Raw genomic sequence first — 115343 nt, 5'->3', positions numbered from 1 at the left:
GCGGAGGAGCTGGCGAAGGTGCTGGATACCGATCGTTTTGCACCGGCGGCACTCGATCCGGAGGAAATCGCGCTTCTGGAAAGTCCGCTGGGTGCGGATGCGCCAGACCATGTGCGCGCCGACGTCCCGCTCTGGCTGTGGCCGCATTTCGAGGAAGCCTTTGCAGGTGATGCCGTAGAGGAAGGCGCGGCGCTTGCCGCCCGCGCGCCCATCGACATGCGCGTCAACCTGTTGAAGGGGACTCGCGAGCGGCTGCACAAGCGCCTGTCGCATCTCGGTGTGCAGGACACGCCGATTTCGCCGGTCGGCCTGCGCCTGGCCCCGCCGCAGGGCAAGGAACGGGTTCCGCATGTCCAGGCGGAGGAGGGGTTCCGCAAGGGCTGGTTCGAGTTGCAGGACGAGGCAAGCCAGATCGCGGCCCTCCTGGCCGCCTCCGTCGATCCGGCGCAGGTGCTCGACTATTGCGCCGGGGGCGGCGGAAAGACGCTGGCACTCGCCGGTGCGCTGGAAAACCGGGGGCAGATCTATGCCCATGACGTCAGCAAGTTGCGGCTTGCCCCGATCTTCGAGCGGCTGCAGCGCGCCGGCGCCCGCAATGTCCAGACCCGCGATCCGGAAAGCGGACGGCTCGACGACCTGGAAGAGCGGATGGACCTTGTCTTCCTCGATGTGCCGTGTTCGGGCACAGGGGTCTGGCGTCGCCGGCCGGATTCCAAGTGGCGGATCACGGCGAATGCGCTGTCGGGCCGCATGCGCGAGCAGCGCGAAGTGCTGGCCGAGGCGAGCCGCTATGTGCGTCCCGGCGGGTATCTGACCTATGCGACCTGTTCTCTGCTTCCGTGCGAGAACCAGACGCAGGTTCGCGCTTTCCTTGCCGAAAATCCCGGCTTTCAGGCTGAACCGCTGTTGCCGCGCTGGGAACAGGTCTTCGGGGCGGATGCCCGGAAGCCGCGCTTCACGGAAGACGGATTTGCGACCCTGAGCCCGGCCCGTACCCACACGGACGGCTTCTTCGTCGCGCTGCTGAAACGCGAGGGCTGAGAGCGCCCGGAGGGACGCATTCCGTCAATTGGCGGCGGGCCAGTTGCGATCACCTTCCGGCATCATGAAGACCTGGCCGGGATAGATCAGGTCCGGGTTGCGGATCTGGTCCCTGTTGGCCTGGTAGATCGTCGTGTAGCGCAAACCTTCACCGTAGCGGCGCTGCGAAATGGTCCAGAGATTGTCGCCGCTTCGGATGATGATGTTCGGGATCTGGCGTGCGCCCGTGCTGGCGCTTGCGCCGGCGCCGGCACCGGCCGTCCCGGTGGCACTCAGCGGGCGCAACACGATCGCATCCTCGGCCTTTTCGAAGGTCACCTGCGCACGTGCCACCACGGTTCCGCTGTCGGGGACAATCTGGTCAGCCCGAACGTCGACCTCGCCGGGCGCAATCTCGTTTTCGGTTTCCATCAACCAGCGACCCTTGCTGTCGGTCGTGGTCTCGCCGATCAGCGTGTTGTCGAAATAGACACGGACGTCGGAGTCCGGCTCGCCGGCGCCTGCGACGAACACCTTGCTGTCTTCCGTCTCCACCGCCTCGACCGTCACTTGCGGGGTTTCGCCGTCCGCGGCCGGCCCCGTCCGGAGGGGCTGCGCCAGCCGGTCGGCGGACGCGGGGCCGTTTTCGCCTGCGGGATCCGGCCGCGCCGGCATATCGCCCGGCGCTTCGCCGGCCGGTGCGGAGGATGATTGCGCTGCTTGTGCCGTTTGTGCGGGAGGCTGCTGCGTGTCGGGCGTCTCCGGCGCTTGCATGGTCGGTGCGGAGGCGGTGTCTCCTTCCGGTGTCCTGGCAGGGTCGGAGAGCGGCGTGTCGGCGGGGGACGTTCTTGTCGCCGTCCCGGATGGTGCGGGGTCCCCGGCGGTTTCGGGCGAAGGCCTGTCCAGGGCCGCCAGTTCCTGCGCGGGTGCGTCTGTTTCAGTGGGCGGTGTCGTGTCCGCCGTCTCAGCCGTCTCGGGCTTTTGCAGGACCTGCGACGGAGCGCCCGGCTCGTTGAGCATCACCAGGACATCGCCGGTCTCGGAGTTTTCGGGAACGGAAACGGCCATCGACTGTCGCGATTTGGATTTCATCGCGCCGGCCTCGTCCTGCGTTTCCAGAGTGACGGCATGGGCGCCGGGGTCGAGCGGCGTATCGAGGACGATTGCGAACTCGCCGGCCGCGTTCGCTATGCCCTTGCCGATCACCTTGCCGTTGGACAGGAGCGCGACGATCGCGCCGGCTTCCGAGCGACCGGCGACGACGGTCGAGCCGTCCGGCTCCACGCGCATCAGGTCGAAGGTCGGCTCGGCGGCGCTCTTGGCCGTGGCGGTGTCGACGGGCCGGGAGGAGCTGGCCGCTTCGCCCTCGTCCCCGGCAGCGGTGGTTTGCGACGTTTCGGGGACCGGGCTTTCGGACGCTGCCGGTGCCGAAGCGGACGGGCTTGCCGCCCCCGTGTCGTTCCGGGCATCGCCCTGGCGGGGCGCGACGTCCGAGGGGCCGGTGGCGATGCGTTCACCGCCGCGCTCTTGCTGAAGCTGCCAGAGGCCGACACCGAGCGCGCCGACGCCGACGATGCCGGCAAGAATAAGCAATTGAACGACAACTTTGCGCGACATGCCAGATCCGTTCCCTGTGGTCACAAGCTCATGAGGATCGCTCCTGACGGCCGCGCCGGCGCGGTCCCGGTCGATCCCTTGCCTTTTCTAGATGGTTATATGCTTATTCCGGGGGCGGCAAGCAACCGGTCCGTTCGAGGCATATTGACCAGCGTTCGCCGCGGTGCAAAACAGGGCGCATGAGCGATATGAAAACGATTTGCGTCTATTGCGGCACAGGAGAGGGCGCGACGCCCGCTTATCTTGCTGCGGCCACCGAGCTCGGACGCCGCATCGCGGCAGAGGGCCTTTCTCTCGTCTATGGGGGCGGGTCCATCGGGCTGATGGGCGCAGTCGCCCGCGCCACCCTGGAAAACGGCGGCCATGTCACCGGTGTGATTCCGCGCTTCCTCGAGGAGCGTGAAGTGATGATGCAAACTGTCAGCGACCTTGTCGTGACCGACGACATGCACGAGCGCAAGCGCATCATGTTCGACCGCGCCGACGCCTTTGTCGCGCTGCCGGGCGGCATCGGGACGCTGGAGGAGGTGGTTGAGGTGCTGACCTGGGGGCAGCTCGGCCGGCATCGCAAACCCGTCGCGCTCGCCGACATCAACGGCTTCTGGCGGCCGCTTGTGACCCTGCTGGAGCACATGCGCGCGGAAGCGTTCATCCGGCCGGGCTTTGAGGTTGCCTATCACGTCTGCCCGACGGTGGCGGACATCCTGCCGACGCTGCGAACGGCCTGCGAAGCCGCGGGCGAGGATGCCGGCGCCGATGTCGCGGATCTGGAACAGCTGTAGACTCGGCGTGATGGCCGATAAACGAAAACGGGTCCGTTCGTGAAACATCCGTATTAATAACGAAAAGCCCCGGAGCAATGACTGTTCCGGGGCTTTTTTATTGTTATGTTACTTGAAAGAAGCTCCGTAACTCCTTCGAAGGAAAGTCATAAAGCAGGCCCGTGTCCTTGTTTTCCGGTGCGACGAGGTCGAGCAGGTCGGGTGCGACTTCGCTGGGGTGCGCCAGCGTGCCGACGTTTTCGCCCGGCATTGCTTCGGCGCGCAACGCGGTGCGCATGGGACCCGGATTGAGCAGCATGCCGGTGATCGGCGTCTGGCGGGTCTCGGCGACGTAGGTGCGAAGCAGCGTTTCCACGGCAGCCTTGGAGACCGCGTAGGGCCCCCAGTAGGCCTTGCACGTGTGCGCGGCGTCCGATGTGAGGACGATGACGCGGCCGGCGTCAGACTGCCGCAGCAGCGGATCGAGTGAGCGCAGCAGCCGCCAGTTGGCGGTGACGTTCACCGCCATCACCTTGTCCCAGGTCTTCGGCGTCACATGCCCGAGCGGCGAAAGACCGCCCAGGATGCCGGCATTGGCGACCAGCACGTCGAGCTTTTTCCAGCGCTCGTAGATGGCGGCGCCCAGACGGTCGATCGCTTCGAAGTCGGTCAGGTCGACGGGGACGAGGGTCGCCTGGCCGCCGGCGCTGCGGATCTCGTCGTCGAGTTCCTCCAGGCCGCCGACCGTGCGGGCGATGGCGATCACATGCGCGCCTTCGCCCGCAAGCGCCTTGGCCGCGTGATAGCCGATGCCGCGCGAGGCGCCGGTAACGACCGCGACGCGTCCTTCAAAACGTTTTTGCATGCGTGTTTATCCCACTTCGACCAGGCGCGGCATGTGCGACACGTCGTCGTCATCGGCCATATCCGTCAGCGGTGTCGGATAGTCGCCGGTGAAGCAATGATCGGTGAACTGCGGGTTCTCCGTGTCGCGGCCGTCGTAGCCGATGGCCTTGTAGATTCCGTCGACCGTGAGGAACGCGAGGCTGTCGGCACCGATGTAATTGCGCATTTCCTCGAGGCTGTATTTGGCCGCAAGCAGCTTTTCGCGCACCGGCGTGTCGATCCCGTAGTAGTCGGAATAGCGGATCGGCGGCGAAGCGAGGCGGAAATGGACCTCGCGCGCGCCGGCCTCGCGGATCATCTGGACGATCTTCACCGAGGTGGTGCCGCGCACCAGGCTGTCGTCGATCAGCACGACACGTTTGCCCTCGATCTGTGCCCGATTGGCGGAGTGCTTGAGCTTCACACCAAGGGTGCGGATCTGCTGCGTCGGCTCGATGAAGGTGCGTCCGACATAGTGATTGCGGATGATCCCGAGTTCGAAGGGAACCCCCGAAGCCTCGGCATAACCGAGCGCGGCCGGCACGCCGGAATCCGGCACGGGAACGACCACGTCGGCATCGACAGCCGATTCCAGCGCAAGCTGGCGGCCGAATTCCTTGCGCACGTTGTAGACACTGCGCCCGCCCAGGATCGAATCCGGTCGGGAGAAATAGACATATTCGAAGATGCAGGGCCGCGCGGGCCGCCGGCCGAAGGGGAAGAAGCTCTCGATGCCGCTTGGCGTGCAGACCACGACCTCGCCGTTCTCGACTTCGCGGATGAATTTCGCTCCGATGATGTCGAGGGCGCAGGTCTCCGATGCCAGGATCGGGGCGCCGTTGAGATCGCCAAGCACCAGCGGACGGATGCCGAAGGGGTCGCGGGCGCCGATCAGCTTCTTGCGGGTGAGGGCGACCAGCGAATAGGCGCCTTCCATTTGCAGGATCGCGTCGATGAAGCGGTCGACGATCTTGCCCTTGCGTGAGCGCGCGACGAGCTGGAGCACGACCTCGGAATCCGACGTCGACTGGCAGATCGCGCCATCCTTGATCAGTTCCCGCCGAAGCGTCATCGCGTTGGTGAAATGCCCGTTGTGGCAAACGGCGATGCCGCCGCCGTCGAGTTCGGCGAACAGTGGCTGCACGTTGCGCAGGATCGTCTCGCCGGAGGTGGAATAGCGCACATGCCCGATGGCATAGGGGCCGCTCAGGCGGCCGATCGTCTCCGCATCCGAAAAATGGTCGCCGACGAGGCCCTGGTGACGCTCGGAGCGGAACTGGCTGCCGTCGAAAGTGACGATGCCGGCCGCTTCCTGTCCGCGATGCTGAAGCGCGTGCAGGCCAAGGGCCGTGATCGCCGCAGCGTCGTCATGTCCCAGAATGCCGAAGACGCCGCACTCCTCGCGCAGCGTGTCGCCGTCCAGCTCTTCGCGTGTAAACTCCAGCGTGGTGTTGCCGGCCATCGTCCTGCTCCTGATTGTCACGCCTGCGCCGGTGCGTCAGCGCCCGACAGCGTGAACCCGTTACCGGCGTCGCGCAAGCGGACGCCCGGATATCTCATGATCGCGTTCAACCGCGAAAGGCGGGAACGCAGATTTCGCGCAAGCGTGTCTGCCACTCAGTTGGTGGACGAGCCCGACGTCGTCAACTGTTCCAGCCCGCGTCGCTCGGTATCGGAATAGCCTTGTTCTTCGGCAGGTGCGGCCTGTCTTTGCGGCGCGCTCTCGCCGGACGGCTGTCCGGCGCCGTTGCGAATGCGGTTGAGGATCGCCTTTTCGGGGTCCTCGGGAAGCGCTGCCACGAGCCGGTTTCCGATCGAGTCGAGCATCGGCTTCGACTTTGCCGTGGCAATCCAGCCCGGCTGTTCCTGTGCGGGCACGAACCAGTTGAAGAACAGCATGGCGACGACGACCAGCAACAGACCGCGCAGGGCGCCGAATACGAAGCCGAGCGAGCGGTCCAGCGCGCCGATGCGGCTGTCCAGCACGAAGTCCGAGATGCGCATGGTGATGTAGCTCACCAGGATCAGGGTGATGAGAAAGACACCGGCGACCGACACCCCGAGCGCCACGCTTTCCTGGGCGATATACTGCTGCACGAAGGGCAGCACCTGCTTGTAGAGCAGAAAGGCGGCAACGGCGGCCGCGACCCAGGATGCGATGGACAGGACCTCGCGCACGAAACCGCGGATCATCGCGAGGATCGCGGACAAGAACATGATGACGAGAAGAATTCCGTCAAGAATGGTGATCGGCATTGCTCGGCACGGTCCCTGGTCGCAGCCCATACGGCGTGTTGGGCCCAGTCGTCCGCGTGGGCCCGGCGCGGCAAGTTTACTTCAAAGATCGCGATTCGCGTCCCGTGTGCCACGGAAGAAACGCGCCCGCTTTCCTGTCACGGCGCTGGCATCCGCGCAAGGCGGGATGCGGCTTCGCCTTTGTCTCGTTGCGTCCGTTACAGCGCCTCCGCACTCCGTTTACCCGGCGGGGTCTTGCGAACCCGACCCGGAGGCGATGCGCGCGACCAGATCGGCGAGTTCGGAAAGCCCGGAGACCTCACCGGTCTCGCCCTTGCCGTCCGCCAGATTGGCGTCTGGAACAAAGGCTGCGGTAAAGCCGAGTTTCTGGGCTTCCTTGAGGCGGTTCTGCGCCTGGGAGACCGCCCGTACGGCACCTGACAGACTGATCTCGCCGAAATAGACGCAATCGGCGGGCAGGGCAACCCCGCTGAGGGAGGAGACCAGCGCCGCTGCGACCGCAAGGTCCGCGCCCGTTTCGGTGACGCGCAATCCGCCGGCGACATTCAGATAGACGTCGTTTTGCGCGAAACGCACGCCGCAGCGGGCCTCCAGCACCGCCAGGATCATCGAAAGCCGCGCGCTGTCCCAGCCGATCACGGCCCGGCGCGGGGTGCCGAGCGGGGAGGGCGCGACCAGCGCCTGGATCTCGATCAGCAGCGGGCGGGTGCCTTCGAGCCCCGCGAAGACCGCCGAGCCCGGCGTGCGGCCGGAGCGTTCGCCGAGAAACAGCGCGGAAGGGTTCGCGACCTCGCTCAGGCCCTTGTCGGTCATCTCGAAGACGCCGATCTCGTCGGTGGCGCCGAAGCGGTTCTTGACCGAACGCAGGATGCGGTACTGATGCGCGCCGTCGCCCTCGAAGTAGAGCACAGCGTCGACCATGTGTTCGACGACGCGGGGGCCTGCGATCTGTCCGTCCTTGGTGACATGTCCGACGAGAATGACGGTGGCGCCGCTCGATTTCGCGTAGCGCACCAGCGCCTGCGCCGACGCGCGAACCTGTGTCACTGTTCCGGGGGTGGATTCCACCGTTTCCGTCCAAAGCGTCTGGATGGAATCGATGATGACGAGCGCTGGCGCGGGGCCGTCGGTCAGTGTTGCCAGGATGTCCTCGACGCTGGTTTCGGCGGCAAGCCCGACCGGCGCGTCCGTCAGCCCGAGGCGTGCGGCTCGCAGCCGCACCTGGTCGATCGCCTCCTCGCCGGAAATATAGACTGCGCGATGGCCGCCGCGCGCAACCTCGGCCGCTGCCTGGATGAGCAGCGTCGACTTGCCAATGCCCGGATCGCCGCCAACCAGAAGCGCGGAGCCGCGCACGAAGCCGCCGCCGGTGACGCGGTCGAGTTCGCCGACATGTGTTTCAATGCGCGGCGGCGCCTCGCTTTCTCCCGAAAGGCCGACAAGCGGCACCACGCGCCCCTTGCGGCGGCTGACGGGCGCGGGAGAGCCGCCGACGCCCGCGCCGGTGCGTTCCTCCACCAGGCTGTTCCAGTCGCCGCAACTGTCGCAGCGCCCGGCCCATTTTGCTGCGACCGCGCCGCAGGACTGGCAGACAAAGGAGGTCGAGCGCTTGGCCATCAGCTCTCGCCTCTTGCGGACCGAACCGGGAGATAGCGCCGCGAAAACCGGCGCCCGAGACCGGTCAGCAGTTCATAGCCAATGGTGTCGGCGCATTGCGCGGTCTCGTCGATCGGAATATTGGGGCCGAAGAGTTCGACAAAGGCGCCGCGACACGCAACATCCGGCGGCACGGCGCTCACATCGAAGGCCGACATGTCCATCGACACCCGGCCCAGAATCGGCAGCCGGTAGCCTGCGATCCAGGCGTCGGCACCGCGCTTGTCGTCCGTGGAGCCGCTGGCGCGCAGATAGCCGTCCGCATATCCGGCCGCGACCATGGCGACACGCATGTCGGCCGGGGCGGTGAAGGTCGCGCCATAACCGATGGTCTCGCCGCGCGTAAGCTCATGCACCTGAAGGATGCGGCTCTCCAGCGTCACCACGGGGCGCAGCCGCGCCTGCGGCAGTTCAGAGGCGCTGGCGCCGTAAAGCGTGATGCCGGGACGGGCAACGTCGAAGTGGTAGTCGCTTCCCAGGAAGACGGCGGCGGAATTCGCCAGCGAACGGCGGGCGTGCGGGAAAAGCGCGGTTGCCGCATGGAAGCGCTCGAGCTGGACCGGGTTCATCGGATGGTCGGGCCGGTCGGCGCAGGCCATGTGCGACATCACGAGATCGGGCGTGAATCCGGAGGCGGTCTCCGCGGCGACTGCCCGCGCTTCGTCGAACGACAGGCCCAGGCGGCTTATTCCGGTGTCGACATGCAGCCCCGCCGCCGCCGCTGCGCTTTGGGCGGAGACGAAACCGCGCCATTCGGCGACTTCGTCAACGGATCCAAGCACCGGGCGCAAGCCCTGGCCTGCGTAAAACGCCGCCGCACCCGGATAAAGCCCGTTGAGAATGTAGATCGTCGCGTCGGGAAGGCGCTTGCGCGTGGCGACGCCCTCCTGAGGGGTTGCAACGAAAAACGTCCGGCAGCCGGCCGTCCAGAGGGCGGCGAGGCCTTCATCCGATCCGAGACCGTAGCAGTCGGCCTTGACGGCCGCGCCGCACTCCGCATCGTCGCTTAGCCGCGCGTCGAGCGCCTGCCAGTTGGCGGCGAGTGCGTCCAGATCGATGGTGATGCGTCCGCCGTCGCCGGGGGGCGGGACGGCGCCGTCGCGGGCGGGAGAGCTGTGGTCGGTCAAATCCGTCTTGATCCATGGCGTGAATGGGGCCATTGCCCCGTCTCGTCGCTCGCCGGCGGGCGAGGGGCGGATAGCGCCGTGCCGTCAACCCGGCCGCAAACGCATGCGCGCATTTGGGCGCGCGGGCGCAGATGCGTCAAGCGCGCCGTCCGTCGCATGAGCGTGTCACTGATGCGGTTCGGGGAAGCGGTCCGGGTCGGCGAGGTCGGAGAAGCGCGTGAACTCGCCCTGGAAGTGCAGGTTGGCGGTGCCGGTCGGTCCGTGACGCTGCTTGGCGATGATCACCTCGGCGCGGTTGCGCACACGGTCGAGCTTCTCCATGTCCTCCGGCGTCGCTTCCTGGCCGATGGCCTTAGCGAGATAGTATTCCTCGCGGAACACGAACATCACCACGTCGGCATCCTGCTCGATGGAGCCTGATTCACGCAGGTCGGAGAGAATGGGACGCTTGTCGTCGCGCGATTCGACCTGGCGCGAGAGCTGGGACAGCGCGATGATCGGGACGTTAAGCTCCTTGGCAAGCGCCTTCAGGCCCGTGGTGATCTCCGTGATCTCCTGGACGCGGTTGCCCTGGTTCTTGCTGGACCCTGTAAGGAGCTGGATATAGTCGACGATCAGCAGGTCGAGGCCGCGCTGCCGCTTCAGCCGCCTTGCGCGTGCGACGAGCTGCGAGATCGAGATGCCGCCGGTCTGGTCGACATGCAGCGGCACGCTTTGCATCGTCTGCGACGCGGCGGCGAGTTTTTCGAAGTCGTGTTCCGAAATGTCGCCGCGCCGGATTTTCGACGAGGAGATCTCGGTCTGCTCGGAAATGATACGGGTGGCGAGCTGTTCGGCCGACATTTCCAGCGAGAAGAAGCCGACGACGCCGCCGTTGATCGTCTTCATCGTGCCGTCCGGCTGTTCCTCCGCCTGATAGGCTTCGGCGACATTGTAGGCGATATTGGTCGCAAGCGACGTCTTGCCCATGGCCGGGCGTCCCGCGAGCACGATCAGGTCCGAATGCTGAAGACCGCCCATCAGCCCATCCAGATCGCGCAACCCGCTGGCAAGGCCCGACAGCGCGCCCTCGCGCTGGTAGGCGGCGGCTGCCATCTCGATGGTCGCCGTCAACGCGTCGCCGAAGGAGACGAAGCCGGCGTTGGCGCTGCCCTTTTCCGCAAGCTCGAACAGGCGACGTTCGGCGTCGTCGATCTGCGCACCCGGCGGCATGTCGATCGGCGCATCGAAGGCGATGTTGACCATGTCCTCGCCGATGCGGATCAGGTTGCGGCGAATGGCGAGGTCGTAGATCGCGCGGCCGTAGTCTTCCGCGTTGATGATGGAGGCGGCATCCGCCGCGAGACGCAGGATGTATTGCGCCGCCGACATGTCGGCGATCTTGGCATCCTGCGCAAAGAAGGTCTTCAGCGTGATCGGCGAGGCGACCTTGCCGGCGCGGATGAGCTGGCCGGCCTTTTCATAGACCTCGCGGTGCGGCTCGATGAAGAAGTGGCCCGGCTCGAGAAAATCCGAGACGCGGTAATAGGTCTCGTTGTTGACGATGATGGCGCCGAGAAGCTGGCGTTCAGCCTCCGCGTTGTGCGGAGCCACACGCATCTGTGCCGCGGCGGTCGTATCGTTCGCCGGTGCCGTACCCTTCATCTTTCATCCCCTAGCAAGGCCTCTGTCGTATCGGGCCGGGGGAGGCGAGACAAGAGGCAGGCCAGGGATTCACGCCGATGATTCACGGTCCGTGAATCCACTGGGGACGACTTCGTGAATCCGCTTGACTGTGCGCGGCGGGTTGGTCCGCACCCCGCCGGCTCTGTCGCGGGGGGCGGGCATCGATAGGCGGTGGCATGGCCGTTACACGGCGATTCTGCCGCCGCCCTGTTTCGTCACGACGACCACGGCGGGGCGCGGCGGCATGCCTTCCTGAAAATCGGGCCAGCGGGTTGCGGGATCCTCGAAGGTCGAGGCGCGCTCGAACCCCTTGAAATCCTTGGTGCCGTCTGTGCCGGGTGCTGGACGGCGAGGAAGAGTGTCGTCTGGTCCGCCGTGAAATAGGGACCGCAAAGTTCGCCGCCGACGGGGCAGCGGAAGAAGAGCTTCGAGGAGCCGCGCAACGCGCCGTCCGTCTCCAGCGCGTAGAGCCCGTCGGATTTGCCCGTCTTCCCCCAGTTCGACCCCTGGTCGGTGGAGATCCAGAGACGGCCGTCTGCGTCGATGGCGCAATTGTCGGGAGAGGCGAACCAGCCGTGCCCGGAGGTCTCCGGCCCCCATTGCGCTCCGACCTCGGCAATTGTCGGGTCCCCGCATTTCACCAGGATGTTCCAGGTGAAGCTGCTTGCGGTATGGTTGGCATCGGGCGCGATCATCTCGACGATGTGGCCGAAGGCATTGTCGGCGCGCGGGTTGGCCGCGTCTTCCTGGCCTTCCTTGCGGCGGGTGTTGTTGGTCAGCATCATGTAGACCTTGCCGTCCGGCCCCGGCTGCACGTCTTCCGGCCGATCCATCGGCGTCGCTCCCAACGCATCGGCGGCGAGACGGGCGTCGATCAGGACGTCCGCCTGGCTGGTAAAGCCGTTCTCGGCCGTCAGCGGTCCCTCGCCATGGACGAGCGGCAGCCAGTCGAGCGAGCCGTCCTCGTGGAATTTGCCGACGTAGAGCGTCCCTTCCGACAGGAGCGTCATGTTGGCGGCGCGGTCATCGGAAACGGTGCCGGCGGAGACGAATTTGTAGACATAGTCGAAGCGGGCGTCGTCGCCTGTGTAGACCACGACGCGGCCGTCCGCGTTGACGATGGTTTCGGAGCCTTCGTGACGGAAACGACCGAGCGCGGTGTGCTTGACCGGCGTGGAGGCCGGGTCCATCGGATCGACCTCGACGACCCAGCCGAAGCGGTTCACTTCGTTGGGTTCCACGTCGATGTTGAAGCGTTCGTGATGCTGACCCCAGTTGTACCAGCGCCCCGGCGCGCCATAGCGCTTCAGGCTTTCGGCGTCGGCGCGCTCGATGCGCGGCTTGCCGTCCGCGTCGAGCGTGTCGGTCCAGAAATAACCGTGGAAGTTTTCCTCGGCCATCAGATAGGTGCCCCAGGGCGTGATGCCGCCGGCGCAATTGTTGAGCGTGCCGATCACCCTGATCCCGTCCGGATCCGCCCTGGTTTTCATCCGCGCATGGCCGGCGGCCGGCCCGTCGATGGTCATTTCCGTCTCGAGCGCCGTAATGCGGCGATTGTAGGGGCTGTCCAGAACCACGGACCATTTGCCCTCGGCGCCGCGCGCGATCTCGAACACCGACCCGCCGTGCGCGGCCATCTCGATGTCGACAAGCTCCCGCGTCATGTCGGCGAAGTCCTTGTTGTCCTGCCGGCCGATGCCGGGGAACATGACTTCCTCGTTGGTGTATTCGTGATTTACACAGACAAGCCCGTGCGATCCGTCTTCCGCAAGGGGGACGAAACCGACGTAGTCGTTGTTGTAGCCGAAACGCTTGAGTTGGCCTTCCGCCGACTGGGCCTGCGGGTCGAACGCGCCGACATCGGGAAAGAGCGGATCCCCCCAAGCGATCAGGACGTCGGCATCATAACCATCGGCGATGTGATGACGCTCGTCGTTGCCGCTTTCCAGTTCCATGAAGGCGAAGGTCGCGGACGCGGCGCGGGCTCCGGTCGCCGCGGTGAGGGCAGTCGTGCCAAAGAGGGCGGTTGCGGCGGTGACGCCAAGTGCGCCGCGCAGGATCGCGCGGCGGCCGTACCTGCGGTTGACGATATCGCCGAAGGTCGCGGCACGTCCGGGGCTCAGGACGGTGTTGTCGGCCTCTTCGAAGGCTTCCGCCCTGTTGCCGAAACCGTCCACGGATTCGCTTCTGTTCATCAGCGCTAGTCTCCCTCGTCTGGGCATGGCGCGGCGCGGCTTTGGAAATTCAAAGACCAAGTCTGGAGGACAATGATGCCCGGCTGTGGAAAACTCCAGAAGGTCAGGTCTTTCCGGCGCTCATGGCGCGACGGGCACGAAAATCCTTGCGACGCTGTACTGCGGTTTCGTGACAGCTCCGACAGATGGAGGCACCATGTGCGAAGACAGTCCGACACAGATCGCGCTCAGGGCTTGCACCTGTCATTGAAGTGTCGCTTAATGTTCATGTGAGCGACATTTATTGTTCATATGAAAACAATACGAAAAGCGGACGTTTCGTTCGGTGTGGCCATCCGGGCCCGCCTGCCGTTCCTCAACCGCACGTCGGGCAAAGGCCCGGTTATGGGAGCAAACACAATGGCTTATCGTAAGACACTCGCCGGGCTTGTCGCCGCGACAATCCTGGCCGGAAGCACCACGGCGTCCTTCGCCGCGACCGAAATCCAGTGGTGGCATGCCTTCACCGGCCGCTTGGGCGAGCTCCTCGCCGAGCAGGTGGAGAAGTTCAATGCCTCGCAGGACGAGTTCGTTGTCGTCGCGTCGCACAAGGGCAACTACTCCGAGGCGCTGAATGCCGGCATCGCCGCGTTCCGCGCCGGTGAGCAGCCCCATATTCTTCAGGTCTTCGAAGTCGGTACGGCGACCATGATGTCCGCCAAGGGCGCCATCGTGCCGGTCTACGAGCTGATGGAAAACACCGGCAAACCGTTCGATGCGGATGCCTATCTGGCGGCCGTGAAGGGCTATTACACGACGACCGACGGCGACATGCTGTCGCTGCCGTACAACTCCTCCACGCCGGTGCTCTACGTGAACCGCGATGCGCTGGAGGCCGCCGGTCTCGATCCGGACATGGATCTGTCCACCTGGGAGCAGGTCGGCACCGCGCTCGACGCGCTGAAGGAGAATGGCTCGTCCTGTCCGCTGACGACCGCCTGGCAGAGCTGGGTGCATCTGGAGAACCTCTCCGCCTATCACAACGTTCCCTTCGCCACGAAGGAGAACGGCTTTGCCGGCACCGACACCGAGCTCGCCTTCAACGGCCCGGTTCAGGTCGCGCACATCCAGGCCATGGGTGACTGGGCGAAGGACGGCAAGTTCATCTATGCCGGCCGCCGCAACGAGGGCGGTGCGCGTTTCCGCTCCGGCGAATGCGCGTTCTTCACCGAGTCGTCTGCCGGCTACGCCGGTGTGAAGGCGGAAGCCGAGTTCGCCTTCGACATCCGCGCGCTTCCCTACTGGTCCAATGTCGACGGTGCGCCGCAAAACACCATCATCGGCGGTGCGTCGCTGTGGGTGATGAGCGGCCATGAGGATGAGGAATACGCCGGCGTCGCCGAATTCCTCAACTTCCTCTCGTCCTCCGACATTCAGGCCAACTGGCACCAGAACACCGGCTATCTGCCGATCACCTCGGCTGCTTACGAGCAGACCAAGGAAGCCGGTTTCTACAAGGAGAATCCGGGCACCGACATCGCCATCATCCAGATGACGGGCAAGGCGCCCACGGCGAACTCCAAGGGCCTGCGTCTCGGCAACTTCGACCAGATCCGCGGCATCATCGACGAGGAACTGGAAGCGGTGTGGGCCGGCGACAAGGACGCACAGACGGCGCTCGACAGCGCAGTCCAGCGTGGCAATCAGCTGCTGCGTCGCTTCGAGCAGGCCAACCGCTGAGGGAAGAGCGCCGCCGGTGCAAGGCCGGCGGCGCCCCGTCTCCGACCATGCGGACGGCCCGGACACACTTCGGGCCGTCCGTGCATTCGGCATAATCATATAGAACCGCCTGAACGGTGCCTCGCGAGATGCAAAAACGCGTCGTCTTCAACAACCGGCTGTTGCCCTATCTGCTGCTTGCGCCGCAGATCGTGGTCACCTTGTTGTTCTTTTTCTGGCCGGCCGGGCAGGCGATTTATCAGTCGGCTTTCATCCCCGACCCCTTCGGGCTCAGTTCGCAGTTCGTCGGCTGGGGCAATTTCGAGTTCCTGCTGAGCGACCCCTATTATCTCGCCTCCTTCAAGACGACGGTCGTGTTTTCGACGCTGGTTACGGTGACCTCCATGGGCGCCGCGCTCTGGCTTGCCGTGATGGCCGACCGCGTGATCAAGGGGTCGAGCGCCTACAAGACGCTTCTGGTGTGGCCCTATGCGGTCGCGCCGGCCGTTGCCGGTGTGTTGTGGCTTTTCATGTTCAATCCAAACGTCGGTCTCGTTGCCTGGTACTTGAGTGCCGCCGGCTACGACTGGAACCACGTGCTCAACGACGGCGAGGCGATGGGCCTTGTGGTGGCCGCGTCCTCCTGGCGGCAGATCAGCTACAATTTCCTGTTCTTTCTCGCCGGCCTCCAGGCAATTCCGAAAAGCGTGATCGAGGCGGCGGCGATCGACGGCGCTAGCTTCGCGCGCCGCTTCTGGACCATCGTGTTCCCGCTTCTGTCGCCGACGACGTTCTTCCTGCTTGTCGTCAATATCGTCTACGCCTTCTTCGAGACCTTCGGCGTGATCCACACGATCACAGCGGGCGGGCCGCAGCAGGCGACGACGATCCTGGTCTACAAGGTGTTCTCCGACGGTTTTGTCGGACAGGACCTCGGTTCGTCGGCAGCCCAGTCGGTGATCCTGCTCGTGCTCGTCGGCCTGCTGACCGTCGTGCAGTTCCGCTATATCGAACGCAAGGTGCACTACTGATGAGCGGGATGGTCGAAAAACGCGGGCTTGGCACCTGGTTGACCCATATCGGCTTGCTGGTCGGCATCGCGATCATCTGCTTTCCGATCTACATGGCCTTTGTCGCCTCCACGGTGACGCAGCCGGAGATCGCCCGTCCGCCGATGCCCTTGCTGCCGGGCGCGCATTTCATCGAAAACTACACGGCCGCGCTGACGCAAGGCATCAATGCGCCCGTATGGCTGATGATCGTCAATTCCAGCGTCATGGCGATGGGGATCGCGGTCGGCAAGATCGTGATTTCGATCATTTCCGCCTATGCCATCGTCTATTTCCGCTTCCCGTTCCGCATGATGTTCTTCTGGCTCATCTTTTTGACACTGATGCTGCCGGTAGAGGTGCGCATCGTGCCGACCTATGAGGTCGTGGCGGGCTTCGGAATGCTGAACTCCTACACAGGACTGATCCTGCCGCTGATCGCCTCGGCAACCGCGACTTTCCTGTTCCGGCAGTTCTTCCTCACCGTTCCAGACGAACTGGCGGAGGCCGCGCGCGTCGACGGCGCCGGACCCGTGCGCTTCTTCCTCGATATCCTTTTGCCGATGTCGCGCACCAACATCGCCGCGCTTTTCGTGATCCTCTTCATCTACGGGTGGAACCAGTATCTCTGGCCGCTGCTGATCACCACCAAGCCGGAGATGAACACCATCGTGATGGGCATCAAGCAGATGTTTCCCTCCGGCGACGACATCGCCGACTGGCCCGTCATCATGGCGACCACGCTGATGGCCATGCTGCCGCCCGTGGCCGTCGTCGTCTTCATGCAGAGGCTGTTCGTGAAGGGCCTCGTGGAAAGCGAGAAATAGCATCCGATGGCGCAGATCGCCCTTTCAGACGTTCGAAAATCCTACGGTCCGACCGAGGTCATCCATGGGGTCGATGCCGAGATCGCCGACGGCGAGCTGATCGTCATCGTCGGCCCGTCCGGCTGCGGCAAGTCCACCTTGCTGCGTATGGTGGCTGGCCTGGAAACGATCACCTCCGGCGAGATCTCCATCGGCGGGCGCGTCGTCAACGATCTGGAACCGCGTGAACGCGACATCGCCATGGTGTTCCAGAACTATGCGCTTTATCCGCATATGAGCGTCTACGACAACATGGCCTACGGGCTGAAGATCGCCGGCGTTCCCAAGGCGGAAATCGCCGAGCGTGTCGAAGCGGCTGCGAAGATCCTGGAAATCGGCGAGTACCTGACCCGCAAGCCGCGGCAGTTGTCCGGCGGACAGCGCCAGCGCGTCGCAATGGGGCGCGCCATCGTGCGCGAGCCGGCGGTCTTCCTCTTCGACGAGCCGCTGTCCAATCTCGATGCCAAGCTTCGGGTGCAGATGCGCGTGGAGATCAAGACGCTGCAGCGCCGTCTCGGCGTCACGTCGCTTTATGTCACGCATGATCAGGTGGAGGCCATGACCATGGCCGACCGCATCATCGTCATGAACGGGGGCGTCGCGGAACAGGTCGGCTCGCCGCTCGATGTCTATCGCACGCCGGCGTCGACCTTCGTCGGCGGCTTCATCGGTTCCCCGCCGATGAATTTCCTGTCCGTCGAACGGCTGCGCGAAAGCGGTCTGCTCGGTCAGATCGGCACGAAGAACGCGCCGCCCGAAGAGGCGGTGACGGTGGGCGTGCGGCCGGAGCATCTGGCGTTCTGCAGCGAGGCGGACGCCGTGCTGACGGGCGAACTGGCGATTGCCGAAGCGCTCGGCGCGGAGACGCTCGCGCATGTGCGTCTGATCGACGGCGAGGCGATGATCGTGCGGGTGGAGGGATCGTCCAAGGTCCCGCAGACGGGCGCGCGCGTCCATATCACCTGCGCGGCAGCCGACCTGCATTTCTTCGGCGCCGACGGCAAACGCATCGCGGACTGAGGTCTTTGGGTATTTTCTGCGGAGTCAGGACGCCCGGCGCTTGCCGGGTGTTCGCCAGGCTGCCGGCGAAGGATACGAATGCTCTCCCGCGTCATACCGGGCAAGCGCAAGCGCGACCCGGTATCGGAGAGCCAAAAACCTATCCTGTCTAGGGCGTTGCCAGCCGCGAGGCGGTGCCTCCCCGATCCCGGGTCTCCGCTGACGCGGCGCCCGGGATGACGCCTTTTCGAGGCTTTGTCATCATCCTCGGCCGGGCGCGAGGCGCGCCCGGCTTTTTCGTGTCAGGTGAGCGTTTCGATCAGCCGCTTCATCAGCTGCATGCGCGGCTCAAGCGACGAGATGAAGATCCGCTCGTTGAGCGTATGCACATCATCGCCATCCGGACCGAGACCGTCGAGGGTCGCGACGTCGGCTGCGATGAAGTTGCCGTCCGACCCGCCGCCGGTTGTCTCGCCGATCAGCTCGAAGCCGATGTCGGAGGCAAGCGTCGCGGCGTGGTCGAAGAGCGCCTTGCTCGCCGCCGATTGCTCGAAGGGCGGGCGGTTCATGCCGCCGGTGATCGTGAGCGTCGTGTCCGGGGTTTTCGGCGTCAGCCCGGTAATCCTGGCGACCATTTCGTTCGCCGCTTCCACGGTCGGCACGCGCAGATCGATTTCGGCGCTGGCATGCTGGGGCACGACATTGGTGCCGGTGCCGCCGGTGATCTGGCCGACATTGACGGTGATCTCGCGGTCATAATCGGTCATCGCCTCCAGCGCGATGATCTGGTGTGCAAGTTCGGTGACGGCGCTGCGGCCCTGCCAGTGACGGGCTCCGGCATGCGAGGGCCGGCCCTCGACCTTCAGCGTGAAGCGTCCAACGCCCTTGCGCGCGGTGACGACGTGTCCGCCGTTGCGGGCGGGTTCGGTCACGAGGGCGTATTTCGCCCATTTGCCCTGCGCCTCGATCAGCGCGCGGGAGGTCGGGCTGCCGACCTCCTCGTCGGAGGTGTAGAGAATGCGGACGGGCAGGGGCGGGGCCGTACCGGATTCGGCGACCGCGCGCATGGCGGCCAGCGCATTGTAGGCGCCGCCCTTCATGTCGCAGATGCCGGGGCCATAGGCCGCGTCGCCCTCGATGTGGATCGGAAGGTCCGCGTCGACGGTGCCCTTGGGGTGCACGGTGTCGAGATGGCTCATGAACAGGATGCCGGGCGTCTCGCGGTCGCCCCAGGGCGAATAGACCAGCAGGTGATCGCCGTGGCCGTTGCGACCCGGAATGCGCTCGCTGGTGGCGCCGAAGGCGGCGGCCTGCGCGGCGACAAGATCCATCAGCGAGTTCAGGCCGGCGGTGTCCGGGGTGTGCGTCTCGATGCGAACCCAGTCGAGCAGGCCGTTCAGCAGCGCGTCGGTCGTTGAAGTCATGGAGTTCCTCTCTGGGCGACCGGGTCCTTTCCGCCGCACGAGGAATCGATGAGTCGCGTGAGGGGGGTGGCCCGGTTTTTTCATGTGGGGCGAGGGGCTGGTACGGCCCGTTTCGCCGGTGGTGAGGGTTCAATTGATAACCCGTCCCGTCTTGGGCTGCGAGCGAAAACCACGCGTTCTCAGTGGGGTGGGGGTGGACGTTGGCAAAATGATTCCGCGCGTTCGGAAAATGATTCAATTCCGGCGGGCTTCGGCAAGGGCGTCGCTGGGACGCGGTCCGGTGCGGCAATTCGAAATTGGATCGTGGCGGGCCTGCGGGTAGGGTCCGCTCCACACACACATCCTGACCGGGGAGGTCGCCTTGACCCGAATTCTCTATGAGCTTTGCGGAAACGATGCTGAGCGGCCTTTCAGCCCGTTTTGCTGGCGGGCCAAAATGGCAATTCTGCACAAGGGACTGGAGTTCGAGATCGCGCCGCGTCCTTTTACCGAAATCGCGGACATCGCGCCCGAGGCCGGCAAGACCGTGCCCATTCTGGTCGATGGCGAGCGGACGATTTGCGACAGTTGGGCCATCGCGGAGTATCTGGAGGACAGCTATCCCGACCGGCCGAGCCTGTTCGGGGGAGCCGGCGGTCGGGCGGCGGCGAAATTCGTCGACAGCTGGGCGAATGCGTCGGTAAGCGCATTGCTCGTGCGGCTTATCGTCAAGGACGTTCACGACATTCTCGCGCCTGCCGATCAGGCCTATTTTCGGCAAACGCGGGAGGCGCGCTTCGGACAGACGCTGGAAGAGGTGCAACACGACCGCGAGGCGCGGGTGGCGGAGATTGCAAAGGCGCTGGTGCCGATGAACATCATGCTTCGCTCGCAACCGTTCATCGGTGGCAACAATCCGCTCTATGGCGATTACAGTCTTTTCGGCACACTGCAATGGGCGCGCGTATCCAGTCCGCTGAAGCTCATCGAGGCGGACACGCCGGTGGCCGACTGGTTCGAACGCTGCCTCGATCTGTTCGACGGAAGCGCGCGCAGGATACCGGCGGCGGGTTAGCCGGCAAATTGCCCGTTTGAAACTGTCAGGCTTCGCCGCGCCTGTTGCCGCGAATCCATGGAAAACACTGGCGTGGTCCGGCCTTGCGGACGCCGATTTCCCCGGCTATACGACTGCGGCATCCGAAGACACGGATACGGAAATTCAATCGGCTGGCGAACCCGTGAGACGGGCGGCCGGCGGCAACCAGACAGGACCAGAACATCATGGCGATCGAGCGTACCTTTTCGATGATCAAGCCCGACGCAACGCGTCGCAACCTCACCGGCGCGATCACCGCGATGCTGGAAGAAGCCGGCCTGCGCGTCGTTGCTTCCAAGCGGGTGTGGATGTCGCAGCGCGAGGCCGAGGGCTTCTACGCGGTCCACAAGGAGCGTCCGTTCTTCGGCGAGCTCGTCGAGTTCATGTCGTCGGCTCCGACGATCGTGCAGGTTCTCGAGGGAGAGAATGCGATTGCCAAGAACCGCGAAGTGATGGGCGCCACCAACCCGGCCGATGCGGCCGAGGGCACGATCCGCAAGTCCTACGCGCTGTCGATCGGCGAAAACTCCGTGCACGGTTCGGACGCACCCGAGACGGCCGCTCAGGAGATCGCCTACTGGTTCTCCGAGACCGAAATCGTCGGCTGAGGCTTGCCTCATCCGATTTGAACTGCGTCAGGACCGGCCGTTTGGCCGGTCTTTTCGTTTGTGCCGCCGCGCACGCTTGACAGTCTTTCGCTGGAAGGAAACCCTGCGGTCGCACTTTCCCGACAACCGGAACCGCTCGACCCCATGACCGCTCCCGTCCTCAAGGCGTCCGCCTGTCCGCATGACTGTCCCTCCACCTGCGCGCTGGAGGTGGAGCTTCTGGCGGATGGTATGATCGGGCGGGTGCGCGGCGCGCGCGACAACGCCTATACCGCCGGCGTGATCTGCGCCAAGGTCGCGCGCTATGCGGACCGGCTGTATCATCCCGACCGTCTGACGAAGCCCCTGCGCCGTGTCGGGCCGAAGGGGGAGGGACGGTTCGAGGAGATCTCCTGGGATGTGGCCCTCGATGCGGTGGCCGAAGCCTTCCTGAAGGCGGAAGCCGAGCATGGCGCGCAGAGCGTGTGGCCCTATCACTATGCCGGGACCATGGGGCTGGTGCAGCGCGACAGCATCCACCGGCTTCGCCATGCCAAGGGTTATTCGCTGCAGTTCGACACGATCTGCACCAACATGGCCTGGACCGGCTATATCGCCGGCACCGGCAAGCTCGCCGGTCCCGATCCGCGCGAGATGGCGGTCTCCGACCAGGTGGTGATCTGGGGCACCAATCCGGTCTCGACACAGGTCAACGTGATGACCCACGCGGTCACAGCGCGCAAGACGCGCGGGGCGAAGATCGTCGCCATCGACGTTTATCCCACACAGACGGTCAAGCAGGCAGACCTCGGGCTCGTGCTCAGGCCGGGCACGGATGCGGCCCTTGCCTGCGCCGCGATGCATGTGCTCTTCCGCGACGGTCATGCCGACCGCGCCTATCTGGAACGCTTCACCGACTGTCCGGCGGAGCTGGAGGCGCATGTTGCGACCCGCACGCCGGAGTGGGCATCGGCGATCACCGGGCTCACGGTCGGGGAGATCGAGACCTTCGCGCGGATGATCGGCGAGACGAAACGGACCTACTTCCGGCTGGGCTATGGCTTCACGCGCTCGCGCAACGGCGCGATTTCCATGCATGCGGCGTCCTGCATCGCGGCCGTGACCGGCGCCTGGCAGTACGAGGGCGGCGGGGCGTTCCACAACAACGGCGCGATCTACACGCTCGACAAGTCGATGATCGAGGCGAGCGACTTGCGCGATTCCAGTGTGCGCCAGCTCGACCAGAGCCAGGTCGGCCGGGTGCTGACCGGCGACAGCGAAGCGCTGTGCGGCGGGCCGCCCGTGCATGCCATGCTGATCCAGAATACCAATCCGGTCTCGGTCGCGCCCGAGCAGGAACTGGTCAAGCAGGGCTTCGCCCGCGAGGATCTTTTCGTCTGCGTGCATGAGCAGTTCATGACGGAAACTGCCCAAATGGCCGATATCGTGCTGCCGGCAACGCAGTTTCTGGAGCATGACGACATCTACAAGGGCGGCGGCCACCAGTATCTGATGCTGGGCGCGAAGATCGTCGAGGGGCCGGGCGAAACGCGCGAGAATCTCGTCGTTCTGAACGACCTTGCGCGCCGGCTCGGCGCAACGGAACATCCCGGCTTCTCAATGAGCGCGCGCGAGCATATCGACTGGATGCTGAAGGCGTCCGACTTCGGCTCGCTTGAGGAAATCGAGCGCGACCGCTGGGTCGACTGCCAGCCGGATTTCGAGACCGCGCATTATCTCAAGGGCTTCGCCTGGCCGGACGGCAAGTTTCGCTTCCGCCCCGACTGGCCGAAGGTGCCGGCACCCAATGCCGGCCCAATGGGGCCCTGGTCTGAGATACCGTCTCTGCCGGACTATTGGGCCGTCGTGGAAGCCGCCGACGAGCTCCATCCCTTCCGGCTTGTGACCGCGCCGGCGCGCTCCTTCCTGAACTCGACCTTCAACGAGACGGCGGGGTCGCGCGACAAGGAAGGGCGTCCGGAGCTTATGATGCGGCCCGAGGATGCCGGGCCGCTCGGGCTTCAGGACGGCGATGCGATCCGCATCGGCAACGCGCGCGGGGCGGTTTTGCTGCATCTGCGCGTGACCGAAGGCCTCAAGCCGGGCGTGGCAATCGCGGAGGGCATCTGGCCGAATGAGGCCTATCCGGACGGCAAGGGCATCAACACGTTGACCGGCGCGGACGCGGTCGCCCCCTATGGCGGCGCCGCGTTCCACGATATCGCGGTGTGGGTGCGCAAGGCCTGAGGCCGCCTCAGGCGGCCGCAGCCTCCGCCAGATGTGCGGGAAGCATCGCGCGCGGTCCGAACACCTCGCGCTCGAAGCGCACGACGTAGTCCGCAAAGGCAGGGATTGCCCTTGCATGATGCGTCAGGGGCGTGTCGATGCGGCTCGACAGCATGTTGAGGAGCAGTCCGGCGAGAAACGCGTCGACGCTTGTCGGGCGGTCGCCCATGAAGAAGGGCTTGTCGTCTAGAAAGGTTGCAATGGCGTCGAGGTCCCTGCAGCCGAAGGCGTAGATATCTTCCGGCGCATGTCGCCCGATCCCTTGCATGTAAAGCGATTGGCGCAGGGCCTCGCGCACTTGTAGGAAGGCGTCGCGGCGGATCGCTTCGGGCAGCGTGCCGAAGATCATTTCGATGATCTCCGGTTCCCCGGCGGGATCGATCCAGCGGGCGTGGATCATCGCCCAGCGCAAATGCTCCTCCGCCATCTGGCGAAACGCCTCGGCCATCGACCGTTCAAGCTCGGTCAGGCCGGCGTCTATGCTCAGACCGTGATGCTCTTCCAGATGACGCTGGATCAGCGTGCTGTCGGGAATGATCCTGTCGCCGTCGCGAAGCACCGGGACCTTGCCGTGCGGAAGAACGGCGACATCGAGCACGTCCTCCTTGCGGTAGTCGCAGCCAGACAGCGCGAGCAGCGCCTCGACCTTGTAGACGAAGGGGGAGAGGCTGCGAATTTCCGCGCGAACCGGGAAGTCGAGGAGAACCAGCATTGGAAGCACCTTTTGTTGATCTGTCGTCGGTGCTTGTAGCAACCGGTTGCTGACAGCATACTGTCAGCATTCCACGCATAGGGGGCTACAATGCGCAGGGCCGACAGATTGCTGCAGATCATTCAGGTGATGCGGCGGGCGCGCGGGCCTGTCAGTGGCGGTGCCATCGCCCGCGAACTGGAGGTGTCGCTGCGCACGGTCTATCGCGACATCGTTTCGCTGCAGGCCTCCGGCGTGCCGGTGCGCGGCGAGGCCGGGGTCGGCTATGTGCTTGAGGACGGCTACGACGTACCGCCGCTGATGTTCACCGCGGAGGAACTGGAAATCGTGATGCTCGGCCTGCGCATGGCCGAGGCGCGGGGCGACGCGGCGATCGTGCGCGCGGCGCGCGATGCGGTTGCCAAGATTGCCTGCGTGCTGCCCGGCGGGTTGCGGGACGGTTTTCTCGATGCGCCGCTCTATGCGCCGCCGCCGGGCGCGCTGCCTGCCGACCGGATCGAGCTGGTGCGCCTGCGCGAGGCCCTGCGGTCGGGATACAAGGTCGAGATCCTGTACCAGGTGCCCGGGCGCGAGGCGGAGCGGCGTGTGATTTGGCCGATCGTTCTGGCGTTTTTCGAACGCGCCCGCGTGCTGGCGGCCTGGTGCGAGCTGAGAAACGATTTCCGCAATTTCCGGACCGACCGCATGCTGGAAATGACGGTGCTTGAGGCACGTCCCCCGCGCGGGAGGAAGCGGCTTTACGCCGAGTGGCAGACTGCGCTCATGGCGGAGCCGGATTGCCCACCGGTGGAAAATGCGGAAACCGCGGTGCAGGCGGCAGAATAGCGCGCGTCTCAGCTGTCCGGCACGATCAGCGGGGCGGGCATGGCAGGGTCGCCCCCGGTGGCGCGCACGCGCATGCCGTCGATCTCATAGGCGCCGGAGGCGACAAGCCGCAACGCCTGCGGATAGATCGCATGCTCGACCTCAAGCACCCGGGCACCGAGCGTTTCCGGCGTGTCGTCGTCGAGGACAGCGACGGCGCCCTGAGCAATTACAGGGCCGGTGTCCATCTCGGAGCGCACGAAATGCACTGTGGCTCCGTGGATCTTGCAGCCTTCGGCAAGGGCGCGGGCGTGGGTGTCGAGACCCTTGAAGGCCGGTAGCAGGGCCGGATGAATGTTGATCAACCGGTCGCTCCAGCGGTCGACGAACCAGGGCGTCAGGATCCGCATGAAGCCGGCGAGGCAGACAAGCTCGATCTCGCGGGCACGCAGTTCGGCGTCCAGTCGTTCCTCGAATGCCTTTCGACCGCCGAGGCCGCGGTGATCGACTGTCAGCGCCTCCACGCCCGCCTCGGCAGCCTTGTCGAGGGCCGGGGCGCCGGGCACATTGGCAACCACCGCATCGATCCGTGCCGGACAGGCGGGATCGGCGGCGGCGGCGAGGAGAGCGGTCATGTTGGAGCCGCGCCCGGAGACCAGAATGGCTGTCCGACGGCGCGTGGATGTGCTGGTCAAAGCGCCAGTGCCCCGTCGAAGATCACGACCTCGCCGTCGGCAGCGCGCGGCTCGAGCGTCCCGATGCGGCTGACGCTCTCGCCTTCGGCCGCGAGAACCTTTGCAACCTCGTCGGCTTGTTCAGCCGAAACGGCGACCACCATTCCGACACCGCAGTTGAAGGTGCGCAGCATTTCCGACTGGGCGACTCCGCCGGTCGACGCGAGCCAGCCGAAGACGGGCGGCACGCAGAGGGCGTTGAGATCGATCCGCGCGGCGAGCGTATCGGGCAACACGCGGGGCAGGTTTTCCGGCAGGCCGCCGCCGGTGATATGGGCGAGTGCCTTGATGCCTGGACCGGCCTTCAGCGCGGCAAGCAGCGGCTTCACATAGATGCGCGTGGGCGTCATCAGCGCTGCGCCGAGGCTCGTGCCGGGGGCGAAGGGCGCATCCGCATTCCAGTCGAGACCGGAGCGCTCGACGATCTTGCGCACCAGCGAATAGCCGTTTGAGTGAACGCCGGCGGAGCCGAGTGCCAGCAGAACGTCGCCCGCGACTGCATCGCCGCGCGGCAGGAGGTTGCCGCGCTCTGCAGCCCCCACCGCAAATCCGGCGAGATCGTAGTCCTTGTCGCCGTACATGCCGGGCATTTCGGCGGTCTCGCCGCCGATCAGTGCGCAGCCGGCGCGGCGGCAGCCTTCCGCGATGCCGGCGACCACGGCCGCTGCGGTCTCGATGTCGAGCGCGCCGCAGGCGTAATAGTCGAGGAAGAACAGCGGCTCCGCGCCCTGGACCACGAGGTCGTTGACGCACATCGCCACGAGGTCGATCCCGACCGTGTCGTGTTGAGCGCTGTCGATGGCGATCTTGAGCTTGGTGCCGACGCCGTCGTTGGCGGCGACGAGCACCGGATCGGTGAAGCCGGCCGCCTTCAAATCGAACACGCCGCCGAAGCCTCCGATCTCCCCGTCGGCGCCGGGGCGGGCCGTCGCCTTCACAAGAGGCTTGATCCGCTTGACGAGGGCGTTGCCCGCGTCGATATCCACACCAGCATCGGCGTAGCTCAAACCGTTGCCGCGCGGGGGATTTGCCTCGCTCATGGTCGTGTCTCCGAAAGCCTGATCAGGGCGCGCATACAAACACAGAAAGTCGCGAATGCAAGCAAAACCCGGGAACCTGTTCACAAGGTTGGTTGAGGACCGCCCGTGACCCTGCCCAATCTGATCACGATCGCGCGTCTGCTCGGCGTCCCGGTTGTCGTCTGGCTGATCGCCGACGGGCATTTCGCGACCGCGTTCTGGCTGTTCGTGCTGTGCGGGGTCTCGGACGGAATAGACGGCTACATCGCCCGGCGCTTCGACATGCAAAGCGAGTTGGGAGCCTATCTCGATCCCATCGCCGACAAGGCATTGCTGGTTGCGGTCTATCTCTCGCTCCTGTTTGCCGGAATGCTGCCGGTCTGGCTCGTCGTTGCGGTCACGGCCCGCGACCTGCTGATCGTCGGTGCGGTCAATCTGTCGTGGATCATGGACCGTCCGGTGGAAATCCGGCCGTTCCTCATTAGCAAGGCGACCACCGTTGCCCAGATCGTGACGGCGGCGACGATCCTGGGGAAAGCGGCCTTCGGGGTCCGCATTGCCTGGATGGAAAACGGCATGGTCCTCGCCACCGCCATCTTGACGTTGCTGTCGGCGGCTGCCTATCTGCGGGCGTGGATCCGGCACATGGCGGCGGCGGATCGCGTGCCGTGATGACTCTTGAAAGACATCCGGACGCACCAAAGACTTCGTGACGCATCGCTCCACCAACCGGCGAAGACGGGACGCAGCATCGTGACCTTGAAGCGGCAAATCTATTTCTGGCTCGGCTCATTCGCCGTGTTTTCCGCCTTCATCTATGTGTTCAGCCCGATCCTGCTGCCGTTTGTCGCGGGCATGGCGCTTGCCTATCTGCTCGATCCGGTCGCCGACTGGCTCGAGCGCCTGGGCCTGCACCGGCTGGCCGCGACCATCACGATCCTGGCAGTCTTCGTCATCGCCTTCCTGCTCATCCTGCTGCTCTTGCTGCCGGTTCTCGGCAACCAGCTTTCCGAATTCCTGTCCGAGCTACCGAAACTTGTCGGGGCCCTGCAGACACTGGTGACGGAAAATCTCGGGCAACGGGCCTTCGACGTTCTGGGCATCGGCAGCGCGGAAATGAAGTCGAGCGTTGGCGGGTTGCTCGGCGAGGGAGCGGGATGGATCGCGAGCGTCGCCAAATCCCTGTGGAACGGCGGTCAGGCGCTGCTGTCGGTGTTGTCGCTCTTCGTGGTCACACCCGTCGTTGCCTTCTACCTGCTGCTTGACTGGGACCACATGGTCGAGCGGGTCGACGGCTGGCTGCCGCGCCAGCATCGCCACACAATCGAGCGGTTGGCCGGGGAAATGGACGCGGCGGTCGCCGGTTTCCTGCGCGGCCAACTCAGCGTCTGCTTTTTGCTTGGGACCTTCTATGCCATCGGCCTGGCGGCGGTCGGACTGAATTTCGGCCTCTTGATCGGCATCGGCGCCGGGCTCGTCAGTTTCATTCCCTATGTCGGCGCGACGCTCGGGCTGGCGGTGTCGCTGGGGGTGGCGCTGGTGCAGTTCTGGCCGGACTGGGTCATGATTGGCGCGGTGCTGGTTGTTTTCGCGGTCGGCCAGTTCCTGGAAGGAAACGTCCTGCAGCCGAAGCTTGTCGGCAAGACCGTGGGGCTGCATCCGGTCTGGCTGATGTTCGCCCTGTTCGCATTCGGTTATCTCTTCGGCTTCGTCGGCATGCTGATCGCGGTGCCCGCGGCGGCCATGATCGGGGTGCTGGCGCGTTTCGCGCTGTCCCAGTACATGGCAAGCACGCTCTATTCCGGTCCGGGCGGCGCGGGGGCGGACGGTGAAAATGTCTGACCGGAGCCAACAGGCCGACAGCCAACTGCCGCTGGTGCTTCCGCATCAGGCGGCCCAGGGCCGCGACGATTTCCTCATCGGGGCGTCGAACGAGGCGGCCTTCGGGCTGATCGATGCCTGGCCCGCGTGGCCGGCGCCGGTCACGCTGCTCGCCGGGCCGGTGGGGTCGGGCAAGAGCCACCTGGCTCAGATCTGGCTTGCCGAAACCGGCGGCGCGTATGTCGCGGCGCCGCATCTGGGAGAAGCCGACATGGAGGCGCTGGTGGCGCCGGGCGCGGTTGTCGTGGAAGATGCGCATCGCGGCGTCGACGAGACGGCGCTTTTTCACCTGCTCAACCTTGCAAGGGATCGCGGCGCAACGGTGCTGATCACCTCGCGCACCTGGCCGGTGAGCTGGGGGCTGAAGCTTCCCGATCTCGCCTCGCGCCTGCGGGCGGCCACCCCGGTCGAAATCCTGGAGCCCGATGACGGTTTGCTGCGGCAGGTTCTCGTCAAGCTGTTCTCCGATCGCCAGATCGACATCGACCCGGCAGTCGTTGATTATCTCGTGGTGCGCATGGAACGCTCGGTGGCGGCCGCGCAGGCGCTGGTGGATGCGCTGGACCGGGCATCGCTTGCCGCCGGACGCAAGATAACGCGCCCGCTCGCCGCCCGGATACTTGCCGCGGGGCAATGAACGCCGCCGCCGCAAGCGGGTGCGCAGAAAGCTTTGCCAGGCGATGCAAAACCGTCAAACTGATCGGATAGATATGGGGTGAGGCGGGCGCTGTCGGTTAGCGGCGCCGCCGCGCAACAGGAGAGAGCAATGAACGACAGCAGCGCGACACCACCGGCAGCGGACAGCAAGACGGCCGCCACCTCCGCCGGCACTGATGCGCGCGCGTCGGACGCCGCCGAGGCGCTCGCGGGACATCCGAGCCGGTTCATCAATCGCGAACTGTCCTGGCTGCAGTTCAACCGCCGGGTTCTGGAAGAGGCGGAGAATCCCTCCCATCCGCTGCTTGAGCGGCTGCGGTTCCTGTCGATCTCAGCCAACAATCTCGACGAGTTCTTCATGGTCCGGGTTGCAGGGTTGAGCGCCCAGATGCGCGAGGGGGTCACGACACGCTCCCTCGACGGGCTGACGCCGGCGGAACAGCTTGAGCGGGTGGCAACCGCCGGGCTTGACCTGCAGGCCGAACAGCAGGACGTGTGGCGCGAAATGCGCAAGCTGCTGGCAGGGGAAGGCGTGGCGATTGTGGAGGGCGCGGATCTGTCCGCCTCCGACATGGTCTGGCTCGAGGAGCATTTCCTCGCCCATATCTTTCCCGTGCTGACCCCGCTGGCGATCGACCCGGCGCATCCCTTTCCCTTCATCGCCAATCTCGGTTTTTCGCTGGCGCTCGAACTCGCGCCGGAGAAGGGCGGGCGCGGTATGACCGCGCTTTTGCGCATCCCCTCCCAGGTGGAGCGCTTCGTGCGGCTTCCGGAAAGCGAGGCGGAGCCCGGTGCGCGCTTCATCACCATTGAGAATGCGGTCGGGCTGTTCATCACCCGCCTCTTTCCCGGCTACGAAATCCGCGGCAAGGGCGCCTTCCGGGTCGTTCGCGATTCCGATCTGGAGATCGAGGAGGAGGCGGAGGATCTCGTGCGTCTCTTCGAGAGCGCGCTGAAGCGCCGCCGGCGTGGATCGGTGATTCGCCTCGAGATCGAGGACACGACGCCTGCCTCGCTGAGCGAGTTTGTCGCCGAGGCGCTGGACGTCGAGCCGGAGCAGAATTTCCGGGTCGATGGCCTGCTGGCGCTGAACAACCTCTCGCAGCTCGTTTCAATCGACCGCGACGACCTCAAGTTCGAGCCGTTCACGCCACGGTTTCCCGAACGAATTCGCGAACATGGCGGCGACTGTTTCGCCGCGATCCAGCAAAAGGACATCATCGTCCACCACCCGTATGAGTCCTTCGACGTCGTGGTTCAGTACCTGCGGCAGGCCGCACAGGACCCGGATGTGGTCGCGATCAAGCAGACGCTCTACCGCACCTCCAACAATTCCCCGATCGTCAAGGCGCTCGCCGAGGCCGCCGAAGCCGGCAAGTCTGTCACGGCGCTGGTGGAACTGAAGGCGCGGTTTGATGAGGAGGCCAACATTCGCTGGGCGCGGGATCTGGAACGCGCCGGCGTGCAAGTGGTCTTCGGTTTCCTGGAGCTCAAGACGCACGCCAAGCTGTCGATGGTGGTGCGGCGCGAGCATGGCGAGTTGCGCACCTACTGCCATATCGGGACGGGCAACTACCATCCGATCACCGCGCGGATCTACACGGATCTGTCGTATTTCACCGCCGACCCCGAAATCGGGCGCGAGGCGGCGAAGATCTTCAACTACATCACCGGCTATGCCGAGCCGGTGGAGCTGCAACACATGATGGTTTCGCCAGTGACCCTGCGCCGCGAAATGACGGAAATGATCGCGGCGGAAGCGGAACACGCGAAGGCGGGGCGGCCGGCTCAAATCTGGATGAAGATGAATTCGCTCGTCGATCCCGGCATTATCGATGCGCTGTATGAGGCCAGCCAGGCCGGTGTGCAGATCGATCTGGTCATCCGGGGCATCTGCTGCCTGCGTCCCGGCATTCCCGGACTTTCGGAAAACATCCGCGCCAAGTCGATTGTCGGACGTTTTCTGGAACACAGCCGAATTTTCTGCTTCGGCAACGGGCACGGGCTTCCCTCGCCGCAGGCGATGATCTATATCGGCTCGGCGGATCTCATGCCGCGCAACATCGACCGGCGCGTCGAAACGCTCGCCCCGCTGTTGTCCCCGACCGTCCACGAACAGGTGCTCGATCAGATCATGGTCGCCAACTTGAAGGACAATCAGCAAAGCTGGCGGCTTCTTGCCGACGGGGGACATGAACGCGTGCGGCTGTCGCGAGGGGAAAAGCGCTTCAATGCGCACCAGTACTTCATGACAAATCCATCGCTTTCAGGACGCGGCAAGTCGCTGCGCAGTCACAGCCCGAAGTCGTTCGCGGAGCCGAAGGCGCGTGGCTGATGCGTCGCATACGCAGATCGTCCGCGGCCGGCTGAACGGCAGCGGGCCGGTTGCCGTTATCGACATCGGCTCGAACTCGATCCGTCTGGTCGTCTACGAGCGCCACGCCCGCACGCCCACCGTGCTGTTCAATGAAAAAGTGCTTGCAGGCCTCGGGCGCGGGGTCGGGGCCACTGGGCGGCTCGCCGACAAGTCGGTCGATATCGCCGTGCGGGCGCTCGCGCGCTTTCGCCGGCTGTGCGACCAGATCGGTGTCATCGATGTGTTCATCATGGCCACCGCCGCCACGCGGGATGCGGAAAACGGCGCGGCGTTCATCGACACGGTCGAACGGATTTGCCGCACCGATGTGCGCTTGCTGTCCGGGCGAGACGAGGCGCGCCTGGCCGCGCTCGGGATCGTCTCCGGGATGTGGCGCCCCGACGGGATCGTCGGAGATCTCGGCGGTGGCAGCCTTGAACTGGTCGAGTTGAACAACGAGGAAATCGGTCGTGGCCAGACCTTGCCGCTTGGCGGCATCCGGCTGCAGGAAGAGGCCGACGGAAAGACCGCCAAGGCCCAGAAGATCGCGGAGCAGGCGCTTGACGGCGTCGACTGGCTGCCGATCGGCGCGGGAAAGCCCTTCTATGCGGTGGGGGGCACATGGCGGTCGCTGGCCAGGTTGCATCTCTTCCAGAACGGTTATCCGCTGCATGTGATGCACGACTATTGCATTCCTGCGGAGGAGGCCATCGAGTTCTGTCAGCTGGTGGCGCGCCGCGATCCGGAAAGCCTGAGCATGATCGACGTGGTGTCGCGCGCCCGGCGCCAGTTGCTGCCCTTTGGCGCGGTGGTCATGGAGCGGGTGCTCAAGCGTTCCAAATCCGAAAGCGTCGTCATGTCCGCGCTCGGCCTGCGCGAAGGTCTCCTCTACGACCTGCTGCCGGAGGAGGTGAAACACCAGGACCCGTTGATCGAGGCGGCGCGGGAGCTGTCCGTCCTGCGCGCCCGCTCGCCAGCCTATTCGGAAGAACTGGTGGCCTGGACGGACAAGGTGTTTCCGGCGGTCGGGATCGACGAGACGGAATACGAGCGGCGCCTGAGGGCGGCCGGCTGCCTGCTGTCCGACATCGGCTGGCGGGCCCATCCCGACTATCGCGGCGAGCAGAGCCTCAACATCATCTCGAACGCAGGTTTCGTCGGTATCGATCATGCGGGGCGCGCCTATCTCGCACTCTCCGCCTTCTATCGACACCAAGGGCTTGTGGAAGATGGGCTTGGCCCGAGGATTCGCGAGCTGGCCCATACGCGACTGAAGGAGCGTGCGCGCATTCTCGGAGGCGCGTTGCGGCTCGCCTCGGTGGTGAGCGCATCGGTTGCCGGCATCCTGCAGCAGGTCGAGGTTTCGGTGGTGGAGGGGGAAATGGTTGTCGGACTACCCGCCGCCTATGCGGAGCTCGATGGCGAAAGGCTGCGCAAACGCGCAACGCAATTCGCCCGTCTGTTGGGACTGAAGGCGCGCGTCCTGGTGAATGGCTCCGTCTAAGCGGGGCTGGCGCGACGACCGGGCGTGCGGCGCCTTGGGCTGCCGAAAACGGCCGGGCGCTCAGTCTCCCGCTTCAGCCCTTTGTCGCGATTTGCGCTTGCGCGACGGCTTCGGCTTTTCCATCTGGACCGGCTCGGCCTGGTCGACGGCAACAATCCGCTTGCCGTTGAAGGCGAGGGCGACTTCACCGCGTTTCAGCTTGAGCGCGGCTTCCCCGAAAAGTTCCCGGCGCCAGCCCTTCATCGCGGCCACGTCGGCATCGTCGCTGGCGGCGATCTTTTCCAGATCCTCAACCGTCGCGATCACCTTGGCGGCCACACCCTGCGCCTCGCTGATCAGCTTCAAGAGCACTTTCAGCAGGTCGACGGCCGCTGCCGACCCGTCAGGCGCGATGCGCCCCTTGGGCACCTGGGGCAACTCGTCCCTGGGAATCGCCAGCGCACGCTTCACGGCCCCGAGAATTTCCTCCGCGGTGCGCGAGCGCTCGAAGCCGCGCGGGATTGTTCGCAGTGCGGCGAGCGCCTGCGTGTTCACCGGCTGCTGCGCGGCGATTTCGTAGATCGCATCGTCCTTGACGACGCGGTTGCGGGGAACGTTGCGGGTATGGGCCTCGCGTTCGCGCCACGCGGCAACCTCCTGCAACACGGCGAATTCGATCGGCTTGCGCACGCGCAGCTTGAGGCGCTTCCACGCGTTTTCGGGTTCGCTGCGATAGGTGCTTTCGGAGGTAAGGACCTCCATCTCGTCGCCGACCCAATGGGTGCGGCCCTGTTCGGCCAGATTGGCCTTGAGGAACAGATAGACGTCGCGCAGGTGGGTCACGTCGGCAAGCGCATAATCGAGCTGCTTGTCGCTCAGCGGGCGCCGCGACCAGTCGGTAAAGCGCGAGGATTTGTCGATCCTGACCGCTGTGACCCGGTGCACCAGTTGGTCGTAGGAGATCGAATCGCCGAAACCGCAGACCATCGCCGCCACCTGGGTGTCGAACACGGGATGGGGAATGAAGCCGCCGAGATGATAGACGATTTCGATGTCCTGGCGGGCGGCGTGAAAGACCTTCATCACCTTCTCGTCGCGCATCAGCTCGAAAAACGGTGCGAGGTCAAGCTCATCGGAGAGGGCGTCGACGATGACCGCCTCATCCGGGCTTGCCAGTTGTATGACACACAGCTTCGGCCAAAACGTCGTTTCACGGAGAAATTCCGTGTCGACCGTGACGAAGTCGTGTTGCGCGAGACGCCGGCAGATGTCGGCGAGTTCTGAGGTCTTGGTTACAATATGCATGGCGACCGCGACGTATATCGCAAGCGTGTCCGCTTGTCGCCACGAAACCGCCGCGAATGCGTCATGGATGCAATTGAGTTGCGCGGGCTGCACGCCAGGAGGCGGAAATCCCGCTTTGGGAACCCCCGGACGCCGCCTTGGCGAAGGTCGCCGGACCGGGCACGCACCTTGACTTTGTCGTGCTGGCGTGGCTTGTGCACGGCGCGTCAGGGCACCTCGACTCCTTTGGGGGCGGGGCAACCGATTCCATCCAAAAGCCGGGCCATCGAGGACGAAATGCATCGCTATCGCAGCCACACGTGCGGGGAACTCCGCGAAACCAACGTCGGTGAAGGCGCGCGCCTGTCGGGTTGGGTCCATCGTGTGCGCGATCATGGCGGCCTGCTGTTCATCGATTTGCGCGATCACTTCGGCATTACGCAATGCGTGGTCGATCCCGATTCCGAGGCCTTCAAGGTGGCGGAAACGGTCCGCGCCGAATGGTGCATCCGCATTGATGGCGAGGTGAAGCGACGCTCCGAGGAGACGGCCAACGAAGGCCTGCCGACCGGCGCGATCGAGATCTTCATCCGCGATCTGGAAATCCTGGGTGCAGCGCGCGAACTGCCGCTGCCGGTCTTCGCCGAACCCGAGTATCCCGAAGACATCCGCCTGACTTACCGGTTTCTCGACCTGCGCCGCGAAACGCTTCACGCCAATATCATGACCCGCTCGAAGATCATCGCCTCGATGCGCCGGCGCATGGAAGGCGAGGGCTTTGCGGAGTTTCAGACGCCGATCCTGACAGCGTCCTCGCCGGAAGGCGCGCGCGACTTCCTCGTGCCCTCGCGCATTCATCCGGGCAAGTTCTATGCGCTCCCGCAGGCGCCGCAGCAGTTCAAGCAGCTGTTGATGGTCTCCGGCTTCGACCGCTATTTCCAGATCGCGCCGTGTTTCCGTGACGAAGACCCGCGTGCCGACCGGTTGCCGGGCGAATTCTACCAGCTCGATGTCGAGATGAGCTTCGTCGAGCAGGAAGACGTCTTCACGGCCATGGAGCCGGTGATCCGGGGCGTCTTCGAGGAATTCGCCGAGGGACAGCCGGTCACCGAGGTGTTCCCGCGCATTCCCTACGCCGAGGCGATCCGCAAGTATGGCAGCGACAAGCCGGACCTGCGCAACCCCATCGAGATGCAGGATGTCAGCGAACATTTCGCGGGCTCCGGTTTCAAGATTTTCGCGCGCATGTTGGAAGACGACAAGAATGCGGTTTGGGCGATCCCGGCGAAGACCGGCGGCAGCCGGGCCTTCTGCGACCGGATGAACTCCTGGGCGCAGGGCGAGGGGCAGCCGGGGCTCGGCTATATCTTCTGGCGCGAGGAAGACGGGAAGGTCGCCGGCGCCGGCCCGCTTGCCAAGAACATCGGTCCGGAGCGCACGGAAGCGATCCGCGAGCAGCTCGGCCTGGAGGCCGGCGATGCCGCGTTCTTCGTGGCGGGCGATCCGAAGAAATTCGCCGATTTCGCCGGCAAGGCGCGCACCAAGGCGGGCGAGGGTCTCGATCTCGTCGACCGCGACCGCTTCGCGCTCGCCTGGATCGTCGATTTCCCGATGTACGAATGGGACGAGGACGAGAAGAAGGTCGATTTCTCGCACAATCCCTTCTCCATGCCGCAGGGCGGTCTCGACGGTCTCGAGAACACCGACCCTCTGGAGCTCAATGCCTGGCAGTACGACATCGTCTGCAACGGCTTCGAGATCGCGTCGGGCGCCATTCGAAACCACATGCCGGAAATCATGAAGCGGGCTTTCGAGATCGCCGGCTACGACGAGACGATCCTGGAAGAGCGCTTCGGCGGCATGTACCGGGCGTTCCAGTATGGCGCGCCCCCGCACGGTGGCATGGCGGCCGGCATCGACCGGATCGTGATGCTGCTGGTCGGCGCCAAGAACCTGCGTGAAGTCACGCTGTTTCCGATGAACCAGCAGGCGCAGGACCTGTTGATGGGCGCGCCCTCGGACGTGTTCCCGCGTCAGTTGCGCGACCTTCACATCCGTCTCAATCTGCCGGAAAGCGAATAAGCCCGTCCGCGCGCCACGGTGGCGCGCGGATTGTTCCGGGCAGCAGCAATCGGACCAAAAGTGCTGAAACGGCTCAACACCTGGCTGTTTTCCGATGTGGACGGAGCGCTCTTCCTGCTGCGCCGGCTGCTCGCGGAAAACGCGCGCGCCTATGCCTGGCGCTATGCGCTGGCGTTCGTGATGATGGGCATCGTCGCGGCCTGCACGGCGGCGAGCGCCTGGATCATGAAGGACCTGATCAACCAGGTGTTTCTGGAACGTGACGGGCGGATGGTGTGGGTGGTTGCCGGCTTTGTGCTGGTGATCTTCACGCTCAAGGGGGCGGCGGCCTACGGCCAGCTCGTAATCCTCGGCCAGATCGGTAATGCCATCGTCGCATCCACCCAGTCGCGGTTGTTTCGCGCGATCACCCGGCAGGACCTCGGTTTCTTCGAAGGTTCCGGCATCGGCGACCTCGGCACGCGTCTTTCCCACAATGCGAGCGCCGCGCGTGCGGCGCTCGATCTTGTCGTCACCGCGCTGGGGCGCGACCTCCTCACCGTGATCGCGCTCGTCGGCGTGATGATCGCCCAGGATCCGCTGATGAGCCTGATCGCGCTGGTCATCATGCCGCCGGCGATCTTGATGATCTCCGGCCTTGTGCGCCGGGTGCGACGGGTTGCGAAAACGCAGTTCGTTTCGATGACGCGCATCCTTTCGGTCGCGCAGCAGGCGATCTCGGGCATTCGCGTCGTGAAGGCCTTTGCCGTTGAGGACCGGCTGCGCCGGGAGATGGACGCCGCCGTTGCCGACGTGGAGACTCAGGCGAACAAGATGACGCGCCTGTCGGCGCGCACATCGCCGGTGATGGAAACGCTTGGCGGCATCGCCATCGCGCTGGTCATTCTCTACGGCGGATATGCCGTCATCGAGCTCGGCAGCGACCCGGGTGCCTTTTTTGCGTTTATCACCGCACTCTTGCTTGCCTACGATCCCGCGCGGCGGCTGGCCCGGCTGAACGTCAATCTTTCCGGCCATGTCGTCGGCGTGCGCCTGATGTACGAGATCCTCGACCGGCCGCCGGCGACAAGCGAGGAAGACGGTGGAGAACAGCTGAAGCTGTCCGGCGGGCATGTGCGCTTCGAGAATGTCCACTTCCGCTACGGCGACGCGCCGGCGCTGGAAGGGCTTGATTTCGAGGCCCGCCCGGGAGAGGTGACCGCGCTTGTCGGACCGTCCGGCGCGGGGAAGTCGACGGTGTTTGCGTTGCTTGAGCGGTTTTACGATCCGACGTCGGGACGGATAACGATCGACGGTCAGGACCTGAAAGGCGCGTCGGTTTCCGCGCTGAGATCGCAGATCGCGCTGGTTTCCCAGGACACGTTCCTGTTCGATCTTTCGGTTCGCGAGAACATCGCCATCGGACGCCCGGGCGCAAGCGAAGACGAGATCCGCCAGGCCGCGCGCGAGGCCAATGCCGACAGTTTCATCGAGGCGCTCGAGGCAGGCTATGACACGCGGGTCGGCGAGGGCGGAAACCGCCTCTCCGGGGGCCAGCGCCAGCGTGTGGCCATCGCGCGGGCGATCCTGCGCGACGCACCGCTTCTGCTTCTGGACGAAGCGACATCGGCGCTCGATTCGGAATCCGAGGCCAAGATCCAGACGGCTCTGTCGCAGTTGATGAAAGGGCGCACCACGCTCGTCATCGCGCATCGTCTCGCGACGGTGCGTGAAGCGTCGCAAATCGTCGTCATGGACAAGGGGCAGGTGCTTGAGGCCGGAACGCATGCCGCGTTGTTTGCCAAGGGCGGCCTGTACAAGCGCCTTTGCGATCTTCAGTTTACTGACAGCGATCCGGTGCCGGACTATGAACGGGGTCCCGCAGAGGGCAACTAGACATCCGGCGGTTTCCGTCCGTCCGCGATATTCCAGAGCACATCAAACAAAAGGGCCGGTCAGCAATCTGACCGGCCCTTGTCATGTCGACGCGAGAATGCGGTGCTTCTGCGTGGTGACGCAGATCCTCAGGGATTGGCGGCCACGGCCGCGTTCAACAGCCCGGGCAGCATCGACGGCGTGGTTGCGACCAGTCCCAGGATCTGCATCGCCGGCACCGGGCTCTTCGGCTCGAGCGTCAGGATCAGGTGGTCGGGGGCGACGAGAAAGGCCTTCATCGCGCCGTGCAGGCTTTTTCCGAACGGCGTGTCGCGCAGTGGACCGAGTGCGCTTGCGCCCTGATCGGCCAATGCAAGGGCCAGGGTTTCCGGCGACAGGTCCGCCGCCTTCGCCTGACCGGCGATGAAGGCCGAAACCAGTTTCGCGTCGCGGATCTCGAGACGGGCGTGATTGATTGTTGCCGTGGCAAGGGCCATTTGCGCCTGTGCCGGATCCTCGAACACCTTGCGGGGAATGCCGCCCACTTCCGCGGAGAAATCCAGCGATCCACCGCCATCGATCCTGATTGTCATCGGGTCGAGCGTCAGTGTCTTGTCGTCCGGATCCCAGCGAAGGCGCATTTCGTCTTCGTAGCGGAAGGAGGTCAGGCCGAGCGTTTCGAAGAGCTTGCGCGCCTCTTCCTCCTCGATCAGCGCCACGGGCATTTCCAGGCCTTCGGTCCGGACCTCGACATCCGTCGGAATCGGGGCGATGAAGTCGCGCATGGACAGCCGGAAGCGCTCCAGTGCGACGGTGCCACTGATCTCGTCCGAGACCACCGACATGTCTTCAAGCTCCAGTTCGCCAAGCGTGGGCACAACCGACAGCATCTCCACAAGGTTCGGTTCACGGTTTTGCCGGACGACGACCGCGTCGAAGAACGAGGCGAGCGGGGGCATCTCGAAATCCGCCATGCGGAAGTGCTCCAGATCGATGGCGGTGTTGTCTTCCGCCGCGCGCAGCGACAGTCCCGTCATCGTGAAATCGCCGAAGCCGCCATAGGATGTGTCGCTGGCCGAAGCGCTTTCCAGCGATGCGTTGACCTCATCCGCGGTGACGGCAAGGCCCGACAGGGTCATTGAGGCGATGGAAATGCCTTCGAGGCTAGTCATAACCTGTCGTCCGAGCGCGAGGCTCTCGTTTTCGTCATGGTTTTGCTCGAAGGTTCCGAGAACCAATTGATCCAGAAGCGGGAAGATGTCGAAGGGCCGGGTATCGGCATCGACCTTGGCGCCCTTTACGCCGAACTCCCGGATCGCGGCCTCGAAAAACGAGGAGGAGATGCTGATGTCGCTGACAGTGGAACTCGCCAGAAGGGTCTGTCCAACGGCCTGGTCGGAGTCGAGCGCGCCGATCAGGCGAAGGACGGGCTTGATGTCAATGCCGGTGGAAACGCTTTCTCCTATTTCCTGACGCAGCGTGAACACCTCGGTTCCGTCGTCCTGCGTCTCGACCCTGTTTTCGGAGAGTGACTTGCCGACCCGGTACTCCTCGAGGCGGCCATTGGCGAGGCCGGTCATGGAGATTTTCTCCTGACGCTCCGTCCCACGCGCACCGTCGGGCATCTGGCTGACGGCTTCGAGGGCGCGCACCGAGATGCTCTGCGCGCGGTTGCGCAATCCCGAGCGGATCAGCGGAATAAAGCGCGAAACGGGTTTTTCGGGAGTGTCTTCAAGCGTCCAATAGGCCTGATACATGTCTTTCGCGACCAGATCGTACTGGCGCACCGTCAGGTCCACAGGTTGCGGTTTTCCGTCCTCGGAGATGGATCCGGTCAAACGGATTTCGTGAACGCCGGGCTGTTCGAACCGGTCGAATGCGACGCCGTTGTCGTCTCGGCTGGCGCCGAAAAAACGGGTTTCGGGAGAATCGATGGACAGGTCCACGTCGATGTTTTCGCCAAACAGCGAGAAGTCAAAGGTCCACGACAGTTTCGCGCCCCGCAGGACGGCATCGGCCGGGCCTGTTTCACTCAGGCTTTCGTAGTCGGCCGTCGTTGCGCCGGTTGCGCGCGCCCAGGCGAAGAAGTCCTCGACAGTCTCGACCGCGGGGTTGGCAAGGGCGGAGGTTGCGGGCGCGCATAGCAAGATGGCCAGCGCGGCAATGCCGGATCTGGCGGCAGTGGCAGGACGCAATGTCATTGTCGGATTCCGTTGTTCCTCAGGGGCAGAAGTGAAACGGGAGGGCAGTGCCCTCCCGTCGCCTATCTCAGTCCTCGTTCGCGGTGATTGTCACACCGAGAATGTCCGGCAAGCTTTGCGGCGCCATCATCGCGGTTCCCAGGATCTGGGCGAAGGGCACCGGCGCCGCCGGCGTGGCTGTCGCGGAAAGAGATTGCGGGTCCTGCAGGAACGCGGTTGCCGCACCTGCGACCTTGGCCTGGAACTCCGCGTTGTTCAGCATCGACAGCATGAAGGGCAGGGCGCCGGTGAGCTGCTCGACAAAAGCCTCCCGGGTGGAGCCGGCTTCCTTGGCCTGGTTTTCCAAGACCCGGTCAACGAGGGAATCATTGTCGATGCGCAGGGTAACGCTCTCCACGAGCAGACCCTGCATCAGACCCATCGCCTGTTCGGGATTGTCCTGGGCAGCGTCCAGCTGTTCCAGAACCTCGCGGGTCAGACCGCTGATCCGCAGCGCGGCATTCACTGTGCCCGCATTTTCACCCGACAGCGTCAGCCGATCGATCGCCAGTTTGCCCGTGTCCGGCTTCCAGTCGGCATCCATCTGGAATGACAGCGTCAGGCTTTCGTAGCCGAGATCCGACAGGACCTCGCGTTCGTCGTCGTCGAGCGAATCGGCGGCGATCTCGATGCCCTCGACGCTGAGCGAGCCTGAGGTGGGCAGGCTGCCATCCATCTCGTCGATGACGGCGACGATGCGCGAGACGGGCACCCGGCCTTCGTCCGCCGCGTCGATGACGATGTTGGTCAGTTCCGCGCGCGAGTAGGTCGGGGCGATGGCGTCGGCGCCGTTTGAGGCTTTGACTTCCGCCGGGGAGGCGAGAACCGGATCGGAAATCACGATGCTTTCCGCGGTAACCGTTACGTCCTCGTCCTCATCGAGGTCCTCGATGTTGACGCCGCCCATGGTCAGCGTCGCGGCCGACAGGCCGCCGTCATCGGTCAGTTGCCCGTCGTCAATCGTCGTCTCGCGAATCGTCAGGCGCGACTTGGCCGAACCTTCCTCGATGGCGGTGCGCAATCCGCTGATGGTCACGCTTGCCCCGCTCTGCGAAACGCCGTCGTAGCCGGACACCGTGGCGTTGCCGGCTTCCACGATCTCCAGGAAGCGATCGGCGACGTCGTTTCCGGTCGCGTCGAAGGCAAGGGCCGGCGGGGCCAACAGAAGCGGGCAGGTGAGTGCCAGCGCAATCGCCGGACGTGAAAGGGTGTTGATCATCAAGACATCTCCAGAATGCGTGTTTTGAATGCTCCGCCCCTGCCTGCGGAGCACTACGATGCGCCAAGCGCCAGGCAAGGACAACCCTCGCCCGGCGACACTGCGCAACCAGATCCGGGTCAAAATGCGGCGGAAACCGGTTTTTCCGGCCATAGTGTACTGGCCGTCCTCACATTTTCCCGGTTTGGCAGGCTGGCTTCGTTTCCAAGGTGCTGAATCGCGTGGGCCGACGCCCCCCGCGCGAAGCGGAAGTGATCGCTCCACGAGGCCTGCGTGCTGGACAGCCAGGAATAGACATAGGCTCCGTGAAAGACATCGCCCGCGCCGTTGGTGTCGACCACCTTCGACGCAGGCACGTCGAGAGCGGGGAGATGCAAGGTCGGGCCGGTGCCTTCGTACCAGTACATTCCCTCGTCGCCGAGCGTGACGCCGCCGACGCGGCAGCCACGGCTGCGCAGGTAGTCGAGTGTTTCACCCACCGAAAGACCGAGTTGCTCGCAAAAGCGCGCCGAGACGATTGCCACATCGATATAGCGCAGGAGTTCTTCGGTGTTGTCGCGCACGGCTCCCCCGTCCAGTGACGTGAGAACGCCAGCCTCCCGGCAGGCCTGCGCGTAGTGGAGAGCGGCATCCGGCATGTGTCCGTCAAGATGCAGTGCGCGGCATCCGGCCAGGCTCAGATGCTGGAACGGGTGGAGATAATCGTCGTCGCGGCACCGCACGATCGCCCGCTTGCCGTCCTTGGGCATGATAAAGGAAAGGGAGGATTCCCTGACCTTCCGGCCGTGGATGGAGATGCCGTAGCTTGCCGCCATGTCGAGAAACATGCGCGCCAGCCAGTCGTTTGCCTGCGAGCACATGATATCGGGCGCGATCCCCAGCTTGGCGCAGGTGAAGCCTGCCGTGACGGCGTTTCCGCCGAAGCTTACGGCATAGTCGCGGGCAATCGATTTCTCATCGCCGCTCGGCAGTTTGTCCGTCAGAAAGGTGATGTCGATATAGGCCTGACCGATAAACAATGCCTGCATGGAAATCCCCGTTGCTCAAATTGCCGGTTTCTGACGTTTTTTGATCGAAAAGGACGTTATTTGTCAAAGCGTGCGTCCGGTCTTCAGGGGTCATTTACGAAGCTTCACCATAATGCGAAGGCTGCCTTAATCCGGGACCAACCGTGTCGCATCGCTATACCCTCTTTTTCAGGACCTTGATGATCGCGCTTGCGTTCGCGCTCGCGCCGCTCGTCGCGGCAAACTACATCCTAAACAATTATGCGGTCACCCAGGCGCAGGCCGAAATGACGGCCATCGCCGAACGCTACGTGCTCAGGGCCGAAAAGGCCATTGGCGATGCGGTGTCCATTCTCCAGACCCTGGACCAGGACGGGCTCGTCACCTGCGCCCCGACGGATCGCGCCGCGTTTCATGCGGGCGTCATCTCCGCGCCCTTTGTCCAGATGATCGGGGTCGTGAACGCTTCCGGCGTGCTGATGTGCAATGTCCCGGAACTGCCCGCGACCGGTGAGGCAGTGTTGCCGGTTTTGAAGTCCGACGCCCCGCTCGTTGGCATCGGCATGCGCGCCCGGGCCTTCGAGGGCACCCGCGTCGCGCTTGTGAGCTGGCGGATCGGCAACGGCAACCGCCTGCTTGCGGAAATTTCGCCGGTCGCGATCTCCATCGATCCGGGGCCGGACTATCTGCGGGCGCACCGTCTGGTCGAGCTTCATCTCGGCGACGGCGTCGTTTGGCTTCGCTCCGGCGAAACCGCCCAGCGCGACGGCAATGGCGCGGGCGAAGAGCTTGTTGCGGAGGTGCAGTCGACGAAATACCCGATGATCGCCGTGGTGACGGCGCCGGCCTCGGCCGCCGACAATCTGGTGCGCGACCTCAAGGTCGTCGCGGCGATCGCCTGCGTCGGCTTCGCCGTCCTCTTTGTGGCCGTCGGTGTCTGGTTCTCCTGGCGCCCGGAAAGCGAGGCTGAGGACGAGTTCGTCCAGGCCATCCGCAAGGGCGAATTCGTCCCCTATTATCAGCCCGTCATGGACATCGAGACCGGGCGCCTGCGCGGTTGCGAGGTGCTGATGCGATGGGCGCGGCCGGACGGTTCGGTGATTTCGCCAGGCGCCTTCATGACCTTTGCCGAGACATCCGGGCACATTTTCGAGATGACCCGCCAGATCATGCGCAAGACGCGCGAGGAGGTCGGCGATCTCTACTATCAGAACCCCGAGTTCAAGCTGTCGATCAATCTCTTCGCCGGCCATTTCGAGGATCGGCAGATCATAGAGGACATCCAGCAGATCTATGGCGGGTCGCAAATCGCCTTCCAGCAGATCGTGATGGAAGTGACCGAGCGCCAGCCTTTGTCGGACATGGAAACGGCTCGCAAGATCATCGCGGAGATGCAGGCCATCGGCGTGCGTGTGGCGCTTGACGATGTGGGCACCGGCCACGGCGGTTTTGCCTATCTGCAAAAACTCGGCATCGACATCATCAAGATCGACAAGATGTTCATCGACAGCCTCGGCACCGATGACAATTCGACCACCATCGTCGACACCATGGTCGAGCTTGCCGACAATCTCGGGATGGGCATCATCGCCGAGGGCGTGGAGACGATGGAGCAGATCGAGCGCCTGCGTGAACTCGGCGTCTCCGCCGCGCAGGGCTATATCTTCGCCCCGCCGCTTCCCGCCAAGCTGTTTATCGATCTTGCTCTGGCGCTTTCGGGCGGCCGGAGCGAAGACGATGGCGCGGACGATGTGACGACGAAAGACACGAAGGTCGCGTGACGCCGCCGCCTTCGACGGTGCCGGTCCCGCCCTGTCATCGCTTTTTCCGGAGTTCCTTGTGTCCGCCTGCCGTTTCGTTATGGTGGCGCCGCTTTCAGCGCAAAGGAGCGAGCCGTGGACCCTGTTTTTGGCCAGCAGTCGAGTGACGATACGGGCCGCGCCGGCTCGCGCCTCGGTCTGCGCACACGCGCGGTTGCCGTGCTGGCTGGCGCGCTGCTGGCCCTTGCCGCATGTCAGACCGCGCCGCAGGGGGGAGCTGTCGACAGCCGGACGCCCACGACGGTCGCTGCCGTGGAGACGGCGCCCTTGCCGGAAATGCCCGGTCAGGTCGCGGAACTGGGCCTTGTGCCCGGTGGGCAGGCAACGCCGCGGGCCCATGCCGCCATCGTCGTGGATGCCGCGAGCGGCGCGGTGCTCTACGAAGAGGCTGCCGACGGCCTGCGCTATCCGGCTTCGCTCACAAAGATGATGACGCTTTACCTGCTGTTCGATGCACTCGACAACGGCAGGCTTTCGCTCGACACCGCCTTGCGGGTTTCCCAAGATGCCGCGCGCCAGCCGCCCGCCAAGATCGGCGTGAAGGCCGGAACGACGATTTCCGCGCGTCAGGCGGTGCAGGCGCTTGCGGTCAAGTCGGCCAATGACGTTGCCGTTGTGGTGGCGGAAAACCTTGCCGTATCCGAGAGTGCCTTCGCCGCCCAAATGACGGCCAAGGCGAGATCGCTCGGCATGCGCCGCACGCGTTTCGTCAACGCTTCGGGCCTGCCGGACCCGCGCCAGGTGACGACGGCCCGGGACATGGCGATCCTGGCCCGCGCCCTGAAAAGCCGTCATTCGGCACGTGCGCGGGCCTTTACGGCCCGCTCCTTCACTTACAACGGGCGGACCTTCGAGGCGACCAACAACCTCTTGGGCCGTGTCGCCGGGGTCGACGGCATCAAGACCGGCTATATCAGCCTGTCGGGCTACAATCTCGCGGCTTCCGCCGGACGGGGAGGCAAGCGGGTGATTGCCGTCGTGATCGGCGGCGAGAGCGAGCGCGCGCGCGACAAAGAGGTCACGACGCTGCTGGAACGCTATCTGTAACAGACACCCGGTTGAGGCTCGGTCCTCTTGTGGTCAAATCGAGGCTATCGACATGCGTTCGGTCAAGGAGACCAGCCGGCGGTTCTGGAACAAGGCGGCCCGCAAATATGCAGCGCGCGCCGTCGGCGACGAAGCCGCCTATGCGCATACGCTGGAGCGGGTGCGCGCGCATATCGACGGGGTCGAGCGGGTGCTGGAGGTCGGCTGCGGCACCGGCACGACGGCGTTCAAGCTTGCCGGTTGCGTTGGCGCCTATACCGCGAGCGACCTCTCCGAGGAGATGATCGACATCGCACTGGAAAAGGCGGCCGCGGCCGATGACACGAAAATCCGCTTTCTCAGGGCCGCGTTGAGCGATCTGCCGGCCGAAGAGCTCCCTTATGACGCGGTGCTTGCCTTCAGCGTTCTGCATCTGATGGAGGATCCGCGCGCGGCCGTTTCCCGGATCGCGGATCGTCTGCGCCCGGGTGGCCTGTTCCTTTCCAAGACCGTCTGCCTCGGCGACATGAACCCGGTGTTCCGCTTCATCATTCCGGTGATGCGCCTGTTCGGCAAGGCGCCGCTGGTGCACTTCCTGACCGCGAAGGATGTCGAGGCGATCATTTCGGAGGGTGGCTTCGAGATCGTCGAGACCGGCACCTTCCCCAAGAGCCCGCCGGCGCGGTTCGTCGTTGGGCGGAAAACGTAAGGAGAGGCCGGCGTCGCGGCAGCATCTGGAAGGTGAGCCTTCGGTGAGCGGGCCGGGTGTCGGCGGGCCGCGAAGACAAAATGCGCAACGTGGCCGCGGCCGGCATGCTCGGGCGGCGTTTCGGTTCGCGCGAATTCACGGGTTTACATCGCCCGACAGACTTGCGAGCCTGTGACTCGAGCGACTGAGTGCCCGATGTTTCACCGGGCTTCGTCAAACCCACACCCTCCCGAAAGAGAACTCTTCATGACCCAAGCCAAGCCGGGCGACACGCTGCATCTTCACTACACGGGCACGCTGGACGACGGCACCGTCTTCGACAGTTCGGAAGGCCGCGAACCGCTGTCCTTCGAACTGGGATCCGGTCAGATCATCCCCGGGCTCAATGACGGTGTGACCGGCATGGAAGTCGGCGAAAAGCGCAAGGTGCGCATCGAGCCGGAAGACGCCTATGGCGCGCATGTGCCCGACCGCGTCCAGGCCGTCGACCGGGCGAATTTTCCCGACCATATCCCGACCGAGCCCGGCACCCCGCTTCAGGTGCAGACGCAGGACGGCCAGACCATGAACGTCGTCATCGCCGATGTGACCGAGGACAAGGTGCTGCTCGATGCCAACCATCCGCTGGCCGGCAAGGCGCTGACCTTCGACGTGGAACTCGTCAAGATCGCCTGAAGTCGGGCTGATTGTCTCCAGGGCCGGTCTCGGGATTGTCGAGACCGGCACCTTCACAATGAAAGCCCGCGCGCTTCGGTGTCGCACCGTGTGTGAGGCGAGCGGAAATGACTGCGGTCGGGCACGTTCAGTGTCCGACGCGAATCACACCCGAAGCCGGATCGTAGTCCCAGGCGTAGGCCAGAAATGCGTCGCCGTGGATCAGCACCGCTGTTTCCACACTGAGGTCGATCGCCAGGTCCGCGATGTTCGCGATTGTCTCGCTCTCGAGTTTGAAGTGCTGGCCGGCCTCTCCCGGCGCACGATCCAGAAAATTGTCGATGGCGACAGGGATCTCCGTGCTCGTCTGGTAGGCCATGACGACCGTGACGCCTTGTTGACGCTCCAGCCACCGGGCGGCCGGAGTTTCTCGCTGCCCGTGGATTTGATCACGTGTCGCGATTTCAGGGCGAAGAGCGCCAGGGACACTTGTGCGGCGACGGGTGGCGCAAGCGATAGAGTGAAGAGAGCGGCCAGGCTCCGACCTGCAAGAGACCCGAGCGTCGCTTTGACCCGTGCGCCCGTCCTTCTCGCTTCAGAAAACCGAGACAAGTAATCTTTGGGCGGAGATGCCGTGGCTGCGCGCTGGCATTCTGATTTCCGTCGTCATGTTTCGTCCCAACGGGGCGCGTGCGGAGCATCCGCGTGCTGCGATAGCAGATGACTTTCGCGCACATTTCCGGGTCGTTTTATGGGATGCTCAAGGCTGGCGCTTCCCCCCTTCGCGGAGGCGGAGCGTGTGACGTCCCCGACCGGTGAACACCGTGACGGGGACGCGCTCAAGGCTCACCCGCCGAGGATCAGGCGCGGCAAAGTGAGCGACAGGGCCGGCAGGAAGGTCGTCAGCAGCACCACGGGAAGATAGGCCAGGAAAACGAACACCAGCGTGGGCAACAGCATGCGCGCGAGCGGCACATTTCCGATCAGCCCGGCGAAATAGAGGATCGGAGCCGTTGGCGGGGTGATCAGTCCCATCCCGAGGTTCGTGGCGATGATCGCGGCGAATTGCACCTGATCGACGCCGGCTTGCTGCATCACCGGCAGCAGCAGCGGCGCGGCCAGCAGAATGCCGCTGACATCTTCCATGAACATCCCGACGATCATCAGGAAGAGATTGGCCATCAGCAGAAGGACGATCGGGTTTTCGCTGATCGCAAGAAAGCTCTCAAGGATCTGCTGCGGCACGTCTTCCAGCGTCCAGACCCGGCCCAGCATGGATGCGAAGAAGATCATCATCAGCAGCACGCCGGTGGTGCGTCCGGCGCGCCAGATCACGTCCGCCAGGTCGGTCCAGTCGATGTCGCGATAAAGATAGATCGACACGGGTATGGCGTAGAGAACGGCCACGGCGGCCGCCTCGGTGGGGGTGGTCACGCCGCCATAGATGAAGCCCAGGATCAGCACCGGCATCACCAGGCCCATGCCGGCCCTGCGTCCGCGCCGGGCCACCTCGCGCGCGAACTGGCGGGCATCGACCGAAGGCGGCGTCACAAGCGGCATGCGCCGGGTCAGCACGCGGTTCCAGAACGCCAGCAGCGTGCACAGAAGGAGGCCTGGAACCACTGGCGCCAGAAAGCTCGCCAGGATCGAGGTGCCGGTGACCCAGCCGAAAAGGATCATCGAGGCACTTGGCGGGATCAGCAGCGCCAGCACCGCCGAAGCCGAGACCAGCGCCGTGGCGTACCCGCGATCGTAGCCGCGAGCCTCCATGCGCGGGATCATGATGGTGCCGATTGCCGCCACCGCCGAGGAGGCCATGCCGGAGATGGCGCCGAACACCGCCGTCGCCATGATCACCACGATGCCCAGGCCGCCGCGCATCCGGCCGACAAGGCTGTCGGCCAGGTCCACGAGACGTTCGGCGATTCCGCCGCGGCTCATGATGCTGCCGGCGAGGATGTAGAGCGGAATGGCGATGACCACGATGGAGGAGAGCTTCGAATAGCCCGCTCCGATCAGAAAGCTGGCCGAACCGAAATCTCCGAACAGCACGAGAAAAAGCACCGCGCCGGCGAAACAGAAGGGCACCGGCACGCCGATGACCAGCAGAAGGGTCAGCAGCAGGGCGTCATAGATGATGATATCGCTCACGCCACCGCCTCCCCGTCGGCCGCCGGGCCCAGGACGAGGCGTCGGACGCGTTCTGCAAATTCAACGGTGAAATAGAGCGTCATCAGGCTGAGCCCGACGGGGATGATGGCATAGACCCAGGACATCGGCAGGCCGGTTTCCAGCGACATGGTGCCCCGGCCGATGGTGTAGTCGAGATACTGCCAGGCCCATACGGACATCCAGCCGGCCAGGACGACTGTGATCAGTCCGGCAAGGGCGCTGAGCGCCAGCCGGGAGCGGCCGTAGGGCAGGATCAGCTCCACCAGACTTGCCGAGATGTGCCCGCGCTCCCAGGCGCCGTGGCTGGCGCCGAGGAAATAGAGATAGACGGCGACGAAACTCGCCAGTTCCTCGATCCCGAAGATCGAGATGCCCATTACGTAGCGGGTGAAGACCTGGATGGCGATCAGCAGGGTGAGCGCCGCACCGCAGGCCACGAGCAGGATCCGCTGCAGGCGCAGCGTCCAGTTCCAGGCCGTCAGCGCGCCGCCTCGCAGAAAGCGGGGTGTGTTCACCGTGTCTGGCGAGGCGGCAAGCGGCGAGGCCGTGTCTCCCGCCGCTGTGGTTTCCGTTTCCGTCTCGTTCTGCATGCTGGCGCGTCCTCCCGATCGCTTTGTCACTGCCCTGAGGCAAGAAGCGGATCGCGCGGGGCCGCGACGATCCGCTTCGTCTCCCGAAATGGCGTTCGGATCACTCCACGCCGAGCGAGGCCTTCAGCTTGCCGAGCGTCTCCTCGCCGAGTTCGTCGGCGATGTTCGGCCAGACGTCGCGACGCACGATCGCCGCCAGCTCCTCAAGCTCAGTCTTGTCGAAGGTGACGACGTCGATGCCGGCCTCGCGCATCGTCGCCAGGGCGGCGGCGTCGGCCGCTGCGACATCCTCGAAACGTTCGGCGCTGACCTGCTGCGCCGCCTCCAGCAGCACCTTGCGATCCTTGTCCTCCAGGTTCGCATAGGTGGCGGAATTGACGATGAACCAGTCGCCCTCGAAGTGGGTGTTGTACTGGACCCAGGTCCTGGTGATGTCTTCGAAGGATTCCAGCGTCATGTTCGCCGTGCCGCCGACCTGGCCGTCGACAACGCCGGTCTGCATGCCGGTGTAGAGTTCGGCCCAGGGCACGGTCGCCGTGTTGTATCCCAGCCGTTCCAGCAGCACCCGGTGGGTGATGCCGCCCGGCCACACCCGCACCTTCAGGTCATGCTTGGCGTCGAAGTCCTTGACGTTCTCGACCGGCTTGGCGAAGCCCGCGCCCCCCATGCCGGCGCCGAACACGCCGAGCGGGGTCAGTCCCTGCGGCTCCAGTACGTCGCTGACGATGGAGAAGACCGCGCCGTTGGGCGACAGCGATTCCCGGGCGGTGTCGTAGTCGATGAAGGCATAGGGAAACCAGGTGATGGCGAGGCGCTTGTCGCTGCTGGTCGCCAGCGGCTGCATGGCCATGTCGACGGCGCCCTGAATGACCTGCTCGTAGACCTCCGTCCAGTCCCCGAGCTGGCTGGCGGGATAGACCTTGATCTTGATGCGCCCGTCGGTGCCCTGTTCGACCAGATCGGCAAAGCGCAGCGCCGCTGCCTCACCCTCGGAACCGGGCTTTTTCAGGGTCGACAGGCGCAGGGTTTCTGCCTGAACGCTGCCGCCCATCAGCACCGCGGCGGTCGCGGCGACAAGCGCATAGTTGGCGAGTTTCTTCGCGTGATGTCTCATTTGGGTGCTCCTCCAGCATTGCTCCACTCCTTCGCGCCGGTGCGGCGCGACCTCCGTGAGTGAAAATTGTGTGACCATACAAAGCGATCAATCAAACGCTATCAGTGATTTTTTTGGTCCGTCAATCGGTGATTAGCAAAATTTTTTGAAAGAAATCGGGGCGAACCCGATATTGCGTTGCGTGAGATATCGTGCTTGTCTGGCCTTTGTCTGGTGTTTACGTCAGACAAAAAGCGGTGCTATGCCATGAAGCGGATGGTCCGGGGGGGGCATCCCGGCCGCGTGACCGAGGACGCAAGATCCGCCGACGCGACGGTAGAGTGGCCGCACGGGTGTGCGCCGGTCGAACGGTTGGGCAGGAGGCTGCCGGTCGACCAGACGGTGGCGTGCCGGTTGAAACGACGGGGAAGAGAGGAGAGGGCTGCTGTCCGCACTGTTCGACAAGACCGCGTTCACCGACGCCGAGACGCCGATCTACCGTCAGATTGCCAATGCCATTGCCGCGAAGATCGCATCCGGCGAGCTGGTCGCCGGGGAGCGTTTGCCGTCGCAACGTGACATCGCGCGTCAGGCGGGGGTAAATCTGACCACGGTCACCCGCGCCTTTGCCGAGCTGCAGGAGCGGGGCCTGGTCACGAGCCGTCCGGGCCGGGGGTCGTTGATCGCCGCGGAGCGGGAGGCGGCGCATTTCAAATCTGCGCCGCTGGACGAGCAGGGCTACATCGACCTGTCGGTGAACCGGCCGGCGACGGCCGGCTATCTGGAAGCGCTGGCAACGCTCTTGCCGCGCCTGCCGGAAGACCCGCGTTACGCCGCGCTGCAGGATTTCCACGAACCGGAAGGCCCCGACTGGGCGCGTGAGGCGGTCGCCGGCTGGCTCGCCACGCAGATCGGGAGTGAGGCGCCGCCCCAGCGTCTGCTGGTGACAAACGGCGCGCAGCACGGACTGTCTTGCGTGCTGTCGGCAATTGCGCGACCGGGCGACGTCATTCTTGCCGACGCGGTGACCTATCAGGGCATCGGCGCGCTGTGCCGGTCGCTCGACCTCGTTCTGAAGCCGGTGGAGATGGACGGTGAGGGCATGCGGCCCGACGCCTTTGCCCGTGCCTGTACGGAACTGACGCCGCGCGCGGTGTTTCTGGTGCCGACGCTGCATAATCCGACTACCGTCACGCTGTCCGGCGACCGCCGTCGTGCCTTGGCCAAAACCGCCCGGAGCCATGGCGTTCTGCTGATCGAGGACGATGTCTACCGGCCGCTAAAGGACGATACGCCTCAGGCTTTCGCCGCCAGCGATCCTGACATCACGATCCATCTGGGGAGCTTTTCCAAGAGCATCGCTCCAGGGCTGCGCTTCGGTGCAGTGCTGGCGCCGCCCACCTTGGTCGGGGAGATCGCGGCGATGCTGCGCATCAATTGCTGGAGCACTGGGCCGCTGACGGCGCTGATCGCCGCACGGATGATCGAGGACGGGCAGGTGGAACGTATTCTGGAGGGGCAGAAGCGCGAGTTCGAGGCGCGACAGGTGCTCGTGCGCGAGATGTTGTGCGACGTCGACCTGTCGCAGGACCCACAGGCGCCCCACGCCTGGGTGCATCTACCGGAGCCGTGGCATGCCAATGCCTTCGTGCGTGCGGCCGGCCTGGCCGGGGTTGGCGTGCTGTCGGGCGAAGCTTTCGCCATCAGCCGCAATGCCGTGCCCCATGCGGTGCGGATCAACGTTGGCGCAGCGCGCTCGCGCGAGCAGCTGCGCGAGGCGCTGACGCGCCTGCGCGAGGTGCTGCGGGACGGCCGACACCTGCTCGAGCCGGTGATCTGATCCGCCGAGAGTTTCGGCGGGGGGAGCGCTCGGGGGCGCGATTTTCAGGATTTTTTGAAAACGGAAGGGATGTCCATGGCAGGTGCGTTGGACACGGAAGTGCTGGTGATCGGTGGCGGAGCCATTGGCCTTACAATTGCCTTGCGGCTGGCGGATGACGGGCGCGCGGTGACCTTGCTGGAGCCCAATGAGCCGGGCTCCGGCGCCTCTTACGGCAACGCCGGTACAATCGCCGAATATGCCATCATACCGGTCGGCACGCCGGGGGTGCTGCGAAACCTGCCTGATCTGCTGTTCAGCCGTGTTTCGCCGCTTTCGGTGCGCAAGGCGGCGCTGCCCACGCTGTTTCCCTGGCTGCTGCGTTTTGCCTATGAGTCTCTGCCGGGGCCCATGCGCCGCAACGTCGCCGCGCTGGCGCCTCTGCTCGCCGAGGCCGCCGGTGGGTGGCATGAACTGTCCGCGCAGATCGGGGCGGAGGATCTGTTCCGCCACAATGGTTGCGTTTACGCCTATACCTCGATGCGCGATTTCAAGGCCGCGGAAGCGGATATTGCATTGCGTGGCACTTACGGTATCGCGCAGGAGTTGCTGTCGAGCGACGCGTTGAGCCGGCTGGAGCCGCAGTTGCCGCCTTTCGAGGGGGGCGCGGTGCTGTTTCCCGGTGCGATGAGTATGACGGATCCGGGCGAGGCGATGCGGCGTCTCGCGGTGGCGGTCACCCAAGCGGGCGTGCGCATCCTGCCCCGGCAGGCCATACGGCTGGAACGCCGGAGCGCCGGCGTGCAGGTGACCACGCCCGAGGGCGCCATCACGGCGCGCCGCGTTGTGATCGCGGCCGGTGCGCATTCCAAGGCGCTTGTGGCGCAGGCCGGCGAGCGCGTGCCGCTCGACACGGAGCGGGGCTATCATATCGAGTTCGATATGCCGACGCCGCTCTTGTCGCGTCCCGTCTCGCCCACCTCCCGAGGCTTCTACATGGTGCCGATGCAAGGGCGTTTGCGTATTGCCGGGCTGGTGGAACTGGGCGATCTGGCCGCGCCGGCGAACGAGCGGCGGTTTGCCCAGTTGGAGGAGGGCGCGCGGACCTTCTTCCCGGATCTCGGCAAACCGAATCGGAGCTGGCTGGGCTTTCGCCCGTCGATGCCAGATTCGGTGCCGGTCATTCGTCCGGTGCGGGGCGCACGCGACGTGATCCTCGCTTTTGGCCATGGTCATCTGGGACTGACGCTGGCGCCCGTCACCGCTCGCATCGTTCGCGATCTGGTTGCCGGACGAGCGCCGGTCAATTGACTTGGTTTGAGCTGCCCCCTGATCGTCGGACAGGATCCGGGGTAATCTAAGCTACTCATTGTTCCTGATGACCGGGTTGGTTGATAGCATTTCTCTGCCAACAGACCAGCGCCGGCGGCTTGCCGCCGAGTGCTGACCGGGGCGCTGGCGGTTGGAGAAGGTCATCCATTTCCAAAGGGGGATCTTCGTCTCCGGTCCCGTCTCGCAGGCCTGCAGGTAGACGCACCCGTATTTCAGGGGCCGCGACAGCCTCTCGATGAAGCGGCTCAGAGATTTCCTCGTCGAGATCTCCACCGGCACGAATCTCACGGTTGTGCCAGGGCTCAATCCGGCCATCGCGCCGCAGGGCAGAGAGATGGCCCTTGCGCCTTTCCAGCGTGTCCTCATCGCGGTGCGAGCACGAAACACGGATCTTCATGGAAGATTTCGTTCACATTTTGTTCTTAATTTGTATTTCCGGACGCCCGAGAGCGTCCGGAATACTTGTTTTAAGCCGCTTACTGGCCGAACCGGCCCATCCTATGCGGCCCGGGCCATCTGAGTGGCGGCCTCAGCTGCACCCGCTCGTCGACCCGCAGGTGTCGCACTTCAGGCAGGTGCCGTTGCGCACCATGGTGAAGTTGCCGCATTCCGCGCAATTCTCGCCTTCGTAGCCCTTCATCCGGGCCTGCGCGATCTGCTGCGCCTGGCTGGCGACCGGGGCGGGGGAGGCGGTGCCGACATCGGTCGCCGTTTCCGTCTCGGCATCGACGTCGCGCTTGAAGGCAGTGGCAACCGCGGCCGTGCGGCCATGGACGGACGTCGAGCTCAGCGTCGTGCCACCCTTGGCGGTCTCACTGCTGCCGAGCGCGCCGGCGGGTTCCTCGCCCGCGCCGACCACGCGGAAGCGCTCGGTCTGGCCGCGCACCAGGCCGCGCGACACGACGCCGCTGTGCCCCTGATCGCTGGCGCGGCCCTCGTTCGGTCCCGAACTCATGGCCGTGTTGCCGATCGCTTCCGGCGGCACATGTGCCAGATCGTTGCGGGCCAGGTAGGAGACGGCCAGCTCGCGGAAGATATAGTCGAGGATCGAGGTCGCGTTCTTGATGGCCTCGTTGCCCTGTACCATGCCCGCCGGTTCGAAGCGGGTGAAGGTGAAGGCGTCGACATATTCCTCGAGCGGCACGCCGTACTGGAGACCCAGCGAGATCGCGATGGCAAAATTGTTCATCAGCGAGCGGAAGGCGGCGCCTTCCTTGTGCATGTCGATGAAGATCTCGCCGAGGCGTCCGTCGCCGTATTCGCCGGTGGTGAGATACACCTTGTGCCCGCCGACGCGCGCCTTCTGCGTGTAGCCCTTGCGCCGGTCCGGCATCTTCTCGCGCTCGCGCACCGGGCGTTCGACCACCCGCTCGACGATGCGTTCGACGATCTTTTCCGCGACCTTTTCCACCCGCGCCGTCTGCGACTGTGCAACCAGCGCCTCGACCGCATCCTCCTCGTCGTCCTCGTCATCGGCAAGAAGCTGGGAATTCAGCGGCTGCGACAGCTTGGAGCCGTCCCGGTAGAGCGCGTTCGCCTTGAGCGCCAGGCGCCAGGACAGCATGTAGGCCTCGGCGCAATCCTCGACCGCCGCGTCGTTCGGCATGTTGATCGTCTTGGAAATCGCTCCGGAGATGAACGGCTGGGCCGCCGCCATCATGCGGATGTGGCTTTCCACCGACAGGAACCGCTTGCCGAGCCGGCCGCAGGGGTTGGCGCAATCGAAGACCGCGTAATGCTCTTCCTTGAGAAAGGGCGCACCCTCCAGCGTCATCGCACCGCAGACATGGGTGTTGGCGGCCTCGATCTCGGCCTTCGAGAAACCGAGGTGCGACAACAGGTCGAAGTCCGGATCGTCGAGCTTTTCGGTCGGGACGCCGAGCTTGCCGGTGACGAAATCGTCGCCAAGCGTCCAGCGGTTGAACACGAACTTGATGTCGAAGGCGGAGCCGAGCGACCCGGCGACCTTCTCCAGCGCCTTGGCGTCGAACCCCTTGGCCGTGAGGCTCCCCGGGTTGATCGCCGGCGCCTGGTCGAGCGAGCCGTGGCCGACGGCATAGGCCTCGATTTCCGCGATCTCGCTTTCGCTGTAGCCGAGGCCGCGCAGGGCCGCCGGAACGGCGCGGTTGATGATCTTGAAGTAGCCGCCGCCGGCCAGCTTCTTGAACTTCACCAGTGCGAAATCCGGCTCGATGCCCGTGGTGTCGCAATCCATCACCAGGCCGATCGTGCCAGTCGGTGCGATCACGGTCGACTGGGCATTGCGATAGCCGTGCTTCTGGCCGAGCTCCAGCGCCTTGTCCCAGGCGATCTTGGCCCGTTCCACCAGACGCGGGTCGGTGCAGGAGGCATGATCGAGCGGCACCGGATTGGTGTTGAGCGCCTCGTAGCCCTCCGCTTCGCCATAGGCGGCGCGGCGGTGGTTGCGCATCACGCGCAACATATGGCTGGCGTTTTCCTCATAGCCCGGGAAGGCGCCGAGTTCGCCGGCCATCTCAGCCGAGGTGGCATAGGACACGCCGGTCATGATGGCCGTCAGCGCGCCGCAGATCGCACGGCCCTCGTCGCTGTCATAGGGAATGCCGGAGGTCATCAGCAGGCCGCCGATGTTGGCATAGCCGAGGCCGAGCGTGCGGAACTTGTAGGACAGCTCCGCGATCTCCTTGGACGGGAACTGCGCCATCAGCACGGAGATTTCGAGCACCATGGTCCACAGGCGCACGGCGTGCTCATAGTTCTCCACGTCGACCAGGCCGTCTTCCTGGCGGAACTGAAGCAGGTTCAGCGATGCGAGGTTGCAGGCGGTGTCGTCGAGGAACATGTACTCCGAACAGGGATTGGACGCGCGGATGTCGCCGGAGGCCGGGCAGGTGTGCCAGTCGTTGATGGTGGTGTGATACTGGATGCCCGGATCGGCCGATGCCCATGCGGCGTAGCCGATCTGTTCCCAAAGCTCGCGCGCCTTCACGGTCTTGGCAATGGAGCCGTCCTTGCGGGCGGTCAGGTTCCAGTCGTCATCGTCCAGAACCGCCGACAGGAAGCCGTCGGTGACGCGCACGGAGTTGTTGGAGTTCTGGCCCGAAACCGTGAGATAGGCTTCCGAATCCCAGTCCGTATTGTAGGTCGGGAACTCGATCTTGGTGAAGCCCTGGCGTGCGAACTGGATGACGCGCTGGATGTAGTTCTCCGGCACCATCATCTTCTTGGCGGCACGGATCTCGCGCTTCAGGGCCGGGTTTTTCGCCGGGTCGAAACAGTCGCTGTCATGGCCCTCGCAGTTCACGCAAGCGCGCATGATGGCGGAGAGATGCTTCTGGCAGATCTTGGAGCCGGTCACGAGGGCCGCGACCTTCTGCTCTTCCTTCACCTTCCAGCTGATGTAGTCCTCGATATCGGGATGGTCGATGTCGACAACGACCATCTTCGCCGCGCGGCGGGTGGTGCCGCCGGACTTGATCGCGCCGGCGGCCCGGTCGCCGATCTTGAGGAAGCTCATCAGGCCGGAGGACTTGCCGCCACCCGACAGTCGTTCGCCTTCGCCACGCACGCGGGAGAAGTTGGAGCCGGTGCCGGAGCCATACTTGAACAGGCGCGCCTCGCGGACCCAAAGGTCCATGATGCCGTTTTCGTTGACGAGATCGTCCTGGACGGACTGGATGAAACAGGCGTGCGGCTGCGGATGCTCATAGGCGGTCGCCGAGCGCGTCAGCTCGCCGGTCTCGAAGTCGACGTAAAAGTGACCCTGGCTCGGTCCGTCGATGCCATAGGCCCAATGCAGACCGGTGTTGAACCACTGCGGGCTGTTGGGAGCGACCTTCTGGGTGGCGAGCATGAAGCGCAGTTCGTCGAAGAAGGCCTGGGCATCGGCTTCGCCGTCGAAATAGCCGCCCTTCCAGCCCCAATAGGTCCAGGTGCCGGCGAGACGGTCGAACACCTGACGCGCATCGATCTCCGAGCCGTAGCGCTCGTCCTCGGGGAGGTCGGCCAGCGCCTCGAGATCGGCTTCCTTGCGCCACAGCCAGGAGGGAACGGTGTTCTCCTCGACCGGCTTCAGACGGGCCGGAACGCCTGCCTTGCGGAAGTATTTCTGCGCCAGGATGTCGGACGCGACCTGCGAGAACTGCGTGGGAACGTCGATATTCTCGAGGCGGAAAACGATCGAGCCATCCGGATTGCGGATCTCGCTGGTGGCGACCCGGAACGGAATCTCCGCATAGGGCGATTGTCCGTCCTTGGTATAACGCCGCTCGATTTTCATCCTGAAGCCCCCTTGAGTGCATTCGGCCCGTTGAGGCCAGTCGTGAGTGATCGCGGTCTTGCCGCATGCCCGGTCAGCGGCGAACACGCCGCTCCTCGTCCGCGCGGTTTCGAAAACGCGGACGTTCAAGCTGACGGTGCCCTGTCAAAAGTTGCCGCGCGTGCGCCGCGCGATCCGTATGTCTTGAGTGTGCACCAAATATAGTATGCTGGAGCACGCCTGTCACGACATATCGTATCGACGAGTCGAGAAACTCCATCGGTCGTGAGCCGCCGCGCTCAAGCCGGGTGGTGTGACGTCGCCTGTCTGTGGAATGGACGCGGAGCGTTTCGCTCCAACCTTCATACGATCTGTCGGACGCTTGAAAGGTAGGGTGAATCGTTTGTTAGCGTCAAGCGGTGAAATCCATCTATTGTGGATCTGGTCCGCTGAGGCCCAAAATGTAGTGCCGGGGTGTGGATATCGAGGACGGGCGACCGCAGGGCTTGCGGACAGGCGCTTCGTCAGGGTCAGGCTGCGGACAAGGCCGGCGCGCCGGAGATGCCTTCCGGCTACGCACGCCCGTTTGACGACATGCGTTTCAGGCGCGCCGAGAATCGCCTTCGATCCCCTTCAGTCTATCACCTCGGTCATTCGACTTTTAGTGAAACTGTCGGAAAATGCGTCCCGTTGGATCAACGGGGAAACAATCCGGCTGTGTTTCACTCTTTGCGTACATGTCTCAAATGCAGGATGCGCTCGTGGCTCGAATGACACGGCATTACGCCTATGGTCTCGACATCAACGACCTCGATGTCGTGGTCGTCGATGATTCCAAACCGATGCAGACGATCCTGCGCTCTACGCTTCTTGGCTTTCGGGTGCGCCGGGTGCGGACCTTCGACACTCCTGAGGAGGCGCTGGAAGTGATGCGTCTCGATCCGCCCAACATGGTGATCACGGACTGGCGCATGAAGCCGACAAGCGGGATCGGGCTTTTGCGCAACATCCGCCAGCGCAAGATGGCGCCGCTGTGTTTTCTGCCTGTGGTGTTCGTGACGGCGCATGGAACCCGGACCCTGATCGATCGCATTCTGCGCGATGGCGCGCAAAACGTGGTGATCAAGCCGATTTCGCCCTCCGCGTTGTTTGAGCGGCTGAACTGGACATTGCGCGACAGCCGGCCTTTGGTGCTGGGCGAGAACGGCCGATATGTCGTCGACGGCGTGGCCGAAAGCCTGGACGAAAAGGCGCGCAAATGGCAGCAGATCGGTGGCGGTCGCAGCCTTGTCGCCTTGTCGCCGGCCCGCGCCGCTGTCGGCCCCAAGCGTCCGCCCGCCCCGCTCGATGAATTGCGCCTGCCCAGCGAAGCGATCGTTGCGGAAAGCCCGACGGCAGACACAAGGGCCGAGGACGGCCAGCCAGTCGCCACGGGACGCAACAAGACGGGATTCGCCAAGATCGCCCGCGTCCGTCGCGCCAAGGGCGCGGCGTGATCCGGGAGCATCGCGCATCTGGACATCAGCGGGACGACGAGGCATAGTCGCGCCGCCTCAACAGGCGGACTGGCGCTTGCGCCACGCCGAGGCGGCATGCCGCGAGATCGCGGCGTACCGGATGGTTCCCGAAAAAATGGCCGAAGTCGATGAAAAGCCTGCTGCTTCAGTTTTTTACCTGGTGGAACGGTGCGACGTGGGGCACCCGCTTCTTCACCTGGCGCAAGGGCGAATTCGTCGGGACCGATGAATTCGGCAACAGCTATTACCGCGAACGCGGCGGAAAGAAGCGCTGGGTCCTCTACAAGGATCTGGCCGAAGCCTCGCAGATCCCCTCGGGCTGGCACGGCTGGATGCATCACCGCGTCGACACACCGCCCAGTGAGGTCGACTACACGCCGCGGAGCTGGCAGAAGCCGCATTTGCCCAATGGAACCGGCACGCCGGCGGCCTATCGCCCGAAGGGGTCGATCCTGACGCCGGAGCATCGTCCGCAGGTGTCGGGCGATTATGACGCGTGGTCGCCGGACAGTTGAGCTGTTGGCCGGATCGGCAGGGCCGCATTCGATGGGTTTAAAGACAAAACGCCGGCTGATGTATCAGCCGGCGTTTTTTGTTTCTGAGTGAGGAGCGACAGGGCCTCCGGTCAGGCGACCTCGGTGTCGATCCCCAGACGGCGGTCGAGATAGTCGCCGCACTCGCCCATCAGCTCGTCCATGTGGTTCTCGAAGAAGTGGTTTGCGCCGGGAATGATCTTCTGGTCGATGACGATCCCCTTTTGCGTCTTCAGCTTGTCGACGAGGTTCTGAACGTCCTTGGGCGGCACGACCTTGTCGGCGTCGCCATGGATGATCAGGCCCGAAGACGGGCAGGGGGCCAGGAACGAGAAGTCATGCAGATTGGCCGGCGGGGCGGCGGAGATAAAGCCTTCCACCTCGGGGCGGCGCATCAGAAGCTGCATGCCGATCCAGGCTCCGAAGGAGAAGCCGGCGATCCAGCAGGCGCGCGCATCGGGATGAACGCTCTGCACCCAATCGAGTGCGGCCGCGGCATCCGACAGTTCGCCCTGTCCGTGATCGAAGGTACCCTGGCTTCGACCGACGCCACGGAAGTTGAACCGCAAAACGGCAAAGCCGCGCTTCGCGAACATATAATAGAGCTGATAGACGATCTGGTTGTTCATCGTCCCGCCGAACTGCGGATGAAGATGAAGAATCAGAGCGATCGGCGCCGTGCGCGACTTCGCCGGCTGAAACCGGCCTTCGATGCGGCCGGCCGGCCCGTTGAAAATCACCTCAGGCATAGACCACCTCGTGCATGGGGCTCGTGTTCCTTCTTGTGTCACGCGCGTCCGATTGTCGCCAGTCCTGCTACGGGCTATTGCGTAGTGTCGCCTTGACTCGGGAGAACGCCGTTCCTAAAACTTCTTTAGAATCGTTCGAAACTTCGCGGTCGAGCCGGTCACTTCGAACCCTTCGGTCCTTCGCGTGGCTTGCAGGCTTGTCTTATCCAGATCTCCGCGCCGAAATGCAAGGATTGCTTGGGTGTTTGGCCGCAACAGCATCGCTTTTCGTCATTTGCGCGGCCGCGGGAACGGTGCCGTCGAATGTATCTCAGCCGGGGTGACCCGGTCCGGCCAAGGGGTTGATGCCGCAATGGCGCAGGGCAAAGCCATCTATCTGGATCACAATGCGGGCGCAAAACTGCGGCTGGCGGTGGCGGATGCGATGCGCGAGCTGATCGGCTTCACCGGAAACGCCTCGTCCGTTCATGCGCCGGGCAGGGCGGCGCGGGCCCAGATCGAGGCCGCGCGGTCCGCTGTGGCCGCTCTTGCCGGCGTCGAGGCCACCAACGTCGTGTTCACCTCCGGTGCGACGGAGGCCAACGTCATGGCCTTGTCGCCGGTCTGGGTCGACGGACGTGGCAGTCGCGGCTTCGACCGGCTGTTGGTCGGGGCGTGCGAACATCCTTCGGTGCTGTCCGGGGGGCGTTTTGCTGCGGATGCGGTCGAAACGCTTGCGGTCGACGGGCAGGGGCGCGTCAATGTCGCGCGGTTGTCGCAGCGGCTTGGCGAACTGGCGGCCGAGGGGCGGTCCGTTCTGGTCAGCGTGATGGCGGCGAACAATGAGACCGGCGTGATCCAGCCGCTTGAGGAGATCGGCCAGGCGGCTCGCGAGGTTGGAGCGACGCTGCATGTGGACGCGGTGCAGGCGGCGGGGCGCATCCCGCTCGACCTTGCGCGGTGGCAGGCCGACAGCGCTGCGGTGTCCGCGCACAAGATCGGCGGCCCTCAGGGCGCGGGAGCCCTCGTGTTGCGCAATGCAGGCCTCCATCCCGCACCGCTTCTTACCGGTGGCGGGCAGGAGCGCCGCAAGCGTGCCGGAACGGAGAATGTACTGGCAATTGCCGGTTTCGGTGTGGCGGCGCGAATTGCGTTGGATGAAATCGCCGATTGGGAGCGATTGGGTGTGCTGCGGGATGGTCTGGAGCGCGATCTTCTCCATATAAGGGGGGAGACTTGTGTTTTCGGGCAAGAGGCACCGCGGCTTGCCAACACATCGTGTTTCGCGGCGCCTGGAATGCCGGCCGAAACGGTGCTTATCGCGTTGGACCTCGAGGGGATCGCGGTCTCTTCCGGGGCGGCGTGTTCGAGCGGGAAGGTGTCGTCGTCGCATGTTCTTGCGGCGATGGGCGTCGACCGGGACCTGGCACGCTGCGCGTTGCGCGTCAGCCTCGGGCCGGATACGGACGCGGACGAAATCGAGGCCTTTGTCGCCGCATGGCGACGTGTATCGGCCCGGATGGGGACAGGTGGCGCGGGGCGTGCCGCCTGATCCGATCGGGCCTTTTGAGTAGCTGCCGAAGGCGACGTCTCGTTGCTGACGGTTACAGTTCGACAACCCGCGGTCCTTGACACCGCAGTGGATGGAGACGGAAATGCCTGCAGTTCAGGAAACGATCGACCGCGTGCGGTCGATCGATGTCGATCAATACAAGTACGGCTTCAGCACCGATATCGAGTCCGACAAGGCGCCGAAGGGTCTCAACGAAGACATCATCCGGTTCATCTCGGCCAAGAAGAACGAGCCGGAGTGGATGCTGGAATGGCGGCTGGATGCCTACAAGCGCTGGCTGACGATGACCGAGCCGACCTGGGCGCGCGTCGAGTATCCGAAGATCGACTTCAACGACATCTACTATTACTCCGCGCCGAAATCGACGCCGGGACCGAAGAGCCTCGACGAGGTCGACCCCGAGCTGCTGGCGACCTACGAGAAGCTCGGCATTCCGCTTCAGGAGCAGGAAATCCTCGCCGGCGTCGAGCCGAAGAACCGCGTCGCGGTCGATGCGGTGTTCGACAGCGTGTCCGTGGTCACCACCTTCAAGGAAGAGCTGAAGAAGGCTGGCGTCATCTTTTGCTCGATCTCCGAGGCGCTGCAGGAACACCCGGAGCTGGTCAAGAAGTACATCGGTTCGGTCGTTCCGGTGACCGACAACTATTATGCGACGCTGAACTCTGCCGTGTTCACCGACGGGTCCTTCGTCTACATCCCGGAGGGCGTGCGCTGCCCGATGGAGCTGTCGACCTATTTCCGCATCAACGAGCAGAACACCGGCCAGTTCGAACGCACGCTGATCATCGCGGAGAAGGGGTCCTACGTCAGCTATCTGGAAGGCTGCACGGCTCCCCAGCGTGACGAGAACCAGTTGCACGCGGCCGTGGTCGAGCTGATCGCGCTCGACGATGCGGAGATCAAATACTCCACCGTCCAGAACTGGTATCCGGGCGACAGCGAGGGCAAGGGCGGCATCTACAATTTCGTCACCAAGCGCGGCGACTGCCGGGGCAAAAACTCCAAGATCTCCTGGACCCAGGTGGAAACCGGGTCGGCGATCACCTGGAAGTATCCCTCCTGCATCCTGCGCGGCGACAATTCGCGCGGCGAGTTCTATTCGATCGCCGTGTCCAACGGCTGCCAGCAGATCGACAGCGGCACCAAGATGATGCACCTGGGCAAGAACACCTCCAGCCGCATCATCTCCAAGGGCATTTCGGCCGGCAAATCGCAGAACACCTATCGCGGTCTCGTCTCGGCGCATCGCAAGGCGTCGAATGCGCGCAACTTCACCCAGTGCGACAGCCTGCTGATCGGACAGGACTGCGGTGCGCATACCGTGCCCTATATCGACAGCAAGAACGCAACGGCCGTCTTCGAGCATGAGGCGACGACCTCGAAGATTTCCGACGACCAGATGTTCTATTGCCAGCAGCGCGGGCTCAGCGACGAAGAGGCGGTTGCGCTGATCGTCAACGGCTTCGTCAAGGACGTGATCCAGCAGCTGCCGATGGAATTTGCCGTGGAGGCGCAGAAGCTGATCTCGATCAGCCTCGAAGGCTCCGTGGGCTGATGACGACGGCCGGCTTCATCGATCTCTTTGCGACCCCGATAGCGGGGGGCGTCGGAGGCTTTCTTGGAATGCTCTTCGTCGCGAAAGACAAGGGATTCACGCCGAAAATGGCGGTTGGAGTCGGGGTTGTCATTGCTGTGGTGCTGTTTGCCTACAAGCTTGCGACCCGGTGAAGGGATCGAGCCGCTTCGGCGCTGCGCGGTCCGCTTGCGCCACCTGATGAACCAGACATTCACGGCGGAGCCCGACCCGCACGCCGAAACGACATGAACGAGGATTACCCGATGCTTGAGATCAAGAATCTCCACGCCCGCATTGCCGACGACGGCACCGAGATCCTGCGCGGCGTCAACCTGACCGTAAAGCCGGGCGAGGTGCATGCCATCATGGGACCGAACGGCTCCGGCAAGTCGACGCTCTCCTATATTCTCGCCGGCAAGACCGACTATGAGGTCACCGACGGCGACATTCTCTACAATGGCGAGAGCCTGCTGGAGCTGTCGCCGGACGAGCGTGCCGCGGCCGGCATGTTTCTGGCGTTCCAGTATCCGATCGAGATCCCGGGCGTTGCCACGATGACGTTCCTGAAGACCGCGCTCAACGCGCAGCGCAAGGCACGGGGCGAGGACGAACTGACCACGCCGGAGTTCATGCGCCGGGTGAAGGAAAAGGCAGCCGAGCTGCAGATCACCATGGACATGCTGAAGCGCCCGCTCAATGTCGGCTTTTCCGGCGGCGAGAAGAAGCGCTCCGAGATCCTGCAGATGGCGCTGCTGGAGCCGTCGCTCTGCGTGCTCGACGAGACCGATTCCGGCCTCGACATCGATGCGCTCAAGGTGGTGTCGGACGGCGTCAACGCGCTGCGCTCGCCGGAACGGTCGTTCCTGGTGATCACGCACTATCAGCGCCTGCTCGATCACATCGTGCCGGATGTCGTGCATGTGCTGTCCCGGGGCCGGATCGTGAAAACCGGCGACAAGGACCTGGCGCTTGAGCTGGAGAAGAACGGCTACGCCGACTATGTCGGCGCGGCCGCGTGAGCGCGGGGGAAGCTGTCATGAACATGGAACTACGCACTCTTGAAACCAAGGCGGAAGCCGTGCTGGCCGAAGCCTATGAAACGGTGCGCGACGCCCTGCCGGGCGGGGCGTCCGTCGCCAAGCTGCGCGCCGAGGCCTTCGACGCCTTCCGCGCAACCGGTCTGCCGCACCGCCGGGTCGAGGAGTGGAAATACTCCGACCTGCGCGCGCGTCTCAAGGACGTGCCCGCCTTCGCCGCCAAGCGGTCGGATGCGGACGCGGAGGCCGTGGTCGCCTCTGCGGGCGAGGCCTATGAAGCGGTCGAACGCCACCGGCTCGTGATCGTCGACGGGCACTATCATCCGGAACTTTCGGATGTCGCCGCCCTGGCCGGCGAGGGCGTTACCGTGCGCCCCTTCGCCGAAGCACTGGCCGCGGAGGGCGGGACGCTGCTCGACCTCCCGGTCGTCGCGCGCGATGACGCGGCTGTCGGCCTGAACGCGATCTTCTGCGCGGACGGTCTCGACATGATGATCGCCGACGGCGCCAAGCTGACCAAGCCGGTGGAAATCGTGCATGTGTCGGGCGCAGAGGCTGCCAGCACCGCAGAGCGGATCCTGATCCGCGCTGGCGCGAAAAGCGAGGCGGTGATCCTGCAGACGTTCGTCGGGGGCGTGGAGGGCACTTTCTCCAACACGCTGACCGACATTCGTGCGGGCAAGGGCTCGGGACTGACCGTTGCGCGGTTGCAGGCGGAAGCTGCCGGCACGACCCACATCGCCACAGCGACGCTAACGCTTGCGGAAGAGGCGCATGCCAAGCTGATCTGTGCCGGCGTCGGCTCGGGCTTCGCGCGCCATCAGTCTTTCGTCGCTTTTGAAGGCGAGAATGCGCGTGCCGACCTGCTCGGGATCACCATGGTGCGCGACCGGCAGCATGTCGACCAGACCCTGGTCGTTGATCACGCGGTCCCCCATTGCGAAAGCCGCGAGATTTTCAAGACGGTGGTCGACGATGGAGCCAAGGGCGTTTTCCAGGGCAAGATCATCGTGCGCCCGCATGCGCAGAAGACCGACGGGCAGATGATGACCCAGTCGCTTCTGCTGTCGGAAAATGCGGACATGTCGCTCAAGCCCGAGCTGGAAATCTTTGCCGATGACGTGCAATGCGCGCATGGTGCAACCAGCGGTCAAATCGACGAGGATCTCCTGTTCTATCTCCGTGCGCGCGGCATTCCGGAAAAGGAGGCCCGCACCTTGCTCGTGTTGGCGTTCCTGTCCGAGGCCGTTGAGGAAATCAAGGACGAGATCGTCATCGAGGCGTTCGAGAATCGCATCAGGAGCTGGTTGTCAGCCGAGGAGTAAGACATGGCGTTGACTGCGAACCCGTCTGCCGACACGGCACTCCCCTACGACGTGGAGGCTGTGCGCCGGGACTTTCCGATCCTGTCGCGGGAGATCTACGGCAAGCCGCTCGTGTATCTGGACAACGGGGCGTCGGCCCAGAAGCCGCAAGCGGTCATCGATGCGGTTACGCGGGCCTATTCGCATGAATACGCCAACGTTCATCGCGGCTTGCATTATCTCTCCAACACCGCGACGGAAAACTTCGAGGCGGCGCGCGAGACCGTGCGCCGCTTCCTGAACGCGCCGTCGGTCGACGAGGTGATCTTCACCCGCTCGACGACGGAAGCGATCAATCTCGTGGCCGAATCCTACGGCTCCCACCACATCGGTGAGGGGGACGAGATCGTGCTCACGATCATGGAGCACCATTCCAACATCGTGCCTTGGCACTTCCTCAGGGAACGCAAGGGTGCTGTGCTCAAATGGGTCTATCTGCGCGAAGACGGGTCCTTCGACCTGGACGCATTCGAGCAGGCGATCGGGCCGCGGACCAAGATGGTTGCGATCACCCATATGTCGAACGTGCTGGGCACGGTTGTGCCGATCAAGAAGGTTTGCGAGATCGCGCATGCCCATGGCGTTCCGGTGCTTGTTGACGGCAGCCAGTCGGCCGTGCACATGCCGGTCGACGTTGAGGAGCTCGGCTGCGATTTCTACTGCTTCACCGGCCACAAGGTTTATGGCCCGTCGGGTATCGGCGTGCTCTGGGGCAAGATGGAGCTGCTGGAGAAGATGGCGCCCTTCAACGGTGGCGGCGAGATGATCCTCGACGTGACCGAGGACGGCGTGACCTACAACGCCCCGCCGCATCGCTTCGAGGCGGGCACGCCGCCGATTGTGCAGGCAATCGGTCTCGGCGCCGCGCTCGACTATATGGATGCCATCGGGCGCGACCGCATTGCCGCGCATGAGGCGCGCTTGCGCGACTATGCGCAGGAACGGCTCAAGCAGTTGAACTCCGTACGCATTTTCGGCGAGGCACCCGGCAAGGGCGCGATCATTTCCTTCGAGATGAAGGGGATCCATGCCCATGACGTGTCGATGGTGATTGACCGCGAAGGCGTGGCCGTGCGCGCCGGAACCCATTGTGCCCAGCCGCTTCTGGCACGATATGGAGTGACATCGACCTGCCGGGCAAGCTTCGGTCTCTATAACACCACCGAAGAGGTCGACAGTCTCGTCGCCGCCTTGCAAAAGGCTCAGGACTTTTTTGCGTGAGGATGCCATGAGTGAATATTCGACCATGACCGATACGGGTGTCGGAGAGCCGCAGGCGGAGATTTCAGGCTCCGGCGGCAGCGCCATCCCCGCGGAGGATCTGCAGCAGATCACGCAGGATATCGTCGGCGCGTTGAAGACCGTCTACGATCCAGAGATCCCCTGCGACATCTACGAGCTGGGCCTGATCTACAAGGTCGACATCGAGGACGACCGGTCGATCTCGGTCGACATGACGCTGACCGCGCCCGGGTGTCCGGTCGCCGGTGAAATGCCGGGCTGGGTCGAGGATGCGGTGAGTTCTGTGGCGGGTGTCGGGCCGGTTAATGTGAACATGGTTTTCGATCCGCCGTGGACGCCGGACCGCATGTCCGAGGAAGCCAAGATCGCGCTCAACTGGTATTGACCCGAGCCGCGCCCTATATTGAGATGCAGGGGCAGGACACATGGTTCTGTCCTGACTGATCGTGCCCGACGCGTCCGCCACCTGGGCGCGTTCCGGTGCACAGCCGGTGCCTGGCGCGGGATGCGCGAGGCACCAGAATTCCCCGGACTGCTGGATTGGACACCGCGATGGCATCGAAATTTCAAGTCCTGACGCTGACCGAAGCCGCAGCGGAACGCGTTCGCGAAATCCTCGAAAATGCCGACAAGGATGCGCTCGGATTGCGCGTCGGGATCAAGACGGGCGGTTGCGCGGGCATGGAATACGACATGTCGCTCGTCGAGGAGGCAAAGCCGGGCGACGACGTGATCGAGGACAAGGGCGTCCGGATCTATGTCGACCCGTCAGCCGTTTTGTTCCTGCTCGGGACCGAGATGGACCATGAGGTCACCAAGTTCCGCTCCGGCTTCGTCTTCCGCAATCCCAACGAGGTTTCGGCCTGCGGCTGCGGTGAATCCGTCTCGCTCAAGGCAGCGGAGACCGGAGGCGGTCAGCCGGCCGGCCCTGCGGGCTGAGAGGCCCAAGACACGTCTCGCCCCAGTGCGGTGGCGGCATCTGACCGATGCCGCAATACGGCGACGGAAGAGATCCTGAAGAGGCCTTCGCGGTGTTTGCGACTTTTGGGGTAAAGCGGGCGAAAGTGCTGCGATCCATGCCCGCTTGAGGTGCCCGAAAAGAGGTGTTCTCAGGCGACGCGGCTGTCGGCCAGAACGTCCGGGTCGGTTTCGCAGCGCACCAGATTGCGTCCGGCGGCCTTTGCGGCATAAAGCGCGGTGTCCGCGCGCCCGATCAGCGACTGAGCGGTATCGCCGGGCTTGAAGGACGAGACGCCGATGGAAATCGTGATACGGCCGAGGTTTTCGCCGGTCGAGCGTTTCACCAGTTCCTTCGACAACACCGCCCGGCGGATGTGCTCGGCGACGGTCACGGCCTGACGCAGCGACGTGTGCGGCAACAAGATCGCGAATTCCTCGCCGCCATAGCGGCAGGCGATATCGTGACCCTTGACGTTCTGCTTCACGGCAAGGGCGACGAGCCGGAGAACCTGGTCGCCGGTCTGATGGCCGAAAGTGTCGTTGAATTTCTTGAAATGGTCGATGTCGGTGAGGAGGAGCGACAGGGGCTCCTGGGACTCGCCTGCATCCTTCACGACGCGTTCGACGGTGTGATCGAAGTGCTTGCGGTTGCTCAGGGTGGTCAGTTCATCCGTCAGGGATTCGTAGCGAATCGCCTCCAGGCTTTCCTGAAGCTCCTCAATCTGCTTGCGTGAGTCCACAAGCTGATCTTCCAGAGCCTTGTTCGAGGCGGCCGTGCTTTTGGTCGCCTTGATCATGTGACTGACGACGCGCCTTAGCTGCGTCGAATCTTCCATGTCTTCCAGTTGCGATTGAACGCCGGCAAGCGACGCGCCGTATTCTGCGACGCTATCGACGCTCTGACCCAGAATCTCCACCATATCCTGGATTTCGTCGGAGATCTTTTCGCCGACCTCGTCGATACGGTCACCCAATTTCGTTGGCGACAGGAAGCCGTTGTAGATCTGCTGAAGCTGCTCGGTGGTGATCTTGCCGGTCGAACCGGCAATTTCATTCACCGCCCGGTTGAGCGAGTGATTGAAGCCGGCTGAGTAGGTGTACCAGAGCTCGTAGAACCGCGGATAGGCAGGAAGTTCATTCTTGCGAATGTACTTGATCGCTGTGTCGCCATAGACGATCGTTCGCTTGTGGTCGTCTTCCTGAGCCATTCGCGGTTCCAAACGTACATGCGGTCGAACCCAATACTCGGTCGCACCACAATTCCTTCGAGGTGGTAAGGATATTGGCCGCCAAGTTTTAAGGTACCGTTAAGGCTGATCAGTCGCACGTCTTCTTCTCCACTACGGCAGGTAGTCCCGAATTCTCCGGTTCAGGGTGCCGTGCGTCAACTCGCTTTCTTGGGCCGCGTATCACGCAGCAGGAAGGCCGGCACGTGGTCACCCAGCCCGATCACCGGCTCGTCATCCTTGCCGCCGTTTCCGCGCCGCCGTTTCGAAGACTGGCGTTTTTCTTCCTGTGCCGCGGGCTTGGGACCGCGTCCGCGTCGGGCAGGGGCCTTTTCGTCAGGCTGTTTGGCCTCGCGCTTCGGCTCGGGCTTTGGCGCGGCCTCGGCAACGGCATCGCCTTCGTTCTTTGCGGTCTCCGGCTCGGAAGACTTGCGTTCCCTGCCTCCGGCGCGCGTGCGGCGTCGCGGCTTGGCCTCGCCGTCAGATCCGCTCTCAGCGCGCGCTGTGCGCCCGCCGCTCTTGCGGCGTGCTTTCTGGTCGGCCGAGGCGCTCTCGAAGTCGATCGGGTCGCCATACCAGGGGAGAGGGCGTTCGATCAGTTTCTCGATGCCGGAAAGATACTTCTGGTCTCCGCCCGTGACGATCGAAATGGCCACGCCGCTGCGCCCGGCGCGACCCGTGCGGCCGATGCGGTGGACGTAGTCTTCCGCATGCGTCGGGAGATCGTAGTTGAAGACATGGCTGACATCGGGAATGTCGAGGCCACGCGCCGCAACGTCGCTGGCGATGAGCAGGGTCAGCTCGCCCTTGCGGAACTGTTCGAGCGTTGCCATGCGCGAGCGCTGGTCCATGTCGCCGTGCAAGGCGCCAACCGAATAGCCATGGCGCTGCAGCGAGCGGAACACCGTTTGGACGTCGCGCTTGCGGTTGCAGAAGACAATCGCGTTCTTGAGATCCTGCGCTTCGTCGACGAGCTTGCGAAGCGTTTCGCGCTTGTCGAAATCCTTGTTGCCGGACGAAACCACTTGCTGCGTCACCGTCTCCGCGGTCGATGAAGTCTTGGCAACTTCGACCCGGGCCGGGTTGTGCAGGAAGGTATCGACCAGTCGCTGGATCTCCGGCGGCATGGTTGCCGAGAAGAAGAGCGTCTGACGGGTCATCGGGATCAGTTTGCAGATCCGCTCGATGTCGGGAATGAAGCCCATGTCGAGCATGCGGTCGGCTTCGTCGATCACCAGAATGTCGACGCCCTGAAGCAGAAGCTTTCCGCGCTCTGTGTGGTCGAGCAGGCGTCCGGGCGTTGCAATCAGGACGTCGACGCCGCGATCCAGCTTGCGATCCTGATCGCCGAAGGAGGTGCCGCCGATCAGCAAGGCAACATTGAGACGGTGGTTCACACCGTACTTGTTGAAGTTTTCCTCGACCTGGGCGGCGAGCTCGCGCGTTGGCTCGAGAATGAGCGTACGCGGCATGCGTGCGCGCCCGCGGCCCTTTTCAAGAAGCGTCAGCATCGGCAGCGTAAAGGACGCCGTCTTCCCCGTGCCGGTCTGGGCCAGGCCCAAAACGTCGCGGCGTTCAAGCACATGCGGGATTGCCGCAGCCTGAATAGGGGTGGGCTCGGTGTACCCGGCGGCCTCTACGGCGGCGAGTACTTTTTCGCTCAGTCCAAGTGAGGAAAAGGACATATTACCTTGATTGCATGATTGGAAACCGTACCGACGTCGCCCGTTTCGACCGACCCGGCTGCTTTGCCGCGCACACTACAGTTGGAAAATAAAATGTCAATGACGCAAAGTCGCCATACCAAGTGCGCCAAGAATTGCCGGTCATTCCATCCCGCCGCGGTGCTTTCAGTTACTTGCCGGCTGGAAGGTGTGATCCGACGGGGCCTCGCTCTCAAGGAAGAGTTCGTAGGTCGTCTCCTCGCCGTCCGGCGTTTGCAGATCGACAAAGGCAACAAGGCCATAACTGTCCATTTCGCTTCGCAAACCAGTGATTCTTGCGGAAAGCGCCCGCGCTTGTGCCACTTCGGCGGTTTCAGCGGACGTATTCGAAGACACGATGAACAAGCGGTCGGCGTTGCTTTCGCGAACCACGACGAAGGACAGGGGGGAGCCCTCCGCTCCGGGTATCCGCGACAACGCAGCAACGGTTTCGGGAAGCGTTTGCACGAGATCCTTCACTGGATCGGCCCGCGCGGCAAGGGGCAGGGACAGCGCCGCGGCAAGTGCGGCGACCGAAAGGACGCGGTACAGGCGGAGGCCGAAGTGTGTCTTGCGCATGGTCGCTCCTTGTCTGGCGCAGCGGGCGAACTGGGCTAAATCTAGGACGTTTCGGGGTCGCAAGGAAACCCCGTAAAGGGTGCGTCTGCACTTGAGGGGCGAGCCGTGGGGGGGGCTCACATCGCGGCGGCGAGGGCGACATAGCGGGCGGTCTTGCCGAGAGAGACGAGAATCAGGAAGCGCCAGAACGGCACCTTCAGAAATCCGGCCGCGAATGTCAGCGGGTCGCCGACGACGGGGAGGAAGGCGAAGAGCAGCGACCACGTGCCGTATCGGGCAAACCGTGATGACGCCCTTTCGATTTGTGCCGGTGTGAAGGGAAACCACCGGTGATTCCGCCAGGCGACGAGATAGCGTCCGATCGCCCAGTTGACTGCCGATCCCAGAATGTTGCCGCTCGCGGCAGCTGCGACCAGAAAAGAGGCCGGTACGTCTCCGGCGGCAAGGGCCGACAGGAGCATGATCTCGGAGGAAAAAGGGATCAGGGTCGCCGCCAGAAAGGCGCCGAGAAAGAGCGAGACGATCGTCATCATGGTGCGTATGCGCCTCGTGGTGCAGGCGAGGGGCGAAGGACGGCGTTCAGCCTGCCGGCTTTTCCCGCGCAAACAGGCTGTAGTCGTCGCGGTAGCGCTGCTCCGCCTTTTTCCGGAGGGACGGATCGAGGGTTGCGGCAATCCGCGCGATGCGCTGTTCGGCGCTGTCCTCGTGGGGGGGCAAGGGGCCGATATCGATCCCGCGGGCGGTCTGTGCGAGGGCGCGAAGGGCGCTCCAGTCGGCCTCCCTGTGTTCGAAGCGGATCAGAAGACGCGGCAACAGCTTGCCCTTGTGGAACAGAATGTCCGCCTGGCTGCGGAAAGCATTGGGGCTCTTGCGGTCGGGAATGCCGCACACGCAGGCGGTGAAGGCGTCGAAACTCATGCCTTCGCGAAAGCCGAGAAACCGCGCGGACGGGGGGACGGCACGCCCTGCGCCATAGTCGCGGGCGTAACAGGCGGCCAGCCGCATGACCGGATCGCGGATTGCCGCGAAAACCAGCGCGTCGGGATGACGCCTTTCCAGTTGGCGCGCCGACAGCAGCGCCATGCCGTCGGTCCAGTTTGACAAGGTGCCGGTGGCATAGCGGGTCGTCAACGGCGGTGCGACGCCTGGACCGGGCCCATGTCGGGCACTGAGCTCACGGAGCGCCTGACGAATGCTGTCGGTGGCGGAATGGGGGCAGCGCCCATAGGCCAGGCCGGTCCCCGAAAGCGCCAGATAATGGTGATCGTGCATCGGCCGGCGCCGGCGTTCGACTGCATTTTGGATGGCCCTGAGCACCGGTTCCTGCCCTCCCTTGCATCGCAATTCCGAGCGATCCGGTTCTCCGGCGCCGCGCGGATGGGGTCAAATATCGAGCTCCTCGGCGAATTGCGCGTTCTCCTGGATGAAGAGAAAGCGCGATTCCGGCTTGTTTCCCATCAGTCGTTCGATCGAGGATCGGGTGGACGCCCCGTCCTCCTCGAGAATCCGGACCTGAAGCAGCGTGCGTTTGTCCGGATCCATGGTTGTTTCCTTGAGCTGGGCGGGAAGCATTTCGCCCAGGCCCTTGAAGCGGCCAATGTCGACCTTGGCATTCTTGCGGAACTCGCTTTCGAGCAGCGCATCCTTGTGGGCATCGTCGCGGGCGTAGAGCGTCTTGCCGCCCTGGCTGATCCGGTACAGCGGCGGGGCAGCCAGATAGAGATGGCCGTTGCGGATCAGCTCGGGGGTTTCGCGGTAGAAGAATGTGATCAGCAGCGAGGCGATATGGGCGCCGTCGACGTCCGCGTCGGTCATGATCACGATTTTCTCGTAGCGCAGATCCGTGTCGCGGTAGGAGCTGCCGGTGCCGCAGCCGAGCGCCTGCACCAGATCTGCCAGCTGCTGGTTCGCCGCAAGCTTGTCCCGGCCCGCGCTTGCCACGTTCAGGATTTTTCCGCGCAATGGCAAAACCGCCTGCGTCTTGCGGTTTCTTGCCTGTTTGGCGGAGCCGCCGGCCGAATCGCCCTCCACGATGAAGAGTTCCGACCCCTGCGCCTGATTGGAGGCGCAGTCGGCCAGCTTGCCGGGCAGGCGCAGCTTGCGCACGGCGGTCTTGCGGGCGACGTCCTTTTCCTGCCGTCGCCGAAGACGCTCGTCCGCGCGCTCGACCACCCAGTCCAGAAGCTTGTTGGCCTGGTTGGGGGCTGCGGTCAGCCAGTGGTCGAAAGCATCGCGAACCGCGCTTTCCACCACCCTCGTCGCTTCGGACGTGGCGAGCTTGTCCTTGGTCTGTCCGACAAATTCCGGCTCGCGAATGAACACCGACAACATTGCGCCTGCGGAGGTAACGATGTCGTCGCCGGTGATGATCGACGCCTTCTTGTTGCCGACGAGCTCTCCATAGGCCTTGAGGCCGCGCAGCAAGGCGTAGCGCAGCCCCGTCTCATGGGTGCCGCCTTCCGGAGTTGGAACCGTGTTGCAATAGGAATGCACGAAGCCGTCGCCCGCGAACCAGGTGACGGCCCATTCGACCGATCCGTGTCGGCCGGTGTCCTTCGTGCGGCCGGCGAATGTGTCCTCGATCACCCGGCGTTCCTTGCCGAGAGCATCCTGCAGATAGTCGCGCAAGCCCCCGGGGAAATGGAAGGTCGCCTCGGCTTCGACCTCATCCTTTCCGGAGACGAGCTCCGGGGCGCAGCGCCAGCGGATCTCGACGCCGGAAAACAGATAGGCTTTCGACCGTGCCATCTTGAACAGCCGGGCAGGCTGGAAAGCAGCGTTCTTGCCGAAGATTTCCGGATCCGGGCGAAACCGCACGAGCGTTCCGCGACGGTTCTGGACGTCGCCGACGCATTCCAGCGGTCCGACCGGCACGCCGCGCTGGAAGCGCTGGCGATAGAGTTTGCGCGCGCGCGCGACCTCAACAATCAGGTCGTCCGACAGCGCGTTGACCACGGAGACGCCGACGCCATGCAGGCCGCCGGAGGTTTCATAGACCTTGCTGTCGAACTTGCCGCCCGCATGCAGCGTGGTCATGATGACCTCGAGGGCCGACTTGTCGCGGTGCTTGGGGTGCGGGTCGACCGGGATGCCGCGGCCATTGTCGGCGACACTCAGATAGCCGTCGGCCGAAAGCGACACTTCGATCCAACTCGCGTGCCCTGCGACAGCCTCGTCCATGGAGTTGTCGATGACTTCGGCGAACAGGTGATGCAGCGCCCGTTCGTCCGTTCCGCCGATATACATGCCCGGACGGCGACGCACCGGTTCCAGTCCTTCCAGAACCTCGATGTCTTCGGCCGTATACTCCGCGCTTTCCGAAAAACGCGAGCGTGCCGGCTTGCGTGGCTCGGTCGCACGGTTGTCCCGCGCCGGCGCTTTCGCCGCAGAGGATGCAACCGGGGGCACTGGCTCGGCTGACGGCCGGGTGGGTTGGCCGTTTCCGGAAAAGAGATCGTCGTCAGCGGTCATGTGTTGTCCAGGTCAGGGGAGGGCCGACGGCCCGAATCGCCCATGATTCTGCCAATGGAGCGGGTTTTGGCAAAGGATCTTGCGTCGTGGCGATTCTGCAAACCGTTTTTCAACCGGTCCGCGTTACCGTCTCTCCATCGGGGGAGGTGGTGCCGCAGGGCGCCAGAACGAAGACAGAGGAGGACGCCAGGATGCTCCATTCGTCAAGGGCGAAGGCCGGGAAAATCGATCTGATTGCTGCCGTGATGCTGTTTGCCAATGCCGTCCTGATCGTTGCCGTTGGGTGAGCCTCCCGAATGTGACCTCCACGCAACACCCGTGCAACCGTCTGTGCGGCTGGGGCGCAGGAGGGCCTTGATGCCGTGTTTCGGCCATTTTTGCGGACAGAAGGTGGTCGACAGGGCTTGTGACGGGAATGCGGCGATCTTGTCTTGGTGAAGTCAGGTCGCAGCCGCAGTCTTGCCTACAAGGCGCGGTATCACAGACCCCGTCATCTCGGTTTGTTTTCGGGATAGCGCGTGAAAACCGGAGACAGGGAAACTTCGGTTGATGCGGTCGAAAGAGGCGCGGTCTTCATCATTTTGAGGCCGCGTGCACAGGGAAAGAAGGCGCAGGCGTGCGGCAGGGACGAGCCCTTTCGTGCGTCGTCAGGCGGACAAAATATGCGGATCACTGTTTCTGGTTGTTTCAGCGTTGTCATGATGTGCGCAGCTCTTGCGGGACCTGCGGCCGCTCAGGATTCTGCCGCCGAGGCAGCGGCCCGGATGTCCGGGGCCGGACATGATCTTTCTCCCGGTGAGGCGCTGCGTGCCGGTACCCGTTTCTACTATGCCGGCGAGAAGGAACGCGCGCTCGATTCGCTCCGGTTTGCCGCTGAGAACGGGCATCCTCTGGCTGCGTGGAAACTCGGCCGGATGTACTCCCGCGGCGACGGCGTCAAGGAAGACGACATCAAGGCGTTCGAGTATTTCCGCGAGATCGCGTCCAATTACGCCGATGACAGCCCGTCATCGCCCCGCGCGCCTTTCATTGCCAGCGCATTCGTTGAACTGGGATCCTATTATCTCACCGGCATCAACGACAGCGCGATCCAGCCGAATGTGGCGCGTGCCCGCGAGATCTTCAGCTATGCCGCCTCCTATTTCGGCGATGCCGATGCGCAGTATCATCTGGGAATGTTGTATCTGGACGACAGCGACAGGGATGTGCGCATGGCGGCACGCTGGCTGAAGCTGGCGGCGAAGAAGGGGCATCTCAAGGCCCAGGCGCGCCTTGGCGAGCTGCTTTACACCGGCGATTTCCACGGATTTGACAACAAGGTGACCGGCCTGATGTGGTTGACCGTCGCACAGCGTCGGGCCAGTGGCGCTGAAGATGCCTGGATAATGGAGTTGCAGGAGCGCAGTTTCTCTCTGGCAGACGAGAGCGTTCGCCGTCGTTCCACCCGTCTTGCAGACACCTGGATGCAGGCGAACCCCTCGTTGATCGCCGACAGCGGGCAGTAGCAACTGTGCCGATATCCTGACCGCTATTGAACGTTCTTTCCGCGCATTCTTTCCGCAAACGAGAGGCCAGCTTTCGGCAAACACGATGCCAGTCCCGGGATCAACTCGTCCCGGGGTGGCCGTTCGCGGTCTTTTGCGGCATTTCGGAGGGTGGGACCAACAAACGAGTGGTCGGGCATCCATCCTCGAGCGGCTTCCATGTCGTGTTGTTGAGCAGCATCGAACAGCGGGCAAGCTGCATTCCGTTCGGTCCGCGCAGACAGACCGTCTCGCCCAACTGATAGTCCTGACCGAAGTAGCGGCACGTGCAGGACGCGCGGGCGTCTTGCTGCGAGGCGGCGCCGGCGGCGAAAAGGAGCAGGGCGGCCATTGCCGCCGTCAGTAGAACGCCACCACGCATGTGGCGATGTGTATGCCATGAGCCACGCATGGCACATCATAGCATAGTCTGGTGGCGTCCGCCTTTTTCCTCTACGTCAAATCGGATGCGGACCTGCGCCTGACAGATTGCGGCGCGGGGGGCGCCAAGAAGGTCAGTCGGCCAGCTCGGCCCAGACAGGCACATGGTCGGACGGTTTTTCCCATCCGCGCACATGGGCATCCACGCCGGTGCGTTCCAGGCGGTCGACCGCTTCTGCCGACAACAGCAGGTGATCGATGCGGATGCCGTTGTTCTTTTGCCAGGCGCCGGCCTGATAGTCCCAGAAACTGTAGACATCGTCGTCCTGGTTGGTGAGGCGAAGCGCGTCGCGAAGGCCGAGGTTTTCTAGCGCGCGGAAAGCGCGCCTGCTCTCCGGCTGAAACAGCGCGTCGCCGGTCCAGGCATCGGGGGTCTTCGCGTCGCGGCGCTCGGGGATCACGTTATAGTCGCCAAGGAGAACAAAGGCCTCTTCGCGCGCGAGGCAATCCTGCGCATGGCGATGGAGACGCTCCATCCACTTGAGCTTGTAGTCGAATTTCTCTGTTCCAAGCGGATTGCCGTTGGGCAGATAGAGGCATCCGACCCGCACTGGTCCCGATGCGGTGTTCACCCGTGCCTCGATGTAGCGCGCCTGGGTGTCTTCATCGTCGCCGGGCAGGCCGCGCGAAATATCTTCCAGCGGAAGGCGGCTGAGAAGGGCGACGCCGTTGAAGCCTTTTTGTCCGTGGGTCTCGACCGCATAGCCAAGCGCCTCGAAGGCGGCGGCGGGAAAGCCCTCGTCGACCGACTTGATCTCCTGCAGACAGGCGATATCGGGCTTGGCTTCTTCAAGCCAGGCGAGGGCGGTGTCGTGGCGCGCCTTCACGCCGTTGATGTTCCAGGTCGCGATCTTCAACGGATGTTCCTGATCAGGGGCTTCGCGCCGCGTTCGGGGGAGGCGAAAGGCGTCAGATGGAAAAGCTCGTTCCGCATCCGCAACCGGCCGAGGCCAGCGGATTGTTGATCTGGAACGACTGGCCCATGATGTCGTCGACATAATCGACCACCGAGCCACTCATGTACTGGAGCGAGACAGGGTCGACGAGAACCGTCGCGCCAGCCTCTTCGATCACGACGTCATCCTCTTCCCGTTCGGTGACGAGATCGTATTTGTACTGAAATCCCGAGCATCCACCGCCTTCGACGCTGATGCGCAGCATCGTTCCCGCCGGTTCGCCGGACAGGATACGGGCGATCCGCCGGATCGCCGACGGGCTGACCGAGACGCTGTCACCGGATGCGGAGACGACGGAAACGGCTCCATCGGTGGTCGCTTCGGAGACGGTCGTTTCGCTGGTCATCGCTAGACCTCACTGTTTGCGCCGGAAGGCGATCGACAAGGTGTCCTGCGCGAGACTGAATGCGGTTTTGCGCGCCGGTCGTCCAGACACGACAAAAGAAAATACCGCCGCGACTGTGCAAGACGTTACCTGATAGGTATGAACAGGGCGAGCTTGCGTCAACTGCATGAGGCCGGCAATCGCGCTCGAGAGACCATCGCGCGGAGACCGGCGTTTCACGGAGAGCCGATGACTGCCCCCCTTGGATATGGCGCCCAGCCGCGCGCAGCCTATGCAACGGACCCGGACAAGAGCGCCGGACGGCTTTTTCCCGAAGCGGAAAGCCCGACGCGCACACCGTATCAGCGCGACCGCGACAGGATTATCCATTCCACGGCGTTCCGGCGGCTGAAGCACAAGACGCAGGTTTTCGTCTATCACGAGGGCGATCATTTCCGCACCCGGCTGACGCATACGATCGAGGTGTCGCAGATCGCACGGTCGCTGGCCCGGGCCCTGCGGCTCGACGAGGATCTCGCGGAATGCCTCGCACTCGCGCATGACCTTGGACACACACCCTTCGGCCATGAAGGCGAGGATGTGATGGATGCCTGCATGACCCCCCACGGCGGCTTCGATCACAATGCGCAATCGCTTCGGATTGTCACCAATCTTGAGCGGCGCTACGCAGAATTCGACGGGCTCAACCTGAGCTGGGAGACCCTTGAAGGTCTGGTGAAGCACAACGGGCCGCTTGTGGATGCCGACGGTGCGCCGATCGGGAAATTCAAGGGCGGCGAGTTGCCGTTTGCGATCCGCGCGAATGCGACCCGCCAGGACCTGCGTCTCGACACCTGGCCGGGCGCGGAGGCCCAGGCGGCGGCCATCGCCGACGACATCGCTTATGACGCCCATGATCTGGACGACGGGCTGCGGGCAGGGCTGTTAAGCGTGGACCAGATCCGTGAGGTTCCCTTCTTCAAGGACATTCTGGGCGAGGTCGATGCCCGCTACCCCGACCTTGAGGAGCCGCGCCGCATTCACGAGATCGTCCGCCGGTCCATCACCCGCATGGTTGAGGATGTTATCGCGGAATCCGTCCGTCGGCTGACTGCGCTGGCGCCGGGTTCGGTGGAAGACATCCGCGCGGCATCGGGGGCGGTGGTCTGTTTTTCCGACGGGATGACGGTCTCGGAGCGTGCGGTGAAGGCATTCCTTTTTGCAAATCTCTATCGCCACAACAGCGTGCTTGCGGTTCGCAAACAGGTTGCCGCCATCGTGCGCGACCTCTTCGCCGCCTATATGGATTCGCCGGGCTTGATGCCCGAGGAGTGGCACCGGGACCTGCGACCGGGCGAGCCGGACCGTCTCGCCCGCCGCGTTTGCGATTTCGTCGCCGGCATGACCGACCGGTTCGCCGTCGACGAGCATCGACGCCTGTTTGACCATACCCCGGATTTGGGCTAGGCCGCCTGCCTGCCCGTTTCACAGCCAAGCCGCACGCAGGTCTGGGCGCAAGCCGCACCGGACCGGGCCGCGCCGAGAGAAGTCGCACATGAATATCTTCACCGAATATGCCGATCTGGTGCGTGACGCGATCACGCGGCTGTATCCCGACGGAGAGGTCGAGCCCGCCCTGCTGGCGCGCTGTGTTGTCGAGCCGCCGCGCGATCCCGCGCATGGTGACCTCGCGACGAATGCGGCAATGGTGCTGGCCAAGCCGCTGAAGACCAACCCGCGCGCGCTCGCCGAGCGCCTGAGCGCGGAGCTTTCCGGCAAGGGCGATATCGTGTCCGCCGAGGTGGCCGGGCCGGGCTTCTTGAACTTCCGTCTGGCCGATGCGGTCTGGACGCGGGTGCTGCGCGCGGTCTTGGCCGATGAGCGGGATTTCGGACGGTCCTCGCTGGGCGGCAATCTGAAGGTGAATGTGGAGTATGTCTCCGCAAATCCGACCGGGCCGATGCATGTCGGCCACTGCCGAGGCGCCGTCGTGGGCGACGCGCTTGCCTCGCTGCTGGATTTCGCCGGATACGACGTGACCCGCGAATACTACATCAACGACGCCGGATCCCAGATCGACGTTCTCGCGCGGTCGGCCTTTTTGCGCTACCGCGAGGCGCTGGGCGAGGACATCGGCAAGATCCCCGAGGGGCTGTATCCGGGCGATTATCTCGTGCCGGTCGGGAAGGCGCTGGTCGACAAGCATGGTCGCGCGCTTCTCGACATGGACGAGGAGACCCGGCTGGCGCTGGTCAAGGAAGATACGATCGCGGCGATGATGGATCTCATCCGCGCCGACCTTGCGCTGCTCAACGTCCATCATGACCTGTTCTTTTCCGAGCGCACCCTGCATGCGCGCGAAGGGGGCAACGGCTCGGAGATCGACAAGATGCTCGACGTGCTCAGGGAGCGCGATCTTGTCTACGAGGGCACTTTGCCGCCGCCGAAGGGACAGGTGCCGGAAGATTGGGAAGACCGTGAGCAGACGCTGTTTCGTGCCAGCAATTATGGCGACGACATCGACCGTCCGTTGAAGAAATCGGACGGCAGCTACACGTATTTCGCGGCCGACGTCGCTTACATGCTGTCCAAATACGAGCGCGGCTTCAAGGAGATGATCTTCGTCCTCGGCGCCGATCATGGTGGGTACGTGAAACGCCTCGAGGCGGTGGGCCGGGCCATTTCCGGTGGCGACTCCAAGGTGATCGTGCGCTTGTGCCAACTGGTGAAGCTGTTTCGTGGCGGCGAGCCGGTGCGCATGTCGAAGCGCTCCGGCGATTTTGTCACGCTGCGCGATGTGGTCGACGAGGTCGGTTGCGATCCCGTGCGCTTCATGATGCTCTTTCGCAAGAACGACGCGCCGCTCGATTTCGATTTCAAGAAGGTCACCGAGCAGTCCAAGGACAACCCAGTCTTCTACGTCCAGTACGGGCACGCACGATGCCGTTCTGTACTGCGGCAGGCGGGAGAGGAGATGCCGGGCGTCGACACGTCCTCCGGCGCACTGGCGAAAAGCGACTTTTCGCTTCTCACCGATTCGGGAGAGCGGGACATCGCCGCGCGCCTTGCGGCGTGGCCGAGACTTGTCGAAAGCGCAGCCGAAGCACACGAGCCGCATCGCGTTGCCTTCTACCTGCACGAACTGGCCAGTGCCCTGCATTCGCACTGGAACAAGGGCAAGGATTTGCCGCAATTACGTTTTATTAACCCTGAACATCGACAACTAACGTTGGCCCGCCTTGGTCTTGTTCATGCGGTCTCCCTGGTTCTCGCATCCGGCTTGTCCTTGTTGGGTGTCGCGGCGCCAGAGGAGATGCGGTGACGGCGGGAGGGTCCTGCGGCCGCGCGGATTGCGGTCCAATCCAGCGGGGAAGTCCTCACAATTATGTCCAACCGTTCGAACCATCCGGTCAGCGATACGGATCACCGCGGCGACCGGCGCGCGGATGACGGCCATGACGGGTTCGAAGAGGATCCGCTAGTCGAACTGGCGCGGATTGTCAGCGAGGGCAATGCGAAGTTCCGCCCGGTTGCCATGACCGAGCCGCGCTTCGACGCGCCTGCGTATCCGCAAGCCGATGATCCGGCCGATGGCGATGCGTCCGGATGGGATGCGCCAGAGCCGGACACGGCCGAGTGGGACGAGGCCCTCGAACAGCCGCGCGTTGCGCAGCCGCAAGAGCAGGCGCCCGCCACACCGCATTATTCCGATGCCTATGCGCAGCGCATGCAGCCGGGAGCGGTTTTGCCGTCCTCCGACTACGTCGAGACGCAAGAGCCCTATGACGAGGCGTGGCCGGATAGCCCGCAGGCCGGCGACTGGAACGACGACACGTCTTTTGCCGACGCGCCGCGCGCGCCGCAGGTCGAATGGCCGGACGGTCCGGTCAATCGTTCCGCGGACCTTGCGGGCGACGACGGACAGGATCCCTTCTATTCCGCTGCGGGCATACCGCAAGACGAGAGCGGCTATGAGCCGTTGGAGCCGTCATTCGATGCGCCGGCCTATCATGAGGATGTGCGCGCGGACGCGGGTTTTGGCGCGGACCAGGAGCGTGCCCGCGCGCTCACGGCCGATCTGAGCGCCTCCCTCGAAGACGAGCTTCTCGGAGGGCGCGCTGCCGAACATGATGCGCGCGCCGATGAGGCGCATGGCGACTATCAGCCGGACGAGCCGTTTGACGATCTTCTCATGGATGCGCCGGTGCGCGATTGGGCCGAGGATGTCCCGGTCGGGCAGGGCGCGCCATACGCAGAGACATTCAACGAGGATTATTATTCCGGCGTGGATGAGGCGCCGCCGCCGCCGGAGGGGTACGATCTCGATGCCGTTGCCCAGGCAATGCGCGAGGGCGATCCCCAGCTCGGCGGCCATGGCGTCTTGCCGCCCCATTCGGCCCAGGAACAAGAGGCTGCGCCGGAAGAAAAATCCCGTCGGGGCCTCGTCGCGGCCGCTGCCGTGCTCGGAATTGTCGTTGTGGGTGGCGCGGTTTTCGCCTTGTTCGATTTCGGTGGCTCCGAGGCGATCGGCCCGCCGCCGGTCATCACGGCGTCGGATGAAGCGTTGAAGGTGTACCCCGAAGGGGGGGAGGCTGAGCAGAACGGCCAAAGCAAATTGATCTACGATCGCGTCGGAGGCGTCGAGACCCCGCGCGAGGAACGGTTGGTGGTTCAGGACGAATCGCCCGTTGCATCCCTTCCGCCGGCACCTGTTGCCAACGGTGGCACCGAAACCCGCGTTCCCGCCGGACCACGCCGTGTCCGAACTGTGGTCGTACGGCCGGACGGGACGATCATTTCCGGTGACGACGCGGCCGCTCCGGCCGCACCCCCGTCTGCAGAGCAGACAGCGTCGCAAACCACGCCGACGCCGGCAGCGTCCCCGTCCGGTCAGCCCTCCGCGCCGCGCGTCACGACGGGAAATCCGACCGGAGACAATACGCGGCAGGTAACCACCACGCCCGTGACCGCCCCCGGCGCGTCCGCGCCTGTTTCGACCGCATTGTCGGGTGATGCTGCGGAAGTGCCCCAGAGCGTGACACCGAGCGTTTCGGGCGAGGTGCCGACCAATGTGCCGCGCACCAAGCCGGGCGATATTCAGACGCTTGCCGCGAGTGCCGCTCCGCCACCGGCAATTCCGGGCCGGACGGCTGGCGCCTCCCGCACTTCGGCTGCGCCGCTCGATCTGACGGGCAGCCAGCAGGGAGCGACGCGACCCGCGGCATCCACGCCGGCAAGCGGCGGGACCATTCCCGCGGGCGCCTATGTCGTCCAGGTGTCGTCGCAGCGCACCCAGGATCAGGCCCAGGCGGCATTCGACAACCTCCAGCGGCGCTATTCCGGCGTGCTTGGCGGGGTCACGCCGGTAATTCAGCGTGCGGACCTCGGAGATCGTGGCACCTTTTACCGTGTCCGCATCCCGTCCTCGTCGCGCGACGACGCGATCTCGCTGTGCGAGCGCTTGAAGTCCGCCGGCGGAGACTGTTTCGTGCGGCGCAACTGATCGCACAAGTGGGGGCGTTTCGCGTCGGTGAGCCGAGGCGAAATGCGCAGCGGACGAGACTTCCTGATGACCAAGGCATTTATCACCGGGTGCTCCGGCACCCGGTTGTCGTCGAACGAGCGCCGGTTTTTCGATGCCGAGCGGCCCTGGGGCCTGATCCTATTTGCCCGCAATATCGGGGACCACGCAGAGATCCGCGATCTCGTTGCGGATTTCCGCGAGGTCGTCGGCAATCCGGACGCTCCGGTGCTGATAGATCAGGAAGGTGGCCGCGTGCGTCGGCTCCGCCCGCCGCTGGTGCCGGATTATCCGGCGGGCGCCGTCTATGGCAAACTCCACGAGGCCGATGCGGAAGCGGGATTGCGGGCTGCCTGGTTGTGCGGGCGCCTGATCGGCGCGGATCTCGCCGATCTTGGCATTACCGTCGATTGTCTCCCTATCGTCGATGTGCCGAGGGGCGACACAAGCGACGTGATCGGCGACCGGGCTTATGGAACCGACCCTGGGACGATCTCCGCCATCGGGCGCGCGATCACAAACGGCCTGGGGGCGGCCGGGGTCCTGCCCGTGCTGAAGCACATTCCCGGTCATGGTCCGGCGACCGTTGACAGTCATTTGGCGTTGCCGGTCGTCGATACGGGGCTGGAAACCCTGCGCCGGGTCGATTTCGAGCCGTTTCGGGCCTTGCGGGATCTGCCGCTCGCCATGACCGCGCATGTGGTCTACACGGCAATCGACAGCGAAGCCTGCGCGACCTGTTCGCCGACGGTCATCGAAACGATCATTCGGGGCGAGCTGGACTATCAAGGGTGCCTGATGAGCGACGACGTGTCGATGAAGGCGCTCGGCGGATGCATGCAGGACCGCGTGCGCAGCCTGTTTCAGGCGGGATGCGACCTTGCTTTGCATTGTAATGGCGATTTTGCGGAAATGCAGGCGGTGGCGCAGGCCTCACCTGATCTTTGCGGGGCGGCGCTTGGTCGCAGCGATGCAGCGCTCGCCATGCGGGAGCCGGCCGCGCCAATCGATCGCGAAGCACGTGAAGCGGAGTTTGCGGCGCTGCTTGCCGGTATCGTATAACCTGCCCGAACGGAAACGGTGACGATCCTTGCCGGCAAGAGTTGGGGGCCAGGCGTGCAAGACTCCTTCTTCGAGGATGCAGATCGGCGCGGTGGCGCCGAGGGCGCGCGTGCGACTACCGATCCGTCGCTCGTCGTGGATGTCGATGGCTTCGAAGGCCCGCTCGACCTTCTCCTGACGCTTGCGCGCAAGCAGAAGGTGGACCTTGCCCGCATCTCAATCCTTGCACTCGTCGAGCAGTATCTGCATTTCGTCAACGAGGCGCGTCGGTTGCGGCTGGAACTGGCCGCCGATTATCTGGTCATGGCGGCGTGGCTTGCCTATCTCAAGTCAAGGCTGCTGATTCCGGAGCAGAAGGACGAGGATGCGCTCAGCGGCGAGGAGCTTGCCGCCGCACTTGCGTTTCGCCTGCGCCGGCTGGAAGCCATGCGCGAAGCATCGGCAAAGCTGATGAACCGAAACCGGCTCGGCCGGGATGTTTTCGCGCGGGGAGATCCCGAGACCCTCTCGATCGAGCGCAAGAGTCGTTTCGCGGCAACGCTTTACGATCTGTTGACCGCCTATGCCGCGCAGCGGCAGCGGACCTCCGTGACATCGGTGCATGTGCGTCGGCGCACGGTCTGGTCGCTGCAGGAGGCGCGCGACCTCCTGACGCGCCTGATGGGCAAGGAGATGGACTGGGCGCCTCTGGACGCCTATCTAGCGAAGTACATGGGTGACGGCGCACAGGCGAGCACGGTGCTGGCCAGCAGTTTTTCGGCAAGCCTGGAACTTGTGCGCGAGGGCGCTATCGAGTTGCGCCAGTCCGGCCCTTTTGCGCCATTGTATCTTCGCAAGCGCGCCGAACCGAGGCCGGGCGATGCGCGCGGCGATGACGACCCGGGATCTGAAGGCAACGAGGCGTAATGCGCGGGAACGACGAAGACCATGACGGCAGCGGCTCCCCCGTCGACGCGGACGGGACCGAGAGCGATCTGTTTCCGGCCGAGCGCTTCAGTGCCATGCGCATGATCGAGGCGTTGCTTTTCGCTTCGCGCGACATGTTGGGTGCAGACGAAATCGCCGCGCGGCTGCCGGGCAAGACCGACATCCCGGCCGTCATTTCGGACCTGCAGCGGGTTTATGCCACACGCGGCGTGAATCTGGTGGAGATCGCCGGCAAGTGGGGCTTCAGAACGGCGGAGGACCTGTCGTATCTGCTCAGCAGGGAACAGGTGGACGAACGGCGCCTGTCGCGGGCGGCACTGGAAACGCTGGCGATCATCGCCTATCACCAGCCGGTGACGCGAGCGGAAATCGAAGAGATTCGCGGTGTTTCCACATCGCGCGGGACGATTGACGTGCTTCTGGAAACGGAATGGATCCGCATGCGCGGGCGTCGCCGGACCCCGGGACGGCCGGTGACCTATGGCACGACCGACGCGTTCCTGGAACATTTCATGCTCGCGTCCGTCTCTGATCTGCCCGGGCTTGAGGAACTGCGAGGAACCGGGCTGCTCGACAGTGCCATTCCGGCAGGGTTCTCTGTGCCCGTTCCCGACGATTCCCGGGAATTGCGGGCGGAGGAGGACCCGATCGATGAAACCGAATTGTTCGACCTGATGGCGGAAGGCTCCGAAACGACTGATGACCATGACAGCTGACATTCCGGTTGCGCCGCCTGCAAAGAAATGGGGCGTGCGCGGAACGGCCGGGGCGACGATTGCCGCACGGCTCTCGTTCGAGGCGGTGAGCCACAGCTTCGCCGGTCTTCCGGCGGTGCGTTCGGTGTCGCTGTCCGTCGAACCGGGCGAGGTCCTGTGCCTGCTCGGACATTCCGGTTGCGGCAAGACGACCCTGTTGCGAATTGCCGCCGGCGTGGAGCGCCAGACCATGGGACGCGTGCTCATCAACGAGCGCGAGGTCGCAGGGCCGGAGCGCTTCCTGCCGCCTGAAAAGCGGGGCGTCGGACTGATGTTTCAGGACTACGCGCTGTTTCCCCATCTCACCATCGCCGAAAACGTGGCCTTCGGCCTGACGCATCTGGGAAAGGGCGATGCCCGGCATGCGGCATTGAGCGCGCTCTCGCGGGTCGGGCTCGCCGAGCATCATGCGGATTATCCCCACGCGCTTTCGGGTGGCGAACAGCAGCGTGTGGCTTTGGCACGCGCGATTGCCCCGCGTCCCGGCGTGCTGCTCATGGACGAGCCGTTTTCGGGCCTCGACCGCCGGCTGCGCGACGCGGTGCGCGACGAAACGCTTTCCGTCCTGCGTGAAACGCGCGCGACCTGCATGCTCGTGACCCATGATCCGGAGGAGGCGATGCGCATGGGGGACCGCATTGCGCTGATGCGAAAGGGGCGGCTCGTCCAGATCGGCAGTGCCGACGATCTCTACAATCATCCGGCTGACCTGTTTGTCGCGCGCTTTTTCTCCGAGCTCAACGAGGTCGACGCGACGGCCGGCGAGGGGGAGGTCGAGACCGTTTTCGGCCGTCATCCGGCACCGGGTGTCTCGCGCGGAATGACGGTGGATGTCTGCGTCCGTCCGCAAGGCGTGATTCTCGGGGAACCCGGCGAGGGGCGACCGGGTCGTGTCACCCGGCGGCGGTTCATCGGAGAGGTTGATCTGGTGGACATCGCAGTGGCCGGGCTGGAACTTCCCTTGCAGGCACGCATTCGCGATGGGGGGCGGTTCGTTGTCGGCATGGATGTCGGTGTGCGCGTCGACGATCGCGATGTGCTGGCGTTCGCGCGGGATGCGACGGATGTCTAATGCGACTGAGCGGCGGCCGTAAAACGGTTGGTTGCGATTGATCGCGCTTTGTTGCAATAGTGCCGCGCCGGCGCGCGTGCACCGGATCGACCAGGGAGTTGTCGTATGGGTATCAGTATTTGGCAGATCCTGATCATCGCGGTGATCGTTGTTCTGCTGTTTGGCCGCGGAAAAATCTCCGAATTGATGGGAGACGTTGCCAAAGGGATCAAGAGCTTCAAGAAGGGGCTCAACGAGGACGATGACGACGAGAAGGCCGACGATGGCAAGACCATCGACCACAAGCCGGAAGAGCCTGTCGCCATGAAGAAGTCCGAGGACAAGTCGCAGGCGGGTTGACCCCTTGTGGCTGACGGGGGCAGCGGAATCCGGCCGTCGCGGCCGGTCCTTGTCGCTCGTGAAGACCGCGCAAGCGCGTCTTGATCTCTTAAACGCGGAAAACGGACACCAATGTTCGATATCGGCTGGACGGAACTTCTTGTTGTCGCCGTCGTCATGATTCTGGTCGTCGGCCCAAAGGATCTGCCCCGGATGCTGCGCACCTTCGGCCAGACGATGGGCAAGGTGAAGCGGATGGCGAACGAGTTTCAATCGACGTTCAACGATGCCTTGCGCGAGGCCGAACAGCAGGCTGACATCGCCGACATGAAGAAGCAGGTCGAAAAGGCCGGGAACTTCGATCCGCTCGGCGATATCAAGAAATCCGTCAACATGGACAAGCCGGCCGGCAAGGCGAAGTCCGCCACGCCCGAACCTCTTGAAACCGAACCCGCCATCGACTTTTCGTCGCACGAAAGCAGCGAAGAGACGGGCGAACCGGGCGCGAAAGCGGATGCCGGAGAGCCTCAGGCGCCACCCGCCGATTCCAAGACGCGGCCGACCGGGGATGACGGCAAGGCATGACCGACGACGATATTGAGTCCTCCAAGGCGCCGCTGATCGAACATCTCATCGAGTTGCGCCAGCGTTTGCTGCGCACCGTGGTGGCGATCCTCATTGCATTTGTCGTGTGCTTCTACTTTGCCCAGGACATCTACAACATTCTCGTGATCCCGTTCGAACAGGCGGCGGGTCGCCAGGTGGAGATGATCTACACCGCTCCCCAGGAACTGTTTTTTACCCAGCTCAAGCTTGCGTTTTTCGGCGCATTGTTCATCGCCTTTCCGGTGATCGCTTCCCAGCTCTACATGTTTGTCGCTCCGGGCCTCTACAAGGATGAGCGCGGCGCGTTCCTTCCGTTTCTTGTCGCCACGCCTGTCCTCTTCATCATCGGTGCCTGCCTGGTGTTTTTCCTGGTGATGCCGCTGGCCATGGGCTTCTTCCTGTCGATGGAGCAGGACGGTACAGGCGGCCAGGCCAAGATCCAGCTGATGGCGCGCGTGAGCGAGTACCTCGGCCTGATCATGACGCTGATCTTCGCCTTCGGCCTGGTGTTCCAGTTGCCGGTTCTGCTGACCCTTCTGGGGCGTGTGGGGCTCGTGTCCTCCGAAGGGCTCAGGGCAAAGCGCAAGTATGCGATCGTGATCGGCTTCGTGCTGGCTGCCATTCTGACCCCGCCCGATCCGATCAGCCAGATCGGTCTTGCGCTGCCAACGATGCTTCTCTACGAAGTCTCCATCATCTGCGTCAGACTGGTGGAAAAGAAGCGGGCCGAACGGGAAGCTGCTCAAGCGGACACCTGATCGTCGCCGTATCTGCCCCGGTCGAGTTCCCGTTGCCGCTTGGCGCCGGCGCCGAATCCGGGGTTGATTGATGTTCGATATCAAGTGGATCCGCAACAACACCGCGGCCTTCGATGCAGCCATGGGGCGCCGGGGGCTGCCGCCACAGGCCGCGCAGCTGATCGCGCTCGACGATGAGCGGCGCGCCCATGTGGCCGCCCTTCAGGACGCTCAGGAACGGCGCAACGCGGCCTCGAAGGAAATCGGCAAGGCAAAGGCGTCCGGCGACGACGCCGGTGCGCAGGCGCTGATCGATGAAGTTGCCAAGATCAAGCAATTCATCCACGACGGCGAAGAGGTCGAGCGTGAGCTGACCTCCAGGATGGTGGATGCCCTGAGCGTGCTGCCGAACATGCCGCTGGACGACGTGCCCGACGGGGCGGACGAAAGCGCCAACGTCGAGCTTCGCCGCATCGGCACCCCGCGTGCCTATGATTTCACGCCGAAGGAACATTTCGAGGTCGGCGCGGCCGAGGCCGGGATGAGCTTTGAACGCGCGGGGCGCATGTCCGGCGCGCGCTTCGTGCTGCTTCAGGGGCAGATGGCGCGGCTTGAGCGTGCGCTCGGCCAGTTCATGATCGATCTGCAAACCGTCCACAACGGTTATATGGAAGTTTCCCCGCCGTTGCTGGTGCGCGACGAGGCGCTCTACGGCACTTCGCAGCTGCCGAAATTCTCCGAGGACCTGTTCAAGACCACGGAAGGCCGCTGGCTGATCCCGACGGCCGAAGTGCCGCTGACCAACATGGTGGCCGGAGAAACGCTTGCGGAGGCGGAGCTGCCGATGCGCGTGACCGCGCTGACGCCGTGCTTTCGTTCCGAAGCCGGTTCCGCCGGACGGGACGTGCGCGGCATCTTGCGCCAGCACCAGTTCTGGAAATGCGAGCTTGTCTCCGTCACGACACCCGAGAAATCCCTCGACGAACTTGAGCGGATGACGGGCTGCGCGGAAGAGATCCTCGCGAAGCTCGGCCTCGCTTACCGTGTCATGGCGTTGTCGACCGGCGACATGGGTTTCGGCGCCCGCAAGACCTATGACATCGAGGTCTGGCTTCCGGGTCAGAATGCCTATCGCGAGATTTCCAGCTGTTCGGCCTGCGGCGATTTCCAGGCCCGGCGGATGAACGCGCGCTACCGGCCGGAGGGCGAGAAGGGGCTTCGCTTCGTCCATACGCTCAACGGGTCCGGTATCGCGGTCGGGCGCGCGCTCATCGCGGTGGTCGAGACCTATCAGAATGCCGACGGCAGCATAACGGTGCCCGAGGCGTTGCGGTCCTACATGGGTGGGATCGAGAAAATCGAGGCGGTGTGATGCGCATTCTGGTCACCAATGACGACGGCATCCAGGCTGACGGCCTTGCCGTGCTGGAAGAGATTGCCCGCGCTCTGACCGATGACGTCTGGGTGGTAGCGCCGGAGACCGATCAAAGCGGTGTCGCGCATTCGCTGACCTTGCACGATCCGCTCAGGGTGCGCGAACTCGGCGACCGGCGGTATTCCGTGCGCGGCACTCCGACCGATTGCGTGATCATGGGTGTGCGCGAGCTTCTTCCCGGCCGGCCGGACCTCGTGCTGTCGGGCGTGAACCGTGGACAGAATGCCGCGGACGACGTGACCTATTCCGGCACGATTGCGGGCGCCATGGAAGGTACGCTGATGGGCATCCGCTCCATGGCGCTTTCCCAGGCCTACAGCTGGGGGAAGGGAGCGCGTGTGGACTACGAGGCAACCCGGGCCCATGCCGCGCCCCTGATCCGCAAGCTCTTGTCGTTTTCGTTTCCCTCCGACATCCTGCTCAACCTCAATTTTCCGGCCTGTTCGGCGGACGATGTGCGCGGGACCCGGGTGACGCGTCAGGGCAAGCGCAAGGTCAGCGAGCTGGCGGTTGACGCGCGCACCGACGGCCGTGGCGTGCCTTACTACTGGCTCGCCTTTCGCGGCGGCGAGGAGACACCTCCCGAGGACACGGATCTGGCCGTCTTGCGCGAACAGATGATTTCCGTGACGCCGCTCAAGCTCGATCTGACCGCCCACGATCTTCTGGGCGAGCTCAAGGACAAGCTGGCATCCTGATTTGGGGGCGGGCCCTTCGGTCGGGTTGTCGCGGACAGGACAGAACGCGGCACATGGCGCGGGAGAGATCCATTGACTGGGGCAGATGATCCTGAAGCAGGCCCGGAAGCGTCCGGCGGGCGGTCCTTGGTGCCATCCGATGTCACAGAGGCCGACCGCGAGGCGACCGCGGCGCTGATCCTCAAGCTGCGCAGCAAGGGGATCGGCAGCCAGAAGGTGCTGTCTGCGCTCGAGCGCGTGCCGCGACGGCTGTTCCTGTCCGCGCCCCTGCAGCGCCATGCCTATGAGGACAGCGCCCTTCCCATTGAATGCGGCCAGACGATTTCCCAGCCCACGATTGTCGCAATGATGACTGAAGCGCTCGATGTTGCGCCAGAGCACCGGGTTCTCGAGATCGGGACGGGTTCGGGTTATCAGGCAGCCATTCTCGGGCATCTCAGCCGGGACGTTCGAACCATCGAACGTTACAAGACACTCGCCGACCTGGCGCGGGCCCGGCTGTCCACGCTGAAGATCGACACCGTGCACGTCCACCATGGCGACGGAACGGAAGGGCTTGCGGAGAAGGCGCCCTTCGACCGGATCATCGTGACGGCCGCCACGCCGGAACTCCCGCAGGCGTTGATCGATCAACTGGCGGATGGCGGAAAACTGGTGGCACCGCGCGGCCCCGCCGGTGATGTCCAGTCTCTTGTGGTGATTGAACGAAAAGGTGCGACGACGGTCTCCCGCGACCTTGCGCAGGTGCGCTTTGTCCCGCTCGTGGAAGGGGTCGCGAACCGGCTGTGACGCCCGGTTGGTAGCAATTGTTTCGGGCCTTTCACGGTCAATTCGCTCGCGCTTAAGTCTTTATAAACGTTACCGGCATTTAATCAGTCTCAACGACCTCAGGTGTTTGAGTCCGAGTAGCGCCATGTCAAAGAAATATTTAAGATCCCCGTCCCGATTGCTCTCGCAGACTGCGATGGTGGTGCTTCTGGCAGCCGTCGCCGGAGCTTGCAGCGGGGGAGTGGAGCGGTTCGCCGATCCGATCTTCACCGGTAACACCGACAATCAGCGTGCCATGCTGAGCGGCACTTCGGCGTCGCAGCCGAGTTTCGACGACATCATGGCGGGCCCGTCCAGCGGACCGGCGCGGGTGGAGCGCACTGCGTTGCCGCCGGTGAACGGGTCCGGTGCCTCGATGGCAACCGGATCGGTTTCCAGGTCAGGCGCCACGCAAGGCCAGTCTTCTCGCAATGCTTCCGTTCCCACGCCTCCCGCATCGCCGTCACGGCCGGTGGCGACCGCCTCGGTGCAGACGCCTGTCCGCTCGGCACGCGACGAAGCGAGCCGTACGCTTGCAGCGACGTCAGGGCCTGTGGGCAATTCGGTTGCGCCGAAGACGGTTCGTGGCTGGACCACGGCAGGGGCGACCCAGGTGAGTGCGCGAAGTGGCGACAGCGTGGCCTCGATGTCACGCCGTTTCGGCGTGCCGCAGTATGTCCTGGCCGAAATCAACGGCGTATCGCCAAACGCCTCTCTGTCCGCCGGCCAGCGGATGGTCATCCCCACATATGTGCATGGCGCGACCGCATCGCGCTCGGGTGCACCTGTGAAGCTGCCGCCGGCCGGGGGCGCGCCAAGCGTGACGGGGTCGATCCCCGCATCGGCGGGTGCCGGTCTTGCAATGGCGTCTGCCCCGATCCCGCGGCAGAAGCCCGGCTCCGCGGTCAAGCTGGCGTCGCTTTCGAGCAGCGTTCCCGCGCCCGCTCAGGTCGCCACCGCCGCCCAGCCGCGGCGAAAGCCCGCATCATTGAGCTCGCGAACCGTCGAGACGGTCCGCGCTCCGACTTCGACCGCGACCACGGCCGCGACCGACGCGCCGCCGCAGATTTCCAGAACGGAATCCGCGCCCGTCAAACCGATTTCCGTCAATCGCGATGCTTCGGACGACAACGTTCGCCGATTCCGTTGGCCGGCCCGGGGGCGAATCATCTCAGACTTCGGAACAAAGCCTGGCGGAACGCGCAACGAGGGCATCAATCTCGCCCTGCCGGAAGGGGCCGACATCAAGGCCGTGGAAGACGGAACCGTTATCTATTCCGGCAATGAACTCAAAGGCTACGGCAATCTCGTCCTCGTGCGTCACGACGATGGCTGGGTGTCGGCCTATGCGCATGGCAGCCAGCTGCTGGTCAAACGCGGCGATGCAGTGAGTCGCGGGCAGACGATTGCCAAGGCCGGTTCAACCGGCTCGGTCACCCAGCCGCAGCTTCATTTCGAACTGCGCCGTGGCAACAAGCCGGTCGATCCGATGCAGTATCTGGCCCGTCTTTAATCGAGCCTGAAGGCTGCGATCTCGACTTTCAAACGCACGAGTGCTTTCGCGCTCGTGCGTTTTTCGTTGCCGGGACGCCGACAGGGCAGGGGGAGCTGCAAGCGGGCCGATCTGCGTTATCCACAGGGGTATTGATGCGATGGCGCGCGGCACTTGGACAATCCTCACAAAGCTGTGTGAGTGCCGCTTGACTTGTCGGGCGGGTCGACGTACATCAGCGCCACTCCCGGCGGCCACGTGTCGCCAGAGCGCAAGCGGGTGTAGCTCAGTTGGTTAGAGTGCCGGCCTGTCACGCCGGAGGTCGCGGGTTCGAGTCCCGTCACTCGCGCCACTTGCCTCAGTAACGGGAGCCCTTTGCCTGATGGCAAAGCGGGCGAGCGGGTGTAGCTCAGTTGGTTAGAGTGCCGGCCTGTCACGCCGGAGGTCGCGGGTTCGAGTCCCGTCACTCGCGCCACTCGCCCCATTTTTTCTTCCGAGATCAGAAACGCCCCTCACGGGGGCCGCAAGCTTGTTGTCTGCAGCGACGGCATCCGCCAAATGCCATGCTTTCACAACACCGGCCTTCCTTATGTTGCAAGCGCGGTCCGTGTTTGGAGGCGGCGGTCGTGATCGGACGAATGTTTGCCTTGCGGCGCTGTGGCGCAGGCTCTCCCGATGATCCTGCAACATGTACATGCGGGCGGTATTTGCCCCCTGTCGTTGACTTGAAACAGGAGGCCCCGCGCGTCGGGAGCGGCGATTGCCTCGCCCGGGCAACACCGGCGCCCTCGTTTTAGGTGGCGCTGTCCGCCATCGGTTTCGAGGAGAGCCTGTTGCAAGGTTCGCATGCTCTGGTGTGGAGTTGTCGTTCCGGCGAGGCCGACCGGGGCGGTACGGGAAAAAACTGCGTTTTGCAGCGGACCTGGATCTCCTCGTCCTCGCGGGTCTCGCCACATGAGCCGGCCCGCTTTCTGTCGGGTCTTCCAAACCGGGCCCTGCCGCTTACGCCCGGGGCCATGGCGCAGTCGGAGGCCTTCCTCGAGAGCGTCCGAGCTGGCGGCGGCTGGAAAATCCAGGGCAAGCCCGGCGGGGATGTCCGCGCCGTGCGGATGGCAGATTCGACAGGTCGAGGGGGCGGATGGTTTGTCGGCTGGGGGAGGGCGCAAAGGCCGTGTCGTCTTTGTTCGTCTGATCCAGGACGAGGCGCGCGAAGCCCGAGCCGTCGGGGATCAGGGCGTGCGACGCGCTGCTCGACGCGTGGCCGGAGCTCACGTAGCGCCTCTTGCGTTAATCCTTCCCGGGTTTTCGGCGCTGCGACGCAGGGACGTCTCGCAACCGCGAAAATGCCGTTCCGATTACACTGTCGTCGGGCTTGCGTTGCAGGGGAGCGTGGGCTAAGCGTGCCGGGTAAGCGCTGGTGATCGCGTCGTTGTCACCTGTATCACCGTCACGCTGGAAAGGCCCCGCCGCGCCGCGCTGTCGTGGGACACGCGCAGCCGCCAAGGGCCTGGCGCAAGGACATGTTTGGACATGGAAGATCTGCTGAGAGACTATGTGCCGATCCTGGTTTTCATCGGGGTCTCGCTGGTCATCGGTCTTGCCCTTTTGGTGTCGCCGTTTCTGCTGGCCTACAAGAATCCCGATTCGGAGAAGCTGTCGGCCTATGAGTGCGGGTTCAACGCTTTCGACGATGCCCGGATGAAATTCGACATCCGCTTCTATCTGGTCGCGCTGCTGTTCATCATCTTCGATCTCGAGGTTGCATTCCTGTTCCCCTGGGCCGTCTCGTTCGGCGATCTCGGCTGGTACGGCTTCTGGTCGATGATGACGTTTCTCGGCGTGCTGACGATCGGGTTCATCTACGAATGGAAGAAGGGAGCGCTGGAATGGGACTGACCTCGCAAGAGCCCCTCATTGCCCAGGCTCCGAAGGGCATTCTCGATCCGCGAACGGGAAAGCCTGTCGGCGCGGACGATTCGTTCTTCATCGAGATGAATGACGAGCTGTCCGACAAGGGGTTCGTCGTCACCGCCACGGACAATCTGATCCAGTGGGCACGAACCGGCTCCTTGATGTGGATGACGTTCGGTCTCGCCTGCTGCGCGGTCGAGATGATGCAGATGTCGATGCCGCGTTACGACGGGGAGCGGTTCGGCTTTGCCCCGCGCGGGTCTCCGCGCCAATCCGACGTGATGATCGTGGCCGGCACGCTGACCAACAAGATGGCGCCGGCGCTGCGCAAGGTCTACGATCAGATGCCCGAGCCGCGCTATGTCATCTCCATGGGCTCCTGCGCCAATGGAGGGGGGTATTATCATTACTCCTACTCGGTGGTGCGCGGCTGCGACCGGGTCGTTCCGGTCGACATCTATGTGCCGGGCTGCCCGCCGACTGCGGAAGCGCTTCTGTACGGGGTGATGATGCTCCAGAAGAAGATCAGGCGCACCGGAACGATCGAACGCTGACCGCCGGTCGGCCCCACGCCTCATTGCGTTAGACGGATCAGGGACATGGACGAAACGCTCGCTGAACTCGGCGAACACATTCAGGCGGCGCTTGGCGATACCGTCGACAGCGCATCTGTCGCCTTTGGCGAGTTGACGCTGGAGGTCCGCGCCTCGGAAATCGTGCAGGCTGTGCGCTTCCTGCGCGATGACACGAGCTGCCTCTTCGTCAACCTGACAGACATTTGTGGCGTCGACTACCCGAGCCGGGACAAGCGCTTCGAGGTGGTCTACCATTTCCTGTCGCCCAAGCAGAACATGCGTATCCGCGTGAAACTCAGGGCCGATGACGAAACGCCGGTTCCCTCCATCGTGGATGTTTTCCCGGGGGCGGAATGGTTCGAGCGCGAAGTCTATGACATGTATGGTGTGCTGTTTTCCGGGCACCCCGACCTGCGACGGATTCTCACGGACTACGGGTTTGACGGCTATCCGCTGCGCAAGGATTTCCCGCTGACCGGGTATGTCGAAGTTCGCTACGACGACGAGAAGAAGCGGGTCGTTTATGAGCCGGTGCGGCTCAATCAGGAATTCCGCGATTTCGATTTCATGTCGCCCTGGGAGGGCACGGATTACGTGCTGCCGGGCGACGAGAAGGCGAGCTGAGGGGCAAATATGGCTGACGAGAGGCTTCAGGGAGGCTGTCTTTGCGGTGCCGTTCGCTTTTCCGCGTTGCCGGAGACCCGCGAGATGGGCGTGTGCCACTGTTCGATGTGCCGGCGCTGGAGCGGCGGCATTTTCATGGCCGTCGCGTGCAATGATGTTGCAATGGCCGAGGGAAGCGTTCCCGGTGTTTACGGTTCGTCCGAGTACGGCGAACGGGTGTTCTGCGAGCGCTGCGGGTCTTCGCTGATGTGGCGGATGCGCGATGGATCGCACAGCAGCGTGTCCGCGCAAGCGTTCGATGATCCGACGGTCTTCACGTTCACCTCCGAGATCTTCATCGACGAAAAACCCGACAACTATTCGTTTGCCGATTCGACCCAGAAAATGACAGGTGCTGAGGTGTTTGCTCTCTTCGCGCCCAAGCAGGATCCTCAACATGGCTGAGGCTCAGGTCCGGAATTTCAACATCAACTTCGGCCCGCAGCATCCCGCTGCGCACGGGGTGTTGCGTCTGGTGCTCGAACTGGACGGCGAGGTGGTCACGCGGGTCGATCCGCATATCGGTCTGCTGCATCGCGGCACCGAAAAGCTGATCGAGCACAAGACCTATCTGCAGGCCGTTCCGTATTTTGATCGCCTCGATTACGTTGCGCCGATGAACCAGGAGCACGCCTTCGCCCTGGCCATCGAACGCATGTTGGATATTGAGGTCCCGAAACGCGGGCAGCTGATCCGCGTGCTCTATTCCGAGATCGGCCGCATTCTGTCGCATCTGCTCAATGTCACCACGCAGGCGATGGACGTCGGCGCGCTGACGCCGCCGCTTTGGGGCTTCGAGCCGCGCGAAGAGCTTATGGTGTTTTACGAGCGGGCCTGCGGCGCACGCATGCATGCCGCCTTTGTGCGTCCGGGCGGCGTTCACCAGGAGCTTCCCGGCGATCTGCTCGACGACATCTGGGATTTCTGCGACCCCTTCCTGAAGACGCTCGACGATATCGAGGGGCTGCTGACCGACAACCGCATCTTCAAGCAACGCAATGTCGACATCGCCGTCGTGTCGCTCGAAGATGCTTGGGCGCGGGGCTTTTCCGGCGTGATGGTGCGCGGGTCGGGGGCTGCATGGGATCTGCGCAAGTCGCAGCCCTATGAATGTTATTCCGAACTCGATTTCGACATTCCGATCGGCAAGAACGGCGATTGCTACGACCGTTACCTGATCCGCATGGAAGAGATGCGCCAGTCGGTGCGGTTGATGAAGCAGTGCTTGGAAAAGCTGACGGTGGAAAAGGGGCCGGTGTCGTCGAGCGACGGCAAGATCGTCCCCCCCAAGCGCGGCGAGATGAAGAAGTCGATGGAAGCGCTGATCCATCACTTCAAGCTCTATACCGAAGGCTATCACGTGCCCGAGGGCGAAGTTTACGCTGCCGTGGAGGCGCCCAAGGGCGAATTCGGCGTCTACCTCGTTGCCGACGGAAGCAACAAGCCCTATCGCTGCAAGATCAAGGCGCCCGGGTTCGCGCATTTGCAGGCGATGGATTTCCTGTGTCGGGGACACATGCTGGCCGACGTGTCGGCGGTTCTCGGTTCCCTTGATATCGTGTTCGGAGAGGTGGACCGGTAATGTCCGTTCGTCGCCTTCACCCTGAGCAGCCCGAGAGTTTCGCCTTTACCAAGGCCAATCTCGACTGGGCCCAGAAGGTCATCTCGCGCTATCCGGAGGGACGGCAGGCGTCCGCCGTGATCCCGCTGTTGTGGCGCGCACAGGAGCAGCATGACGGCTGGCTCCCGGAACCCGCGATCCGCTGCGTGGCGGACATGCTGTCGATGCCGCATATCCGCGTTCTGGAAGTCGCGACTTTCTACACGATGTTCCAGCTCGCTCCAGTCGGCAAGAAGGCTCATATCCAGGTCTGTGGCACGACGCCTTGTCAGTTGCGCGGCGCGGAAGACCTCGTGCGTGTCTGCAAGAGCCGGATTGCGGCACATGCGCACGAGCTGTCGGAAGACGGCGATTTCTCGTGGGAAGAGGTCGAGTGCCTAGGCGCCTGCGTGAACGCGCCGATGGTGCAGATCTTCAAGGATACCTATGAGGATCTGACCCCGGAAAGCCTCGAGGCACTGATCGAGGATATCGCCGCCGGCCGCGAAGTGACACCGGGGCCGCAGACGGACCGCCGGTTCGCCATGCCCGCGGATGGCGCGACGACGCTGTCCGACCTTGACGATACAACCGTCGGTGCCGATCCGGTCGCGCATGTCGTTTCGGGCGCCGAAGCGGCCTCGCATGCCTTTGCCGGGCAGGCGATCAATTCCGGCGGCCATGATTTCGACGGTTTGCCGAGGGCGCCAAAGAGCACGAAGGAAGCCGCACCCAAGCCCGCTCCCAAGGCCAAGGACGTCAAGCCGGAAGCGGTCGAGACGGCGGCTGCCGGGGCGCCGGGATCGGTGCAGTCCAGCCTGGATCTGACAGGCGAGGGCGTGCCGGAGAGCGAACCTGAACTGTTGAAGGGCGCGCGCAGCGGCAAGGCCGACGATCTGAAGAAGATCAAGGGCGTGGGGCCGAAGCTCGAGGGAATCCTCAACGACCTGGGCGTCTATCATTTCGACCAGATCGCCGGTTGGAACGAGGCCAACAAGGCCTGGGTCGACACGCGGCTCAAGTTCAAGGGCCGGATCGATCGCGAAGACTGGATCGCGCAGGCAAAACAGCTGGCGAACGGCGGGGAAACCGAATTCTCCTCGCGTGCCAAAAAGGGCGATGCGCCCTCCAGCCAGAGCTAAGGACAGGAGAGCGGGATGCTGTCTGATCAGGACCGGATCTTCACCAATATCTACGGTCTGCACGACTGGGGGCTCGATGGCGCGCGCCAGCGCGGCCATTGGGACGGCACCAAGGCGCTCCTGGACAAAGGTCGCGACTGGATCATCGAGGAGGTCAAGACCTCGGGGCTGCGCGGGCGCGGCGGAGCCGGCTTCCCGACCGGGCTGAAGTGGTCGTTCATGCCGAAGGAATCGGATGGACGTCCGGCCTATCTGGTTGTGAACGCGGATGAGTCTGAACCGGGCACTTGCAAGGATCGCGAGATCCTGCGCCACGACCCGCACACGCTGGTCGAGGGCTGCCTCGTGGCCGGCTACGCGATGGGGGCGATTGCCGCTTACATCTACGTGCGCGGCGAGTTCATCCGGGAGCGCGAGCGCCTGCAGGCGGCGATCGACCAGGCCTATGAGGCCGGGCTGATCGGCAAAAACAACAAGAACGGCTACGATTTCGAAATCTATGTGCACCACGGCGCCGGCGCCTATATCTGCGGTGAGGAAACCGCATTGCTGGAAAGCCTGGAAGGCAAGAAGGGCCAGCCGCGGCTGAAGCCGCCATTCCCGGCCAACGTCGGTCTTTACGGCTGTCCGACGACGGTGAACAACGTGGAATCCATTGCGGTGGCGCCGACGATCCTGCGGCGTGGCGGCACTTGGTTTGCCAGCCTCGGCAAGCCGGGCAACACCGGCACGAAGCTCTTTTGCGTTTCCGGTCACGTCAACAAGCCGTGCACCGTGGAAGAGGAAATGGGCATTTCCTTCCGCGAGCTTATCGACAAGCATTGCGGCGGCATTCGCGGCGGCTGGGACAACCTTCTGGCGGTCATTCCCGGCGGGTCCTCGGTACCCTGCGTGTCGGCTGAGAACATCATCGACTGCGGCATGGATTTCGACAGCCTCAAGGGCCTTGGCTCGGGGCTTGGAACGGCGGCCGTCATCGTGATGGATCGGTCGACCGATATCATCAAGGCGATTGCCCGGCTCTCCTATTTCTACAAGCACGAGAGCTGCGGCCAGTGCACGCCGTGCCGCGAAGGCACCGGCTGGATGTGGCGCGTGATGGAACGCATGGTCGAAGGCAACGCCTCCCGGGAAGAGATCGACATGCTCTTCCAGGTGACCAAGCAGGTTGAGGGGCACACGATCTGCGCGCTCGGCGATGCGGCAGCCTGGCCGATCCAGGGGCTGATCAAGAATTTCCGCCCGGTGATCGAGGCGCGGATCGACGAATTCACGGCGAAGCGGCGGTCCCCGTCGCCCGCAATGGCGGCGGCGGAGTAAGACATGCGCAACGCCGCGATCGACATGACACGACGTCCGGGCGCTTTTGCAGCGCCGGTCGTTAGCCGCGAGGGCTGCACCCGATGAACAAGGTTATCTTTGTCGACGGCAGGGAAGTCGAGGTTCCGCAGGACTACACGCTGCTGCAGGCTTGCGAGGCCGCCGGCGCCGAGGTGCCGCGCTTCTGCTTTCACGACCGCCTGTCCATTGCCGGCAACTGCCGCATGTGTCTCGTCGAGGTGAAGGGCGGACCGCCGAAGCCGGCTGCCTCCTGCGCGATGAACGTGCGCGACCTGCGTCCGGGGCCCAATGGCGAGCCGCCGGAGGTCTTTACCAAGACGCCGATGGTGAAGAAGGCGCGCGAAGGCGTGATGGAGTTCCTGCTGATCAACCATCCGCTGGACTGCCCGATCTGCGATCAGGGCGGCGAGTGTGACCTGCAGGATCAGGCCATGGCCTACGGCATGGACGGGTCGCGCTATTCGGAGAACAAGCGCGCGGTCGAGGACAAATACATCGGTCCGCTCGTCAAGACGATCATGACTCGCTGCATTCACTGCACGCGCTGCGTTCGTTTCACCACAGAGGTGTGTGGCGTATCGGATCTCGGGCTGATCGGGCGCGGCGAGGACGCGGAAATCACCTCGTATCTGGAAAGCGCGCTGTCGTCGGAAATGCAGGGCAACGTGGTCGATCTGTGTCCCGTCGGGGCACTGACGCACAAGCCCTATGCCTTTCAGGCGCGGCCCTGGGAGTTGAAGAAGACGGAAACCATCGACGTGATGGATGCCGTGGGATCGGCCATCCGGGTCGACACGCGCGGCCGCGAGGTCATGCGCGTACTTCCGCGTCTCAACGAGGCGGTCAACGAAGAGTGGATTTCCGACAAGACGCGCTACATCTGGGACGGGTTGCGCACACAGCGTCTGGACCGGCCCTATGCACGCATCGACGGCAAGTTGAAGCCGGTGTCGTGGGGCGAAGCCTTTGCGCTGATCGCGGAGAAGGTGAAGGCGGCGAAGCCCGAGCGCATCGGTGCGCTTGCCGGACAGTTCGCGAATGTCGAGGAGATGTTCGCACTGAAGGGCCTGATGACGTCACTGGGTGTCACCAATCTCGACAGCCGCTATCCGGGATCTCCGCTGGATCCGGCGCACGGCCGCGACAGCTATCTCTTCAATTCCACGATCGCGGGGATCGAGGATGCCGATGCGATCATGCTGATCGGCACAAATCCGCGCGTCGAGGCCCCCGTGCTGAACGCCCGTATCCGCAAGCGCTACACGCAGGGCGGCGTCCAGATCGGCCTGATTGGCGAGGCCGCGGATCTCACCTATCCCTATACCTATCTGGGTGCCGGGGCAGACACGCTTGCCGAGTTGGTAAAGAAGGCGCCGGCCAAGGCGGAACGACCGATGATCATCGTCGGACAGGGTGCCTTGAACCGTCCGGATGGCGCGACGATCCTTGCGCTTGCTGCGAAGGCGGCGAAGTCGCTCGGCGTGATCCGCGACGACTGGAACGGCTTCAACATCCTTCATACCGAAGCCGCCCAGGTCGGCGCGCTCGACGTCGGTTTCGTGCCGGGCGAGGGCGGTCTGGCAACGGCCGGGATGCTTGAACCGGGCGCGCTCGATGTCGCGTTCCTGCTCGGCGTCGACGAGGTCGATGTGCCGGACGGGGCTTTCGTGGTTTATCAGGGAACGCATGGCGACCGTGGCGCGCATCGCGCCGACGTGATCCTGCCGGGTGCGACCTACACCGAAAAGTCGGGCACCTATGTGAACACCGAAGGGCGCGTCCAGCTCGGCGAACGTGCCGGCTTCCCCCCGGGCGAGGCTCGCGAGGACTGGGCGATCCTGCGGGCATTGTCCGCACAGCTTGGCGCGCAACTGCCCTATGATTCGCTTGGCGAACTGCGGGCGGCGCTTTACGAGGGGTATCCGCATATGGCGGAAGTCGACAGCATCGCGGGTGGTGATGGGTCGGGCGTCGAGGCATTGGCAAAGCTCGACGGAAAACCGGAAACAACCGCGTTCCACAGCGCGGTGAGCGACTTCTACATGACCAATCCGATCGCGCGTGCGTCGGCGACGATGGCCGAGTGTTCGGCTCTCGCCAGGGCGCGTGCGGCAGAGGCCGCGGAGTAAACGGGGGCTATTATGGCGGACTTCTGGGCGGATTATCTTTTCCCGCTGATCATTATGTTGGCGCAGAGCGTTTTGCTGCTTGTCGTCTTGCTGTTGGTCGTGGCGTATATCCTTTACGCGGATCGCAAGGTCTGGGCGGCGGTTCAGATCCGCAGGGGACCGAACGTTGTCGGCCCCTGGGGGCTGTTGCAGTCCTTCGCCGACCTTTTGAAGTTCGTGCTGAAGGAGCCGGTCATCCCGGCTGGCGCCAACAAGGGGTTGTTCCTTCTGGCGCCGCTGGTGACGGTGACGCTCGCGCTTGCGGCCTGGGCGGTCGTGCCGGTGGCGGAAGGCTGGGTAATCGCGGACGTAAATGTCGGCATCCTGTTTATTCTCGCGATCTCGTCGCTGAGCGTTTACGGCATCATCATCGGCGGTTGGGCTTCGAACTCCAAGTATCCGTTCCTGTCCGCGCTGCGTTCGGCGGCGCAGATGGTGTCCTATGAGGTCTCCATCGGTCTCGTGATCGTCACCGTGCTCATGTGCGCGGGATCGCTCAACCTGTCGCAGATCGTCCTGTCGCAGGAGACGGGTCTTGCCTCCATGCTGGGCGTGCCGTGGCTGACGTTCCTGAACTGGTACTGGCTGCCGCTGTTCCCGATGTTCGTCGTGTTCTTCATTTCCGCGCTTGCGGAGACGAATCGCCCGCCGTTCGATCTTGCGGAAGCGGAATCGGAGCTGGTTGCCGGGTTCATGGTCGAATACGGCTCCACGCCCTACATGATGTTCATGCTGGGCGAGTATGTCTCCATCGCGCTGATGTGCTCGCTGACGACCATCCTGTTCCTGGGCGGCTGGCTTCCCCCGTTCGATTTCGCGCCTTTCACCTGGGTGCCCGGCGTGATCTGGTTCCTTTTGAAGTCGCTCCTGGTGTTCTTCATGATCGCGATGGTCAAGGCGATGGTCCCGCGCTACCGCTACGACCAGTTGATGCGCCTTGGATGGAAGGTGTTCCTTCCGCTTTCGCTGGCGATGGTCGTTGTGGTGGCTGCGGTCCTGATGGCGATGGGGTGGGCGCCGAGCAGTGCGTGACGAACAGAGAGGGTCTTGAATGTCGTTCTCTCTTGCAGGTTTGATTGGCGCGGCCATCGGGCTTTACATCGGTTGGATCGACTACAAGATCGTTGTCGGCGTGCTGAAAGGCGCCGCAGAGCGCCAGAACCAGAGGCTCGGGAAACAAGGGGTTCTCGATCGCTACATGGACCAGATCCGCTACCTGGTCCTTGGGGGCGCGCTGATCGGGTTCCCGCTGATCGGCTATCTTGCCGGCCAATCCCTGGCGGGGTAGCGACGGGAAGACCCGCCGGAGGTGGCGGGAACTGATTTGAACACGGGCGGGCGGGGTGTTCCCGCGTTTCGCCCGATCTGGAAACGAGAAACGAGGCTCGACGCCATGGCACTGCAACAGGCTGCCAAGTCGCTCTTGCTCAAGGAGTTCGTGTCCGCCTTCTTCCTGGCGATGCGCTACTTCTTCAAGCCGAAGCCGACGATCAACTATCCCTTCGAAAAGGGACCGGTCAGCCCGCGCTTTCGCGGCGAGCATGCGTTGCGCCGCTATCCCAACGGCGAGGAACGCTGCATCGCCTGCAAGCTGTGCGAGGCGATCTGCCCGGCGCAGGCCATCACCATCGAGGCCGGCCCCCGTCGCAACGACGGGACGCGGCGCACGACGCGTTACGACATCGACATGGTTAAGTGCATCTACTGCGGCTTCTGTCAGGAAGCCTGTCCGGTGGATGCCATTGTCGAAGGTCCGAATTTCGAGTTCGCCACGGAAACCCGTGAAGAACTTTATTACGACAAGGAAAAACTTCTCGCGAACGGCGACCGCTGGGAACGGGAAATCGCAAACAACATCGCCATGGATGCGCCTTATCGGTAAGGCGCGGGGAGTGGACGCCGGACGATGGCTGGTCTAAGACGAGGCCGTCTTGTTCGGGAACAAGCCCACTCAACATGGTGACGGGGGCACACCGCGACATGGTTCTGCAAGCCATCTTCTTCTATCTCTTCGCCGCGATCGCCGTGGCGTCCGCATTCATGGTGATTGCATCGCGCAATCCTGTGCATTCGGTGTTGTTCCTGATTCTGGCATTCTTCAATGCTGCCGGTCTCTTCATCCTGCTCGGCGCCGAGTTCCTGGCGATGCTGCTGGTCTTGGTCTATGTCGGCGCAGTGATGGTCCTGTTCCTCTTCGTGGTGATGATGCTCGACGTCGATTTCGTCGAGATGCGCCAGGGGGTCCTGCAATACATGCCGGTCGGCGGGCTGATCGGTATTATCCTTCTGGTCGAGCTGCTGCTCGTGCTCGGGGTCTGGGTAATATCGCCGGAGGTGGTCGGGAACACCGCCGCACCTGCGCCGATGCCGCAGGACGGTGCCAATGTCTCCGCGCTCGGACAGCTGATCTACACGCGTTACATCCTGTACTTCCAGACGGCTGGTCTCGTGCTGCTGGTGGCGATGATCGGGGCGATTGTCCTCACGTTGCGCCAAAAGGAAGGCGTGAAGCGTCAGGACATTTCCACCCAGGTGGGACGGACCCGCGACGCGGCCATCGAAGTGCGGAAGGTCGAAACCGGCAAGGGGATCTGAGGATCCCAGTAACGTTCATTCCGGCCGCGCAGCATCCGCTGCGTGTGTCAGCTTGCAAGTCTTAATCGGGGAGCATCGCGAGGCGCCCATGGAAATCGGTCTGTCACACTATCTGGCGGTCGCAGCTATTCTGTTCACGATCGGAATCTTCGGGATCTTCCTGAACCGGAAAAACGTCATCGTCATTTTGATGTCGGTGGAGCTGCTGCTTTTGTCGGTGAACCTGAACCTGGTGGCGTTCTCGTCTTTCCTGGGAGACCTCGTCGGCCAGGTCTTCGCGCTGCTGGTTCTGACGGTCGCCGCAGCGGAAGCGGCCATCGGGCTTGCGATCCTCGTCGTCTTCTATCGCAACCGCGGATCGATCGCGGTTGAAGACGTCAACATGATGAAGGGGTAGGGCCGCCGCCATGTATCAGGCAATTGTCTTCCTGCCCCTCGTCGGGTTCCTTGTCGCCGGGCTGTTCGGCCGGTCCATCGGCGCCAAGGCGAGCGAGTATATCACCTCCGGTCTCCTGATCGTTGCCGCGCTTCTGTCGTGGGTGGCGTTCTTTTCCATCGGTTTCGGCGAGACGCCGGTCGTGCGCGAAACGCTGCTGCGCTGGATGACATCCGGTACCTTCAGCGTCGACTGGACCATCCGTGTCGATACGCTGACCGCCGTGATGCTGGTGGTGGTGAACTCGGTGTCGGCGCTCGTTCACGTCTATTCCATCGGCTACATGCACGATGATCCGCATCGGCCGCGCTTCTTCGCCTATCTGTCGTTGTTCACCTTCGCGATGCTGATGCTGGTGACCTCCGACAATCTGCTGCAGATGTTCTTCGGCTGGGAGGGCGTCGGTCTGGCGTCCTATCTGTTGATCGGCTTCTGGTACAAGAAGCCGTCGGCCAATGCGGCGGCGATGAAGGCCTTCGTCGTCAACCGTGTGGGTGACTTCGGCTTCATTCTCGGTATTCTCGGCGTCTTCTATCTGTTCAATTCCACGGATTACGACACGATCTTCGCCAACGCGCAGGCGTTTGCGGCGGAAGAGCCCCGTACGGTTCTGACGTTCCTCGGCGCCGAGCTGTCGCAGGACGCGGCTTTGACGGTTGTCTGCCTGCTGCTCTTCATGGGCGCCATGGGCAAGTCGGCGCAGTTCCTGCTGCACACCTGGTTGCCGGATGCGATGGAAGGCCCGACACCGGTCTCCGCCCTTATTCACGCCGCCACAATGGTGACCGCGGGCGTGTTCATGGTGGCGCGCCTGTCGCCGATCTTCGAGCTGTCGCATACGGCAATGACGGTGGTGACGCTCTTCGGTGCGACGACGGCGTTTTTTGCCGCCACGGTCGGTCTCGTCCAGAACGATATCAAACGCGTGATCGCCTACTCGACCTGCTCGCAGCTCGGCTACATGTTCGTGGCGCTTGGCGTCGGCGGCTATTCAATCGCAATCTTCCATCTCTTCACGCACGCCTTCTTCAAGGCGCTCCTGTTCCTCGGTGCCGGCTCCGTCATTCATGCCGTGTCGAACGAGCAGGACATGCGCAAGATGGGCGGACTGCGGAAACACATTCCGCTGACCTACTGGATGATGGTGATCGGCACGCTGGCGCTCACCGGGTTTCCGCTGACTGCCGGCTTCTTCTCCAAGGATGCGGTGATCGAGGCGGCCTACGTTGGACACAACGCCTTCGCTCAATATGCCTTCTGGCTGACGGTTGCGGCTGCGGCACTGACGTCCTTCTATTCGTGGCGCCTTGCATTCATGACCTTCCACGGCAAGCCGCGCGCGTCCGTCGACGTCATGAAGCACGTTCACGAGAGCCCGCTGGTGATGACCGTGCCGCTGATGATCCTTGCCGCGGGCGCGCTCCTTGCCGGGTTCGTCTTCAAGGGCGTGTTCATCGGCGACGGCTATGACGCTTTCTGGAAGGGCGCGCTCTTCGTGTCGGAGGAAAATCACGTCCTTCACGACATCCACGAGGTTCCGCTGTGGGTTAAGGCATCGCCCTTCGTCATGATGCTCGGCGGGTTCGCGGTTGCCTGGATGTTCTACATCCGCTCGCCGGAGATCCCGCGCCAGCTCGCGGAACGGCACGACGGGCTGTACCGCTTCCTTTTGAACAAGTGGTACTTCGACGAGCTCTATGACGTGATCTTCGTGCGTCCCGCCATGTGGATCGGCCGCCAGCTCTGGAAGAAGGGCGACGGGGTTGTCATCGACGGCATGGGGCCTGACGGTGTCGCCGCGCGGGTCCAGAACGTCACCACCTGGGTCGTCCGGCTTCAGACCGGGTACCTCTATCACTATGCATTCGCCATGCTGATCGGCGTTGCCGCGCTGATCACCTGGTCCATGTTCTCCGTCGGGGGCGCTCACTGATGAGCAACTGGCCGCTTCTTTCCATCACGACCTTCCTTCCGCTCGTCGGCGTGTTTTTCATCCTGCTGGTGCGCGGCGAGGACGCCGGCGCCAAGGACAACATGCGCCGGGTCGCGCTGATCACGACGGTGTTCACATTCCTGGTCTCGCTCTTCATCTGGGGCGGGTTCGATCCGCAGAATCCGGGCTTCCAGTTCGAGGAAAGCAGCGAGTGGCTGGGCGGCAACATCGGCTACCGGATGGGTGTCGACGGCATCTCGATGCTCTTCGTCATCCTCACGACCTTCCTGATGCCCTTTTGCATTCTGGCCAGCTGGAACAGCATCCAGATGCGGGTGAAGGAGTACATGATCGCGTTTCTGGTGCTCGAAACGCTGATGATCGGCGTGTTCTGTGCACTCGATCTTGTCATGTTCTATGTCTTCTTCGAGGCGGGCCTCATTCCGATGTTCCTGATCATCGGCGTCTGGGGCGGCAAGCGGCGCGTCTATGCCAGCTACAAGTTCTTCCTCTACACGCTGCTGGGTTCGCTGCTGATGCTGATCGCGCTGATGGCGATGTACTGGGATGCCGGGACGACGGATATTCCGACGCTGATGGCGCACGGGTTCCCGGCCGGGATGCAGACCTGGTTGTGGCTCGCCTTCTTCGCTTCCTTCGCCGTCAAGATGCCGATGTGGCCGGTTCATACCTGGCTGCCCGACGCGCACGTGGAAGCGCCGACGGCCGGGTCCGTGATCCTGGCTGCGATTTTGCTGAAGATGGGCGGCTACGGCTTTCTGCGGTTCTCGCTGCCGATGTTTCCGCTGGCGAGCGAGGCCTTCGCGCCGCTGGTGTTCACCCTCTCGGTAATCGCCATCGTCTACACGTCGCTGGTGGCGCTTGCGCAGGAAGACATCAAGAAGCTGATCGCCTATTCCTCCGTCGCTCACATGGGCTACGTGACGATGGGCATCTTCACCATGACGGAGCAGGGGGTGCAGGGTGCGCTCTTCCAGATGCTCTCGCACGGTATCGTTTCGGGCGCATTGTTCCTGTGTGTCGGGGTCATCTACGATCGCATGCATACGCGCGACATTTCCGCCTATGGCGGCCTTGTAAACCGAATGCCGTTTTATGCGGTCGCCTTCCTGATTTTCACGATGGCGAATGTCGGTCTTCCGGGCACGAGCGGCTTTGTCGGCGAGTTCCTGACGCTGATGGGGGCCTTCCAGGTCAACACGTGGGTCGCGCTTATCGCGACCAGTGGCGTGATCCTGTCGGCAACCTATGCGCTGTTCCTCTACAAGCGCGTGGTCTTCGGCGCGCTCGACAAGGAGAGCCTGAAGTCGATCATGGATCTCAGCCTACGCGAACGGGTGATTATCGTGCCGATGATCATCCTGACGATCCTGTTCGGTTTCTATCCCGCACCCATCCTCGACGCGACGGCCGCGTCGGTCACGGCGCTGGTGACCAACTACCAGGCGGCGATCGAGGCCGCGAATTCCACCGCCTTGCTGGCGCATTGACGGGTTGAGGACGAGAGACAAGCCATGACTGCTTACAATCAACTCCCGGACCTTTCACCCGCGCTGCCGGAGCTGTTTCTCGCAGGCGGCGCGCTGGCGCTGCTGATGCTCGGCGTGTTCGGCGGACGAACCGCCGTGCGCTACGTGACGGCATTGTCGGTTGCGCTGCTGGCCGTTGCCGCGCTTCCGCTGCTCCTGCCGGCGCAGTTCGGTATTACGTCCGCGTCGACCTTTCACGGGGCGTTCGTGCTCGACGGCTTCGCGATCTATCTCAAGATCCTGACGCTGATCGGTTCCGGCTTTGCTATCGCCATGTCGGTGGCATTCGCGCGCAACGAGAATTTCGAACACTTCGAATATCCGGTCCTGATCCTGTTGGCGACACTCGGCATGATGCTGATGCTGTCGGCCAACGACATGATCATCCTGTACCTGGGCCTCGAGCTGCAGTCGCTGGCGCTTTATGTCATTGCGGCCTTCAACCGGGACAGTGTCCGCTCGACGGAAGCGGGTCTGAAGTATTTCGTTCTCGGGTCGGTCTCGTCGGGCATGCTGCTGTATGGCATGTCGCTGGTTTACGGCTTCACCGGAAACACCGGTTTCCCGGAGATCGCCGCTGCCATCACCGCACAGGGCGGGTCGTCGCTTGGCCTCGTGTTCGGTCTGGTGTTCATTCTCGCCGGTCTGGCTTTCAAGGTGTCTGCGGTGCCGTTCCATATGTGGACGCCGGACGTCTACGAGGGCGCGCCGACTCCGGTCACCGCCTTCTTTGCGGCCGCGCCCAAGATCGCAGCGATGGGCATGCTGACGCGGATCGTGATAGACGCCTTCGAGCCCGTGACACATGACTGGCAACAGATCATCGTCTTCGTTTCGATCGCCTCCATGGCGCTTGGCGCATTCGCTGCGATCGGTCAGCGCAACATCAAACGGCTGATGGCCTATTCCTCCATCGGCCACATGGGATTTGCGCTGGTCGGCCTCGCGGCCGGAACGCAGGCCGGTGTCGAAGGTGTCGTCATCTACATGACCGCCTATCTCGCAATGACGCTCGGTGCGTTCGCCTGCATCCTGTCGATGCGTCGCAAGGAAGGCATGGTCGAGGAGATCTCCGATCTCAGCGGTCTTGCGCGGACCAACCTGCCCATGGCGGTGCTGTTGGGGATCATCCTGTTCTCGCTGGCCGGGATTCCGCCGTTCATCGGATTTTTCGCCAAGTTCTACGTCTTTCTCGCGGCGGTCGAGGCGGGGCTTTATCCGCTGGCGATCATCGGCATCCTGTCTTCGGTTGTCGGTGCCTATTACTATCTTCGGATCGTCAAGGTGATGTTCTTTGACGAACCGGCGCGCGCCTTCCTGCCGATGCCGGTCGAGTTGAAGTTCACGCTTGGGCTGTCGAGTGTCTTCGTCATGTTCTTCGTGGTGTTCGCCGGCTCAATCGTCGAGATGGCGGCGGCTGCGGCCGGGACGCTGTTCTGACTTCCGGGCTGTCGTTCGACGGGCGCGCGTCTCCGGTTCGAAACGTTCCAGGGTATCGCGTGGCCGGATACGAGGCGGTTACCTCGACGAGTGTCGTTGCCCTGGAAAAGGCGCGGGCGGGCGATCCGGGCAACCTCTGGATCGTCGGGCAACGGCAAACCGGTGGGCGGGGGCGGCGTGGTCGGCCCTGGGTGTCGGAGTCGGGCAATCTCTACGCGTCGCTGCTTCTGATCGATCCGGCCGAGCCGGCGCGGCTGGCGCAGCTTCCGCTGGTCGCGGCCCTCGCCCTTGCCGAAGCGGTCGACCGGATGTGCGGAACCCACAAGCTGGCGCGACTGAAATGGCCGAACGATCTGCTCGTGGACGGAGCGAAGATATCCGGTATCCTGCTGGAAGCAGCAGCGCTTGCCGATGATCGGCGGGCTGTGACGTGCGGATTTGGCCTGAACCTGGCACATCATCCGGAGTTGCCTGACTATGCGGCCGCGGATCTCGAGGGGCTTGGTTACCGGGTCGCGCCGGACGTCGCGTTTTTTGCGCTGGCGGAAAGCGTTTCCAGTCAGCTCGCCCGCTGGAGGAGCGAGCCGTTCGCGGGCATCCTGTCGGACTGGCTGGCGCGCGCGCAGGGCATCGGGCTTCCGATACGCGTCCGCTTCGAGCGGACGGAACTTCATGGGACCTTCGTCGGACTCGACGAAGAAGGACGTCTTTTGTTGCGCGGCGAGGACGGGTCGATGACGACCGTCTCCGCCGGCGATGTGTTTTTTTGAAACGTGCAGGCATGACTGCGCGCCGCCTCGGGCGGTCAGATAGGAGTACAGGATGACGGGCGATCAGGAGCTCGTATTCGTCGCGCTCGGCGGTCTCGGCGAGATCGGCATGAACATGGCGCTCTACGGCTATGGCCCCGCTCACGAGCGGCGTTGGCTGATGGTCGATTGCGGTGTGACATTTGCCGGCCCGGACCTTCCGGGCGTCGACATTGTCGTTCCGGATATCAGCTATATTGAAGACAAGCTCGACCGGCTGGACGGCATCGTGATCACGCACGCGCATGAAGATCACTATGGCGCCTTGATCCATCTCTGGCCGCGCCTCAAGGCACCGCTCTACATGACGCCCTTCACGGCCGGCCTGCTCGCCGCGAAGACGAAAAGCGAGCCGGGCGCGGACAAGATTCCGGTGTCCGTCGTCAAGCAGGGCGACCGGATCTCCGTCGGACCGTTCGATGTGGAAATGGTGGCGATGTCCCACTCCATTCCCGAACCCTGCGCGCTGGCCATTCGAACGCCCGCCGGAATGGTGGTGCATTCGGGGGACTGGAAGATCGATCCGACGCCGGGAATCGGCCGGCCGATTGACGTCGAACGCCTTGCCCAGCTTGGCGAGGAGGGCGTGCGCGCCCTGATCTGCGATTCCACCAATGCCGTGCGCGACGGGGTCAGCCCCAGCGAAATGGATGTCGCGGCGGATCTGACCCGGGTGATCCAGGGGGCGAAGCGGCGCGTTGCCGTGACGACCTTTGCTTCCAACGTGGCGCGGATCCGCTCTATCGCCTTGGCGGCCAAGGCGGCGGAACGCGATGTCGTTGTCATGGGGCGGTCGATGCATCGCGCCATCGAGGTCGCGACCGAGCTTGGCTACATGGACGACCTTCCGGCGTTTCTTTCCGAAGATGCCTATGGCTATCTGCCGCCGGAGCGTGTCGTGCTGCTTCTCACTGGAAGCCAGGGCGAGGAACGGGCGGCCCTTGCGCGGATCGCGGCCGGCGATCATCGCAATGTCGCGTTGTCGAAGGGCGACATGGTCGTCTTTTCCTCGCGCACGATCCCCGGGAACGAAAAGGCCGTGAACGCGATCGTCAACAGGCTTGCCGAAGCGCGCGTCGAGATCGTGACCGACCGGGACGCGCTGGTCCATGTGTCTGGGCACCCGCGTCGGGGAGAATTGACGCAGCTTTACGACATGCTCAAGCCCCAGGCGCTGATTCCCGCGCATGGCGAGGCGATGCATCTGAAGGCGCATCACGACCTTGCCAAGGCGCATGGGATCAAGAACACAATGATCGCCCGCAACGGCGATCTGGTTCGCCTTTCGCCGGGCCGTCTCGATATCGTCGACGAGATCCCCGTCGGGATCGAGGTCAAGGACGGGATGATCTTCGGCGACCCCGAGGAGACCGGGGTCCAGGAGCGGCGCAAGCTGTCGTTCGCGGGCGCGATCGTCGTCTCGGTCGTGGTCGATGCGCGCGGCGATCTGGTCGGGGAGCCGCAGGCCGCGTTGTTCGGGCTTCCGGAAACCGATGAGGAGGGTGACGACATGGAAGACGTCGTCATCGACGAGGTCATTCATGCGCTGGAGAGCATTCCGAAGAACCGCCGCAAGAACCTCGATGTCGTGGCGGAATCCGCGCGCCGCGCCGCACGGGCCGCGGTCCGGGACTGCTGGGGGAAAAAGCCTCTGACCCAGGCATTGGTCGCACGCGTGTGACGATTTGGGGGCTGGCCGGCGACGGCCCACCCTACCACTATGGGGCCCTGCAGCACCGCGAAATGGCGGGGCGACGAGACGAGCGGGAGGTTTGAATGATTGGACGGTTGAACCATGTTGCGATTGCGGTGCCGGATCTGGAAGCCGCAACGGCAATGTATCGGGACACGCTCGGTGCGAAAGTCTCCCAACCTCAGCCGGAGCCCGATCACGGTGTTACCGTGGTGTTCATCGAACTGCCCAACACGAAAATCGAGTTGCTGGAACCGCTTGGGGAGGGATCGCCGATCACCGCGTTTCTGGACCGCAGCCCGTCCGGCGGCATCCATCACGTGTGCTATGAGGTGGAGGATATCGTCGAAGCGCGCGATCGGTTGACGGAAAAGGGGGCAAGGGTGCTGGGAAGCGGCGAGCCCAAGATCGGTGCCCACGGCAAGCCCGTGATTTTCCTTCATCCGAAGGATTTCAACGGAACGCTGGTGGAACTCGAGCAGGTGTGACGCCGCTGAAATCGCCGGCGCGGGAAGCGGGCCTTGCGGGCCGCCGAGCAACTGACAGATCAAGCCCTGATTGGATTTAAAGCACCGTGTCTCTTGTCTCTTCTCTGGCCATCTTCTTCATCATCTGGTGGATCATTCTCTTTGCGATCCTGCCGATCGGCGTTGTCACGCAGGAGGAAAGCGGCGAGGTCACGCCCGGCACGGAGGCGAGCGCTCCGGGACGACCGCAGCTCTTGAAGAAGGCCCTGATGACGACAGTGATCGCCGCCGTCATTTTCGGCGCATTTTACTGGCTGAAGGTTCATTCCGGGCTGACCCTCGACGATCTGCCCTTCAAGCCGCCCAGCGGTTAGCGGAACGTCGCACAGTCTGCGGAGCGGGTGTGAAGGGGCGGCGGGTATCCCGCCGCCGCCGCGTCACGGACGGGTCGGCTCGTCGAAGAAGGGCGCCGGCTTCATCAGTCGGTTTGTCTGGCTTTCCAGCGCGCCGAGATCGGCGCTGCGACGCAGGTAATCCAGCCAGTCCGGATCCGCCCACATTTCTGCCCGCCGCGCTTCGCGGTCGCCTGCGTCCTCATAGGCCCAGATGTGGATGTATTCGTTGGGATCGCCGGTTTCAGTGAGCAGAAACGCCACCGGCTGTCCGAGATGCCGTGTTTGCGGTGCCTTTCCGTGTTTTTCGTAAAGCGCCAGATGTGCCGCCAGCGTTCCCGGTCGACATCTGTAGGTTCGAACATCAATAAGCATTTCCAACTCCGTGTAAGTGAAGCGATGGAGACGATTTAAAGCTCGTCAGTTTGGACATTTTCGATGACATGGCGCCTGCGCAACCTCCCTTGCAATGCATGAGCGCATCCTCTCTTGCG

The 115343-nt window shown here is 63.8% G+C and carries 101 protein-coding genes, 2 tRNA genes and 1 pseudogene (1 of these 104 cut by a window edge); 71 read left to right on the top strand and 33 right to left on the bottom strand.

The window, feature by feature from the left end; translation table 11 throughout:
• Nucleotides 1-1041: the 3' portion of an RsmB/NOP family class I SAM-dependent RNA methyltransferase gene (locus G572_RS0103050; RefSeq protein ID WP_029057238.1), read on the top strand. Its footprint begins 252 nt before the window's first position; only the last 1041 of its 1293 coding nucleotides appear in the window; its start codon lies off the left edge, out of view; the stop codon is at nt 1039-1041.
• A gap of 24 nt (nt 1042-1065) precedes the next feature.
• Here the strand turns inward: G572_RS0103050 and G572_RS0103045 are convergent, their stop codons facing one another.
• Nucleotides 1066-2637: a LysM peptidoglycan-binding domain-containing protein gene (locus G572_RS0103045; protein WP_029057237.1), complete on the bottom strand. Its 1572-nt coding sequence runs from the start codon at nt 2635-2637 to the stop codon at nt 1066-1068.
• Between the two features lie 179 nt (nt 2638-2816).
• On the opposite strand from G572_RS0103045, the gene G572_RS0103040 reads away from it, so the two are divergent.
• Nucleotides 2817-3419 (top strand): LOG family protein, encoded by a 603-nt coding sequence (locus G572_RS0103040; RefSeq protein ID WP_029057236.1) that lies wholly within the window; start codon nt 2817-2819, stop codon nt 3417-3419.
• A gap of 103 nt (nt 3420-3522) precedes the next feature.
• Here G572_RS0103040 and G572_RS0103035 read toward each other — a convergent pair whose 3' ends face one another.
• From G572_RS0103035 to G572_RS22185, 7 genes and pseudogenes are all read right to left on the bottom strand, one after another.
• Entirely contained in the window at nt 3523-4263 is a 741-nt protein-coding gene (locus tag G572_RS0103035; protein WP_029057235.1) for an SDR family NAD(P)-dependent oxidoreductase, read from the bottom strand.
• 6 nt (nt 4264-4269) lie between these two features.
• The gene (gene purF, locus G572_RS0103030; protein WP_029057234.1) at nt 4270-5745 is read right to left on the bottom strand and encodes an amidophosphoribosyltransferase; all 1476 of its coding nucleotides are present in this window, start codon (nt 5743-5745) and stop codon (nt 4270-4272) included.
• Nucleotides 5746-5900: 155 nt separating this feature from the next.
• On the bottom strand, nt 5901-6539 hold the full coding sequence (locus G572_RS0103020; RefSeq protein WP_029057233.1) for a CvpA family protein: 639 nt from the start codon (nt 6537-6539) through the stop codon (nt 5901-5903).
• A 219-nt stretch (nt 6540-6758) separates the two neighbouring features.
• Nucleotides 6759-8156, bottom strand: coding sequence for a DNA repair protein RadA (radA, locus tag G572_RS0103015; protein ID WP_029057232.1), 1398 nt, complete (start codon nt 8154-8156; stop codon nt 6759-6761).
• A complete protein-coding gene (alr, locus tag G572_RS22190; RefSeq protein WP_084649841.1) occupies nt 8156-9355 on the bottom strand; it encodes an alanine racemase in 1200 nt (399 codons plus the stop codon). Before alr ends, radA begins: the two co-directional genes overlap by 1 nt.
• Before the next feature lie 132 nt (nt 9356-9487).
• The gene (locus tag G572_RS0103005; RefSeq protein WP_029057231.1) at nt 9488-10966 is read right to left on the bottom strand and encodes a replicative DNA helicase; all 1479 of its coding nucleotides are present in this window, start codon (nt 10964-10966) and stop codon (nt 9488-9490) included.
• Nucleotides 10967-11170: 204 nt separating this feature from the next.
• A pseudogene (locus tag G572_RS22185) lies at nt 11171-13182 on the bottom strand (PhoX family protein).
• Nucleotides 13183-13581: 399 nt separating this feature from the next.
• On the opposite strand from G572_RS22185, the gene ugpB reads away from it, so the two are divergent.
• The 4 genes from ugpB to G572_RS0102980 all read left to right on the top strand — a co-directional run bounded on the left by ugpB (nt 13582) and on the right by G572_RS0102980 (nt 17815).
• Nucleotides 13582-14901 carry a sn-glycerol-3-phosphate ABC transporter substrate-binding protein UgpB gene (ugpB, locus tag G572_RS0102995; protein WP_029057230.1) on the top strand — a complete coding sequence of 440 codons (1320 nt, stop codon included), beginning with the start codon at nt 13582-13584 and terminating at the stop codon, nt 14899-14901.
• Between the two features lie 128 nt (nt 14902-15029).
• Entirely contained in the window at nt 15030-15911 is an 882-nt protein-coding gene (ugpA, locus tag G572_RS0102990; protein ID WP_029057229.1) for a sn-glycerol-3-phosphate ABC transporter permease UgpA, read from the top strand.
• A gap of 8 nt (nt 15912-15919) precedes the next feature.
• Complete coding sequence (ugpE, locus tag G572_RS0102985; protein WP_029057228.1) at nt 15920-16756, top strand: sn-glycerol-3-phosphate ABC transporter permease UgpE; 837 nt, start codon at nt 15920-15922, stop codon at nt 16754-16756.
• A 6-nt stretch (nt 16757-16762) separates the two neighbouring features.
• Nucleotides 16763-17815, top strand: coding sequence for a sn-glycerol-3-phosphate import ATP-binding protein UgpC (locus G572_RS0102980; RefSeq protein ID WP_029057227.1), 1053 nt, complete (start codon nt 16763-16765; stop codon nt 17813-17815).
• Between the two features lie 281 nt (nt 17816-18096).
• Here G572_RS0102980 and G572_RS0102975 read toward each other — a convergent pair whose 3' ends face one another.
• On the bottom strand, nt 18097-19218 hold the full coding sequence (locus tag G572_RS0102975; protein WP_029057226.1) for a M20 family metallopeptidase: 1122 nt from the start codon (nt 19216-19218) through the stop codon (nt 18097-18099).
• 361 nt (nt 19219-19579) lie between these two features.
• Between G572_RS0102975 and G572_RS0102970 the strand changes: the two genes are divergently transcribed.
• The 3 genes from G572_RS0102970 to G572_RS0102960 all read left to right on the top strand — a co-directional run bounded on the left by G572_RS0102970 (nt 19580) and on the right by G572_RS0102960 (nt 23127).
• Nucleotides 19580-20272, top strand: coding sequence for a glutathione S-transferase family protein (locus G572_RS0102970; protein WP_029057225.1), 693 nt, complete (start codon nt 19580-19582; stop codon nt 20270-20272).
• Nucleotides 20273-20478: 206 nt separating this feature from the next.
• Nucleotides 20479-20901: a nucleoside-diphosphate kinase gene (gene ndk, locus G572_RS0102965; protein ID WP_029057224.1), complete on the top strand. Its 423-nt coding sequence runs from the start codon at nt 20479-20481 to the stop codon at nt 20899-20901.
• 144 nt (nt 20902-21045) lie between these two features.
• Nucleotides 21046-23127, top strand: a complete 2082-nt coding sequence (locus G572_RS0102960) for a molybdopterin oxidoreductase family protein (protein WP_029057223.1) — start codon at nt 21046-21048, stop codon at nt 23125-23127.
• Nucleotides 23128-23134: 7 nt separating this feature from the next.
• Here G572_RS0102960 and G572_RS22180 read toward each other — a convergent pair whose 3' ends face one another.
• Nucleotides 23135-23878, bottom strand: coding sequence for a glutathione S-transferase family protein (locus G572_RS22180; protein ID WP_051241504.1), 744 nt, complete (start codon nt 23876-23878; stop codon nt 23135-23137).
• Between the two features lie 90 nt (nt 23879-23968).
• Between G572_RS22180 and G572_RS22175 the strand changes: the two genes are divergently transcribed.
• Entirely contained in the window at nt 23969-24703 is a 735-nt protein-coding gene (locus G572_RS22175; RefSeq protein ID WP_084649840.1) for a helix-turn-helix transcriptional regulator, read from the top strand.
• An 8-nt stretch (nt 24704-24711) separates the two neighbouring features.
• Here the strand turns inward: G572_RS22175 and purN are convergent, their stop codons facing one another.
• Complete coding sequence (purN, locus tag G572_RS0102945) at nt 24712-25377, bottom strand: phosphoribosylglycinamide formyltransferase (protein ID WP_029057222.1); 666 nt, start codon at nt 25375-25377, stop codon at nt 24712-24714.
• Nucleotides 25374-26456, bottom strand: coding sequence for a phosphoribosylformylglycinamidine cyclo-ligase (purM, locus tag G572_RS0102940; RefSeq protein WP_029057221.1), 1083 nt, complete (start codon nt 26454-26456; stop codon nt 25374-25376). The genes purN and purM overlap by 4 nt, the downstream gene beginning before the upstream one ends.
• Nucleotides 26457-26561: 105 nt before the next feature.
• On the opposite strand from purM, the gene G572_RS0102935 reads away from it, so the two are divergent.
• The 5 genes from G572_RS0102935 to G572_RS0102915 all read left to right on the top strand — a co-directional run bounded on the left by G572_RS0102935 (nt 26562) and on the right by G572_RS0102915 (nt 32833).
• Nucleotides 26562-27107 (top strand): CDP-alcohol phosphatidyltransferase family protein, encoded by a 546-nt coding sequence (locus G572_RS0102935; protein WP_029057220.1) that lies wholly within the window; start codon nt 26562-26564, stop codon nt 27105-27107.
• A gap of 81 nt (nt 27108-27188) precedes the next feature.
• Nucleotides 27189-28277, top strand: a complete 1089-nt coding sequence (locus G572_RS26625) for an AI-2E family transporter (RefSeq protein WP_029057219.1) — start codon at nt 27189-27191, stop codon at nt 28275-28277.
• Nucleotides 28270-28953: an HdaA/DnaA family protein gene (locus G572_RS26620; protein WP_029057218.1), complete on the top strand. Its 684-nt coding sequence runs from the start codon at nt 28270-28272 to the stop codon at nt 28951-28953. Before G572_RS26625 ends, G572_RS26620 begins: the two co-directional genes overlap by 8 nt.
• Nucleotides 28954-29082: 129 nt before the next feature.
• A complete protein-coding gene (locus G572_RS0102920) occupies nt 29083-31308 on the top strand; it encodes an RNA degradosome polyphosphate kinase (protein ID WP_029057217.1) in 2226 nt (741 codons plus the stop codon).
• Complete coding sequence (locus G572_RS0102915) at nt 31301-32833, top strand: Ppx/GppA phosphatase family protein (RefSeq protein ID WP_037545165.1); 1533 nt, start codon at nt 31301-31303, stop codon at nt 32831-32833. The genes G572_RS0102920 and G572_RS0102915 overlap by 8 nt, the downstream gene beginning before the upstream one ends.
• Nucleotides 32834-32893: 60 nt before the next feature.
• Here the strand turns inward: G572_RS0102915 and rnd are convergent, their stop codons facing one another.
• Complete coding sequence (gene rnd / locus G572_RS0102910; RefSeq protein ID WP_029057215.1) at nt 32894-34117, bottom strand: ribonuclease D; 1224 nt, start codon at nt 34115-34117, stop codon at nt 32894-32896.
• A 276-nt stretch (nt 34118-34393) separates the two neighbouring features.
• Between rnd and aspS the strand changes: the two genes are divergently transcribed.
• Together aspS and G572_RS22170 are read left to right on the top strand one after the other, a co-directional pair.
• Nucleotides 34394-36178 (top strand): aspartate--tRNA ligase, encoded by a 1785-nt coding sequence (aspS, locus tag G572_RS0102905; RefSeq protein ID WP_029057214.1) that lies wholly within the window; start codon nt 34394-34396, stop codon nt 36176-36178.
• A gap of 60 nt (nt 36179-36238) precedes the next feature.
• Entirely contained in the window at nt 36239-38053 is a 1815-nt protein-coding gene (locus G572_RS22170) for an ABC transporter ATP-binding protein (RefSeq protein WP_051241500.1), read from the top strand.
• A gap of 128 nt (nt 38054-38181) precedes the next feature.
• On the opposite strand, the gene G572_RS0102895 is transcribed toward G572_RS22170, so the two are convergent.
• The 3 genes from G572_RS0102895 to G572_RS0102885 all read right to left on the bottom strand — a co-directional run bounded on the left by G572_RS0102895 (nt 38182) and on the right by G572_RS0102885 (nt 42519).
• On the bottom strand, nt 38182-40233 hold the full coding sequence (locus G572_RS0102895) for a hypothetical protein (RefSeq protein WP_029057213.1): 2052 nt from the start codon (nt 40231-40233) through the stop codon (nt 38182-38184).
• A gap of 67 nt (nt 40234-40300) precedes the next feature.
• Nucleotides 40301-41491, bottom strand: coding sequence for a hypothetical protein (locus tag G572_RS0102890; protein WP_029057212.1), 1191 nt, complete (start codon nt 41489-41491; stop codon nt 40301-40303).
• A 119-nt stretch (nt 41492-41610) separates the two neighbouring features.
• Entirely contained in the window at nt 41611-42519 is a 909-nt protein-coding gene (locus G572_RS0102885) for a sugar kinase (protein ID WP_029057211.1), read from the bottom strand.
• 143 nt (nt 42520-42662) lie between these two features.
• Between G572_RS0102885 and G572_RS22165 the strand changes: the two genes are divergently transcribed.
• The 4 genes from G572_RS22165 (at nt 42663) to G572_RS0102865 (ending at nt 46728) form a co-directional block, all read left to right on the top strand.
• On the top strand, nt 42663-44279 hold the full coding sequence (locus G572_RS22165; RefSeq protein WP_051241498.1) for an EAL domain-containing protein: 1617 nt from the start codon (nt 42663-42665) through the stop codon (nt 44277-44279).
• 114 nt (nt 44280-44393) lie between these two features.
• Entirely contained in the window at nt 44394-45365 is a 972-nt protein-coding gene (locus tag G572_RS0102875) for a D-alanyl-D-alanine carboxypeptidase family protein (RefSeq protein WP_084649838.1), read from the top strand.
• Nucleotides 45366-45417: 52 nt separating this feature from the next.
• Nucleotides 45418-46053 (top strand): class I SAM-dependent methyltransferase, encoded by a 636-nt coding sequence (locus tag G572_RS0102870; protein ID WP_029057209.1) that lies wholly within the window; start codon nt 45418-45420, stop codon nt 46051-46053.
• 246 nt (nt 46054-46299) lie between these two features.
• Nucleotides 46300-46728: an FKBP-type peptidyl-prolyl cis-trans isomerase gene (locus G572_RS0102865; RefSeq protein ID WP_029057208.1), complete on the top strand. Its 429-nt coding sequence runs from the start codon at nt 46300-46302 to the stop codon at nt 46726-46728.
• 127 nt (nt 46729-46855) lie between these two features.
• Here the strand turns inward: G572_RS0102865 and G572_RS0102860 are convergent, their stop codons facing one another.
• The 4 genes from G572_RS0102860 to dctP all read right to left on the bottom strand — a co-directional run bounded on the left by G572_RS0102860 (nt 46856) and on the right by dctP (nt 50583).
• Nucleotides 46856-47086, bottom strand: coding sequence for a hypothetical protein (locus tag G572_RS0102860; RefSeq protein ID WP_029057207.1), 231 nt, complete (start codon nt 47084-47086; stop codon nt 46856-46858).
• 467 nt (nt 47087-47553) lie between these two features.
• Nucleotides 47554-48858, bottom strand: coding sequence for a TRAP transporter large permease (locus G572_RS0102855; RefSeq protein ID WP_029057206.1), 1305 nt, complete (start codon nt 48856-48858; stop codon nt 47554-47556).
• Nucleotides 48855-49469, bottom strand: a complete 615-nt coding sequence (locus G572_RS0102850) for a TRAP transporter small permease (RefSeq protein WP_029057205.1) — start codon at nt 49467-49469, stop codon at nt 48855-48857. Before G572_RS0102850 ends, G572_RS0102855 begins: the two co-directional genes overlap by 4 nt.
• Before the next feature lie 100 nt (nt 49470-49569).
• Nucleotides 49570-50583: a TRAP transporter substrate-binding protein DctP gene (gene dctP / locus G572_RS0102845; protein WP_029057204.1), complete on the bottom strand. Its 1014-nt coding sequence runs from the start codon at nt 50581-50583 to the stop codon at nt 49570-49572.
• 421 nt (nt 50584-51004) lie between these two features.
• Between dctP and G572_RS0102840 the strand changes: the two genes are divergently transcribed.
• The gene (locus G572_RS0102840) at nt 51005-52402 is read left to right on the top strand and encodes an aminotransferase-like domain-containing protein (RefSeq protein ID WP_342664758.1); all 1398 of its coding nucleotides are present in this window, start codon (nt 51005-51007) and stop codon (nt 52400-52402) included.
• 75 nt (nt 52403-52477) lie between these two features.
• Nucleotides 52478-53692, top strand: a complete 1215-nt coding sequence (locus G572_RS0102835; protein WP_029057202.1) for an NAD(P)/FAD-dependent oxidoreductase — start codon at nt 52478-52480, stop codon at nt 53690-53692.
• 55 nt (nt 53693-53747) lie between these two features.
• On the opposite strand, the gene G572_RS0102830 is transcribed toward G572_RS0102835, so the two are convergent.
• Both G572_RS0102830 and G572_RS0102825 read right to left on the bottom strand, forming a co-directional pair.
• Nucleotides 53748-54110: a hypothetical protein gene (locus tag G572_RS0102830; protein WP_156884462.1), complete on the bottom strand. Its 363-nt coding sequence runs from the start codon at nt 54108-54110 to the stop codon at nt 53748-53750.
• Nucleotides 54111-54242: 132 nt separating this feature from the next.
• Nucleotides 54243-57971, bottom strand: a complete 3729-nt coding sequence (locus tag G572_RS0102825) for a vitamin B12-dependent ribonucleotide reductase (protein WP_029057200.1) — start codon at nt 57969-57971, stop codon at nt 54243-54245.
• A gap of 749 nt (nt 57972-58720) precedes the next feature.
• Between G572_RS0102825 and G572_RS22160 the strand changes: the two genes are divergently transcribed.
• On the top strand, nt 58721-59446 hold the full coding sequence (locus G572_RS22160) for a response regulator (protein WP_245566153.1): 726 nt from the start codon (nt 58721-58723) through the stop codon (nt 59444-59446).
• A gap of 149 nt (nt 59447-59595) precedes the next feature.
• Nucleotides 59596-59982 (top strand): NADH:ubiquinone oxidoreductase subunit NDUFA12, encoded by a 387-nt coding sequence (locus G572_RS0102810; RefSeq protein WP_029057199.1) that lies wholly within the window; start codon nt 59596-59598, stop codon nt 59980-59982.
• Nucleotides 59983-60092: 110 nt separating this feature from the next.
• On the opposite strand, the gene G572_RS0102805 is transcribed toward G572_RS0102810, so the two are convergent.
• Nucleotides 60093-60749: an alpha/beta hydrolase gene (locus G572_RS0102805; protein ID WP_029057198.1), complete on the bottom strand. Its 657-nt coding sequence runs from the start codon at nt 60747-60749 to the stop codon at nt 60093-60095.
• A 352-nt stretch (nt 60750-61101) separates the two neighbouring features.
• Between G572_RS0102805 and G572_RS0102800 the strand changes: the two genes are divergently transcribed.
• The 8 genes from G572_RS0102800 to sufA all read left to right on the top strand — a co-directional run bounded on the left by G572_RS0102800 (nt 61102) and on the right by sufA (nt 68459).
• Nucleotides 61102-62280, top strand: a complete 1179-nt coding sequence (locus tag G572_RS0102800) for a cysteine desulfurase family protein (RefSeq protein WP_029057197.1) — start codon at nt 61102-61104, stop codon at nt 62278-62280.
• Between the two features lie 103 nt (nt 62281-62383).
• Nucleotides 62384-63856: a Fe-S cluster assembly protein SufB gene (gene sufB / locus G572_RS0102795; protein WP_029057196.1), complete on the top strand. Its 1473-nt coding sequence runs from the start codon at nt 62384-62386 to the stop codon at nt 63854-63856.
• On the top strand, nt 63856-64029 hold the full coding sequence (locus tag G572_RS26175; RefSeq protein ID WP_156884461.1) for a hypothetical protein: 174 nt from the start codon (nt 63856-63858) through the stop codon (nt 64027-64029). Before sufB ends, G572_RS26175 begins: the two co-directional genes overlap by 1 nt.
• Before the next feature lie 111 nt (nt 64030-64140).
• Nucleotides 64141-64896 (top strand): Fe-S cluster assembly ATPase SufC, encoded by a 756-nt coding sequence (sufC, locus tag G572_RS0102785; protein ID WP_029057195.1) that lies wholly within the window; start codon nt 64141-64143, stop codon nt 64894-64896.
• Nucleotides 64897-64919: 23 nt separating this feature from the next.
• Nucleotides 64920-66239, top strand: a complete 1320-nt coding sequence (gene sufD / locus G572_RS0102780) for a Fe-S cluster assembly protein SufD (RefSeq protein ID WP_208979007.1) — start codon at nt 64920-64922, stop codon at nt 66237-66239.
• A gap of 3 nt (nt 66240-66242) precedes the next feature.
• On the top strand, nt 66243-67499 hold the full coding sequence (locus G572_RS0102775) for a cysteine desulfurase (RefSeq protein WP_156884460.1): 1257 nt from the start codon (nt 66243-66245) through the stop codon (nt 67497-67499).
• A 7-nt stretch (nt 67500-67506) separates the two neighbouring features.
• Nucleotides 67507-67905 carry an SUF system Fe-S cluster assembly protein gene (locus tag G572_RS0102770; RefSeq protein ID WP_084649835.1) on the top strand — a complete coding sequence of 133 codons (399 nt, stop codon included), beginning with the start codon at nt 67507-67509 and terminating at the stop codon, nt 67903-67905.
• Between the two features lie 167 nt (nt 67906-68072).
• Nucleotides 68073-68459 carry a Fe-S cluster assembly scaffold SufA gene (sufA, locus tag G572_RS0102765; RefSeq protein WP_029057191.1) on the top strand — a complete coding sequence of 129 codons (387 nt, stop codon included), beginning with the start codon at nt 68073-68075 and terminating at the stop codon, nt 68457-68459.
• Nucleotides 68460-68629: 170 nt separating this feature from the next.
• On the opposite strand, the gene G572_RS0102760 is transcribed toward sufA, so the two are convergent.
• From G572_RS0102760 to parE, 6 genes are all read right to left on the bottom strand, one after another.
• Nucleotides 68630-69688 carry a diguanylate cyclase gene (locus G572_RS0102760; RefSeq protein ID WP_029057190.1) on the bottom strand — a complete coding sequence of 353 codons (1059 nt, stop codon included), beginning with the start codon at nt 69686-69688 and terminating at the stop codon, nt 68630-68632.
• Nucleotides 69689-69864: 176 nt separating this feature from the next.
• Complete coding sequence (locus tag G572_RS0102755; protein WP_029057189.1) at nt 69865-71391, bottom strand: DEAD/DEAH box helicase; 1527 nt, start codon at nt 71389-71391, stop codon at nt 69865-69867.
• 165 nt (nt 71392-71556) lie between these two features.
• Entirely contained in the window at nt 71557-71988 is a 432-nt protein-coding gene (locus G572_RS0102750) for a hypothetical protein (protein WP_029057188.1), read from the bottom strand.
• Between the two features lie 116 nt (nt 71989-72104).
• On the bottom strand, nt 72105-72521 hold the full coding sequence (locus G572_RS0102745) for a YqaA family protein (RefSeq protein WP_029057187.1): 417 nt from the start codon (nt 72519-72521) through the stop codon (nt 72105-72107).
• A 46-nt stretch (nt 72522-72567) separates the two neighbouring features.
• Nucleotides 72568-73260, bottom strand: a complete 693-nt coding sequence (locus G572_RS0102740; RefSeq protein WP_029057186.1) for a sulfotransferase family 2 domain-containing protein — start codon at nt 73258-73260, stop codon at nt 72568-72570.
• A gap of 111 nt (nt 73261-73371) precedes the next feature.
• Nucleotides 73372-75459, bottom strand: a complete 2088-nt coding sequence (gene parE, locus G572_RS0102735; RefSeq protein WP_029057185.1) for a DNA topoisomerase IV subunit B — start codon at nt 75457-75459, stop codon at nt 73372-73374.
• Nucleotides 75460-75545: 86 nt separating this feature from the next.
• Here parE and G572_RS22155 point away from each other — a divergent pair, with 86 nt between their 5' ends.
• Complete coding sequence (locus G572_RS22155) at nt 75546-75746, top strand: hypothetical protein (RefSeq protein ID WP_037545157.1); 201 nt, start codon at nt 75546-75548, stop codon at nt 75744-75746.
• Between the two features lie 231 nt (nt 75747-75977).
• Entirely contained in the window at nt 75978-76964 is a 987-nt protein-coding gene (locus tag G572_RS0102725) for a tetratricopeptide repeat protein (protein ID WP_245566140.1), read from the top strand.
• Nucleotides 76965-77064: 100 nt separating this feature from the next.
• Here G572_RS0102725 and G572_RS22150 read toward each other — a convergent pair whose 3' ends face one another.
• The 3 genes from G572_RS22150 to G572_RS0102710 all read right to left on the bottom strand — a co-directional run bounded on the left by G572_RS22150 (nt 77065) and on the right by G572_RS0102710 (nt 78725).
• On the bottom strand, nt 77065-77334 hold the full coding sequence (locus tag G572_RS22150; RefSeq protein WP_245566139.1) for a hypothetical protein: 270 nt from the start codon (nt 77332-77334) through the stop codon (nt 77065-77067).
• A gap of 163 nt (nt 77335-77497) precedes the next feature.
• Nucleotides 77498-78280, bottom strand: coding sequence for an exodeoxyribonuclease III (xth, locus tag G572_RS0102715; protein ID WP_029057183.1), 783 nt, complete (start codon nt 78278-78280; stop codon nt 77498-77500).
• A gap of 52 nt (nt 78281-78332) precedes the next feature.
• Entirely contained in the window at nt 78333-78725 is a 393-nt protein-coding gene (locus G572_RS0102710; protein ID WP_084649834.1) for a HesB/IscA family protein, read from the bottom strand.
• A 228-nt stretch (nt 78726-78953) separates the two neighbouring features.
• Between G572_RS0102710 and G572_RS0102705 the strand changes: the two genes are divergently transcribed.
• The 36 genes from G572_RS0102705 (at nt 78954) to G572_RS0102525 (ending at nt 114831) form a co-directional block, all read left to right on the top strand.
• Nucleotides 78954-80171, top strand: a complete 1218-nt coding sequence (locus tag G572_RS0102705; RefSeq protein ID WP_029057181.1) for a deoxyguanosinetriphosphate triphosphohydrolase — start codon at nt 78954-78956, stop codon at nt 80169-80171.
• An 88-nt stretch (nt 80172-80259) separates the two neighbouring features.
• Nucleotides 80260-82026, top strand: a complete 1767-nt coding sequence (argS, locus tag G572_RS0102700; protein ID WP_029057180.1) for an arginine--tRNA ligase — start codon at nt 80260-80262, stop codon at nt 82024-82026.
• A 63-nt stretch (nt 82027-82089) separates the two neighbouring features.
• Nucleotides 82090-84207: an SPOR domain-containing protein gene (locus G572_RS0102695; protein WP_029057179.1), complete on the top strand. Its 2118-nt coding sequence runs from the start codon at nt 82090-82092 to the stop codon at nt 84205-84207.
• A gap of 63 nt (nt 84208-84270) precedes the next feature.
• Nucleotides 84271-85287, top strand: a complete 1017-nt coding sequence (nagZ, locus tag G572_RS0102690; protein WP_029057178.1) for a beta-N-acetylhexosaminidase — start codon at nt 84271-84273, stop codon at nt 85285-85287.
• Nucleotides 85288-85341: 54 nt separating this feature from the next.
• Nucleotides 85342-86193 carry a segregation and condensation protein A gene (locus G572_RS22145; RefSeq protein ID WP_051241491.1) on the top strand — a complete coding sequence of 284 codons (852 nt, stop codon included), beginning with the start codon at nt 85342-85344 and terminating at the stop codon, nt 86191-86193.
• Nucleotides 86193-86930 carry an SMC-Scp complex subunit ScpB gene (gene scpB, locus G572_RS22140; protein WP_051241490.1) on the top strand — a complete coding sequence of 246 codons (738 nt, stop codon included), beginning with the start codon at nt 86193-86195 and terminating at the stop codon, nt 86928-86930. Before G572_RS22145 ends, scpB begins: the two co-directional genes overlap by 1 nt.
• Nucleotides 86914-88041 (top strand): ABC transporter ATP-binding protein, encoded by a 1128-nt coding sequence (locus G572_RS0102675; RefSeq protein ID WP_084649833.1) that lies wholly within the window; start codon nt 86914-86916, stop codon nt 88039-88041. The genes scpB and G572_RS0102675 overlap by 17 nt, the downstream gene beginning before the upstream one ends.
• Before the next feature lie 105 nt (nt 88042-88146).
• Entirely contained in the window at nt 88147-88380 is a 234-nt protein-coding gene (locus G572_RS0102670) for a twin-arginine translocase TatA/TatE family subunit (RefSeq protein ID WP_029057176.1), read from the top strand.
• Between the two features lie 111 nt (nt 88381-88491).
• Entirely contained in the window at nt 88492-88944 is a 453-nt protein-coding gene (tatB, locus tag G572_RS0102665) for a Sec-independent protein translocase protein TatB (protein WP_029057175.1), read from the top strand.
• A complete protein-coding gene (gene tatC / locus G572_RS0102660) occupies nt 88941-89723 on the top strand; it encodes a twin-arginine translocase subunit TatC (RefSeq protein WP_029057174.1) in 783 nt (260 codons plus the stop codon). The genes tatB and tatC overlap by 4 nt, the downstream gene beginning before the upstream one ends.
• 70 nt (nt 89724-89793) lie before the next feature.
• A complete protein-coding gene (serS, locus tag G572_RS0102655; protein WP_029057173.1) occupies nt 89794-91074 on the top strand; it encodes a serine--tRNA ligase in 1281 nt (426 codons plus the stop codon).
• Nucleotides 91074-91835, top strand: coding sequence for a 5'/3'-nucleotidase SurE (gene surE / locus G572_RS0102650; RefSeq protein ID WP_029057172.1), 762 nt, complete (start codon nt 91074-91076; stop codon nt 91833-91835). The genes serS and surE overlap by 1 nt, the downstream gene beginning before the upstream one ends.
• 129 nt (nt 91836-91964) lie before the next feature.
• On the top strand, nt 91965-92624 hold the full coding sequence (locus tag G572_RS0102645; RefSeq protein ID WP_029057171.1) for a protein-L-isoaspartate(D-aspartate) O-methyltransferase: 660 nt from the start codon (nt 91965-91967) through the stop codon (nt 92622-92624).
• 7 nt (nt 92625-92631) lie between these two features.
• Nucleotides 92632-94155 carry a M23 family metallopeptidase gene (locus G572_RS26615; protein ID WP_245566138.1) on the top strand — a complete coding sequence of 508 codons (1524 nt, stop codon included), beginning with the start codon at nt 92632-92634 and terminating at the stop codon, nt 94153-94155.
• 254 nt (nt 94156-94409) lie between these two features.
• Nucleotides 94410-94486, top strand: a tRNA-Asp gene (locus tag G572_RS0102635).
• 46 nt (nt 94487-94532) lie between these two features.
• Nucleotides 94533-94609: transfer RNA gene (locus G572_RS0102630), tRNA-Asp, on the top strand.
• A 1055-nt stretch (nt 94610-95664) separates the two neighbouring features.
• A complete protein-coding gene (locus tag G572_RS0102625; protein ID WP_029057170.1) occupies nt 95665-96030 on the top strand; it encodes an NADH-quinone oxidoreductase subunit A in 366 nt (121 codons plus the stop codon).
• The gene (locus G572_RS0102620; protein WP_029057169.1) at nt 96021-96599 is read left to right on the top strand and encodes a NuoB/complex I 20 kDa subunit family protein; all 579 of its coding nucleotides are present in this window, start codon (nt 96021-96023) and stop codon (nt 96597-96599) included. Before G572_RS0102625 ends, G572_RS0102620 begins: the two co-directional genes overlap by 10 nt.
• A 45-nt stretch (nt 96600-96644) precedes the next feature.
• Nucleotides 96645-97244 (top strand): NADH-quinone oxidoreductase subunit C, encoded by a 600-nt coding sequence (locus tag G572_RS0102615; RefSeq protein ID WP_029057168.1) that lies wholly within the window; start codon nt 96645-96647, stop codon nt 97242-97244.
• 9 nt (nt 97245-97253) lie between these two features.
• Nucleotides 97254-97688, top strand: coding sequence for a GFA family protein (locus G572_RS0102610; protein WP_029057167.1), 435 nt, complete (start codon nt 97254-97256; stop codon nt 97686-97688).
• Nucleotides 97681-98865 carry an NADH-quinone oxidoreductase subunit D gene (locus G572_RS0102605; protein ID WP_029057166.1) on the top strand — a complete coding sequence of 395 codons (1185 nt, stop codon included), beginning with the start codon at nt 97681-97683 and terminating at the stop codon, nt 98863-98865. The genes G572_RS0102610 and G572_RS0102605 overlap by 8 nt, the downstream gene beginning before the upstream one ends.
• The gene (gene nuoE, locus G572_RS0102600) at nt 98865-100025 is read left to right on the top strand and encodes an NADH-quinone oxidoreductase subunit NuoE (protein ID WP_029057165.1); all 1161 of its coding nucleotides are present in this window, start codon (nt 98865-98867) and stop codon (nt 100023-100025) included. Before G572_RS0102605 ends, nuoE begins: the two co-directional genes overlap by 1 nt.
• A 15-nt stretch (nt 100026-100040) precedes the next feature.
• Complete coding sequence (gene nuoF, locus G572_RS0102595) at nt 100041-101345, top strand: NADH-quinone oxidoreductase subunit NuoF (protein WP_029057164.1); 1305 nt, start codon at nt 100041-100043, stop codon at nt 101343-101345.
• 83 nt (nt 101346-101428) lie between these two features.
• A complete protein-coding gene (gene nuoG, locus G572_RS0102590) occupies nt 101429-103495 on the top strand; it encodes an NADH-quinone oxidoreductase subunit NuoG (RefSeq protein WP_029057163.1) in 2067 nt (688 codons plus the stop codon).
• Nucleotides 103496-103507: 12 nt separating this feature from the next.
• Complete coding sequence (gene nuoH / locus G572_RS0102585) at nt 103508-104566, top strand: NADH-quinone oxidoreductase subunit NuoH (RefSeq protein ID WP_029057162.1); 1059 nt, start codon at nt 103508-103510, stop codon at nt 104564-104566.
• A gap of 19 nt (nt 104567-104585) precedes the next feature.
• Nucleotides 104586-104822: a hypothetical protein gene (locus tag G572_RS0102580; RefSeq protein WP_029057161.1), complete on the top strand. Its 237-nt coding sequence runs from the start codon at nt 104586-104588 to the stop codon at nt 104820-104822.
• 105 nt (nt 104823-104927) lie between these two features.
• Nucleotides 104928-105416 carry an NADH-quinone oxidoreductase subunit NuoI gene (gene nuoI, locus G572_RS0102575; RefSeq protein ID WP_029057160.1) on the top strand — a complete coding sequence of 163 codons (489 nt, stop codon included), beginning with the start codon at nt 104928-104930 and terminating at the stop codon, nt 105414-105416.
• A gap of 98 nt (nt 105417-105514) precedes the next feature.
• A complete protein-coding gene (locus G572_RS0102570; protein ID WP_029057159.1) occupies nt 105515-106129 on the top strand; it encodes an NADH-quinone oxidoreductase subunit J in 615 nt (204 codons plus the stop codon).
• Nucleotides 106130-106217: 88 nt separating this feature from the next.
• Complete coding sequence (nuoK, locus tag G572_RS0102565; protein ID WP_029057158.1) at nt 106218-106526, top strand: NADH-quinone oxidoreductase subunit NuoK; 309 nt, start codon at nt 106218-106220, stop codon at nt 106524-106526.
• A gap of 10 nt (nt 106527-106536) precedes the next feature.
• A complete protein-coding gene (gene nuoL, locus G572_RS0102560; protein WP_029057157.1) occupies nt 106537-108498 on the top strand; it encodes an NADH-quinone oxidoreductase subunit L in 1962 nt (653 codons plus the stop codon).
• On the top strand, nt 108498-110009 hold the full coding sequence (locus G572_RS0102555; RefSeq protein ID WP_029057156.1) for an NADH-quinone oxidoreductase subunit M: 1512 nt from the start codon (nt 108498-108500) through the stop codon (nt 110007-110009). The genes nuoL and G572_RS0102555 overlap by 1 nt, the downstream gene beginning before the upstream one ends.
• A gap of 24 nt (nt 110010-110033) precedes the next feature.
• Entirely contained in the window at nt 110034-111488 is a 1455-nt protein-coding gene (gene nuoN, locus G572_RS0102550) for an NADH-quinone oxidoreductase subunit NuoN (protein WP_029057155.1), read from the top strand.
• Between the two features lie 59 nt (nt 111489-111547).
• Complete coding sequence (locus G572_RS0102545; protein ID WP_208979006.1) at nt 111548-112258, top strand: biotin--[acetyl-CoA-carboxylase] ligase; 711 nt, start codon at nt 111548-111550, stop codon at nt 112256-112258.
• Between the two features lie 52 nt (nt 112259-112310).
• Complete coding sequence (locus tag G572_RS0102540) at nt 112311-113978, top strand: ribonuclease J (protein WP_029057153.1); 1668 nt, start codon at nt 112311-112313, stop codon at nt 113976-113978.
• A 95-nt stretch (nt 113979-114073) separates the two neighbouring features.
• Nucleotides 114074-114478: a methylmalonyl-CoA epimerase gene (mce, locus tag G572_RS0102530; protein ID WP_029057152.1), complete on the top strand. Its 405-nt coding sequence runs from the start codon at nt 114074-114076 to the stop codon at nt 114476-114478.
• Nucleotides 114479-114564: 86 nt separating this feature from the next.
• Complete coding sequence (locus G572_RS0102525; protein WP_029057151.1) at nt 114565-114831, top strand: DUF1467 family protein; 267 nt, start codon at nt 114565-114567, stop codon at nt 114829-114831.
• 63 nt (nt 114832-114894) lie between these two features.
• On the opposite strand, the gene G572_RS0102520 is transcribed toward G572_RS0102525, so the two are convergent.
• Complete coding sequence (locus tag G572_RS0102520) at nt 114895-115224, bottom strand: NIPSNAP family protein (protein WP_029057150.1); 330 nt, start codon at nt 115222-115224, stop codon at nt 114895-114897.
• Nucleotides 115225-115343 lie beyond the last annotated feature (119 nt).

The sequence above is a fragment of the Stappia stellulata DSM 5886 genome (assembly GCF_000423705.1).
Taxonomy (GTDB): Bacteria; Pseudomonadota; Alphaproteobacteria; order Rhizobiales; family Stappiaceae; genus Stappia; species Stappia stellulata.
The sequence above is the reverse complement of the archived record's forward strand: the minus strand, read 5'-3'. Positions and strand labels throughout refer to the sequence as shown.

Excerpts from the sequence above, each read along its gene's own strand:
- dctP (WP_029057204.1), bottom strand. The coding sequence starts at position 50,583 with ATGAGACATCACGCGAAGAAACTCGCCAACTATGCGCTTGTCGCCGCG.
- sufB (WP_029057196.1), top strand. The coding sequence starts at position 62,384 with ATGCCTGCAGTTCAGGAAACGATCGACCGCGTGCGGTCGATCGATGTC.
- nuoE (WP_029057165.1), top strand. The coding sequence starts at position 98,865 with ATGTCCGTTCGTCGCCTTCACCCTGAGCAGCCCGAGAGTTTCGCCTTT.
- G572_RS0102520 (WP_029057150.1), bottom strand. The coding sequence starts at position 115,224 with ATGCTTATTGATGTTCGAACCTACAGATGTCGACCGGGAACGCTGGCG.
- G572_RS0102540 (WP_029057153.1), top strand. The coding sequence starts at position 112,311 with ATGACGGGCGATCAGGAGCTCGTATTCGTCGCGCTCGGCGGTCTCGGC.
- rnd (WP_029057215.1), bottom strand. The coding sequence starts at position 34,117 with ATGCATATTGTAACCAAGACCTCAGAACTCGCCGACATCTGCCGGCGT.
- serS (WP_029057173.1), top strand. The coding sequence starts at position 89,794 with ATGTTCGATATCAAGTGGATCCGCAACAACACCGCGGCCTTCGATGCA.
- G572_RS0102810 (WP_029057199.1), top strand. The coding sequence starts at position 59,596 with ATGAAAAGCCTGCTGCTTCAGTTTTTTACCTGGTGGAACGGTGCGACG.
- G572_RS0102695 (WP_029057179.1), top strand. The coding sequence starts at position 82,090 with ATGTCCAACCGTTCGAACCATCCGGTCAGCGATACGGATCACCGCGGC.
- nuoF (WP_029057164.1), top strand. The coding sequence starts at position 100,041 with ATGCTGTCTGATCAGGACCGGATCTTCACCAATATCTACGGTCTGCAC.
- G572_RS0102870 (WP_029057209.1), top strand. The coding sequence starts at position 45,418 with ATGCGTTCGGTCAAGGAGACCAGCCGGCGGTTCTGGAACAAGGCGGCC.
- G572_RS0102670 (WP_029057176.1), top strand. The coding sequence starts at position 88,147 with ATGGGTATCAGTATTTGGCAGATCCTGATCATCGCGGTGATCGTTGTT.
- G572_RS0102610 (WP_029057167.1), top strand. The coding sequence starts at position 97,254 with ATGGCTGACGAGAGGCTTCAGGGAGGCTGTCTTTGCGGTGCCGTTCGC.
- ugpB (WP_029057230.1), top strand. The coding sequence starts at position 13,582 with ATGGCTTATCGTAAGACACTCGCCGGGCTTGTCGCCGCGACAATCCTG.
- G572_RS0102890 (WP_029057212.1), bottom strand. The coding sequence starts at position 41,491 with ATGATCAACACCCTTTCACGTCCGGCGATTGCGCTGGCACTCACCTGC.
- G572_RS0103040 (WP_029057236.1), top strand. The coding sequence starts at position 2,817 with ATGAGCGATATGAAAACGATTTGCGTCTATTGCGGCACAGGAGAGGGC.
- G572_RS0102775 (WP_156884460.1), top strand. The coding sequence starts at position 66,243 with ATGGCGTTGACTGCGAACCCGTCTGCCGACACGGCACTCCCCTACGAC.
- G572_RS0103045 (WP_029057237.1), bottom strand. The coding sequence starts at position 2,637 with ATGTCGCGCAAAGTTGTCGTTCAATTGCTTATTCTTGCCGGCATCGTC.
- G572_RS26175 (WP_156884461.1), top strand. The coding sequence starts at position 63,856 with ATGACGACGGCCGGCTTCATCGATCTCTTTGCGACCCCGATAGCGGGG.
- nuoK (WP_029057158.1), top strand. The coding sequence starts at position 106,218 with ATGGAAATCGGTCTGTCACACTATCTGGCGGTCGCAGCTATTCTGTTC.
- nuoH (WP_029057162.1), top strand. The coding sequence starts at position 103,508 with ATGGCGGACTTCTGGGCGGATTATCTTTTCCCGCTGATCATTATGTTG.
- G572_RS0102885 (WP_029057211.1), bottom strand. The coding sequence starts at position 42,519 with ATGCAGGCATTGTTTATCGGTCAGGCCTATATCGACATCACCTTTCTG.
- aspS (WP_029057214.1), top strand. The coding sequence starts at position 34,394 with ATGCATCGCTATCGCAGCCACACGTGCGGGGAACTCCGCGAAACCAAC.
- G572_RS0102825 (WP_029057200.1), bottom strand. The coding sequence starts at position 57,971 with ATGAAAATCGAGCGGCGTTATACCAAGGACGGACAATCGCCCTATGCG.
- G572_RS0102580 (WP_029057161.1), top strand. The coding sequence starts at position 104,586 with ATGTCGTTCTCTCTTGCAGGTTTGATTGGCGCGGCCATCGGGCTTTAC.
- G572_RS0102980 (WP_029057227.1), top strand. The coding sequence starts at position 16,763 with ATGGCGCAGATCGCCCTTTCAGACGTTCGAAAATCCTACGGTCCGACC.
- G572_RS0102570 (WP_029057159.1), top strand. The coding sequence starts at position 105,515 with ATGGTTCTGCAAGCCATCTTCTTCTATCTCTTCGCCGCGATCGCCGTG.
- alr (WP_084649841.1), bottom strand. The coding sequence starts at position 9,355 with ATGGCCCCATTCACGCCATGGATCAAGACGGATTTGACCGACCACAGC.
- ugpA (WP_029057229.1), top strand. The coding sequence starts at position 15,030 with ATGCAAAAACGCGTCGTCTTCAACAACCGGCTGTTGCCCTATCTGCTG.
- parE (WP_029057185.1), bottom strand. The coding sequence starts at position 75,459 with ATGACCGCTGACGACGATCTCTTTTCCGGAAACGGCCAACCCACCCGG.
- G572_RS0102620 (WP_029057169.1), top strand. The coding sequence starts at position 96,021 with ATGGGACTGACCTCGCAAGAGCCCCTCATTGCCCAGGCTCCGAAGGGC.
- G572_RS0102800 (WP_029057197.1), top strand. The coding sequence starts at position 61,102 with ATGGCGCAGGGCAAAGCCATCTATCTGGATCACAATGCGGGCGCAAAA.
- argS (WP_029057180.1), top strand. The coding sequence starts at position 80,260 with ATGAATATCTTCACCGAATATGCCGATCTGGTGCGTGACGCGATCACG.
- mce (WP_029057152.1), top strand. The coding sequence starts at position 114,074 with ATGATTGGACGGTTGAACCATGTTGCGATTGCGGTGCCGGATCTGGAA.
- G572_RS22150 (WP_245566139.1), bottom strand. The coding sequence starts at position 77,334 with ATGGCCGCCCTGCTCCTTTTCGCCGCCGGCGCCGCCTCGCAGCAAGAC.
- G572_RS22180 (WP_051241504.1), bottom strand. The coding sequence starts at position 23,878 with ATGCTGGTTCTCCTCGACTTCCCGGTTCGCGCGGAAATTCGCAGCCTC.
- G572_RS0102975 (WP_029057226.1), bottom strand. The coding sequence starts at position 19,218 with ATGACTTCAACGACCGACGCGCTGCTGAACGGCCTGCTCGACTGGGTT.
- G572_RS0102615 (WP_029057168.1), top strand. The coding sequence starts at position 96,645 with ATGGACGAAACGCTCGCTGAACTCGGCGAACACATTCAGGCGGCGCTT.
- G572_RS26620 (WP_029057218.1), top strand. The coding sequence starts at position 28,270 with ATGTCTGACCGGAGCCAACAGGCCGACAGCCAACTGCCGCTGGTGCTT.
- G572_RS0102830 (WP_156884462.1), bottom strand. The coding sequence starts at position 54,110 with ATGAAGATCCGTGTTTCGTGCTCGCACCGCGATGAGGACACGCTGGAA.
- ndk (WP_029057224.1), top strand. The coding sequence starts at position 20,479 with ATGGCGATCGAGCGTACCTTTTCGATGATCAAGCCCGACGCAACGCGT.
- G572_RS0102770 (WP_084649835.1), top strand. The coding sequence starts at position 67,507 with ATGAGTGAATATTCGACCATGACCGATACGGGTGTCGGAGAGCCGCAG.
- G572_RS22160 (WP_245566153.1), top strand. The coding sequence starts at position 58,721 with ATGACACGGCATTACGCCTATGGTCTCGACATCAACGACCTCGATGTC.
- G572_RS0102865 (WP_029057208.1), top strand. The coding sequence starts at position 46,300 with ATGACCCAAGCCAAGCCGGGCGACACGCTGCATCTTCACTACACGGGC.
- G572_RS0102710 (WP_084649834.1), bottom strand. The coding sequence starts at position 78,725 with ATGACCAGCGAAACGACCGTCTCCGAAGCGACCACCGATGGAGCCGTT.
- G572_RS0102760 (WP_029057190.1), bottom strand. The coding sequence starts at position 69,688 with ATGGCTCAGGAAGACGACCACAAGCGAACGATCGTCTATGGCGACACA.
- tatC (WP_029057174.1), top strand. The coding sequence starts at position 88,941 with ATGACCGACGACGATATTGAGTCCTCCAAGGCGCCGCTGATCGAACAT.
- G572_RS0102805 (WP_029057198.1), bottom strand. The coding sequence starts at position 60,749 with ATGCCTGAGGTGATTTTCAACGGGCCGGCCGGCCGCATCGAAGGCCGG.
- scpB (WP_051241490.1), top strand. The coding sequence starts at position 86,193 with ATGCGCGGGAACGACGAAGACCATGACGGCAGCGGCTCCCCCGTCGAC.
- G572_RS0102750 (WP_029057188.1), bottom strand. The coding sequence starts at position 71,988 with ATGCGCAAGACACACTTCGGCCTCCGCCTGTACCGCGTCCTTTCGGTC.
- ugpE (WP_029057228.1), top strand. The coding sequence starts at position 15,920 with ATGGTCGAAAAACGCGGGCTTGGCACCTGGTTGACCCATATCGGCTTG.
- sufC (WP_029057195.1), top strand. The coding sequence starts at position 64,141 with ATGCTTGAGATCAAGAATCTCCACGCCCGCATTGCCGACGACGGCACC.
- G572_RS0102835 (WP_029057202.1), top strand. The coding sequence starts at position 52,478 with ATGGCAGGTGCGTTGGACACGGAAGTGCTGGTGATCGGTGGCGGAGCC.
- G572_RS0102705 (WP_029057181.1), top strand. The coding sequence starts at position 78,954 with ATGACTGCCCCCCTTGGATATGGCGCCCAGCCGCGCGCAGCCTATGCA.
- G572_RS0102605 (WP_029057166.1), top strand. The coding sequence starts at position 97,681 with ATGGCTGAGGCTCAGGTCCGGAATTTCAACATCAACTTCGGCCCGCAG.
- radA (WP_029057232.1), bottom strand. The coding sequence starts at position 8,156 with ATGGCCAAGCGCTCGACCTCCTTTGTCTGCCAGTCCTGCGGCGCGGTC.
- G572_RS0102555 (WP_029057156.1), top strand. The coding sequence starts at position 108,498 with ATGAGCAACTGGCCGCTTCTTTCCATCACGACCTTCCTTCCGCTCGTC.
- G572_RS0102920 (WP_029057217.1), top strand. The coding sequence starts at position 29,083 with ATGAACGACAGCAGCGCGACACCACCGGCAGCGGACAGCAAGACGGCC.
- nuoG (WP_029057163.1), top strand. The coding sequence starts at position 101,429 with ATGAACAAGGTTATCTTTGTCGACGGCAGGGAAGTCGAGGTTCCGCAG.
- purM (WP_029057221.1), bottom strand. The coding sequence starts at position 26,456 with ATGAGCGAGGCAAATCCCCCGCGCGGCAACGGTTTGAGCTACGCCGAT.
- G572_RS0102745 (WP_029057187.1), bottom strand. The coding sequence starts at position 72,521 with ATGATGACGATCGTCTCGCTCTTTCTCGGCGCCTTTCTGGCGGCGACC.
- G572_RS0102960 (WP_029057223.1), top strand. The coding sequence starts at position 21,046 with ATGACCGCTCCCGTCCTCAAGGCGTCCGCCTGTCCGCATGACTGTCCC.
- tatB (WP_029057175.1), top strand. The coding sequence starts at position 88,492 with ATGTTCGATATCGGCTGGACGGAACTTCTTGTTGTCGCCGTCGTCATG.
- sufD (WP_208979007.1), top strand. The coding sequence starts at position 64,920 with ATGGAACTACGCACTCTTGAAACCAAGGCGGAAGCCGTGCTGGCCGAA.
- nuoI (WP_029057160.1), top strand. The coding sequence starts at position 104,928 with ATGGCACTGCAACAGGCTGCCAAGTCGCTCTTGCTCAAGGAGTTCGTG.
- G572_RS0103035 (WP_029057235.1), bottom strand. The coding sequence starts at position 4,263 with ATGCAAAAACGTTTTGAAGGACGCGTCGCGGTCGTTACCGGCGCCTCG.
- nuoN (WP_029057155.1), top strand. The coding sequence starts at position 110,034 with ATGACTGCTTACAATCAACTCCCGGACCTTTCACCCGCGCTGCCGGAG.
- G572_RS0102625 (WP_029057170.1), top strand. The coding sequence starts at position 95,665 with ATGGAAGATCTGCTGAGAGACTATGTGCCGATCCTGGTTTTCATCGGG.
- G572_RS0103020 (WP_029057233.1), bottom strand. The coding sequence starts at position 6,539 with ATGCCGATCACCATTCTTGACGGAATTCTTCTCGTCATCATGTTCTTG.
- G572_RS22175 (WP_084649840.1), top strand. The coding sequence starts at position 23,969 with ATGCGCAGGGCCGACAGATTGCTGCAGATCATTCAGGTGATGCGGCGG.
- G572_RS0102755 (WP_029057189.1), bottom strand. The coding sequence starts at position 71,391 with ATGTCCTTTTCCTCACTTGGACTGAGCGAAAAAGTACTCGCCGCCGTA.
- G572_RS0102740 (WP_029057186.1), bottom strand. The coding sequence starts at position 73,260 with ATGCACGATCACCATTATCTGGCGCTTTCGGGGACCGGCCTGGCCTAT.
- G572_RS0103005 (WP_029057231.1), bottom strand. The coding sequence starts at position 10,966 with ATGAAGGGTACGGCACCGGCGAACGATACGACCGCCGCGGCACAGATG.
- G572_RS0102850 (WP_029057205.1), bottom strand. The coding sequence starts at position 49,469 with ATGCAGAACGAGACGGAAACGGAAACCACAGCGGCGGGAGACACGGCC.
- nuoL (WP_029057157.1), top strand. The coding sequence starts at position 106,537 with ATGTATCAGGCAATTGTCTTCCTGCCCCTCGTCGGGTTCCTTGTCGCC.
- G572_RS0102675 (WP_084649833.1), top strand. The coding sequence starts at position 86,914 with ATGACCATGACAGCTGACATTCCGGTTGCGCCGCCTGCAAAGAAATGG.
- purF (WP_029057234.1), bottom strand. The coding sequence starts at position 5,745 with ATGGCCGGCAACACCACGCTGGAGTTTACACGCGAAGAGCTGGACGGC.
- G572_RS0102860 (WP_029057207.1), bottom strand. The coding sequence starts at position 47,086 with ATGGCCTACCAGACGAGCACGGAGATCCCTGTCGCCATCGACAATTTT.
- surE (WP_029057172.1), top strand. The coding sequence starts at position 91,074 with ATGCGCATTCTGGTCACCAATGACGACGGCATCCAGGCTGACGGCCTT.
- sufA (WP_029057191.1), top strand. The coding sequence starts at position 68,073 with ATGGCATCGAAATTTCAAGTCCTGACGCTGACCGAAGCCGCAGCGGAA.
- G572_RS0102895 (WP_029057213.1), bottom strand. The coding sequence starts at position 40,233 with ATGACATTGCGTCCTGCCACTGCCGCCAGATCCGGCATTGCCGCGCTG.